Consider the following 88573-nt stretch of genomic DNA (forward strand, 5'->3'; position numbering starts at 1 on the left):
GGCGGCGGTGATGACGGCGGGCGGCTTGGCGAGGTCTCGCGCTCGTTCGACGCTCGTCACCACCATCGCGACACCGCCGTCGCTTTCCTGACAGCAGTCGAGCAGCCGCAGCACCGGTTCGATGATCCATCGCGACTGCTGGTGCTGCTCAATGGTTATCGGCTTGCCGTAGAACCAGGCGTCGGGGTTTTTCGCGGCGTGCTTGCGGTCGATGACGGAGACCTTGCCGAAATCGGCGTTGGTGACGCCGTATGTCGTCATGTAGCGGTGCGCGTGCAACGCGACCCAGGCCGCCGGCGTCATGAACCCGAACGGCGCATAGGGTGCCATCCACAGCGGCGTCACGCCCGGTTGGCGGCCGGCGCCGCCGAACCGGAAACCGGAGCGCTCGTTGAAAGCGCGGTAGCACACCACCGCTTGCGCCGCGCCCGTCGCGACCGCCATCGCGGCCTGCATCACGGTGCCCGCGGCAGCACCGCCACCGTGCGGAACCCTGGTGAAGAAGGTCAGGTTCTGGATTCCGACATTGCGTGCGACCTCGATTTCCTCGTTGTCGTCGACGCTGAAGGTGACCATGCCGTCGATGTCCGCGGGCCGCAATCCGGCGTCGTCGATCGCCGCCTTGACCGCCTCGCAGGCGAGCTGCATCTCGGTGCGGCCCGATTCCTTGGAGAACTCGGTTTGGCCGATGCCGATTACGGCGGCGCGACCGCCAATGCCGTCCGCGCCGTCACTCATGAATCCACGCCTTGCAGCAGGCTGAGCACTGCCGTTCCGGAGACATGGTCGCCGAGGCTGTTGGTGCCTTTGAAGGTCACCTCGACAAGTCCCTCGGCGCCGGTCTTCGATTTGTCCGTGACGGACCCCGTGAACCGCAGCGCATCGTTCGGGTACGCCGGCACGCCGAGGCGAATGGACAGCTTCTTGATCATCGCCTCGGGTCCCGCCCAATCGTTCAGGAACTTCACGCAGAGGCCGTTGGTGGTGAGGATGTTCAGGAAGATGTCCTTGGAGCCTTGGGAATTGGCGAAGTCCCTGTCGTGGTGCACCGGCATGTAGTCGCGGGATGCGATGGCGCCGGCGACGATCAGCGTGGTGGTCACCGGAACGTCCATCGGGGTGACTTCGTCGCCCACATCGATGGAGTTCCATGCCAGCGTCTTGGTGCGGTCGACGGTGGTGGTCATTGGCTTCCTTCCTGGTATGCGGCGCCGAGGCGGGCGAGTTGTTGGGGTGCCGAGCCGAGCGAAAGCTCGATCTGCTTGGCCCACAGGAAATAGCGGTGCAGCGGATAGGTGACGTCGATGCCCATGCCGCCGTGGACTTGCTGGGCCGACGCGACGACCCGCGCTCCGGCCTCAGCCGCCCAAAACTTGGCGATGGCCGCCTCGCGGGCCGCGGGTCGGCCCTCGGCGATCAGCCACGCGGCATGCCAGGTGGTCCAACGGATCGCCTCGACATCGATGAACGCATCGGCCAGCCGTTGCTGCACGGCCTGGAAAGAACCGATCGGCCGGCCGAACTGCTCGCGTTCGCTCGTGTAGGAAGCGGCGATTTTCAGCGCGCGTTCGGCCACGCCGACCTGCATCGCGCACAGCCCGACCAGCGCCCTGGCGTACAGCGAACCGACCGCGTCCGCACCGCCGGGTCCGGTGAGCCGGTGCCCGGCGGCACCGGCGAGTTCGACGTCGGCGTGGGGCTCACCGCTGGTGGTGCTTGCCGGCGTGACCGTGACGCCATCGGTTGGCGTGTCGACGACGAACAGGCCCGGGCCGGCGGGTTCGTCCTGGGCGCGGGCGACTACCACGATGGCGTCGGCAAGCTGCGCGGCGGGCACCAACTCCTTGGCGCCGTCCAGGATCCAGGCGGCACCGACGGCGCGGGCGGTGGTGCGTGGCGCGGTCGGGTCGGAATTGCCCGGTTCGGCGAGTGCGGCGGTCAGGAGCGCACTGCCGTCCGCCACCTTCGGCAGGTATCGCTGCTGGATGGCCGAGTCCCCGTGGCGCGCAATCGTATCCGCGCCGAGCACGAGGGTCGCGTAGACTGGCACCGGCGCGACGCTCCAGCCGACCTCGGCGAGCAGGACGCCGAGGTCGATGAAGCCGCCGCCGCTGCCGCCGACGGACTCGGGCAGCGCGATGCCCAGCAAGTCCGACGACGCCAGCTCGCGCCACAGCGCTTGGTCGTAGCGAGCGCCACCGGCTTTCAGGTCCGATTCCAGGTTTGTGAGGCGCTCGGGCGTGCAGCGGTGCTCGAAGAGTTGGCGGGCCACCTTGCCGACGGTCTCTTGTTCTTCGGTGAAGGAATAGTCCATGCTCAGGCCTCGGGGGTCAGCGCGCGGGCCGGAACTGGTGCAGCACCAGCTCGTCCCCGCTCGGGATGGCTTCGAACTTCTCGTAGAAGACCTCGACGCGAAGCCCGACCTCGATGGCGGCGGGTTCGATATCGCACAGGTTCGACACGATGCGCACGCCCTCCTCGAGCTCGATCAGCGCCACCACGTAGGGGTATTGGAGGAACGGCAGCGGGGGGTACTGCGGCATCACGAAGCTGTAAACCGTTCCGCGCCCGCTGGATTCGACGGAATCCCAGCTAAGAGACTGACAGTTCCCACACATCGGACGGGGCGGCACCCGCAAGGTCTTACAGTCGGCGCACCGCTGGATCAGCAGCTTGTGGTCCCTGAGGCCCGACCAGAAGAACTCGGTGTCCGGGCTGATCGACGGCGCAAGTCTGGTGGCCATCAGTCCCCGGCCGTTCCGGTGGGGGCCCCACCCGTCTTGAATCGCAGCGTGCGGAACCGCTGCCGGCCGATCACCTCACCGTTCTGATCGCGATAGGTCGTGATCCAGGTGACGAAGTAGCCGTTGCCCATCGCCGTCTTCTTCTCGTCGGAGATCGTTTCGAACACCGTCTCGGCGGTGATGTCGTCACCGACCCGGGGGTATCGCTCGACCTCGAACTCGGAGTTGGTGGCCACGGTCCCGGTATAGCCGGCGTCGGCGAGGAACTGCAGCGGGTTTTCCTTCAGCTCCACCGGGACTCCGCCGCGCTCATGGATGCCGGCCAGCTTGGGCGGGGCCATGGTCCACGACTGCAGCATGACCGGGGGAGAGACCAATCCGCCGTAGCGGGACGAGGCCGCGAACTCCGGATCCAGGTAGGCCGGGTTCATGTCGTCCAACGCGTACGCCCAGTGCCGGATCATTGCCGCGTTCACCGGGTCTGGCGCCTTGACCGGCTGGCCGGAACTGATGGGTTTGCCGATGAGAGCATCCAGGCGCTCGCGCAGCTCGTCCTTCGTCGTCTCGGTCACGGGTTGGAGCTTCCTTTCTCCGATGCGCCGGCCCGCATGTCGCGGGGCGCGCGCGGCATCCCGAGACCGGCCATGGCGATGATGTCGCGTTGGAGCTCATTGGCTCCGCCGCCGAATGTGTTGATGACCGCCAGGCGGTAAGCGCTCTCCAGCTCGCCCTTCAGCGGGGCCATCGAGTCCTTGCGCACACCCGCCTGACCCACGACCTCGAGCAGTTCCCGGGCGACCTGTTGGGTGAGCTCGGTGCCGAATACCTTTGCGGCGGACGCCTCGCCCATTCCCAGCGCCCCGGAGCTCATCGTCGCGTTGACGCGCAGGTTCAGCAGACGGTAGGCGGCGACTTGCGCTTCGACCCGGGCCAGGGCCTGCTGGACCCAGGGCTGGTCGATGACCATGCCGCCGTCGAGTGGCGTGGTCGACGCCCATTTGAGGGTCTTGGTGAAGAGCGGCTCCAGGGCGCCGAGATTTCCCAGGGCGGCGCGTTCCAGGTTGAGCTGGTTGGTCACCAGCGTCCAACCCTGGTTCTCGCCCAGGACGATGGCGCTCTCCGGTACGCGAACGTCGTCGTAGAACGTGTAGTACGTGGACACGCCCGGCATGGTGTGCAGCGGTTTCCAGGAGAACCCCGGCGTGTCGGTCGGCACGATGAAAAGCGTTATCCCCTTGTGCTTCTTGGCGTTCGGATCGGTGCGCGCCGCCAGCCAGATGTAGTCGGCGAATTCCGCTCCGCTGGTGAACATCTTGGAGCCGTTGATGACGAACTCGTCGCCGTCGCGCACCGCCGTGGTGCGCAACGACGCGAGGTCACTGCCCGCGCCCGGCTCCGAGTAGCCGATCGCGAACTCGACGGTGCCCTTGAGGATGGCGGGGAGAAACTTGGCCTTCTGTTCCTCGGTGCCGTACTGGATGAGGGTGGGGCCCACCGTGTTCAGGGTGACAAACGGCAACGGTGCGTTGACCCTGCGCGCCTCCTCCGAGAAGATGTACTGCTCCAACGCGGTCAGCCCGCCGCCACCGTACTCCACCGGCCAGGCGACCCCGAGCAGCCCGGCATCACCGAGCGCGCGCCTGCACTCGGCGATCGCCGCGCCCCCCTCGGTGAGGTCGGCGACGGCGGCCCGGCGCTCCGGGGTCATCACCGCCTCGAGCCGCCTGCGGTAGTCCCTGCGCAGCCGCTCCTGCTCGGGTGTGTAGTCGAAATCCATCAGTTGGCCGCTCCCAGCCGGATCGGCATGTGTTTGACACCGGGCACCATGGTGGCGCGAAGCCGTGTCACATCGCCGGTGAGCTCGACCGTCGGGTAGGCGCCCAGCAGCACCTCGAACATCACCCTCGCCTCCAAACGGGCGAGCTGCGCGCCCAGGCACGCGTGCTCACCCGCTCCGAATGCGATGTGGGGGTTGGGGTTACGGGTGATGTCGAACTCTTCGCTGGTGGGCCCGAAGATCTCTTCGTCGCGGTTGGCAGAGCCGTAGAGCATGACCACGGTGTCGCCGGCCTTGATCCGCTGGCCGCGGATCTCGACGTCTTCGGTGGCGCACCGGGCCATGTGGGTGACGGGGCTGGTGAAACGCAGCATCTCCTCGACTGCGCACGGCAACAGCGACGGGTTCGATCGCAGCAGCGCGAACTGGTCGGGATGGTCGATGAGCGCCAGTGTGCCCAACGCGATGAGGTTGCGGGTGGTTTCGTTGCCGGCGACCAGCAGCAGGAAGGAGAAGTTGAGCAGATCCGCGTCGGTGAGCCGCTCACCGTCGACCTCGGCCGCGGCCAGGATGCTCAGCAGGTCGTCCTGCCCGCTGACCTCACCGGATCGGCGCGCCGCGATGAGCTTGGTGAAGTACTCGTACAACTCGCCCAGCGCGACCATGGAGTCGAGTTCGATGTCCGGGTCGGCGGTGCCGACCGCGGCGTCCGACCACGCGCGGAACCGCTCCCAGTCCTCGGGTGGGGCGCCGAGCATCTCGGCGATCATCCGAGTGGGAAGGGGCGCGGCGATCTCCTCCGCGAACTCGTACTCCCGTGACGCGTCGACGCCGTCCACGATGCTTTTCACGATCTGGCGCACCTTGGGTTCGAGCAACTGCACCTGGCGCCGCGTGAAGCCGGAATTGATGAGCTTCCGAAGCTGCCGGTGGCGCGGGGGGTCGGTGAAGATCAGGTTGCCCTCCTGGATGGGCTCGGGCTGGGCGGGGTCCGGGATGGTGATGCCCTTCGTCGACGAGAAGGTCAGTGGGTGGCCCGAGACATAGCGAATGTCCTCATACTTCAACAGCGCCCAGAAGTTGGTGACGTCATTCCACACGACCGGCATCGTGTTGCGCAGCTCCCGGTAGGCCGGGTACGGATCCCCGGCGTAGAAGTCGGGCGAGTGCAGGGGAACAGTAGTTGTGGGCACCGCATGCCTTCCTCGACGTTGAGAGCTGCTTCGGACAGATCAGACAAGAATGTCCGTTTGCATGCTGGTCTACCGCACTTTCGGCGAGTCTGTCAATTGCGGTTTGTTTCCGCGACAATCGGCCCGACAATACGGATACGTGCCCGTTGACGGCGCCGCGGCAACCGGTGTACACACAGTCTGGATATGTATGTTCTCCCGATGGCGGCGTTGACGGCGGTGACGGCATTGGCACCACGCCACGATCAAGCAGCCAGGAAGGCGGGCCGGTGATGGCTGGGTCGCGTTTGCTCGACGCCTACGGGCACTACATCGACGGCCGATGGACCGATCCGGACGGCGGGCGCTACGACGTCATCAACCCCGCAAACGAGACGGTGATCGCTACGGCTCCCGATGCGAGCGTGGCGCAGGTCGGGCAGGCCGTCGCCGCGGCGAGGTCGGCTTTCGACCGGGGTGAGTGGTCCTCGGCCGACCCCGCGGAACGCGCCCGATGCCTGCAACAGCTCAGCGACGCGTTGCTGTCCAACGCTGAGGAGATCTATGCCCTCGCCCAGGCCGAGTGGGGTTGTTCGGCGAACGAGCGGCTGATTCACGTCGACGGTCCGGCGTTCATGGTCGGTCACGCCGCCGAGCTCGCCACGGAGCCCGCCGAGGCCCCGATGGATGCGTGGGGCGCCGCCGGCACCACGCTCCTGCGGTACGAGCCGCTCGGGGTGGTGGCGGCGATGACGCCGTGGAACTTCCCGCACACCCTCAACGTCATGAAGCTTTCGGCGGCGCTGGCGGCGGGAAACACGCTGGTGCTCAAGCCTTCACCGCTGACGCCGCTGGCGGGCCTGGCCCTGGCCAGGATCATCGACGAGGAGACGGACATCCCGGCCGGCGTCGTCAACGTGGTCACGCCGACCGGCGTTGAGGCCAGCAAGAGCCTGACCCTGGACCCCAGGGTCGACATGGTCAGCTTCACCGGCAGCTCGGCCGTCGGCCGTGACGTGATGGCGGGGGCCGCCACCACGATGAAACGCGTGTTGCTGGAGTGCGGGGGCAAATCGGCGACCGTCTTGCTGCCCGACGTCGACGTCAGCGACGACCTGTTGGATCGGCTGCTGTTCGAGGGGTGCACGATGCATGCCGGTCAGGCCTGCATCCTCAACAGCAGGCTGCTGCTGCCAGATGCGATCCACGACGAGGTGGTGGACCGGCTCGCCGCGCTGTGCCGTGCGGTCGTGATCGGCGATCCCGTCGATCCCGAGGTCACCATGGGACCGTTGATCAGCCGCGAGCACCTCGACCGCGTCGAGGGATTCGTCAAGCGTGCCGAAGCCGACGGCGCGACCGTGGTGGCCGGTGGCGCCCGGCCGAAGGATCTGGGCAGCGGCTTCTACTATCAGCCGACGATACTCACCGATGCGTCGGCCGATTCGTACATCGCGCAGGAAGAGGTGTTCGGTCCGGTCCTGACCGTGTTGCGGTATCGCGACGACGACGACGCGGTAGCCATCGCCAACAACTCGGCCTACGGGCTCGGTGGCGCGGTGTGGGGAAGCGACGTCGACCGCGCGGTGGCCGTCGCCCGCCGCATCAGGACCGGACAGGTATCGATCAATGGCACGATTCCCGGAGATGCGCCGTTCGGGGGCTTCAAGCAGAGCGGGATCGGCCGGGAGGGCGGCGTGATGGGGCTTCGCGCGTACATGGAACCCAAAGCAATCGGGGTCCCCGCGTGAGCGGACCGCTGGCGGGGCTGCGGGTTGTCGAGCTGGGCGGCGAAATCGCGGCACCGTATTGCACGAAGCTCCTGGTGGACCTCGGAGCCGACGTGTGCAAGGTCGAGCCCCCGACCGGCGACCCGTTGCGCCGGTGGGGCCCGTTCGCGTCGGAGGGCCCCGATCCCGGGCGGAGTGGCCTGTTCGAGTACCTGAACGCCGGAAAGCGTGGCACCGCAGTCGATCTCGCCCAAGAAAGCGGCGTCGCGGCCCTCCGCGAAATGATCTCTCAGGCCGACGCGCTCGTCGAGGACCTTCCGGCGGGCGCGCCGCAGCGCTTCCAGTGGGGCCTCGACGCCGACGCCCTCGGCCGAATCAACCCCAACCTGGTCGTGGTTCGCGTCTCGAGCTTCGGCCAGGAGGGGCCGCTGCGCGACCGGGTGACCACCCCGCTGACCCTGCAGGCGGCGGCCGGTTGGGTCAACGTGCGCGAACAGGGCCGAGCGCCGGTGCAGGCCGGTGCCCGGATCCCGGAGTACATCGCGGGCGGCTACGCCGCCCTGGGCGCGCTGACTGCGTTGCGCATCGTCGCGACCGGAACCGACCGGCCGGTCGAGGTGGACGTCTCGATGTTCGAGTCGCTGCTGTCGACGTTGCCGTATCCCATGCTGATGGCGGCTCGCCTGAAAAGCCTTGGCCTGCCGACGAACTCCAAAGCGGCACCGATGCTGGGTATCGTGCGTGCCGCCGATGGGTGGATCGGGATCAATTGCCTTACCGGCCAGCATTGGCTGGACGTGTGCGCGATGGTCGGGTTGCCCGAATTCGGCGAGCACCAGCTTGCGATCATGCTCGGCGGCCCCGAACGCGACGAGTTTTTTGCCAAGGCCCAGCCATTTTTCGATTCGATGTCCGTCGCCGACCTGGTCGATTTGAGTCAGGCCATGCGCATACCCGCGGCGCCCGTCAACGACGGAGCGTCGATCTTGCAATGTCCGCAATACCGCGAGCGTGGCTTCTTCATCGAGGGTGGGGCCGGGTCCTGGCGGTTCGTGCGGCCCGGTGCGCCGTTCCGCCTGTCCAAGACGCCGGCCTTGGCGCCGCGGCCCGCTCCGAGTCTGAGCGAGGGTGACGGCCCCTCCTGGAAGCCGCGCGGCGCGAACCGCGCGGGGTCGGGTACGGGCGATGCGGCGGCCCCGTTCGCGGGGCTGAAGGTGTGCGACCTGAGCACCTTCTGGGCGGGCGCGTACCTGACGTGCTATCTGGGCGCGTTCGGCGCCGACGTCATCAAGGTGGAGTCGATCCAGCGACCGGACGGGCACCGATATTCGGGATCCCTGCTGCGCAACAGCGACGACTGGTACGAGCTCGGACCGCTCTGGCAGGCAACCAACCTGAACAAGCGGGACATCACCCTCGACCTGACCTCCGACGCCGGGCGCGATATCGCGCTGCGTCTGGCCACCGAAGCCGATGTGGTCGTCGAGAACTTCTCGCCCCGCGTCGTCGAACAGTTCGGTCTGGACTACGAGTCCCTGGTCAAGATCAACCCCGACGTGATCATGGTCCGCATGCCGGGGTTCGGGCTCGAGGGGCCGTGGCGCGACTACGTCGGCTGGGCCTTGAACATCGAACAGCTGTCGGGGATGTCGGCCGTGACCGGGTTCGCCGACGGTCCGCCGACGAACCTGCAGGGACCGGCCGACCCGATCGCCGGGGTTCACGCGTGCGTCGCCCTTCTTGCGGCGCTCGAGCACAGGAGCCGGACCGGCCAGGGTCAGCTCGTCGAGGTGGCGCAGGTCGAGGTTGGCGCGGCCGTGACGGCGGAGCCGGTCATCGAGTACTCGTTGACGAAGCGCGTGTGTGGGCGTGAGGGGAATCGGCATCGCGCCCACGCGCAGGGTGTCTATCGCGCGCGCGGCGACGATGAGTGGGTGGCCGTCTCGGTGCGCGACGACGCCGACTGGGCGGCCGTGGTTGAACTGATCGGCCGTCCGGAACTGAGTGGCGATGAGCGGTTCGTGTCGCCGGAGGCGCGCCTGCGAAACCACGATGCGCTCGATGAGGTGCTCACCCGGTGGACGAGCGCGCGTTCGCCAGATGAGGTGGCCGGGGCTTTTCGCAGCCGCGGCGTGCCCGCCGAACGGGTACTCACGCCCGATCGCATGTATGACGTCGGCCAGCTCGAAGCGCGCGGATTCTACGAAGATCTCGAGCATCCGCTGGGCGGCCGACAACGGTTCCCGGGCTGGCCTTTTCGGGTCAGCCCCGGGCCCGCGCGTCATCACCGCACGGCGTCGCCGACGCTTGGCCAACACAATGACGAGGTGTTGAAAGCCCTCGGGGTGGCAGACGACGAGCTGGTGAGGTTGCGCGAACAGCGGGTGATAGGGGAGCGACTGCTCAACGGCTGAGCCACGCCCCGCCAAGTTCCGGCTGCTCCGCTAGGCGTCGACCATCGCGGCGATCGTGTCGACGACACACGCCGGCCGGTCCCCTCCCTCGACTTCGACGGTGACGCGCACCGTGGCCCGTCCCCCGGTGGCGGTGCGCTCCACCTGCAACAGCTCCGCGCCCGCCCTGATGCGGGAGTCGACGGGTACCGGCGCCGGGAACCGCAGCTTGTCGACGCCGTAATTCACCTGCATCACCAGCCCGGTTACCCGGTAAACCTGTTGCACCAGAATGGGTACCAGCGACAACGTCAGGTAGCCGTGCGCGATGGTCCTGCCATACGGGCCGGCGGCCGCCCTGTCCGGATCGACGTGAATCCACTGGCGGTCACCGGTCGCCTCGGCGAAGAGATCGATCTCCTGCTGCGTGACCCGATGCCAGTCGCTGTAACCGAGGTGCTCGCCGGCGTGGGCCTCGAAGTCGGCGATCCCGTCGTACACCGTCGGGGACGTGCCCGCCTGGGTCATGCCGGGACCTTGAGGCCCAACTGCTCGATAGCGTTGCCGCCCATGATCTTCGCCTTCGCCGGTTCCGGGATGCCGTCGAGCCGGTCGACGAAGCTCAGCGGGTCACCGATGCCTTCGGGGTGGGGGAAATCGGAGCCGAACATGACGTGGTCCTCGCCCATGATGTCGACGATTCCCTTCAAATCGTCTTCGAGGAACGGGTGGATGTAAATGTTGCGCTTGAACACCTCGACGGGATGCTCGTCGAACTCCTTGGGCATGATCTTGTATGCGGTATTGAGCTGCTCGAGCAGATTGCGCACCCAGCCGCTGCCGTTCTCGACGCAGAAGATCTTCAGGTCCGGGAAGCGCGACAGCGCGCCGTGGCAGATCATCGCGGCCAGGGTGTCTTCGATGGCCCGGTGGCCCATCACGACCTCGCGCAGCGCACTCGGCTTGAAGGACAGGTATTCGTCGCCGCCCTCCCATTCCATGAGGTGCTTTTGATAGCCGCTGTCCGAGGCGTGCATGGTGACCGGCATGCCGGTTTTGACGACCTCTTCCCAGAACGGGTCGAACTCGGGCAGGCCCATGGATCGCGAACCGCCGAAGCGGCTCGGCACCGGCGCCGGCCGGACCAGGAACGTCTTCATACCGCGCTCGAGGCACCAGTGAAATTCCCCGATGGCTTCGTCGACCATCGGCAGGCAGATGACCGGGGTCGCGAAGATCCGGTCGTGGTAGTTGAACGTCCAGTGTTCGTGCATCCACTCGTTGAGCGCGTGGATGATCGCATGGGTCAGGACGACGTCGTCGGTGGTGCGTTCCTCGATCAGACTGGCGAGGGTCGGGTACATGACGCATTGATCGAGCCCCAGCTCGTCCATCAGCTCCAGCCGGGGGGCGGGCGCCTGGTAGGCGGGGATGACATCCATTGCCTCGCCGACGAACTCGCGGAAGTTGAGGCCTTCGGGATTGTTGCCGAGGAAGTAATCCTCGGCGCTGCCCGGCCTGGCCACCCGCGCGAACGTCGGGTTGGGAATCATGTGGCTGATGTGGTCCTTGACGACGAGCTTGGGCCGGCCGTTGACCTCGACGTAACCGACCTTCCCGCGGTGCTCCTTCGGCAGGTACTTCGTGAGCGCGTCCGTCGTCTCGTACATGTGGTTGTCGATGTCGAAAACCGGATACGGCAAGGATCGGGGAGACATGGACGTTCCTCCTGCGCAGCGAATATGATCATTTACGCTATTTGAGAATGAAGTTATCACCATCGCTCGCCGACATCCACATCGGGTGGTGTGAGCGACGGGTCAGGTCGGCGCTTTCCACACGTCGACAACCGCGCGGGACGGGGTCACCGTGGCGAGCAGGGACAGGGTGTTGTCGATGATCGAGTCGGCGTACTCGCGCGGGTATCCACTCACCGCGTCGCGCGGCAGAACGAACTGGTAGCCACGGTTGACGGCGTCCATGACGAAATTCGTGATCGCGACGTTGACCGAAACGCCCACGCCCACAATCGTCTTGATGCCCAGGTTGCGCAGCACGGAGTCGAGATCGGTGCCGCACATCGGGCCGACGCCGTGGGTGCGAGTGAGGACGAGGTCGGTATCGAGCGGGCCCAGTTCGGGAAGCAGCGATGCGCCCGCGCTGCCGGGCGTGAGGTCGACGGGGAAGGAATTCCCCGCCGCGAACAGTCGCGCGTTCGTGTTGGAGCCGCGACCGTCGGCGCGCCGCTGGACCAGGCAGTGCACGACCGCGACACCGGCCGCCCTGGCCGCGTCGAGCAGCCCGGCGATGTTGGGAATGGCCTCGCGGCGGGCCTCTTCGGCGAGCAGGGGGAGCCCGGCCTGCGGGCCGATCACCCCGCCCTGGCACTCTTGGGTCACGAGCGCGGTGGTGGCGGGGTCGAGCAGTTCCTGCAGGCTTGGTTGCGGCATGAGAATCAACGTTATCGTGCGCCGGAAAGCTCGTTCACGAGGAGGTCAGGTGGAGGCCTGGGAGGTTGAGGCGCGGGAGTCGGTGCGGCAGACGCTGGCCGACTACACCGCGGCCACCGATCGTTTCGATCTGCGTGCGCTGGCGGCATGCTTCGCCGACGAGGGCGTATTGGAGTTCACCGGAGGGGCCCAACCGCTGGTGGGGCCCGCGGCGATCGAAGCCGGCCTCGGCGCGGCGGTGTCCCGGTCCTCCGAAGCGGGGCAGCCGGCGCGGCGAATTCCGACTCACGTCCGCCACCACGTCTCCAGCATCCGGTTCGGGTCGGTGGACCGCGGCAGGGTCGAGGTCGGCAGCTACTTTGCCGTCCACACCGACATCGGGCTCGACCACTGGGGCCGCTACCGTGACGTGCTGGCCCCGGTCAACGGCCGCTGGCTGTTCACGCATCGCCGGATCAGCGTGGACGCGTTCGCGCCCGACAGCCTGATGGCCCCGGGACCCGTCACGCGGTCGTGATGAACTCCCCGGCAAACGCACGGGCACGATCGATGAGTTCGGTCCGGTCGGCGCCCGGCGGCGCGATGGTGAGCCAGGTGACGCCGGCCGCCTCGAGCCTCGCGATGGTCGCATGACGCTCGTCGGCCGACCTGCTGTCGTCCAACAGGTTTCCCGCCGAGAAGCAGATGTCCAGCGGTGCGGTGCGGCCGATCTCGGCCGCGTACTGCTTGGCCCAGTCGATGGCGAGTTCCAACTCCTCGATCGTCGAGATCTCCGCCGTACGCGACGCCGCGGCATAGCCGAACGTGTTGAACGGTGCCCACCCCTGGGCGCGCGACACCGCCCGGCGTACCGCGGGCTTGCTGTTGCCGCCGACCCACACGGGTGGCGGAGTCGCGGGCAGCGGCCGCAGCCGGACACCGCGGGCGGCGAACGACGTGCCTTCGTAGGCGGTGTCCCCACCGGTGAACAGCTTGTCCAGCACGTCGAGCGCCTCGTCGAGCAGGGCGCCGCGCGCGTCGAAATCGACTCCGAGAGCCTTGAATTCGGGCTTGAGGTATCCCGCGGCGGTCCCGAGGATGAGCCGGCCACGCGACAGCACGGCGAGGCTTTGAATCGACTTCGCACCGAGAAACGGGTTGCGGTACGCGGCGATGTAGACATTGGTCAGCAGCTTGACGTCGGTGGTGGCGGCGGCGGCGAACGCCAATGCGACGAACGGGTCAAGGGCGTGATGCCCGCCGTGGTCGAGCCACTTCGCGTCGGGCGCGGGGTGGTCGGTGACGTGGACGGCCGCGAAGCCGCATGCCTCGGCCACCCGCGCGACGTCGGCGATGGCGTCGGCGGTCACGAACTCGTCGACCGCCTCGACACGCTGAGTGGGCAGTTCGAGGGAGAAGGAAACGGTCACCAGGGTCCTTTCGCTTCGGAGACGAGTGTGGCAAGGCGTTCGGCGTGGTAGTCGGGGTCGCCGAAGACCAGCTGGGTGGCCTTGGCGCGCCGGACGAACAGGTGGGCGTCGTGTTCCCAGGTGAACCCGATGCCGCCGTGGATGCGCATGTTGTCGAGCGCGACCTGGAGGAAGGCTTCCGAACAGACCAATTTCGCGACCGACGCGGCCGTCGGCAGGTCATCGGTGCCGGCCACCTCGGCCGCATGCGACGCGGCCGAGCGCGCGCCTTCCACCTGGACCAGCATGTCGGCGCAACGATGCTTGACCGCTTGGAAGCTGCCGATGGGCCGGCCGAACTGGATTCGGTTCTTGGCGTAGTCGACGGCCATGTCGAGGCAGCGTTGCGCCGCGCCGACCTGTTCGGACGTCAGCGCGACAAGGGCCAGGTCAGATGTGCGGGCCAGGAAGTTCGCGGCGCCCCCGTCCGCCCCGATGAGCTCCGCTCGCGCCCCGTCGAATTCCACCCGTGCCGTCTTGCGGGTGCGGTCGAGTCCGCCCAGCGGCTCGCGGCGCAGCCCGTCGGACTCGGCGCGCACCGCGAGCAACGAGATTCCCGCGTCCGTGTTGGCCGCCGCGAGGACGACGTCCGCGGTGTGGCCGTCGATCACGAGCGGTGCCTCGCCGTGGACCCGGTAGGCGGTCCCGTCGCGGTCAGCCCTCAACCTCACCGCGGCGGCGTCCCACGCTTCGAGTCGGCCGTTGAGGATCAGCGTCGCGGTGGTGGAGCCGTCGACGAACCCGGGCAGGAAACGTTCCGCCGCCGCGTCGTCGCCGCTGGCGAGGATGGCCTGTGTCGCCAGCGCCACCGTGGCGAAAAATGGCGAGCACAGCAGGGCGCGCCCCATTTCCTCGAAGACCACCGCCAGTTCCGCCACATCGGCGCCCGCCCCGCCCCACCGCTCCGGAACGGCGATGCCCTGCAGGCCCAACTCGCCGGCCATCCGGTGCCAGGACGCCTCGTCGTACCCGGTGTCGGTGGCCATCAACTTGCGCACCGTCTCGCTCAGCGACGTGGCGGTCAGGTAGTCGCGTACGACACCGCGCAGGTCGTCGAGCTCACTGGCGGGCACGCGCGGTCTCCCGGTCCGGCCGCGTCGCGGAATCGAGTGGGACCCACCGGATCACTGCTGTCCACCGATCCTGTTGTCCGCCAGCGGTTGTGAAGGTCTCATGTCTCCTCTGCGCGGTCGCGGCCCCAGCGGCGCCGCCCATTCGGGGTGCTGCGGCCATCCGGCCCCAGGATGGCCATTGCCGCACCAGGATAGTATGTTTTCTGCAAATAGAGAATTTGCATTCTCGCCTAAGGAGCTACCGCGGTGACGACGAAACTCGATTACGGCATCTTTGACTGCGACACCCACTGCTACGAGACGCGGGACGCGTTCACCCGCTATCTGCCGGAGAAGTTTCGCGACCGGGCGATCACCACCGTGCGCGGCGCGGACGGGGTCGAGGCGATCCTCGCGGGGCATCGCGTCGCTACCTTCAATTCCGAGGGGGGCCTCGGCCTCGATGTCGCTTACCGGCCCGGCTCGCTGAAGGAGATGCTCAAGCAGATGGGATCGGGCAACCCCGAGGAGAGCTACGAGCCGCAACCCATGCAACCGGAGTTCATCGAGCGCGCCGCACGCCTGGCCGTCATGGCGGACCAGAACATCGAGCGCATGGTCATCTATCCGAGCGGCATGGCCCTGGCCGCCGAACACTATGTCGATGACACCGCGGCGCTGTATGCGAATCTGCGGTCGTTCAACCGGTGGTTCGACGAGGAGTGGGGCTTCAACTACGACGGCAAGATCTTCGCCACGGCGCTGATGTCGTTGCGCGACTTGGAATCCGCGATCGCAGAGACCGAGGCGATCATCGCGCAGGGAGCAAAGTTCGTGCTGCTGCCGACCGGACCTGCCTACGGCCGATCCCCCGGTGACCCGTACTTCGACCCCGTTTACGCGCGTTTGCAGGAGGCGGGCTGCATCCTGGTGTACCACATCATGCCGTTCTGGTACTTCACCGCGATCTCGCCCGCCTGGGGACAGAACCCCGACCCCGCGTCGTGGCACATGTCGGCGTGGCAGTGGATGAACGTCTACGGGCAGCGGCCGATCGAGGAGACGTTGTCCGCGCTCGTCTTCGACAACCTCTTCGGTCGCTTCCCGGGTCTGAACGTCCTGGTCGCCGAGCACGGCGCGGAGTGGGTGCCGTTCTTCGTTCGACACATGGACAAGAGCCGCGGCATGGGCCGCAACGGTCCGTGGATCGGCGGGAAGCTGACGGAGCGGCCGTCGGCGATTTTCCGCCGCCACGTCCGCGTCGTGCCATACCCCGAGGACGACATCCCGGCGATCGTCGCGGGCCTCGGGTACGACGATTGCCTCGTGATGGGCTCGGATTACCCGCACGCCGAAGGACTGGCCGTACCTGCCGACTTCGCCAAGTTGCTCGATCCGCTCGACGCGGCCGCCAAGCGGCGGATCATGCGCGACAACGCCGACCAGCTGCTCTCCCGGGGCTGAGCGCGGCATGGCCGATGAGGGCTCCGCCGACGTCGACCTCGATCTGCTGAGAGCGTCGGCGCGGGAGTTTCTGGCCGAACGCGGGGAGAAGGGATCCGTCAAGGACCTGGCGGCGATGGACTGGACCGGGCTGCTCGTCGACGAGGAGATGGGTGGCGCCGGCTGGCGCCCGGTCGAGACGTGCGTCGTGGCCGAGGAACTCGGGCGAGCGCGGGACGGGTCGGCGTGGTTCGGCACCACGATGGCCGCCGCGGCGCTCGCCCGGGCGCCGGACGAGATCAGGGACCAGTGGCTGCCCCGCCTGCTCGCCGGCACCGCGACGGCGGGCTTCGCCGACCTCGACGGCTCCGCACGGGTCGTCCGCGATGACATCGACATTGTCATTGCATTGGGGGGAAAAGGAATTCACCTCTTTGGCGACCTGGACCCCGCACGGCTCGAGCCGGACGCCGATCTGCTGGACGTCACCAGAACGGTGTGGCGCATCGATGTCGCCGACGTTCCCGGCGTGTTGATCGGTTCGCCGGAGCGGGCCGGCGCGCTCTCCGCCGTGGCCAGGCTGCTCGTCGCCGCCGACTCCGTCGGCGCCGTGTCCATGACCCTGGAACGGCTGACGGCCTACCTCAAAGAGCGCGTCGCGTTCGGGGCGCCGATCGCGAGTTTCCAAGCGATTCAGCACCGGCTCGTCGAGCTGCTCGTCTTCGAGGTCAAGGCGCGCGCCGTCGTCATGAGGGCGGCGCGGGCGATCGCGTCCACCGACGCAAGGGCGACCGCGCTGACGGCGGCGGCGCACGCGTTCGTTGCGGCGAAAGCCACTGCCGCCGTGGACGAATGCATGCAGCTGTCGGGCGGCATCGGGTTCACGTGGGAGTACCCGCTGCACCACGAACTGCGTCGCGTCTTCACCAACGCTCACCTGATGGGCACGGCGCGGTCGAGTCGGGCGCTGCTGGCAAAGGTGTCCGGCTGGTGAGCGTTTTCGGCAACCGACCCAGCGAGGCGCAGCTGACCGAATTCCGGGAGCGGGTCAGGGCACACATCGCCGAACACGCGCCGGAATTCGAAGCGCGCGAAGGCCACCGGGCGCCCGAGACCCCAGACCAGGAAGCCCGGCTGCGCTCGTGGTTCGCCGGCCTGTTCGAGGCGGGATTCGCCGGCGCCGACTGGCCGGTGGAACACGGCGGTCGCGCCGATCATCACCCGCTGCACGACCGCGTCGTGAGCGAGGAGATTCTGCGCGCTCGTGCGCCACGCCCGGTCGACCAGGTGAACCTTGCGGCGCATGTGATTTTGCACTTCGGATCCGACGAGCAGAAGCGAACGCTGCTGCCACCGATTCGGCGCAGCGAGCACGTCTGGTGCCAGCTGCTCAGCGAACCCGACGCGGGCAGCGACATCGCCGCGGTACGCAGCCGCGGCGCACGGCAAGACGACGGCAGCTGGCTCATCGACGGGCACAAGATCTGGATCACCGACGGCCACTGGGCCGACATGGGCCTCGCCCTGATCCGCACCGACCCGGCATCGACCCGGCACCACGGCCTCTCGGTCTTCGCCGTGCCGCTCTCGGTGGACGGAGTCGAGGTTCGTCCGATCCGCACAATCGGTGACGCGATCGAGGTCAACGAGGTCTTCCTCACCGGAGTCAGGGTCGCGGCCGAGAGCCTGATCGGCGAGGAGGGCCAGGGCTGGTCGATCATCATGGCGGGCTTGGACTTTGAACGGTTCGGCATCGGCGGAAACGTCATCCTGCTGGAACTGCTGATCGACGATCTGGTCACCGTGGCCCGACACGCGCGCATCGACGGCGCCCCCGCCCTGGAATCCGACGACATCCGCCAGCAGGTCGCCGAGCTGTCCGTCGAGGTCGAAGTGGCCAAGGCGTTCATCGACGACCACGTGGAACGGCTGACGTCGGGTGACGAACAACCGGGCGACGGCTCGATCGCGAAGCTGAGCTTCGCCGAGACATATCACCGGGTGGCGGCCTACGGCGCGGCGCTGGCAGCGTCCGTCACGGCCGTCGGGGCCGCGGACCAGGACGTGCGGCGGGCCAAACAACGGTTACGTGAATGCTGGCTGTGGTCGCGCGCCTACACGATCTCGGGGGGCAGCTCGGAGATGATGCGCAACATCCTCGCCAAACGCCGACTGCACCTGCCGAGCCGGTGACCGCACATCCCGCCGCGCAGACCTACTGGTCCCTGATCGAGACCGCGGCCCATACGCACCCCGACCGGGTGATCCTCACCGACGACTACGGGCGCAGCCTGTCGAGCGCGCAGTTGCGCGAATCGGCGCTGACGTGCGCGGCCGCGCTGGCCGAGCGGGGGATCGGGCCGGGCACGGTGGTGTCGTGGCAACTGCCGACCACGCTGGAGACGATGGTCGTCATGGCGGCCCTGACGCGCCTTGGCGCGGTGCAGAACCCGGTGCTGCCGATCTGGCGGGAGAGCGAACTGCGTTTTGTGACAACGCAACTGGAAACCGATTTCTTCATCGTTCCGGGAGTGTGGCGCGACTTCGACCACACCGCGCTCGCGCAGCGCCTCGCCGGTGAACGTGGTGGTGCGCGGCCGATGGCTGTCGTGGTCATCGATCACGCGGCGCCCGTCGCCGGCGCCCTCAGGCTGCCCGCCGGCGATCCAGCGGCGTTGCCGCCGCCGCCGAGCGGCGCCGAGGACCCGCGCTGGATCTATTACTCGTCGGGCACGACGGCCGCGCCGAAGGGGGCGCGGCACTGCGACCGTTCGGTCATCGCCGGGTCGGCGGGGGTCGTCGGCATCGTCGGGGCGTCCAGTGGCGACGTCAACCCGATCGCGTTTCCGGTTTCGCACATCGGAGGCGCCGCCATGCTCGCCGCGGGCCTGCACACCGGCATGCGGCTCGTGCTGTTCGACGCCTTCGACCCCATCCAGACCCCCATCGCCATCGCGGCGCACCGCCCGACCCTGCTGGGCAGCGCGACCCCCTTCTTCGTCGCGTTCATGGCGGCCCAGGCGAGGCACGGTGACCGGCCGCTCTACCCGGACCTGCGCGGCTGCGTCGGCGGGGGTGCGCCGATCACCGCCGAACTGGGCCGCCAACTACGGGAGACGTTTTCGGTCAACGGCGCGGCCAACTCGTGGGGTTTGACCGAGTTTCCGGTCGCCACCTCGCAGACGCCGGACGGCGCGCCCGAACGCCTCGACCGGACCGTGGGACGGCCGGTGCCGGGGGTGTCGGTGCGGGTGGTCGACGAGGCGGAGCGTGAGGTCCACATCGGCCGGGAGGGGGAGCTTCGCCTCAAGGGGCCACAGTGCTTCCTCGGCTATGTCGATGCGTCGTTGGACGCCCACGCGTTCGACGCCGACGGGTGGTTCCGGACCGGTGATCTGGGCTTCATCGACGAACAAGGCGACATCGTCGTCACGGGGCGGATCAAGGACGCGATCATCCGCAACGCGGAGAACATCTCGGCGCTGGAGATCGAGGGCGTGCTGGCCAGCCACCCGGGCGTGGCCGACGTCGCGGTCATCGGCGTGCCCGACGAACGGACCGGGGAGCGCGTCTGCGCCGTCGTCGTCGCACACCCGGGTGCCGAGGTGACACTGTCCTCGGTCTTCCAACACTGTCAGGCCCGCGGGCTCAGCAAGCACAAGACGCCGGAACGGCTCGAAGTCGTTGCCGCGCTGCCCCGCAACCTCACCGGCAAGGTGCTCAAGACCGAATTGCGGGCCCGCTTCGCCGGCTAGGCTAGACGCCGATGAGTTCCTTGAGGTTGCCGCCCATCACCCGTGCCGCGGTGGCCGCCGGAAGGTCCTCGAGCTCCTTGACGAAGTCCGCGGGGTTGGCCAGTCCCTCGGGATGGGGATAATCCGAGCCGAACATCACGCGATCCGCACCGAGAATCTCGATGAGATGCGACATGTCCTCCTCGTGGAACGGGTTGACCCACACGTGCCTGCGGAAGACATCGCAGGGGTGCTCGGTGAAGTCCTTGGGCTTCTTGCGGTACACCCGGTCGAACGCATCCATCAGCCGATTCGCCCAGGAACCGCCGTTTTCCACCACGCCGATCCGCAGTCCCGGAAACCGCTCGAAGACCCCGTGGGCGATGAACGCGGCGAGGGTGTCGAAGATGTGGCGGCTCTCCTCGTAGATGAAGCCGCGAAACTTCGTCAGCTGGAAGCCCTGGAACTCGGCGCCGTCCTCCCAGTCGGAGAGGTAGCGGTCGTAGCCGGCGTCGGAGTTGTGCATCTGGACCGAGATGCCCGAGGATTCGACCAGTCGCCAGAAATCGTCGAACTCCGGCAATGCGGGCGAACGCGAGGTGCCGTCCTCCCGCGGTACCGGCGCGGGCCGGATCAGGACCGTCTTGGCGCCGTTGTCCAGGCACCACTCGAGCTCCTTGACGCCTGCCGCCGGATCGTTGAGCGAGATCGCCGGGACCGCGAAGATGCGGTTCTGATAGTTGAATGTCCAGTCTTCGAGCAGCCAGCGGTTGAAGGCGTGGGTGACCGCGTGGGTGAGCTCGGTGTCGGACTTCGTGCGTTCCTCGAGCATGCCCGCCGTGGTCGGGAACATCACCGCGCCGTCGACGCCCTGGCGGTCCATCAGCGCCAGGCGCAGGTCGGGTCGCCGGAACTCGTCGGGGCAGCGGATCGGGTCGGCGAGTTCCCGCAGCGTCTTGCCCTCCGGGTTGATCCCGCGGTAGTAGTCGGCCCACGCGCCGGGCGTGGGAATCACCTCGTACGTCGGGTTCGGGATGCACTCGGTGACCACGCCGAGGATCTGTAGCTTCTTGCGGCCGTTGACGTCGATGAACTTCAGCGCCTCGGAGTACTTTTCCGGGAGATAACGCGTGTAGGCATCGATGGTCTCGTACATGTGGTTGTCGGCGTCCCACACTTCCAATGCCTCGTTCACCAGTGCCTCCAACGTGGAAGGAGAATCTTAGTTCTCAACGTAGCAGAACGCCCGTATCCGGCTTTCTACAGACTCATGAAGTGGCCGCCGTCGACGCCGAGGGTTTGCCCGGTGATGTAGCGGGCCGCGGGGCCGACCAGGAACGCGATGGCGGGCCCGATGTCGCGTTCGGGATCACCGATGCGGCCGAGCGGCACCCGCCGTGAAAGCCGTTGCTCCATCGCCGGTTCGGCTTCGATTGCCGCAGTCATCGCCGGCGAATAGGCCAGCGGTGAAACCGCATTCACCGTGATGCGATGTGGGGCCCACTCTCGCGCGAGGCTCTTGGCAAAGCCGCGTAACGCGCCCTTCATCGTCGCGTAGAGGGGCAGCGTCGCGCTGCCCTCGATCCCGGCGGGCGAGGTCATCACGAGGAAGGTCCCGCCGTGCGTCTTGAGCGCGTCGAATGCGGCCGCGGCGCAACGTTGGGCGCCGCCGACCGACACCGAATAGTGGTCGTCCCACAACGTCCGGCTCACCTCCTCGAGCCGATGCGGCCGGCTGGAACTATTGCTGGTGGCGTTGTGCACCACCGCGTCGAGCCGGCCGGTCGCGGCCAGCGCGATGCCCACGGCCGCGGTGACCTGTTCGGGGACGGTGACGTCGCAGCGCGCCCAGGTCGCCTGGTGGTGGCGCGCGGAGATATGAGCGACGACATCGCATCCGGATTCCGAGCGGGATGCGACCACGACATGTGCGCCGACGGCCGCCAGCGCGAGTGCGATACCGCGCCCCACGCCCGCCCCCGCGCCGGTCACCAGCACGGTGTGACCATCCAGCCTCACGGCAGCATCACCGAACCCCCGTCCGCGACGATGGTCACCCCAACGAGGTGATCGATGTCGCGTCGCAAAAGGAACTTCGCCGTCTCCACGACGGAGTTGATCAGCGTGCGGTCATCGGAGAACGCGGCCGCGGTCAGATGGGACCCGTCCAACCCCGGTGCGAACAGGTCTACCGGGGCCGCGACGAGATTGACCCAAACCCCGTCGGAACACCATTGCCGCGCCGCCGATTTCGCCATCGCGCGGATGCCTTCGATTGCCGTCGTGTAGGCCACCCCTCCGGCCGTACCCGCCATGCCGATCGTCGGGACGAGAAGGACGATACGGCCGCCGTGCGACCTCATCGCGGAATGCGCGCGTTGCAAATCGACAAGCGTGCGCCACATCGCGTCGCCGGCGTCGACCGTCAGCATCGAGCCATCGCCGACGGAGACCAGGACGCCCTCGACCCCAGGCGGCAGCGGTGCATCGAAGCCCGGCGCGACGGCGCCGAGGCCGTCGGCGAGCGCGCTCGTCAGCGGGCCGGCGGATCCGAGAACGACAATCGACACCGAAGTGCACCTCAGCCGCCGGCCAGCGCGGTCAGCTCGCGCTTGACCACCTTGCCGGTGTCGTTGCGCGGAAGCCGGTCGATGAACACGAATCGCACGGGCACGCGGTACGGCGTCAGTCGTTCCCGGCACCACGCGGTGAGGCTGCCTTCGGTCACGGTGTCATCACCCCGCACGACGAACGCCCACGGCACCTCGCCGAGCCGCTCGTCCGGTATCCCTACCACGGCGGCTTCCCGCACCCCGCCGGCGGCGAGAATGACGTCTTCCACGGCGCCCGGGAAGACCTTGAGCCCGCCGCGGTTGATCATGTCCGACACCCGGCCGTCGAGCCACAGGAACCCGTCGCCGTCGAACCACCCGAGATCGCCGGTGTGGAACCAGCCGTCGTCGGTGAGCCGGTCCAGGAACGCGGCGTCGATCTTGCGGGCGGCCGTTGTCGGCGTGCGCACCATCACCTCGTCGTCGGAGATCGTCACGTCGATGCCGGGCAGCGGACGCCCGACGGAGCCCAGCTTGGCCTCGCCCCACTCCCGGGCGTCGGCGGCCGACCAGCCCACCACCTCGCCGCCGAGCTCTGTTTGGCCGTAGGAGTTGAGCACGATCACCCCGAACTTGTCGCGGAACCGGGCCGCCTGAACGGGGGACAGGGGAGCGGTGATCGATCGCACGATCTTCAGCGGCGACAGGTCCGTGACCGAGTCGTCGTGCAGGACCATGGTCAGCGCCGCCGGCGGCAGCACGGTGGAGCGCAACTGGTGGCATTTGACCAGCGCGGCGAAGTCCGACGGGGAGAACCGGTCCATCAGCACGACACCGGAGCCCGCCCGGAAGGCGAACAGCACCTGGTAGATGCCGGCCCACAGGGACAACGACAAGGGCACCAAATTCGGCATGGGGGGCCGCTTCGGCTTGGCCGAAATGGGTTTTGCGCCGCGGAGCTTGGACAGCAGCCGGTCGATCAGATCGAGCACCGTGCTGTGACGCAGCGGCACCGGTTTCGGCGGACCCGTGGTGCCGGACGTGAATTGCAGCAGCGCGACATCGTCGTCATAGGACGGCGCGTCGGTCGGGTGATCCGACGAGGCGGCCTCGGACTGACCGGCCCACGACAGCGCCTCGCCGGTGATGACCGGCAGGTGATAAGCCGAGAACCGCTGTGCGAGTTCGCCGGTGGTGACGACGGCAACGGGGTGCAACGTCTCCAGCTGGGTGGCGACCTCGGCGTCGGCCGCCCTGGGGTTCAGCGGCGTGTACACCCCACCGGCGCGCCACGTGCCGAACAGCGCGGCGATGGTCGTGGCGTCGTTGGGCAGCATCGCGGCGACCACCTGTCCGGTCGCCAGCCCGTTGGCGGCGAGCAGCGCGCCCAGTCGTTCGGCGCTGGCCGCCAGCTGGTCGCGGGACACCTGGCCGCCGAGCACGTGCACCGCTACCTCGGGCAGACCGTCGAGCAGCTTTGCCAGGCTCACGAATCGGCCTCCAGTGGCGCCCAGTTCGGGGTTCGCTTGTCCGCGAAGGCGAGCGGCCCCTCGTTCTGGTCGGGATGTCCCCACATCGACGTCAGGTGCTTCGCCCCTTCGCGGCACGCATCCGTGAGCCCGTATTCGAGCGCTCCCCACAGCGCGCGCTTGGTCGCGCGCATCGCCGCCGGCGAGTTCTTGGCGATCTTCTCGGCGAGCTCCTGGGCGGCCTCGCGCAGCTTCTCGGGCGGGTCGACGACCTGGCTGATCATGCCGAGCTCGTAGGCGCGCCGGGCGCTGAGCCGTTCGTGGCTGCCGACCAGCGCCATCCGCAGCACCGCCTCGGCGGGCATCTTGCGCATCAGCGCGATGGTCTCCAGGGCGCTGACCTGGCCGATCGAGACGTGCGGATCGACGAACGTCGCATCCGACGACGCGATGACGACGTCGGCGTCGGCGACCCAGTGCAATCCGCCGCCGGCGCACACCCCGTTGACGGCGGTGATCACCGGCTTTTCGACGTTGCAGTGCCACGCCGTCAACTTCAGCTCCAGCGTGCGCATGGTCTCCTGGAACTGCAGCACGGCCTCGCCGTCCAATGACTCCATGTCGGCGCCCACCTGGAAGGCCCGCCCGTTGCCGGTGTGCACGATGACCCGCACGTCGGGGTCGGCGTTCAATTCCGCCCAGGCTCTGGGGAATTCCTCCCGCATCACCGCGTCGTAGGCGTTGAGGCGGTCCGGCCGGTCGTTGATGATCCAGCCGACCGGTCCGCGTCGCTCGACGACCAGCCTTTGGTAGGTCATGAAACCTCCACTGCATCCGACAGCGGTTGCCACTGCGGCGCGCGCTTTTCGCGCCACGCCCGGGCACCCTCGCCGTGATCGGGGTGATTACGCAGCCGCCAGATTTCGCCGGCGGCATCGTTGCGGGCCTGGGTCATGCCGACTTCCAGCGAGTGCCAGAGCGCCTTCTTCGTCGCCCGCATCGCGGTCGGCGAATTCGTGGCGATTGCGGCGGCGAGCCGCGCCGCTGTAGGGCGGAGCTGATCGGCCGGCACCACCTCCGACAGAATGCCCAATTCGTGGGCGCGCCGCGCCGAGAGGCGTTCCCCCTTGCCGCTCAAGGTCATTCGAAGGACCGCCTCCATCGGGGACTTGCGCAGCAGCGTGATCGCCTCGTAGGCGACGGCCTGGCCCACCGAGACGTGCGGGTCGACGAACGAGGCCTCCTCGGCGGCGATCACGATGTCGGCGTCGGCCACCAGGTGCAGACCACCGCCCGCGCAAATCCCGTTGACGGCCGCGATCACGGGCTTCCACACCCCGCAGTGCCACGACGATATCTTCAGCTCGGCATCCCTGGTCCGCCGGGAGTGCCGGCGCATCGCCTCCTTGTCACGCGCCACCTGCACCACGTCCATTCCGGTGCAGAACGCTTTGCCGTTCGCGGTGTTGACGATCACGCGCACGTCGGGATCGGCATCCAGCTCGGCCCACGCGGCTTCGAGTTCGTCGAGCATCACCGAGTCGAAGGCGTTGCCCGCGTCCGGCCTGTCCAGGATGAGCCAGCCGACGCTGTCGGATTTCTCCACCACCAAACGGCGATAGTCGCTCACGAGCGCGGGATGTCCTTCCAGGGCTTCCCCTTCCAAGGGTCCGGCTCCTTGGGCAATCCGAGAACACGCTCGCCCAGGATGTTCTTGTTGATGTCGGTGGTGCCACCCTCGGTGGCGTTGGCCAGGCTGCGCATCATCCCCTTGACGTCGCGCGGCAGGGCATCCGGGTCGTCGGTGGCCTGCCACGCGATCGCCTCCGTGCCCAGCAGGTCGACCATGAGGTCCTGGATCTGCTGGTTGAGCGTGGCCTGGTGCACCTTGCCGATCGAGGACGCGGCTCCCGGGGACTGGCCGGACGAAAGTGCCGCGCGGACGCGGGCGTTCGTCCAGCCACGCACCCGCTCCTGCGCCCACAACCGCATGACTTTGCTCCGGACGACGGGGTCGTCCCACCGGCCGGTTTCCCGGGCCAGGGCTATCAGCCGGTCGGCGCCGGAGCCACCGAGCCGGCCCATGCCGCCCGACCCGGAGCCCGAAACCATCTGCCGCTCACTGGACAACGTCGACGCGCTGACGCGCCATCCGTCGTTGACCGCTCCGACGCGGTGGGCGTCCGGGATTCGCGCGTCGTCGATGAAGACCTCGTTGAACTCCGCCTCGCCGGTGATCTGGCGCAGGGGTCTCACCTCGACGCCCGGTTGATGCATGTCGAGCAGGAAGTAGGTGATGCCCCGGTGCTTGGGCGCCTCTGGATCGGTGCGCGCGAGCAGGATGGCAAAGTCGGCCTCGTCGGCCCACGTGGTCCAGACCTTCTGTCCGGAGACCACCCAGTCGGAGTCTTCACCCGGGCCGACCCGAACCGCGCGGGTGGCCAGCGACGCGAGGTCGGAGCCCGCGCCGGGTTCGCTGAAGAGTTGACACCACTTTTCCTCGTTGCGCACGATCGGCGGCAGAAAGCGCAGCCGCTGCTCCTCGGTGCCGTGGCTGAACAACGCCGCGGCGGCATTGTTGAGCCCCAACGGATTCAGTCGCGACAGGCGCAGCGGCCGCAGCACCCCCTCGATCGCGTCGGCGACCTCGTTGTCGACACCCAGGCCCCCGTAGTCGCGAGCCCAGGTCGGTACGACAAGCCCGGACGCGGCGAAAGCGGGATACCACCGCTCGTAGTCCGCGGGGCCGCGCACCGCCCGCAGCGCGGCGGCGCCCTGGGCGGCGGCCGTGCGCCAGGAGGGGGGCACCTCGGCCTCGACCCATCGCTCGACCGTCGCGACGGCGTCGGCGGCGCTCGTGGCTTCGGAGATCGGAAGCGCTGTCATGGTCGGCTAGCGTCCCTGGAACTTCGCGTCACGTTTGTCGCGGAAGGCGGCGAGTCCCTCGCCGAAATCCTCGCTGCGGCTCGACAACTCGAGTGCCATCGCCTCGTTCTGCAGGTGGCGGTCGAGGTCGAGCCCGTTGCCGCTCTGCAGGAGCCACTTGGTGAGGCCGAGCGCCACGGTGGGCGCATCGCCCAGCCTGGTGACCAATTCGGTTGCCGTCGCGTCCAATTGGTCTACCGAGACGGCAACGTGGATGATGCCCCATTCCGCCGCGGTGGCTCCGGTGATCTTTTCACCCAGCATCAAGAGCTGTCGGGTGCGGACCATGCCGATGAGCCGGGGCAGCAGCCAGGCCGCGCCGCTGTCGGGCGTGAAGCCGCGGGCCATGAATGGTTCCCAGAACCGCGCATCGTCGGCGGCCGCGCAGAAGTCGGAGGCCAGCGCGATGTGGAACCCGAGGCCGACGGCCCAGCCGCGCACCACCGACACGATCGGCACCTGCGTCTCGAGCATCAACGGGATGAGCCGGTTGGCCTTGTTCGGCAGCCTGCGCTGGGTGCTGCCGACCCTCGGCTTGCGCTCGGAACGTGCGTTGTTGGCGATCAGGTCGGAGCCGGCGCAGAAGTCCCGCCCCTCGGCGTCGATCCGGATGACGCGCACCGACTCGTCGATGCCCGCGGCGGCCAGATGCGCGATCATCGCGTCGAGCATCACGTCGTTGACAGCGTTGCGGCGATCGGCACGGTCGAACGTCAGCCGCAGGACGGGGCCTTGTCGTTCGGCGCGAAGGCCGGGCACGCTGTCGTAACTCATGACCTCAGCGCTCGGTGAACCGTGCCGACACGACACCGAGCAGGTCCGCGAGGTTGCGCGCGCCACCGGGTGGATCGGGTAGCCGCACGGGTCCGTGCCGGCGGCTGGGCAGCAGAATCGTGGCGTGCCCCGGGGTCGTGATCTGACCACGATGGTTGGTGGCCGCCAGTTCGAGGTCCACGGCGGGTCGATCGCCGTCGGCGAGGTACTTGCGCACCACCTTTCCCGTGACGGTGTGCAGGTCGCCGAGGTAGTTGAAGATCCGGAATTCGCAGTCGAGCTTCCACAGCCAGGCGTCGTCGCCCATCCAGTCGGTGCACAAATGGATGAGCCATGTCTCGCGCATGCGGCCGTAGTCGAAGACGGTGGGATTGCCCGCATTGCGGGCCGCCTCGGGTTCCCAGTGGACACGCTGCTGCACATCGGGGACACCGTGTTCATTCAGGGTGTAGAAACGGGGAATGCGCTGCCGGTTGCGCCATGCCAGCCGCAAGGGCCGCACGCCGTACATCCCGGTCCCCATCCCGACGTGCCAGCACATCATGTCGGTGACCGTCAGCGGGCCCTTGGTCAGCGGGCCCACGTCGTCGCCCTCGCTAATTTCCTCCCACCATCGCGGTTCGGCGCCGCGTGGTGACTCGCGCGCGTACCGCTCGTCGAGTTCGGCGATCTCCTCCGGGGTCCACGACTTCAGTTCGACCGCCCCGTACTTCTTGCGTTCGCGCGCCTTGCCGCGCTCGGTGCGGATCATGTTGCGGTACTGGCCGCCCAGGATGACGCCCTCGTCGTCGCGAAACACCGATGCCGACCACTCGTGGACGGCGCGGCCGGCGAATTCGCTGCCGGTGTCCAGCGCGGCGACCAGGGCGTTGCGCCGGAAGATTCGATGATTCGCACGCAGCGGCGCCCACCACTCGCGCGACGACGACGCGTAGAAGGCATGAACGCCGCGCAGGGGGTCGCCCTTGGTCAGCGCGCGGTCTTCGTCGGACAGCGTGGTCACCTCGTCCTCGCCGATCAAGGTGTCGCCGCCGACGAGCGCCGGCGGCGCGATCGGCTCGCCCCACACGGATTTGGCGGCATACTCCGGGTCGGTCCACAGCGGGTTGGCGTCGCCGTAGCTCTCCGCCACGTGGCGGAAGCTGTCCTCGTTGGGCCGAAAGTAGTGCGGTGGCTGTGGATGGGGAACGGCGATACCGATGGTGGCGCGCAACCGGGCCAGTCCCTCGTCGGTGATCTGACCGGTCACTGGCATGGAAATTAAGATACCCGAAAAGCGGAAACGCCGTTAACGCCGGGCTGAGACAGGTGGGTGCGTATGAGTAATGAAGCATCGGGCATCGTGGTGGCCGTCGGTGACGACGGCGTGCAACGCATCACCATCGACCGCCCCGACGTCGGAAACTCGTTGTCGCCCTTGGCACGTCACGCGCTGACCGAGGCGTTCACCCGGGCCAACGACCATCCGCAGGTTCGCGCCGTGCTGTTGACCGCGACCGGCGGTCGGCACTTCTGTACCGGTGCGGGCCTGGCGCAACAGCCGGCGGGCAGCGAGTCGCAATCCAGACCCGTGGCCGACAAACGGACGGGTGACGTCGCCCGCCTGCTCGAGCAGGGCTGGCAGCGACTGGTGGCGTCGGTTCTGGACTGCGACAAGCCGGTGGTCGGTGCGGTCACGGGCACCGCCGCCGGTGCGGGCGCCAGCCTGGTCCTGGCGTGCGACCTGGTCGTCATGTCAACGGAGGCAAAGCTTGTGGAGACGTTCGTGCATCGTGGGATCCTTCCGGATTCGGGCGCCATCCACCTCCTGACGAGGATTGTCGGCCTGCGCAGGGCGACCGAACTGCTCATGCTCGGTGAGCCGGTCGACGCCGCCACCTGCGAAAGGCTGGGACTGGCCAATCGCGTGACCGCGCCGGACGACACCGATGCGGTCGCCGAGCAGCTCGCCGTGCGCCTGGCCGCGGGCCCAACGGTGATGCTGGCGCTGACCAAGCGGCTGTTGTCGGTGTCGTCGGAGTCGGATCGGCATCGCGCGTTCGAGGAGGAGGCCTGGGCCCAGGAGTTGGTGTCGCGCACCGCGGACCTCGGGGAGGGCCTCGCGGCGTTTGCCGAACGCCGGAAGCCCAAGTTCCGCGGACGTTGATCCGGTGCGCGTGGTGCGCCCGGTACGCGTCAGGCCGCGGTCGGTCCGCCGCGAACGGTGAACGTGGCGGTGTCGTCGATCTCGTCGATCGACGCGGCCACGGACTCCGCCGTCAACGACGCGTCCTCGATTCCCTTGGTGACGCCGATGAACACCCGCGACACCTTGCCCGCGCCGACCGAGTAGATGTGCGCGGTGCGGTCACAGGACCGGTGACAGAGGTAGACCACGACCGGGGTGACGAGCTCGGGATGCATGGCCTTGCCGGCGTCGCCCATGATGTTCTCGGTCATCCGGGTCCGGGCGATGGGGGCGACGGCGTTGACGGCGATGCCGTTGCGGGCGCCCTCGATGGCGAGAACGTGCATCATGCCGACCAGGCCCATCTTCGCGGCGCCGTAGTTGGCCTGGCCGAAATTTCCGAAAAGGCCAGTGCCCGAGGTGGTCTGAACGATTCTGCCGTAGTTCTGCCCGCGCATGACCGGCCACACCGCCCTGGTCACGTTGAACGCTCCGGACAGGTGCACAGCGATGACGGCGTCGACCTGTTCGGCGGTCATGTTCTTGAACGCGGCGTCGCGCAGAATCCCCGCGTTGTTGACCAGGATGTCCACCCGCCCGAAGGCGTCCACCGCGGCCGCCACGATCGCCGCGCCCCCCTCTTCGGTGGCCACCGAGTCGCCGTTGGCGATCGCGGTGCCCCCCGCCGCGGTGATCTCGTCGGCCACGGCCTGGGCCGCCGACGTCGACGCCCCGCTGCCGTCCACCGCGCTGCCCAGGTCGTTGACCACGACCCTTGCGCCGCGCCGGGCGAGCTCCAGCGCGTGGCAGCGGCCGAGCCCACCGCCGGCCCCGGTGACGATGGCCACCTGGTTGTCGAAAGTCATTGGCTGCATGGGTGAGAGGCTACATTTACCTAATCGAGAGCAGCAATTTGCATCGGAGGAACCCATGACCGGCCCCGCTGAGTTGCTCGGGCATGCGCACCGGCGGGCCGAACACCTGCGGCCGCGCTACCGCGCGGCCGGTTTGTGGTCGGCGGAGCCGGTCGATGAGGTGCGACTCGCCGCGGCGCGGCACCCCACCGGCCTCGCCGCGGCGGATCGTGGTGCCGCACTGACCTACGGCGAGCTGGACGAGCGCGTCGATGCGGCCGCCCTGGCGGTGGTCGATGCCGGCGTGGTTGCGGGCAGCGCGATCGTGCTGGTGGTCGGCAACGACGTGGACTCGGTGGTGGCCGTTCACGCCGCGCTGCGGGTCGACGCGGTGGTGCTGCTCGTGCCGCGCAGCGCGGGGGCCAAACCGCTCGCCGACATCCTCACCCGCACCGGGGCGCGGCTCGGCGCGGCGCCGAACTGGCCGACGGTCACCGAGCCGGAACTGTCCGGGCGCTGTCACTGGATCGACCTGAGCATCGACCCGGGCGATGAGGATCGAACGGGCACCGCCCCGCGCCCGGCGCGGCCCGCCGACGAGCCGTGCTTCGTGCTCTACACGTCGGGAACGACCGCCCGGCCCAAGGGCGTGATCCACTCGCTGAGCACGCTGGCCAAGGCCTCAGCGAACTACATCGCCGCGGCGGGCCTCGATTCGGGCGACCGGATCTTTTTGATCAGCCCGCTGGCGTCGGTCACCGGGGTGTTGCAGGCGTTGTTCATCGCACCGAAGCTGGCGATACCGGTGATTCTCGAGGACCGGTGGGATCCGGCGGCGACGTGCGACCTGATGGTCGCCTCCGGCGCGACCTGGTACGGGGGCCCGGACCGGCTGCTGGACCGGATGCTGGACGAGGCCGCGGCGCGCGCTGCCGTCGTCCCGCTACGGGCGGTGTATCTGGGCGGCACGATGCTGGACCGGCGGATCGTCGAACGCGTCGAAGACGACTTCGGCGTCGTCGTCATGCGCGCCTACGGGTCGTCGGAGATCCCGGTCAGCACGTCGGGCCAGCGGACCGAATCGCGGCAGGTCCGCCACGGCGACGACGGAGCGGCGCTCGGCGACGTCGAGGTGCGGGTCGGTTCCGTCGCCGAACCCACCGAGTGCTGCATCAAGGGTCCGCACACCTTTCTCGGCTATACCGACGCCGAGGACGACAGGCATGCGTTCGACGGCGAGTGGTTTCGCACCGGCGACGTGGCAGAGGTCGTCGACGGGCGGGTGCGGATCATCGGCCGGATCAAGGACATCGTGATCCGCAACGGCCTGAAGATCCCGGCCGCCGAGGTGGAGGAGGCCGTGTCGAGGATCGGCGGGGTCCGCGAGTGTGCGGCCTACTCCGTCGCCGACGACACCACCGGCGAGCGGCTGGCCATGGCGGTCGTGCTGGAGCCCGACCTGAGACCCGACGCGATGTCGCTGGCCGGGGTCGCGCGGGCGCTCGCCGCGGAGGGGCTGCCGAAATACAAGCTGCCGGAGGAGCTGGTGTTCTGGGACGAGCCGCTTCCCGTCAACGCGAACGGCAAGGTCGACCGCGCCACGCTCGCCGCGCGGTCGGCGGGGCGCCCGCGACTGCTCGCCGAGCGCCTGGGCGCCGCGGGGCAAGGCGCCTCGACCCCGGAAGCTAGCCGGTAGCAGGGCGGAAAACCGGGACGACGAACCCGTCGTCGTCGTCGCGGAAGGCGACCGCCAGTTCCATGCCGGCGCGCAGGTCGTCGACGCGGCAGTTCTCCACGACCGTCATCAGCCGCGGTCCCTCCTCGAGGTCGACCATCGCCAGCACGTACGGCGTGCGCGCGTCAAACGGCGCGGCGTTTTGGTGGATGACGCTCCACGTGTAGAGGCGAGCGTGGCCGCTGGCCGGCGCCAATTCGACGTCCTCGGACCAACAGTCGGGACAGAACGGCCGAGCGTACAACGACATCCGACCGCAGGACCGGCAGGCGTTGACCATCAGGCTGCGGTCCTGCACGGCCGACCACCACGCCTGGCCGTCGGCGTCGATCGTGGGTCGATCAGGAGCCGTCACTACTGCCTCCCCAGAATCATCGTGGCGCTGTGCGTGAAGAAGCCGCCCATCGCGTGGACGCACGCCAGCCTGGCGTCGCCGACCTGGCGCTGCCCGCATTCCCCGCGCAACTGCCGCACCGCCTCGACCATGAGGAACATTCCGCGCATTCCGGGGTGACACGAGGCCAGGCCCCCGCCGTCGGTGTTGGTCGGCAGCGACCCGCCCGGGCGAAGCGCGCCGGATTCGATGAAGGGCCCGCCTTCGCCTTTGGCGCAGAAGCCGAGGTCTTCCACGGTCAGGAGCACGGTGGACGTGAAGGAGTCGTAGAGCTGGCACACATCGATGTCGGCCGGGCCGACGCCGGCCTGCGCGAACGCCCGCGGACCTGAGCGCGCCGCCGCCGACGTGGTGAAATCGGGCCAGTGATTCATGCTGACGTGAGACGTCGCATCGGCCGCGCCGAGGATCCACACCGGCTCCTTTGCGCAATCCCTGGCCACGCGCTCGCTGGCCAGCACGACCGCCCCACCACCATCGGTGCGCAGGCACACGTGCTTGGAGGTGAACGGGTCGGCCAGCATCGGTGCGGCCGCGACGTCGGCCGCCGTGATGCGGTCACGCTCAAAGGCGTTCTCGTTCATGGCCGCCCACTCGTGGGCGGCGACGGCCACTTCCGCCAGTTGCTCGACGGTGGTGCCGAACTCGATCATGTGACGCCGGGCGGCCATGGCGTACTTGGCGATCAGCGACGCGCCGTAGGGTGCCTCGTACTGCAGCGCGCCACCCGTACCCATCGCGGCGGCAGACGCACGAACCCGGCGCTTGACGTCGGAGCGCGCGGTGGATCCATAAGTCAGCAGGGCGACTTCGATTTCCCCTGCCGAGATCGCCGCGGCGGCATGAGCGGCCATCACTTCCCACGACGATCCGCCGACGTTGGTCGCATCGACCCAAGCGGGCCGCAGGCCGAGGTACTCGCTGACCTCCACGGGAGGAAGCAACGTCCCGTGCCCGCCAAAACCGTCGATGTCCTCCTTCGTCAACCCGGCGTCCGCGATCGCCCGCCGCGAGGACTGGGCCATCAGTGCCATGGCGGTCTTGTCCGGAACCCGGCCGCAGTCGGACAGGGCCGCGCCCACGATGGCGACGCGATTCGGCGGCATAGCTATGGTTATCACACCGAGGCGGCGACCGATAACGGCCGTTCGCGAAATCATGGAAACCCGATTCTCGGTCCGCTACCGTGAGCCTATGACGACGACGCTGCGGGCCGCGTTACGGGGAGACGGGCTGGTGCTGTGCCTGGCGCTGCTCAACTCACGCACCCCCGACGTTCCCGCGGTCGCGGCGGCGTGTGGGTACGACGCGGTCTATGTCGATCTCGAACACACACCGACATCGCTGGAGACGGCACAGATGCTTTGCGTGAGCGCGCTCGGGGCGGGGATCTCCGGGCTGGTGCGAGTGCCGTCGCACGATCCCAGCACCATCGCAAGGGTCCTGGATGGCGGGGCATCAGGAGTCATTGTGCCGCATGTTAATTCGAGCGAGGAGGCGGCTGCTGTCGTGCGGGCGGCGCGCTTTCCGCCGATGGGGCACCGGTCCATTTCGGGGCCCAATGCGGTCAGCGGGTACCAACCGCTGACCGCACCGGAGTTGGTCGAGCAGCTCGAACAGCGCACCGTCGTGGCGGTCATGATCGAAACCCCGGAGGCCGTCGAAGCGTCCGAGTCCATCGCCTCGGTCGATGGCGTCGACATGCTCCTCGTCGGGCCGAGCGATCTGACCGCCGAGATGGGCATCCACGGGCACTATGAGAATCATCGTTTCCAACGTGCCGTAGAATCCGTGGCGGCGGCTTGTCGTAGCCACGGCGTGGCGCTCGGTATGGCCGGAATAAAGTCCCTTGAGCTGCTGGATCGGTTCGTGGGATTGGGATTGCGATTCATCTCGGCGGGGACTGACATCGGGATGATGACCGAGGCGGCCACCACCCGTGCGCAAGCGCTGCGCGGACTGGCCGGCCAGACCGAAAGCGGCGAAAAAATATCAGGAGGACCGGATGCCAACAGCCATCCACACCGAACCCGTCAGTGACTCGATGGCGTGGACGGGCGCCGACTTCACGAGCAAGGAAGACTTCGCGTTCGACCTGTCGGCGCGCAATGTGGCTGCGCTGGAATCGATCCTGGCCAAGACCGCGCACAAGGACCGGGACGACATCACGCCCGAAGATGCTCGGCACCCGGATCTCGACGACGATCTGGCACGACTCTACCGGGACCTGATGTTCGGCAAGGGCCTGGCATGCGTGCGCGGCTTCCCGGTCGAACAGCACTCGATCGAGGACCTGGAGCGCATCTACTGGGCGTTCTGTACCCACCTCGGGTATCTCGTGTCGAACAACTCCTTCGGGCACCGGATGGTGCGCGTTCAGGAGGAAATCCTGCCCGGCGGCGTGCAACCGGCACGCGGGACCAAATCCCGGGCGGAGCTGGCCATGCACAACGACGCCGCCGACATCCTCGCGCTGCTGTGCGTGTATCCGGCGGCGCAGGGTGGGGAAAGCCAGTTCGCAAGCGGGCCCGCGGCGCACAACAGGGTTCTCGCCGAACGTCCGGATCTGCTCGACGTGCTCTACCGCGGCTTTCCGCATCATCGGCGTAGTGAACAGCCCGATGACCAGCCGGACGTAACGCCCTACGACGTGCCCGTCTTCTCACAGATCGACGGACGGATCTGCATCAACTTCACCTACAGCAGCATCCTCCCCGCCATGCACGCCTTGGGTCGTGAGTTCACACCCAAGGAAGCCGAAGCGGTGGAACTGCTGCGCAACATCCTCGTCGAGCAGCAGGTCGAGTTCCGGCTGGAATCCGGTGAGGCCGCGGTGGCCAACAACTTCGCGATGTGCCATTCGCGGTCGGACTTCGTCAGCAGCGACGACCCGAAGAAGGCGCGCTGCTTCCTGCGGGCGTGGATGGAGGTGCCGCGCAAAGACCGGCGGCTGCCCCTCGGCCGCGAGTACTTCCACATGGAGAACAAGGATCTGCGCCTCGGCTACGACGTCGTCGAGGGCCGGGACGGAACCATCGCCCGCAACGACTACAAGAACGTCAACGCCGAACTGGCCGACATGTTCAAGGCGGCGCAGGCCAAACCCAAACTCAAGAACAAGTGAGCGTACGTGCGCGCCTGGTCTACGAACGGTGGACCGATCCCGTCGCCGGCGAAATCCTCGAAGCCGGTGACATCGATCTGATCAAGCTCGACCTTGCCGCGGCCGACGAGAAGAGTTGGGCCGCTCTGGAATCCGCACACGGCTACCAGGTGGCCACCCGGACCGACGTGGCGGGACACGCGGGCGGGGCACAGTGGCTGGCCGGGCCGGCGCTGGTCCAGCGCTGCGGAAGGCTGCTCGCCGTGTGCTCGGCCGGGGCGGGCTACGACGTCATCGACGTGGACGCATGCACCCGCGCCGGAATCGCGGTGTGCAACAATTCCGGTCCGGGCGCGGAGGCGGTCGCGGAACACGCCCTGGGCTTCATGCTCGACCTGGCCAAGAAGATCACCGTCGCGGACCGGGCGCTGCGGAGCGGTCCGCTCGGCGACCGGATGGCCCTGCGGGGAAGCCAGCTGCTCGGCAAGACGCTCGGCGTGATCGGGCTCGGCGCGATCGGGGGACGTCTCGTTGAGCTGTGCGCACCGTTCGGCATGGAGATCCTGGTTTTCGATCCCTACCTCGAGGAGACCAGCGCACGAGCCCGTGGCGCGCGCGTCGTCCCGCTCGCCGAACTCCTCGAGCGCTCGGACTTCGTCCAGGTGACCTGCCCGCTGACCAGCGAGACCAGGGGGCTCATCGGCGGGCCGGAGTTCGCGGCGATGAAGCCGACCGCATTCTTCATCACGACGGCGCGCGGACTCGTCCACGACGAAGCGGCGCTGCTCGATGCGCTCATCAGCGGAGGCATCGCCGGAGCGGCCCTCGACGTGTTCCACGAGGAGCCGCCGCGGCACGACAATCCGCTCCTGCATCTGGAGAACGTGCTGGCGACGCCGCACACCGCGGGGATCACGGTCGAGGCCGCACACGACCTCGCCGTCGCCACTGCCACCCAGTGGCAGACGATCTTCGGCGGCGGCATGCCGGCACGGCTGCTGAATCCCGATGTCTGGCCCCGCTATTGTGACCGGTTCCATGACGTCTTCGGATTCCGTCCCAGTGCCACAATGGCTTTGGAGAAAGCCGCGGAGAATGGGGGTCACGCCAGGTGACACAATACGACACGATCGAGGTGGAGGTCAGGGGTCACACGGCGTGTGTGACCCTCAACCGTCCCGAGGTGCTCAACGCGATCAACGACGAAATGATCGCCGAATTGTCGGTGGCTTACGCGGAAATCGAACGCTCCGCGGATATCTGGACGGTGATCATCACTGGCGCGGGCCGCGCCCTGTGCGTCGGAGCGGACGTCAACAAGGCGGCCGACCACGACATGGAGAACGCGGCGGGCATCGACAACCAGGGCGAACCCATCCTCAGCTCCATGCGGCAGTGGGACGCGCCGCAGGAGGCGACACCGCCCTGGCTGCAGATGACCAAGCCGATCATCTGTGCCGTCAACGGCATCGCGTGCGGCGCGGGAATGGATTTGGTGACCACGGCGGACATCACCATCGCCTCGGAGCGTGCAACGCTGATGGACCCGCATGTCAGCATCGGCGTGACGTCCGGGCGGGAGGGGGTCAGGCTCGCCCGGATCCTGCCGCTGCCCGTGGCGATGAGGATGATCCTGATGGGCAAACACGAACAGCTCGACGCGCAGCGCGCCTACGACCTGGGGGTCTTCACCGAGGTGGTCGCCCACGATTCCCTGATGCCGCGAGCGTGGGAAGTCGCCGACATCGTGAATTCCAATGCGCCGCTAGCGGTCCGGGGTTCGCGGATGGCGGTGCGCAAGGGTCTCGCGCTGCCCATCTACGAGGCCGAGCTGCTCGCCGAGAACTACCGCATGAAGGTGGCCCTGACGAAGGACGCCATCGAGGGGCCGCGGGCTTTCCTCGAGAAGCGCAAGCCGGAGTGGAAGGCACGGTAGGCGCTGCGGCGCCCGCGCTACCCGATGCCGAAGAACGCCTTTGCGTTGCCGGACAGCACCTTTCGCTTGGTATCCTCGTCCAGTCCCTCGGTGGCCTTGTTGGCGACTTCGAGGCTCCTCGGCCAGTTGGTGTCGTTGTGCGGGTAGTCCGTTTCGAACATGAGCTGATCCGGCCCGACCAGATCGAGGATTCGGAAGGCGACCGGATCGCCGAAGGTCGAGAAGTAGACGCGCCCGGGCACCTGGCTGCTCGGCGGGTCGGTCAGTAGCGGATGGATGCCACCCCATGCGCGCCGGTCCTCCCACACCTCGTCAACCCGTTGCAGGTAGTAGGGAATCCAGCCCGCCTGCGCCTCGGCGAACGCGAGCTGGAGGTTGGGGAACTGAATGAGCTTGCCGGAGAACAGCCAGTCGACCAGGGCAATGGTGCAATTGACCGCCATCAGCGCGCTGGTGACGACATGCGGAGAGTCGGGAGAGGACTTGGTGAGCGACGAACTCGAGCCGATGTGCAGCATGATGCCCACCTTGTTTCGCTCGCAGGCGGCGAAGAAGGGGTCCCAGTAGTCGCTGTGGATGGACGGCAGGTCGAGACGAGAGGGCAGCTCGGAGAAGCACACGGCGTGCATGCCCTTTGCGGCGACCCGCTCGACCTCCTTCGCGGCGAGTTCGACGTCCCAGAGCGGGATGATGCCAAGAGGGATCAGCCGACCGTTCGATCCGCCGGCCCACTCGTCGATCTGGAAGTCGTTGTAGGCCTCGACGCAGAGCTTGGCGAGCTCTTTGTCCTTGCCGTACAGGAATCGCTGACCGCAGAAGCGGACGAGGGTGTTGGGAAAGCAGGCCGACGCCTCGATGCCGGCAATATCCATGTCCGCGAGCCGATCCGCGGGACGGAAGCAGCCGGGCCTCATCTCGTCGTAGGTGATGGGGTCGGTCGTGAGCTCGTCGAGTTCGTAGCCGGCGGCGGCGCTGATGAGCGGGATCGGGATGACCGCGTCCTCGTAGTGCCAGATGTCCGCGTCTCGACCCTCGGGGTCCTCGATGAACGCGACGTCGGAAGTGACGCTCGGATTCATGCGTCCCCGGGTGCGAACGATCCGCGGCCCGATGTCGCGATAGCGCTGCGGCAGCCGGCTCGTCCACAGATCGGCCGGCTCCACCAGATGGTCGTCCGGTGACACGATCAGAATGTCTGCGCTCACGGCTGCACTCCTTCGACGAGGGCCTGCGGCTTCGGTTTGCGGCACAATGATTCGAAAAAGAGAATTATCGTTTCCACGCTACCGCATCGGTTCGTCGCGACGCACCCGGGCGCCTTGATTCGGCCGGCCGTGCCAATGGCCGGTGGCGAAGCGGCAATCAGCACTCGCGCAGAGTGACAATCAACATACCCGCGTAGGTAGGCCGCCCTTTTTTCACGTCGGGCGCGTATTCTGGTGGGCACTATGGCTGCAAAGAGGCTCGCCGGACCCGAATCCGAAACCGGCTTGGAATTGGTCGATACCGACGTCGAGGTGCCCAGCACGTGGCAGCAGCGCACGATCGAGCGGCGTCTGAGCACGGCGAGAGCGCGCGCTCTCGCGCGCAGTTCGCGGTTTCTGGCCACGGCGCTGGAATTGGTGGAGGAGTCGGGTAAGGCCGACTTCACCATCCAGACGCTCATCGACAGGTCGAATCTGAGCCTGCGGGCGTTCTACCAACACTTCGCGGGCAAAGACGAACTCCTGTTGGCCCTGTACGAGAACGTCACGAGCCAGTTCACCGAGGGCATCCGGCAGGAGGTCGCGGCGGCGGATGGTCCGATGGAGCAACTCGAGGCCTTCTGCCGCGGCGTGCTGTCGCGCGCCGAGTCGTCGGAAGCGGTCGGCGGCCGGGTCATGACGATCTACAACCTCAGCCTGGAGATCGAGCGGCCGGACGCCTTCGCCAAGGTGTGGGAGCCGCATCTGAAGCTGTTGACGAAGATCATCACCTCGTGTGCTCGGGCCGGGCTGGTGCGCACGGACCTGACCCCCGCGCAGCTGACCACCTTGCTGAACACCACGCTCACCGCGCTGGCACAGATCGGGGTTTTCCACCTGGGCGGCAAAGGTTCCAGGCTGACCGAGGACCAGCTGTGGGCGTGGTGCAAACAAGCCGTCACCCCGCCGGTCGCGGACGCCAAGGCAAGGCCGGCGCGCAAGGCGGCGCCGCGGGCGGCCTCTGGCGGTCGGGCAGGACGGCGAAAGAAGCTAACGGGGTAGGCGGAGCCCGCGCTGCGCGATGATGGTGCGATGGACCTCGCTGGTGCCCGCATAGATCGTGGTGCCCAGAGAGAACCGCAGGGAATGTTCGAATCGCCCCCGTTCGGGAGCGGACGGCTCGAGATAACCGCGTAAGCCGTCCGCGCCGACGAGTTCGATGACGTCCTGGCTGGAGCGTTCAAGCGCCTCGGTGCTGAAGAGCTTGGACATCGACCCCTCCGCCACCGGTGTGTCGCCCTGATCGAGCATCCACACGCAACGCCGCTGCAGCAGCATCGACACCTCGGTCTCGATCGCGACCCGGGCGAGCCTGCGGCGAACAGCGGCGTTCAGGATGGGGCGCGAACCATCATCGGACACGGCGGTGGCGGCCCAGTGCTCGGCATGGTGCAACAGCCGGATCAGGTGCGGGCCCCAGCCGGATGCGTGCTCGTCGCGCAGGGACAGCCCGAGCACCTGCCAGCCGCCGTCGACGTCGCCGACGCGCCACTCGTCGCCCACGCGGACGTCGCTGTAGAACGTGATATTGGTGCGCTCGCCGGAAAGGGTCCACACCGCTTGTGCCGCAAAGCCATCGGAGTCACACGGCACCAGAAACATCGTGAGGCCCTGATGCTTCGGTTTGTCGGGACTCGTGCGTGCGAGCAGGAACACGAAGTCGGCGATGTGACCGTTGGTGGTGAACATCTTGGAGCCGTTGATCACCCACTCCGCGTCATCTCCGTCACCGTCGCGGACCGCCCTGGTCGCCGCCGCCGCGACGTCCGACCCGCATTCCGGTTCGGTGAAGCCCAGGGCGATGGTGATCTCGCCGTTGATCGCGCCGGCGAGGATGCGATCCCTCAACGCCGGATTGCCGACCTCGCGGATGATCGACGCCACCATTCTGGTGGTCTCGGAGAGGTACATCGGCGCGTCAAAGCGCATGAGCTCCTCTTTGACGACCTGGTCGTCCCATGCGTTGCGGTTCTGGCCACCGAACTCGACGGGCCAGGTTGGCGCGAAATAGCCCTTGTCGACGAGGCCTTTGGCGAACTCGTCGTTGTGTGAGACCCCGCTGCGGTAGATGCGCTCCTCGAAGTCGGGGGTCAGCACCTCGCGAAGGTGGGCGCGGACCGCGTCGCGGTAGGTTGCAGTATCCGCATCGAGCTGAAAATGCATGTATAACGCCAATCTGTGGTTGCACACGCCCCGGGCGGTATGGCCGGTAATGCTACTCTCAGATCTGAGAGTATCCATATCCGCACGTGTATGGGCAGAGGATTCGTGGACCTGAGCTTGTCGGGCGAACAGCGACAGTTGGCGGACTCGTTCGCCGCATTGTTTGCGCGCGAGTCGCCCTCCGAGCGCGTCCGCGCCGCCGAGCCGTCGGGCTTCGACCCCCGGCTGTGGAAGGCGCTGCTACGGATGGGGGCCGTGCAGATGGCGGTCGACGAGGCGGCCGGGGGATGGGGCGCCTCCGAGGTGGACCTCGCGTTGATCGCCGAACAGTTCGGCCGCGCGGTCGCCTCCGCTCCGCTCATCGAAGCGCTGGTCGCCGCGCGGCTGCTGGCCGAGTCCGGTGAGACCGGCGCCGGGCTGTTGAGCGCGGTCCTCGCGGGCGAGCGGTTGGTCACCTTCGCGCCGCGCCCCGGGCGCGGCGGGTGGCTGGAGCTGGTGCCCGGTGGGGCCGTCGCGGACCAGGTAGTCGCCCTGGCGGACGGACGGCTGCTGGCCGCGCCGATCGGAAACGACCGCACCGCGGTGGGAAACCTGGCGTCAATGCCCCTGGCGGACATCACGATTGGTGATCGGTCCGTGGTGCTCGCCGAGGGAGCGCGGGCTGGCGACCTGTTCTCCGGCGCGCTCGACCTCTGGCTGGCGCTGACCGCCGTCGCGCTGGCCGGTGCGGCCAGGAAGGCGGTGGAGATCGGCGCCGATTACGCGAGACAACGCCACGCGTTCGGCGCCCCGATCGGCACCTTCCAGGCCGTGTCCCACCCACTGGCCGACAGCGCCACCGCCGCGGACGGGGCGCGGCTGTTGGGGCTGAAGGCGGCGTGCGCATTCGCCGACGAGCCGGATCGAGTTCGCGAACTGGCCGCCATGGCTTTCGCGTTCGCGTATGAGACGGCGCGCGACGCGACGCGACGCAGCCTGCACATTCACGGCGGATACGGATTCGGGATGGAGGGCGACATCCAGTTGTATTACCGGCGGGTGCGGGGCTGGGCGATGGTCTTCGGCGATCCCGCGACCGCTTTGGACCGCGTGGCCGATGCGCGCTACGGGGCCGTCGCCGGCTGAACCGGACGGCGAGGGCCCAGGATCGCGAAGCTCAGTGTCGCTCGCGCCGCCAGCCGGTCGCGACCGACATCGAAGACGTCCACCGCGACAACGATCATCCGCTTTCCCGCGCGCACCAGCGTGGCCTTCGCGCGCGCGGGGCCCTCGACGATCGGTGCCAGGAAATGGATGGACATGTCCGCGGTGCCGGCGCCGGCACCCTCACCGGCGTACTTGACCGCCAGCCGGCCCCGGCCACATCGATCAGTGTGGCGGCCAACCCGCCCTGCAGCGCGCCCCGATTGTTGGTCAGGTCTTCTCTGTTCTGCAGATCGACGACCACGGTGTCGTCGGTGTCGACCACGTCGTGAAACGGCAACCGGCCGAACAGGTGACCGGGGATGGTGACCTGCATGGGTTTGGGAGTGCCAGCAGTGCCCGGAGTGCCAGGAGCGATTGTCACGCGTCGGCCCGCACCGAGTCCTTCACCGACGTAACGACCGGGGGGGCGTTCCGCCAATTCGGGACCCCTTGCTCCTCACCGGCGGTCGCGCGCTTGTCGTCACGTACCCCGACCCAGTGCGAGTGGTTCAGCTGGTGCAACGTGAAGCACGACTGCAGGGCGTTGTAGAAGCCCATGTTGTCGACGGACTGGTTGACCGATTCCTTGACGAGCAGGGCGGCCATCGTCGGTACGGTCGCGATGCGTCGGGCCAGCTCGAGCGTGCGCTCGGGGAGCTCGTCGCGCTTGAAGATTTTGCTGACCATGCCAAGCCGGTAGGCCTCCTCGATCTCGATCGCGTCGCCGGTGAGCATGAGCTCCTTGGTGCGTCGCGGCCCGAACTCCCAGGGATGGCCGAAGTACTCCATGCCGCACATCCCGAGTCGGGTGCCGACCACGTCGGCGAAGCGCACCTCCTCGCTGCCCACGATCAGGTCGCACGCCCAGATCAGCATGAGGCCCGCCGAGAACACGTCGCCATGTACCTGGGCGATCGTGATCTTGCGGAGGTTGCGCCAGCGCAGGTTGTTCTGGAAGAAGTAGTGCCATTCCTGCAGCATGATCTTCTCTGCTCCCTCGCGGGTCCCGCCGTTGATCGCGGCGGTCGGGTGCTGGCCCGGTCCCGGCGTGAACTCGGCGCGAGCGCGCTTGGAGCCGATGTCGTGGCCGGAGGAGAACATCGGGCCCTCGCCCGCGAGGATGACGACGCGGACGGTGTCGTCGGCCTCGGCCCTGGCGAACGCCTCATCGAGTTCGACGAGCATTCCGCGGTTCTGCGCGTTGCGTTGCTCGGGGCGGTTCAGGGAGATCCGCACGATCTGGCCGTCGTCGAACGACTCCCATTTCAGGAACTCGTAATCGCTCATCGCTACCTCCAGGTTCTCTCTTTACGGCAATGGTGTTATCAATACATGAGAAGATATGTTCTCATGGCGGGGCCGGTGGCGGCCGGGAAGGGTGCAGATGGCGGACGGTCAACGCAAGCCGCGAGTGATTCTGTGGGGTCCCGGCCAGGTCGGCGTGGGCGCGTTGCGTGCGCTCATCGCGCACCCCGGGTTGGAGCTGGCCGGCGTGGTCGTGCACGCCGAGGCCAAGGACGGCAAGGACGCCGGCGAGCTGTGCGGAATGCCCACGACCGGCGTCATCGCCACCCGGGATATCGGGGCCGCGCTGTCGGTGGACGCCGACGTGGTGGCCTACTTCGCCTCGGGTGACTATCGCTACCACGAAGCGGCACAGGACATTGCGCGCTGCCTGCGCGCGGGCAAGAACGTGGTGTGCACGTCGCTGGTGCCGATGTGCTACCCGCCCGCCGCCGACAAGGAAACCGTCGAACTGCTCGAGGCGGCGTGCGCCGAGGGCCGCACCAGCTTCTTCAACAGTGGCGTCGACCCCGGCTGGGCGAACGACGTCATCGCGCTGACGATGACGGGGTTCAGCAGTCGTGTCGACGGCATCACGATGCTCGAGATACTCGACTACGGCCCCATCAACCAGCCCGACATCATGTTCGATTTCATGGGCTTTGGACACGCGCCCGACCATCCCGCCCCGCTCTTCGACCCCGAACGCCTGGCCGCATTGTGGGCACCCATCGTCCACCTGGTCGCCGATGGCATCGGACTTCCGCTCGACCGCGTCGACACATCCATCGAGAAATGGTTGGCCACAAAGCGATACGAGGTCGCGTCGGGCTGGATCGAGCCGGGCACGATGGGAGGCATGCGGTTCAGGCTTGCCGGCATCGTGGGCGGCGAGGAGCGCGTCGTCCTCGAACACGTCACCCGCATGGGGGAGGGCTCCGCGCCGGATTGGCCGCGGCATCCGTCGCCGCACGGCGGCTACCGGGTCGTCGTCGACGGCCTGCCCACCTACACCGTCGATATCGAGATGCATGGCCGCGGAAACAACATGCGCGGCCTCACGTACGCGACCGTCATGCGCGAACTCAACGCCATTCCCGCGGTGATCGCCGCCCCGCCGGGGTTGTTGTCGACCCTCGATCTGCCCCTGGTCACCGGCCCGGTGCGGGGTGGTGAGTGGCGCGGCGTGCTGCCCGCGACGGCGGCGCCGTGAGCGGGCGCGCGGCCCCGCGGACGTCGGCGGACCTGTGGGAGGTGATGCGCACCGCGTCGGCCGTGCGGCGCTACCGCGACGAACCCGTCTCCGACGGGGCCATCGACGCGTGCCTGCGCGCGGCGAGCTGGGCTCCGTCGGGGGGCAACCAGCAGCCGTGGAAGTTCGTCGTGCTGAGATCGACCGGCCTGCGCGACGTGGTCACCGCCGCGGCCCACGAGACCTGGGACGTGATGGCCGAGTTCTATCGGTTTTCGATGCCGCAGGACGGGGCCGACGACCCCAAATCGCGCGTCCTGCGCACGATGGCAGAGCACATGAGCGTCGGTGGCGCGGCGCCCGTGCTGGTGCTGTTCTGTGTCCAGCCGCAGCGTGGAACCACCGAACTGCAGCAGGGAGGGTCGATCTTTCCCGCCGTGCAGAACTTCCTGCTGGCGGCCCGCGCCCAAGGCCTCGGCGCGGCGATCACCCTGTGGCACGGGTCCTGCGAGGACCGGCTGCGGTCCATGGTCGGAATTCCCGACGACTGGAAGATCGCGACCCTGCTCACGGTGGGCTGGCCCAAGGGCGGGCACCACCCGGTGCGGCGCAAACCGCTCGACGAGGTGGCGGCGATCGATCGCTGGGATGAGCCTTGGCGGACCACGCGGAAGACGACGTCGTGACGGTCGCCCGGTTCGCGGTGGTGGCGCCGGCGGAGGCCGGTCGAGCGGTGATCCACGTCCCGGAAGGGGTCGATGGCGCACTTACGTGATCACGCGCGGTCGGCGAAATCCGCGGTCATCCTTCACGATTCAGGCGTCGAAGTGAGCTTCGCCGGCCTCGAAGCCGGCGCCAACAGGCTCGCCCACTTCCTGCGACGATCGGGCCTGAAGGCCGCGGACACCGTCGCCGTACTCATGGAGAACAACGAACACATCCACGCCGTCATGTGGGCGGCCAAGCGCAGCGGCCTCTACTACACGCTGGTCAACACGCACCTGGGCGAGTCCGAGGTCGCCCGCATCGTGGCGGACAGCGGGGCCAAGGCCGTCATCTCCTCGCGGGCGATGCGCGATTTGTGCCGCCAACTGCCCCGCCGGCTTCCCGCCGGGTTACCCCCCGTCGCGCTGATTGCCGACGCCGACCTGGAAGGCTGGCGGCGCTATCCCGAATGCGTGGCGACCGAGCCCGCGGTGCCTATTGCCGACGAATGCGACGGCGAGCTTCTGCAGTACACCGCTGGCAGCACCGGTCGCCCGAAGGGAATTCGCCGCCCGTTGCGACCCCGCGAATCGGGTGTGTCACCGCTGTCGACGCCCGTCTTCGAAGCGCTCGGGGTGACGCGCGACTCGGTGTACCTAAGCCCCGCCCCGACCTACCACACCGCGCCGGCCATGTGGACGATGGCGGCCCAGGCCGCCGGCGCGACAACGGTTCTCATGCAGAAGTTCGACCCTGAACGCGCCCTCGACTGCATCCAGCGCCACCGGGTCACGCACGCCCAATTCGTGCCGACGATGTTCGTGCGGATGCTGCGGCTGCCGGAAGAGATCCGGGTGGGCTACGACCTGTCCTCGCTGCGGCGCGTCGTGCACGCCGCGGCCCCGTGCCCGCCCGAGATCAAACGCCAGATGATCGAGTGGTGGGGGCCGATCGTCGACGAGTATTACGGGTCGTCGGAGGGCGCGGGGATCTCGTTCATCCGGGCCGACGAGTGGCTTGCCCATCCGGGATCGGTCGGCAAGCCCATCCTCGGCACGCCCCATATCCTCGATGACCGGGGCGCCGAGCTCGGGCCGGGGCAGGTGGGTGAGATCTACTACGAGGGCGGTTACCCGTTCGAGTACCTCAACGACGCGGCGAAAACGGCGGCGGCGCGCAGTCCCGAGGGCTGGGTCACCGTCGGCGACGTCGGCTACCTCGACGACGAGGGCTATCTCTACCTCACCGATCGACGCAATCACATGATCATCTCCGGCGGAGTCAACATCTACCCGCAGGAGATCGAAGACCTTCTCGTCACCCACCCGCGGGTGGTGGACGCCGCGGTGTTCGGCGTCCCGGATCCGGTGATGGGACAGTCGGTCACCGCCGTCGTGCAGTTGGTGGATCCCACCTGCCAGTCCGCCGGGCTCGCGGACGAATTGATCACGTGGCTTCGGGACCGCTTGGCGCACTTCAAGTGTCCGCGCACGCTGCACTTCGAGGCGCAACTACCGCGAACCGATGCGGGCAAGCTCTACAAGCGGGAGCTCGTCGAGAGGTACGGGGGGCCGGCCGCGAAGCTCAGCGGTCCGTATGCGTAGATCCGAACGGTGCCACGTGACGACGGCATCGGGTTACACGCGCTCGAAGCATGATTGCAGCTTCATCGCCTTCCACGGACGCCGTCCCCCGACGACGCGGAGACCCCGCAGCGCGGCGGTGACGGGCCCGATGCGATGGAGCAGCAACCTGACCATCGTCGATGCGGGTACCTTCAAAACGGCGTCTGGCCGGTCGCTTGGGCCGAGCGGCCGCGATTCGACGACGGCGTCATGCACATGGAACACCCATGGCCGGGCGTCGGGGACCCGTAGGGCCACACAGATGTCGGTGCTGGGTGACACCGTTGGGCTGAGGTATGCGGGTGCCAACTCCAGCCCCTCGCGCAGCAGGAGCAGCATGTCGCGCTCCCGAATCTCCCAGGGCATGCCGATCGATCGGGCGATGTCTTCGCCGTGCAGGAGCAGGTCGAAAAGCCAATTCACCTGCCCAACCACCCCGGAAACCATTGCACCGCAGTGAAACTCGATGGAATAGTCGTCGGACAGACCGTCAAAGAACGCGTCCATCACCGGTTCGAGCGCCACGAGTTCGTCGAGCAGTTCGGGGATTGGTGCCATCGCGGCCACCATCTCTTCGTGGTTGATCTGGTCGAGTTCGCGGGGGTGGCGGGCGCGGCGGAAGTCCCGCCCCTCGATGACGGCCTGGTAGCGGCGCGCGACGCAGACCACGTGCGCGATGACCTGATGAACGTTCCAATCCAGCCCTCGCCGCCGGGCGTGCGGGTTGGCGGAACGGGCCAACCGGTAGAAGCGTTGGCGCGCCTCGTCGATGCGTTCCCGCAGTTCGTCCCTGCCGGTGTCGACGAGGGCGACGAATCCGGTGTCGTTCATACCGCGCCTCCATACTCCACTGTGGAGCTTAAATTACTCCATAATGGAGTATTGTCAAGGGATGCCTTCGAAACCCACCACGACGTCGTTCGCCCTGCTGGGCCTGCTGGGCATCAAACCGTGGACGGCCTACGAGATCGTGGCGCAGATCAAGCGCGGCATGCACTTCTTCTGGCCGCGATCGGATGCCCACCTGTACGCGGAGCTGAAACGCCTGGTCGAGCGCGGCCATGCCACCGCCGAGGTCGTCGACGGTCGCAGAAAGCAAGCCACCCGCTACACCATCACGCCGGAAGGCCGTGCAGCGCTTGAGGAATGGTTCGGCAGCGAGCCGGCGGCGCCGCTGCTGGAAGTCGAAGGGTTCCTGCGGCTGTTTCTGGGTGACCAGGCCACCAAGGAGGATCTCCGCGCGTCCCTGGCGGCGACGGCGCGTCAGGCTCGCGACTTGTACGCGAAGGGCACCGCGGTGGTCCAGGAGTTGCTCGACACGGGTGGCCCCTTTCCGCAGCGGCTCCACCTCATCGAGCGGCAGTCGGTGTTCATCGGCGAGTTCTACCGCAGTCTCATCGAATGGTGCGAACAGTCGATAGCCGAGATCGAGGAGTGGCCCGAGACCCGCGACGTCGGCCTCACGCCGAAAGGACGGGCGCAGTGGGAGCGGCTACTCGCCGAGCCCGAGCCCTAGCACTGCCGCGTGTTTGCCGAGGTGTGTCCCGTCCGTGACCCGGCCGCGACGGCGGCCAAGAACGCTCATCACCATGACGGTGCTCGCGGGAATCGCCGCCCTCACGGTGGCGGCGTGTGTCGGCTACTACGTCGGCCGGCGCACGGGCTCGGCGCCGACAACCTGGAGGAAGCGAACGAGCCGGATTGCGCTGGGAAAGCTGGCGATCGATCTGCTCGTGGCGCTGACGGCGCGCCGCATCCGGCGGCGCGTCAGACTCGTTGCGCCACTTGAGCTGCTGCGCGCCTCGGTCGGCCGCTAGGAGGGAACTGGCATGACGGCACTAGAGGGCAAGGTCGCGCTGGTGACCGGTGCCTCCTCGGGCCTGGGCGCCGAGACGGCCCGGCTGTTTTCCCGCCAGGGCGCAACGGTTTTCGGTATCGGCCGCGACACCGCGCGGCTGGCCCAAACATTCGCCGCCGACGTCGAACGCGGTTCGTACGCATCGGTGGACATCGCGTCGGCGCGGTCCTGCAGCGACGCCATCGAGCGGTGTGTCCGCGAATTCGGCGGGCTCGACGTCCTGGTCAACATCGCCGGGCGACACCAGATGCGCCGGACGGAGTCGATGACCGACGACGACTGGGCCGAAGACCTCGCGGTCAACCTGAACGGGCCGTTCTACCTGTGCCGCGCCGCGCTGCCCCACCTGCTGGAGCGCGGCGGCAACATCGTCAACGTCGCCTCCATCGCCGGCGTCGAGGGCCAGGCCTACTCGGCCGGCTACTGCGCGGCCAAGCATGGGCTGATCGGGCTCACTCGCGCGCTGGCTGTCGAGTACACCGGGGATCGCTTGCGCGTCAACGCCGTATGCCCGGGCGGCATGCTCACCCCGCAAATCGAACGGTTCAGCGCGCCGGAGAACCCGAACTACGACCTGATCCTGCGCACCGCCTCGCCGCGCGGCATGATGCGGCCCGTCGACGTCGCCCACGTGATCGCGTTTCTGGCCGGCGACGCGGCGGCCGCCGTCCACGGTGCGGTCTACCGCGTCGACAACGGCAAGGGCGCCGGCTAGGTCGGCGCCGGGCGCAGCGGGCGCGAGCGCACCAGGGTGGGCCACCAGAACCACGGCCCGAGGATGCGCAGGATGCACGGCACCACGAACGACCGCACGATCAGCGTGTCGAGCAGCAACCCGATGCACACCGTCGAACCCACCTGACCGATGGCCCTGAGATCGCTTGTCAGCATTGCCAACATGGTGAACGCGAACACCAGGCCCGCGGACGTCACCACACCACCGGTGCTCCCGAGCGCACGGATGAGGCCCGTGTTCAGCCCGGCGTGCAGCTCCTCCTTGACGCGGACGATCAACAGCAGGTTGTAGTCCGAGCCCACCGCCACCAGGATGATGAACGTCAGCGGCAACACCAACCAGTGCAGGGGCAGGCCGATGAGGTGTTGCCAGACGAGTATGGACAGCCCGAACGCGCCGGCATACGAGAAGGCGACCGTACCGGGAATCACCAAGGCGGCCATCAGACTTCGCGTGAGGAACAACATGATCAAAAAGATCAGCACGAACGCGGCGATCGCCACGATCAACAGATCCGACGCCGCGTATTCTTTGATGTCCTTGTCGTTGGATCCCGAGCCGCCGATATAGATTCGCGCGCCGGCCAGCGAGGTCTCTTTCAAGATCGACGTGAGCGCCCCGGGGAACCTTTCGACGTGTTCCACGCCCTCGGGGCCCATGGCGTCGCCCTCGTGGGTGACGATGAACCGGGCGGCCTTGCCGTCCGGCGACATCAGTAGCTGCATGCCGGTCTTGACGTCGTCGTTGTCGAAACCCTCACGGGGGATGTAGAAGAAGTCGTCGCTGCGGGACCGGTCGAAGTCGAGGCCCACATTGATCATGTCGTCGAACGTCTGGTCGGTCTGGGTGGACTGCAGTGACGACTGGCCGTAGCTGCTGACCAACAGCGCGGCCAACGCCTCGGAGTCGTCGGCGGTGAGCTTCAGCTGCGTGATGACCTGCGGCAGGATTCGGTCCACGGCCTCTAGGGACGTTTTGGCGTCGACGATGTCAGCGGCCAGGTGGTCGATGTTGTCGAGCCCGTCGAACAGCGATCTGAACGCCCAGCAGATGGGAATGTTGAAACAGTGCCTCTCCCAGTAGAAGTAGCTCTTGACCGGGCGGAAGAAATCCTCGACGTTGGAGATTTCCTGATTCATCTCGGCGGTGATGCGTTGCAGATCCTCGACGGTGAGAACGGTCTTGTGCAGCTCGTCCGACATGTTCTGGAAATACACGATCTCTTGGCGCAATACCTCCACAGAGTGCTGCGTGATCTGCGCCTGCTGGTCGGTATTGGCGTTTTGCTGCTTGTTGAACGGAAGCTGCTGACCGTTGCCGCTGCCCTGCGTGGTGAACAAGTAGGGCAACGTCGCATGTTCCAGGGGCCGGCCCAGGGGCCGGGTGATGCTTTGCACCATCGCGACCCCGGGAAGGCGAATGAGGCTCTTGGCCGCCCGGTCCAACGAGATGAAGTCTGCCGAGTTCCGCATGTCGTGATCGGTCTCGATCATCAGCATCTCGGAGAACAGTTTGCTCTTCGGGAAGTGGCGATCCGCCGCCGCAAAGCCCTGATTGGCGGGGGCATCGGCCGGCTGGTACGAGCGGTCGTCGTAGTTCTGCCGGTACGTCGGCACGAAGATCGCACCGATCATGACGACGGCGGCGCTGGCCGCGAGGATCGGCACCGGCCAGCGCACCACGCTCGCCCCGATCCGCCGGTACAGCTGCGCCTTGGCCTTTTGCTTCGGGTCAAAGAGCCCGAAAAGGCTGCCGACGGTCAAGACGGCCGGCCCGAGCGTCAGCGCCGCCGCGATGTTGAAGAGCATGGCGATGCCAACCGCCGGCCCCATGGTGTGGAAGTAGTTGAGCCGCGCGAACGTCAGGCAGGCACACGCCGCCGCGATCGTCAGCCCGGAGCCGATGATGATGGGCGTGACGCCCTTGTACGCGGTGTAAAACGCGTCTTCCCTGCTCTCGCCGGACTGTCGGGCCTCGTGATAGCGACCCATCAGGAAGATGCCGTAATCCGTTCCGGCGCCCAGGGTCAGCGCGACCACGATGTTCACGGCGAACGACGAGAGTTCGATGTACCCGTAGTGCCCGAGGGTTGCGATGACGCCCTTCGCGACCAGCATTTCGATCAGGACACTGAGCAGCGGCACCAGCACGGTGGGGACCGAGCGGTACACCAGCAGCAACATCACGACGATGAGACAGACCGTCACGATCGTGATGTTGTTCAGGCTCGAATTGGCGATGGCCACGGTATCCGAGGCGAGCGGGGCCGCGCCGCTGACGTAGACCTTGAGCCCCGGCGGCGGCGCGACGTTCGCGACGATGTGCCGAACGGCGTTGACGGACTCGTTCGCTTGCATCTGACCGATATCGCCCGCGAGCCGCAACAGCACGTAGGCCGCCTTGCCGTCGACGCTTTGCGCTCCCGCCGCGGTGATCGGCTTGCCCCACAGGTCCATGACGTACTGCACATGCTCGGGGTCCCGCTTCAGCCGGCGCACCAAATCGTCGTAGTAGCGGTGGTCCGCTTCGCCCAACGGCCGATTGGCCTCCAACACGAGCATGGTCAGGTTGGTCGAGTCGGACTCGTGGAACTTCTCACCGATGCGCAGCAACGCCCGCTGCGACGGCGCGTAGTGCGGGACCATCGACCCGGCGAGTTCTTCGGCAACCCGCTCCACCTGCGGGATGAAGGTGTTCGTCGACACCGCGAGCAGGGCCCAAAAAAAGATGATGGGTATGGCGAGGACGCGAACCATTCGGGGGACGAACGGTCGTTTCGTTCGGGGCGCGGTCATGCGGATTTCACTAGGCAAAAGACGTGCGCATCCTGATGGGTATCGGACTGTTCAGCGCGGACAACGCCATTCACCAGCATCCGGCAGCCGAGCTGACCGCCGTGGACCTGCGCCGAGATACTGCCGGAGACGACGGTGAGCGTGGTCGTCTCCGTGTGCGACCACGGCAGGGTCGTGATATCGACCTTGTGCGGATGACCGTCGATATCCACGTAAACCAGCATCCCGCCTTCCCCTACGGAACCGAAGACCTCGTACGTCATGTTTTTGGGCGTGAACTGCTCGGGCGCGGCCGGCCCGTTGACCGTGATGACGGGCGGGGGAGCGGAGAACTGGTGCACCTTCCACATGCCCACGGCACCGACACTCAGCGCAACGACGGCAACCAACGGCATCCAGACGCGCGCCAAGACAGTCCTGCCGACCGACCGGGGGCTCACTCGATCACCTTTCGCACGACGCCCGTCGCATATCAACTAGGTTGACATATGGTCGCGAAAAGACTATCACCCGTCGATGTTGTCGACAAAGCGGGCCCGCCACGCCAAATACCTGCCGCTTCAAGACATTTTCTGCAGCCGGCCCCTGAGCCGTGCGCTGCGCAGAATCTGAGCGGCCTGGATGGTGGCGGCAAACATGGGAAAGGCCCCGAGGAACGTCCGTTCGGAGGGCGTCGCCCCGTGCAGGTGGTAGAGGCTGCCGAACACATAAAAGCAGCCGATCATGAATAGCGCGCCGGGGATGCCGAACGCCATCGGGAAACTACGGATAGCGACGATCTGCTTGGCATATTCCGCCTCGTCGGGCGACATGGGTTCGCGTTTGCGCACTTTATGCACCACGGCCTTGGCGCTGCCGATTTCCTCGCCGATCGGGGCGGTCGTCCGGTCGCCCAGCCGCTTCACATACACGGTCGCGACGGCCGCGAACACCAACGACAGCCCCAGCGCCAGGACGGTCAGAAATCCCCATAGACCCGATTCCAGTGTTCCGCTCATGAAGAATCCTCACGGTCGGTCATCGAAGACTGCCGCAAACGCTACTCCAATCGGGCCGGTAACGGTTCGGGCACGTTTCGGTCGCCGCGCGACACGTCATGCGGCGCCGCGGTTCCCGTGATCGACAATGCGGGCATGACGCAATCGCGGGAGCCCGGCGTTGGCGCGTGAGATCTCGCGGCAGGCGTTTCTGCGGGGCGCCGCCGGGGCGCTGGCGGCCGGGGCGGTGTTCGGATCGGGCCGGGTCGGCGCGGTCCGCGCCACCGCCGCCCCGAACGCCGCGGGCTGGGACGGTCTTTCCACCGCCCTGGGCGGCAAGGTGCTACTGCCGGACAGCCCCCAATTCGCCGGGGCCAAGCAGGTTTTCAACACCAACTGCAACGGCCTCACGCCCGCGGCGGTGGTGACGCCGACCTCGGCGGCCGACGTGCAAAAGGCCATGGCCTTCGCCGCCGCCCACAACCTCAAGGTCGCTCCGCGCAGCGGTGGGCACTCCTACATCGGGGCGTCCACGGCGAACGGAACCATGGTGCTCGACCTGCGTCAGCTGCCCGGGGATGCCCACTACGACGCCTCCACCGGGCAGATCACGGTGACGCCGGCGACGACCCTGTACACGATGCACCGCACGCTGGCCGCGGTGGGCCGGGGCGTCCCGACGGGCACCTGCCCGTCGGTCGGCGCCGCGGGCCACGCGCTGGGCGGCGGGATGGGCGCCCAGTCCCGGCACGCGGGCCTGCTCTGCGACCAGTTGACGTCGGCGTCGGTGGTGCTGCCCAACGGCCAGGCGGTCACCGCGTCCCCGGCCAGCAACCCCGACCTGTTCTGGGCGCTGCGCGGCGGCGGTGGCGGAAACTTCGGCGTCACCACCGCGCTGACCTTCGCGACGTTCCCCACGACGGACGTCGACGCGGTGAACCTCAACTTCCCGCCGCAGTCGTTCGCGCAGGTCCTCGTCGGCTGGCAGAACTGGCTGCGCACCGCCGACCAGAACAGCTGGGCCCTGGCCGACGCCACCGTCGACGCGATGGGCACCCACTGCCGGATCCTGGCGACCTGCCCGGCCGGATCGGGCGCCGGCGTGTCGGCGGCCATCGTCAAGGCGGTGGGTTTGCAGCCGACCGGCACCGAGAGCCACACGTTCAACTACCTGGATCTGGTGAACTATCTGGCCGTCGGGAACCTCAACCCGTCGCCCCTCGGCTATGTCGGCGGGTCCGACGTGTTCACGACGATCACCCCCGCGGCCGCCCAGGGGATCGCGTCGGCGGTCGAGGCGTTTCCCCGCGGCGCGGGCCGCATGCTGGCGATCATGCACGCCCTCGACGGGGCCCTGGCCACCGTGGCACCCGGGGCGACCGCCTACCCGTGGCGGCGGCAGTCCGCGCTGGTGCAGTGGTACGTCGAAACCGGCGACCCGGCCGCGGCGACGAGCTGGCTGCAGACGGCTCACCAAGCCGTGCGGGGCTATTCGGTGGGCGGCTACGTGAATTATCTCGAGGCCAACCAGCCCGCGTCCCGGTACTTCGGCCCGAACCTGGCACGGCTGAGCGCCGTGCGGCAGAGGTACGACCCCGGCCGGGTCATGTTCTCGGGGCTGAACTTCTAGCCGCCGACCTGGCGGGCGATCGCCTTCTTGTCGATCTTGCCGATCGGCGTGGTGGGCAGCGCCGCCAGCGCGACCAGCACGTCGGGCCGGGCGTGGGCCGCCACCCCGCGCCGGTCGAGGTGGGCGTTCAGCTCCGCCAGTGTCAACGAGGGTCCCGCGAAAACTATAGCGGCACAGATCTTTTCGCCCAGATAGGGGTCGGGTAGCGGCACCGCCGCGGCGGATCGGACCGCGGGGTGGCTGAGCAGGTGCTCCTCGAGGTCGGGCGCGGCGATGGTTTCGCCGCCGCGGCAGATGATGTCCTTGACCCGCCCGGTGACCACCAGGTTGCCGTCGGGCCTGCGGCGCACCAGGTCACCGCTGCGGTAGAAGCCCTCGGGGTCGAAGCTGCGCTCGTTGTCGCGTTCGGCCCGGAAGTAGCCGTTGAGCGTGTACGGCCCGCGCACCAGCAGCTCCCCCTCCTCGCCGGCCGGCACCGGCTCGCCCGCGCCGTCGACGATGCGCAGTTCGTCGTCGGCGCACAGCGGTCGCCCCTGGGTGTGCTCGACGATGTCGGGGGGATCGCCCGGGCGGGTGAAGCACAGCAGGCCCTCCGCCATCCCGAACACCTGCTGCAGGTTGGGCGTCAGCGCGGCGCGCACCAGGCGCGCGTCGGCCGGCTCCAGCCGGGCACCCCCAACCTGCAGCAGCCGCAACGACTTTGGCGTCACCGGCTCCCACTCGCAGGCCTGCGCCCACAGCTTGGCCAGCGCCGGAACCAGGGCGGTGACCGTGACACCGTGCCGTTCGATCGCGGCGAAGGCGGCCTCCGGGCTGGCGTCGGCGCCGAACACCGTCGTGGCGCCCGCGGTCATCGCGCCCAGCAGGCCCGGACACGCCAGCGGAAAGTTGTGGCCGGCGGGCAGCACCGCGAGGTACACGTCGTCGGCGCCCAGCCCGCAGACCTCGGCGCTGGCGGTCGCGTTGAACACGTAGTCGTCGTGGGTGCGCGGGATCAGCTTGGGCGTGCCGGTGGTGCCGCCGGACACCAAAAGCAGGGCCGGGCTCGCGGGATCGGCCGGCGGCGCCGAGGCCGTCACCGCCGGGTCGGGGTCTTCGCCGCACAGGCGCGTCCACGGGATGAAGCCCCCGGGGTCGCCGTCGACGACGACGTGCTGGAGCGCGGGGTGATCGCCGACAAGGCCGCGGGCCATCGCGCGGTAGTCGAAACCGCCTGCGGCGTCGGGTATCAAGAGCACGGTCGCCGCACTCAGCGCGGCGAAATGCCCCAATTCGGCGGCCCGGTGGCCGGGCAGGCACATCACCGGGATCGCCCCCGCCCGCAACAGCCCGAACAGCGCCACCGCGAACCGGCAACCGTTGGGCAGTTGCAGCAACGCGCGGTCGCCCGGGGCGATGCCCAGGCGCCGCAGCCCGGCCGCGGCGCGGTCGGCCCGCTCGTCGAGTTGGGCGTAGCTCAATCCGGCGTCCGCCGCCGCGTCGATGACGGCGAGCTTTTCGGGCCAACGCCGGGCCGCGTCGGACAGGATGGTGTCCAGGGCTCGCCCGGTCCAATAGCCCGCCGCCCGGTAGGACGCGGCCCGGTCGGCCGGGAACGGCACGAACCCGGGCGGCTGGGCGGTGTGCGGGGCCATCGGTCTCCAAAGGGGTTTGCCGGGTTGGCGGGGGTCGGTAGCGGCGGCGTAGGGATCGAGGATAGGGTAACCGAGCAAGTTAGGGCAGCCTTTGCTAATTCAGGAGGATTCGTGGTGCGTGCCCCGGCGTGCTCGGAGGACATCCGTGCGGAGGTGGCCGAGCTGCTCGGCGTCCGTATCGACACCATCCACCCAGGTAGCAACCTCATCGGCCAGGGCCTGGACTCCATCCGGATGATGACGCTGGCCGGTCGCTGGCGCCGCCACGGCATAGCCGTGGATTTCGCCACGCTGGCCGCCGCCCCGACCATCGAGGCCTGGTCCGAGCTGGTCACCGCGGGCCCGCCCGTCCCGACGCTTGACGCACCCGCTGATGCCGCCGCCGCTGATGCCGCCGATGCCGGCGCGCCCTTTCCGCTGGCCCCGATGCAGCACGCGATGTGGGTCGGGCGCCAAAACGACCAGCAGTTGGGCGGGGTGGCCGGGCACCTCTACGTCGAGTTCGACGGCGGTCCGGTCGACCCGGACCGCCTGCGCGCGGCGGCCACCGCGCTGGCCCGTCGGCACCCGATGCTGCGGGTGCAGTTCTTGCCCGATGGCACGCAGCGCATCCCCCACGAATGCGGAGACTTTCCCGTCGCCGTGGAAGATCTGCGCGGGCATGAGGACCGCCCCGACGCCATCGAGCGGCGGCTGGCGGACCTCCGCGAGGCCAAATCCCACCAGCAGCTCGGCGGCGCGGTGTTCGAGCTCGCGTTGACGCTGCTGCCCGGCGGGCGGTCGCGGCTGCACGTCGACCTGGACATGCAGGCCGCCGACGCGATGAGCTACCGCACCCTGATGGCCGACCTGGCCGCCCTCTACCTGGGCCGCGAGCTACCCGAATTGCGCTACACCTACCGCGAATACCGTCAGGCGATCGTGGCGGCGGAGGTACAGCCGCAGCCGGAGCACGACGCCGACCGCGACTGGTGGGCGCGGCGCATCCCGCGGCTGCCGGACCCGCCGGCGCCCCCGACGATCGGTGGCCGCGACTCGCGCACCAGCACCCGGCGTTGGCACTGGCTGGACCCGGCGACCCGCGACGCGCTGTTCGCGCGCGCCCGGGCGCGCGGCGTCACCCCCGCGATGGCGCTGGCCGCATCGTTCGCCAACGCGCTGGCGCGCTGGTCGGTGCCGCGGTTCCTGCTCAACGTCCCGCTGTTCGGGCGCCAGCCGCTGCACCCCGACGTCGACCTGTTGGTCGGCGACTTCACCTCCTCGCTGCTGCTCGACGTCGAGCTCACCGGCGCGGCCACCCCGGCGACGCGCGCGCACGCCGTGCAGGACGCGATGCGCACCGCCGCCGCCCATTCCGCCTATCCCGGGCTGTCGGTGCTGCGCGACCTCAGCCGCCATCGCGGCACCCAGGTCCTGGCGCCGGTGGTCTTCACCAGCGCACTGGGCCTCGGCGAACTGTTCAGCGCCGACGTCACAAGGCAATTCGGCAGCCCGGCCTGGATCATTTCCCAGGGTCCGCAGGTGCTGCTCGACGCGCAGGTGACCGAGTTCGACGGCGGGGTGCTGGTCAACTGGGACGTGCGCGACGGCGTCTTCGCGCCGGGCGTCGTCGACGCCATGTTCGCCCACCACATCGACGAGCTGCTGCGGCTGGCCTCCGCCGACGACGCGTGGGACGCGCCCGGGCCGCCGGCGCTGCCGGACGCGCAGCGCGCGGTGCGCGACGCGGTCAACGGCGGCACCGCGGCGCCCAGCGGGGAAGCCCTGCACGACGGGTTCTTTCGCCGCGCCGAGCAGCAGCCCGACGCACCCGCGGTGTTCGCCTCCTCAGGTGACCTGACCTACCGGCAGCTGCGCGATCAGGCCCTGGCGGTGGCCGCGGCGCTGCGCGCGGCCGGGATCGGCGCCGGCGACACCGTCGCGGTGCTGGGCCCGAAGACGGCCGAACAGGTGCCCGCGCTGCTGGGGATCCTCGCCGTCGGCGGCGTCTATCTGCCGGTCGGCGTCGACCAGCCGCGCGACCGCGCCCAGCGCATCCTCGCCACCGGCGGCGTTCGCCTGGCGCTGGTGTGTGGCGGGCGCCCACTGCCTTTCCAGTCGGAGAGCCCGGTGCCGGCTGCGGTGCTTGCCGACGTCCTGCGCGACGCGACGGATGCATCCGGGACGAGTTGCGCCACACGGTGTTCCGTCGACCCCGCCGAGCTCGCCTACGTGCTGTTCACCTCGGGGTCGACCGGCGAGCCCAAGGGCGTCGAGATGACGCACGACGGCGCCATGAACACGGTGGAGTTCCTCACCCGCCACTTCGAGATCGGCGCCGGGGACCGGTGCCTGGCCCTGGCGACGCTGGAGTGCGACCTGTCGGTGCTCGACGTCTTCGCCACGCTGCGCGCCGGCGGGTCGATCGTGGTCGTCGACGAGGCGCAGCGCCGCGATCCCGACGCGTGGGCGCGGCTGATCGACACCCACCGGGTCAGCGTGCTGAACTTCCTGCCGGGCTGGCTGGAGATGCTGGCCGAGGTGGGCGAGGCCTCGTTCGAGGGGCGGCTGTCGTCGGTGCGGGTGGTGCCCACCGGCGGCGACTGGGTGCGGCCCGGCCTGGCCCGCCGCCTCCGGGCGATGGCCCCCGGCGTGCGCTTCGCCGGGCTGGGCGGCGCCACCGAAACCGCGGTCCACGCAACCATTTACGAGGTCGGCGACGACATGCCGGCCGACTGGACCGCGGTGCCCTACGGCAAGCCGTTCCCCAACATCGCCTGCCGGGTCGTCGACGAGACGGGCGCCGACTGCCCCGACTGGGTGGTCGGCGAGGTGTGGGTGTCCGGGCGCGGCATCGCCCGGGGTTACCGGGGCCGCCCCGAACTGACCGCCGAGCGCTTCGTCGTCCACGACGGCCGAACCTGGTACCGCACGGGCGATCTGGCCCGCTACTGGCCGGACGGCACGCTGGAGTTCGTCGGCCGCGCCGATCATCGGGTCAAGGTCAGCGGGTACCGGGTCGAGCTCGGTGAGGTCGAGGCGGCGCTGCGGCGGGTGCCCGGTGTGCGCGCCGCCGTGGCGGCCGCGGTGCCCGGGCCGAAGGAGAGCGAGGCGCTGGCCGCGGCCGTTCGCCTCGACGACGCCACCGTGACCCCGGAGCGGATTCGCGCGTTGCTCGCCGACCTCGTTCCGGCGCACATGATTCCGGCGTACCTCTCGGTCGTCGATCGGATCCCCCTCACGGACGGCGGCAAGATCGACCGGCGCGCCGTCGCCCGCCGGCTGGTGGCCGAGCGGCCCGGCGACGCGGCGCTCCACGAGGCGCCGCGAACGAAGCTGGAGCGGGCGCTTCGCCACATCGTCGCCGGCCTCCTCAACCGTGACGCCGACACCGTCGGCATCCACGACGACTTCTTTTCCCTCGGCGGCGATTCCGTCCTCGCGACGCAGGCTGTCGCCGCCATCCGGCAGTGGCTCGACTCGCCGAGCCTGATGGTCGCCGACGTCTTTGCGTCCAGGACCGTTGCCGCGCTGGCCCGATTGCTCGTCGAGCGCGACGGCCCCCGTAGCCGCGACGACCGGCTCGAGCTGGTCGCCGACGTCTATCTGGAAATCGCGGAGATGTCCGGCGGCGAGGTGATGTCCGCGCTCGACGCTGAAACGGCGACGGAGCCGGCGCCGCGGGAGTTCAAGCCGTGGGTGAAACGGTTCACCGGCGCCACCGCGCCCGGCTCGGTGGTGGTGTTCCCGCACGCCGGCGGCGCCGCAGCGGCCTACCGGCCCCTGGCGAAGGCGTTGTCGGCCAACGGCGTCGACGCCTACGTGGTGCAGTACCCGCAGCGGGCCGACCGCCGCGACCACCCGGCGGCCGACAGCATCGGCGCGTTGGCGCTGGAGCTCTTCGAGGCGGGGGACTGGGCCGCGGCGGCCCCGCTGAGCCTGTTCGGTCATTGCATGGGCGCGGTGGTCGCCTTCGAGTTCGCCCGCATCGCCGAGGCCAACGGCATGCCGGTGCGGGTGCTGTGGGCTTCGGCGGGGCAGTCCCCGTCGACGGTCGCCGGGTACGGGCCGCTGCCGACCACCGGCAGCGGCGTGCTCGAGGACATGATCGACCTCGGTGGCACCGACCCCGCGCTGCTGGAGGACGAGGAATTCGTCGATCTGTTGGTGCGGGCGGTGCAGGCCGACTACCGCGCCCTGAACGCGTATTCGTGTGGGCCGGATGTGCGCATCCGCGCCGACATCCACGCGGTCGGCGGCAACCGCGACCACCGGATCGGCCGCGAGGTCCTGGCGAGCTGGGAAACCCACACCCGCGGCCGATTCACGGTGTCGGACTTCGACGGCGGTCACTTCTACCTCAACGACCACCTCGACGCGGTGGCGCGGATGGTGAGCGCCGATGCCCGATAGCGACCCGATCGACCCCATCGACCCCATCGTTATCGTCGGGATGGCGCTCGAAGCGCCGGGCGGCGTCGAAACCCCCGACGAGTTCTGGACGCTGCTGTCCGAACAGCGCGAGGCGCTCGGCCCGTTCCCCGCCGACCGGGGCTGGGCGCTGCGCGAGCTGTTCGACGGGTCGCGACTCGACGGATTCAAACCCATTCAGAACCTGGGTGGATTCCTTGCCAGCGCAACGACCTTCGATCCCGACTTCTTCGGCATCTCGCGCCGGGAAGCGACGGCCATGGACCCCCAGCAGCGCGTCGCGCTGCGGATGGCCTGGCGCAGCGTGGAAAACAGCGGGATCAACCCGGACGACCTGGCCGGCCACGACGTGGGTTGCTACGTCGGCGCCTCCACGCTCGAATACGGCCCGGGCCTTTCCGAGTTCTCCGAACACAGCGGGCAGCTGATGACCGGGACGTCGCTGGGCGTCATCTCCGGGCGCATCGCCTACACGCTGGATCTGGCGGGTCCGGCCCTGACCGTCGACACCACATGCTCGTCGGCGCTGGCGGCGTTTCACACGGCGGTCCAGGCGATCCGGGCCGGCGACTGCGACCTCGCGCTCGCCGGCGGTGTATGCGTGATGGGGACCCCGGGCTATTTCGTCGAATTCTCCAAGAAGCACGCGCTGTCCGACGACGGACACTGCCGGCCCTACAGCGCGCACGCCAGCGGCACCGTCTGGGCGGAGGGTGCGGCCATGTTCGTGTTGCAGCGCCGGTCTCGGGCGCTGGCCGACGGGCGCCGCATCCTCGCCGAGGTGCGCGCCAGCTGCCTGAACTCCGACGGCCGCAGCCGCGGTCTGATGGCACCCAGCGGCGAGGCGCAGCTGCGCCTGTTCCGCCGCGCCATCGCCCAGGCCGGGGTCGAGCCCGTCGACGTCGGGATGATCGAGGGGCACGCCACCGGAACGCGGCTCGGCGACCGGACCGAATTGCTGTCCATGGCGGCCAGTTACGGCACCGCGCCGGCCGGGCGCGGGCCGCTGTTGGGCTCGGTCAAGTCGAACATCGGGCACGCGCAGGCCGCGGCGGGCGCGCTGGGTCTGGCCAAGGTCATCCTGGCCGCGCACCACGCCGCGATACCCCCCACCCTGCATGTCGATGAGCCCAGCCGCGAAATCGACTGGGAAACCCAGGGTTTGCGGCTCGCGAAAAAGCTGACGCCGTGGCCGGCCCGCGGCGGATGGCGTACCGCGGCGGTGTCCGCGTTCGGGATGAGCGGCACCAACACGCACGTGATCGTCTCGATGCCCGATGCCGCGCCTGCCCCCGGGAACGAGGTCGCCTGATGGCCCCCAGACGGTTGCCCGACGGGCGAATTCCGGTGGTGCTCAGCGCGCACGCCGACGACCTCGTGGCGGCGGACGCGCGGGCGATCGCGGACTACCTGGAGCGGTTCCCGGAAACGACGGTGGCCCAAGTGGCCCGGCGGCTGCGCGGGACGCGGCGGCTCCGCGGGCACCGGGCCGTAATCCGCGCCGCGGACCGCACCGAACTCGTCGACGGGCTGCGGGCGCTGGCCGCCGGCGGCGAGCATCCGCTGGTCGCCACGTCGGCGCTGAGTTCGCCCCCGCGGCAGGCGTTCGTGTTTCCCGGCCAGGGCCGCCACTGGGCCGGCATGGGCGCGGCCGCCTACCGGGGGCTGCCGACCTACCGGGAGGCCGCCGACGGCTGCGCCGCGGCGTTCGGGGTCGCCGGCATCGAGTCGCCGCTGCGCTACCTGACGACCGCGGGCGACCCGTCCAGATTTTCCGAAATCGAGGTCCAGGCGGCACAATTCGTCCACGCCGTCGCCCTGGCGGAGGCGTGGCGGTCCTGCGGCGTGCTTCCCGACCTCACCGTCGGCCAGAGCCTCGGGGAGGTCGCCGCGGCCGTCGTCGCCGGCAGCATCGCGCTGCCGGACGCCGTCGCGGTGGTCGCGGCGCGCGCCCGCGTGGTCGAGCGCCTGCCCGGGCGCTACGCGATGGCGACGCTGGGGATCGGCGCCGGGGACGCCGCGCCCCTGATCGAGGCGGGCGCCGGCTGGGCGGAGCTGTCCGTGGTGTACTCCCACTCCTCGGTCGCGGTGGCCGGTGACCGCGACGCGGTGCTGGCCATCGTCGACGCGGTCCGCTCCCGCGGGCAGTTCGCCCGCGAGATCACCGCCGGCTTTCCGGGGCACACCAGCCTGCTCGAACCGCTGCGCGACGAATTGCGCGCGCAGCTGCCCGCTTCGGAATTCGCCGAGTCCCCGGTCCAGTTCATCGGCGGCACCACCGGTGACGTGGTGGCCGCCGGCACGCCCTTTGCCGACTACTGGTATGCCAACCTGCGCAACACGGTCCGCATGGACCGCGCGGTCGAGTCGGCGATCCGTTGCGGCGCAAGGTCGTTCATCGAGGTGTCCGCGCACCCGGCGCTGCTGTTCTCGATCGGCCAGATCTTCGAAAGCGGGCTCCCCGACGACCCGGCCGTGCTGGTCGGATCGGCGCGCAACGACCAGCCGATGGTCGACGCGCTGTCGGCGAACATCGTCAGCGCGGCGGTGGCCGACCCCGGCTACGCGTGGGATGGGTACCTGGACGGCCCGCCCAAGGATCTGGTCGATCTGGCGGGGTTTCCGAACGCGCCGATGCGCGCGATCCCGATGTGGGCGCACCCCGAGCCACTCGGGAGAACGGCCCGGACCGGGCTGACCATCGCCCTCGAGCACTGGGACCCGGCGGCGCCCATCGCACCGGCCACCGGGCCGCCCGTGTCCTGCGCGGTGCTCGACCTCGGCGGTGACGGCGCGCTGGCCGGACCGCTGCGCGCCGCGATCGGGTCCCACCCCGGTACGTCGCTCGGCGAACCACCGGACGCCGAGATCGTCGCGGTGGTCGCGCCCGCCGTCGACGTCGCTCGCACCGTCGAGACCCTCACCGACCTGATCGGGTCGGGGCTGCTCGACTATGCACACGGGCTCGGGCCGCGCTGCCACACGGTGTGTCTGGTCACCGCGGGCGCCGAGCGGGTCACCGAGCGGGACGCGGCGCCGTCTCCCGGTCACGCGGCGCTGGCGGCGATGCACCGCAGCGTCGGATTCGATTACCCGGAACGGGCTTTCACCCATGTGGACCTGCCTGCCGTGGGACTGGGGCCGGCCGCCGGATACGCCGCCGTGGACGGGTTGCTGTCCGGCTCCGGGCAGGTGGCGGTGCGCGACTTTGCCGGCGGGTACGCGTTGTTCGAGCGCTCATTCCGCGACGCGCCCGCCACGCCGCACTGGCCGCTGGAATCCGCGCTCGACGAGGTGGTGATCACCGGCGGCAGCGGCGTCATCGGTCTGCACTACGCCCGCTACCTCGCCGAACGCGGCGCGAAGCGAATCGTCCTGCTCAGCCGCCACCCGGCCGACCCCGACGCGCTGAAGGACCTGACGGCCAGATACGGCACCGGCCTGGCGTCACCCGCGTGCGACATCACCGACCCGGCCCAATTATCGTGCGTCGCAGCGGAATACGGGACCGGCGCCTCCCTGATCGTGCACGCGGCGGGCAGCGCCACGTTCGGCGCGGCCGCGTCCACGCCGGCCGCAGCCGCCGACGCCTTCGCCGCCAAGGTCACCGGCCTCGCCCACCTGGTCCAGCTGTGGCCGGCCCGGCCCGGCACCCGAATGCTGTTGTGCTCGTCGGTATCCGGGGTGTGGGGCGGACGGGGCCACGCGGTGTACTCGGCGGCCAACCGCCTGCTGGACGTGGCGGCGGCGCGGCTGCGCGCTGCGGGCAGGCACTGCGTTGCGGTCAGGTGGGGCTTGTGGCAGGGCGCCGCCGAATCCGGCCGCGGCATCGCGGACTCTGCCGGGATCGCGGACATCGAACGGGCGGGGCTGCGCGGCATGGCCCCGAAGGAGGCGATCGAGGCCAGCCTGCGCGACTGGGCCGGCGACCCGCTGGTCTTCGCGGCCGACGCGGCTCGGTTACGGATGTTCCTGGACGGAGACCGCCGCCGACCGGCGGAGGTCGACGCGCGGGCCGCAACCGGCGCGCAGGTTCCGGTGGTCGACGCGGTGCGCAGCCAATTGGCGGCCGTGCTCGGAATCGAGCCGCCCGGCGACCTGAACCTGCAGGAGTCGCTGTTCGACCTGGGCATCGACTCGATGCTGGCGCTGGACCTGCGCAAGCGTCTCAAGCGGACGATCGGCCGCACGGTGTCCCTGGCGACGCTGATGGGCGAGATCACGGGCGACCAACTGGTCAAGCAACTCGAACGCACCGATGGCACAGGCGACGGCTCGAAAACGGCACAGAAGGTGGACATTTCGCGTGACTGATATCGCCGACACCGGCGCCCGGCTGCAAGCGGCCCGGCTGGAGCTGCTGCGCCGCAGGCTCGCCGAGCGCGGCCTCTCGGGCGAGACCGGCGGACCGGACGAAAAAGCCGGTCCCGGCCCCGACGACCGGCTCTCCGACGGGCAGGCCCGGATGTGGTTCGTCCAGATGGCCGACCCCAGCGGCGCGTTGCTCAACGTCTGCGTGTCCTACCGGATCACCGGCGCCATCGACCTCGGCCGGCTGCGCGAGGCCGTCGACGCCGTCGCGCGCCGCCATCGGGTGCTGCGCACCACGTACACCGTCGGCGACGGGGGAGACCCGCGGCCGATCGCGCACGACGACCTGCGCCCGGGATGGGCGCAACACGACCTGACCGACCTGCCGGAGCGCGCGCGCCGGCTTCGCCTGGAGGTGCTGGCGCAACGCGAATTCAATGCGCCCTTCGACCTTTCCGCCGACGCGCCGCTGCGCATCACCGCCGCGCGCACCGCACCCGACGAACACGTGCTGCTGTTGGTGGCGCACCACATCGCCTGGGACGACGGGTCATGGCGGGTGTTCTTCGCCGACCTCACCCGCGCGTACGAAGGCACCGCCGACCTGGGGCCGGAACGCCACCCATCCGACCCGCCCGGACCGGACACCACGGAGGCCGACCTCGACTACTGGCGCGCCGTCATGGCCGACCCGCCGGAACCGCTGGAGCTGCCGGGCCCGGCGGGGACGGCGCTGCCGACCGACTGGCGCGCCGCCCGAAGCACGCGGCGGCTGTCCGGCGAGACCACCCAACGGGTGCTGGCGACGGCGCGCGACACCGGCTGCACGCCCTACATGGTGCTGCTGGCGGCGTTCGGCGCCCTGCTGCACCGCTATACGCACAGCGACGACTTCCTGGTGGCCACGCCGGTGCTCAACCGCGGTGCCGAATCCGACGGGACCATCGGCTATTTCGGCAACACGGTCGCGATCCGGCTGCGCCCGCGCGCTTCGATGAGTTTCCGCGAATTCGTCGGGTCCACCCGCGACATGGCCGCCGGCGCGTTCGCCCACCAACGGGTCAGCCTCGACCGCGCGGTGCGCGAGTTGAACCCCGACCGCCGGCACGGCGCCGAACGCATGACCCGCGTCGGCTTCGGGTTCCGCGAGCCCGACGGCGGCGGATTCCGGCCGGCGGGCGTCGACTGCGAACGCTACGACCTGCGTGGCAACCTCACCCAGTTGCCGCTGGGCTTCATGGTCGAATTCGAAAGCACCGGCGCGCTGGTCGAGGCCGAGCACCTACTGGAGATCCTCGAACCCGCCCTGGCGCGACAAATGCTCGACCACTTCGCCGTCCTGCTCGACGACGCCCTGGCCGCACCGGACAAGCCGCTGTCCGGGCTCGCGATGATGGACGAGGCCGAGGCCGCGTGGCTGCGCGGGGTGTCATGCGGCCCGAGGTACGACACCGCCGCCAGGACGCTCGCCGACCTGGTGTCCGAGCAGGCCGCGCGGGCTCCCGACGCGATCGCCGTCGTCTACGAGGGCCGCCGGTTCGGCTACCACGACATCAACGAGGCGGCAAACCGGTTGGCGCACTGGCTGATCCAACGGGGGATCGGCAGCGAGGACCGGGTCGCCGTGCTGCTCGACAAGTCACCGGACCTGGTCGTCACCGCCTTGGGCATCGCCAAGGCCGGTGCGGTGTATGTCCCCGTGGATCCCACCTACCCGCAGGAACGGCTGGACTTCATCCTCGACGACTGCGACCCGAAGCTGGTGCTGCGCGAACCGGTGGCCGACCTGGCCGCCCAGCGCGCCGACGACCCGACCGACGCCGACCGGGTCCGCCCGCTGCGGCCGGACAACACCGCGTACGTGATCTACACGTCGGGAACCACCGGGTTGCCCAAGGGCGTCGCGGTGCCCCACCGCCCCGTCGCCGAGTACTTCGTCTGGTTCAAGGACGAATACGGGGTCGACCACACCGACCGCCTGCTGCAGGTCGCCTCGCCGAGCTTCGACGTGTCGATCGCCGAGATCTTTGGCACCCTCGCCTGTGGCGCGCGGATGGTGATCCCGCGACCCGGCGGGCTCAACGACATCGGCTACCTCACCGCCCTGCTGCACGACGAGGGAATCACGGCAATGCATTTCGTGCCGTCCCTGCTCGGCCTGTTCCTGTCGCTGCCGGGGGTCAACCAATGGCGGACGCTGCGCCGGGTTCCCATCGGTGGCGAGCCGCTGCCGGGCGAGGTCGCCGACAAGTTCCACGCCACCTTCGACGCGTTGCTGCACAATTTCTACGGGCCGACCGAGACCGTCATCAACGCCAGCCGCTACATGGTGGAGGGCCCGCAGGGCACCCGCATCGTGCCCATCGGCCGGCCCAAGATCAACACCACGATGCACCTGCTCGACGACGCGCTGCGACCCGTCCCCGTCGGGGTGATCGGCGAGATCTACCTCGGTGGAACGCATCTGGCGCACGGATACCATCGCCGCGCCCGGCTGACCGCCGAACGGTTCGTCGCCGACCCGTTCAACCCCGGTGCGCGGATGTATCGCACCGGGGACCTCGCGCGCCGCAACGCCGACGGCGACGTCGAGTTCGTGGGTCGCGCCGACGAACAGGTCAAGATCCGGGGCTTCCGCATCGAACTGGGTGACGTCGCCGCGGCCATCTCGGTCGATCCGACGGTCGGGCAGGCCCTCGTGGTGGTCAGCGACCTGCCACGGCTGGGCAAGGGCCTGGTCGGCTACGTCACGCCCGCGGCGGGCGACGAAGAGACCACGGTCGACCTCGACCGCATCCGCGCCCGCGTGGCCGCGGCACTTCCCGAGTACATGGTGCCCGCGGCATACGTGGTGCTCGACGAGATTCCGATCACCGCCCACGGCAAGATCGACCGCGCCGCGCTGCCGGAGCCGGAGGTCGCCTCCGGCGCCGAGTTCCGCGAACCGGACACGGACACCGAGCGGCGCGTCGCCGAGCTGTTCGCCGAGTTGCTCGGCCGCGACGGGGTGGGCGCCGACGACTCGTTCTTCGACCTCGGCGGCCACTCGCTGCTGGCCACCAAATTCGTTGCGGCATTGCGCAACACGTTCGGCCCGTGCGCCGGTCGGATCGGCGTGCGGGAGGTGTTCGAGTTGGCCACGGTCGCCAGGATCGCCGAGCACATCGACGCCGCGGGCACGTCGGCTCCCGGCCCGGCACGGCCGCGCCTGGCACCGTCGAGCCACGACGGGCCGACGCGGCTGTCGTCGTCGCAGCTGCGCAGCTGGTTCACCTATCGCTTCGACGGGCCCAACGCCGTCAACAACATTCCCTTCGCCGCCGCGCTGCGCGGCCCCTGCCACACCGAGGCGCTCGCCGCCGCCATCACCGACGTCGTGACACGGCACGAGATCCTGCGCACCACCTACCGTGAGATCGACGGTGTGCCCCACCAGATCGTCCGCCCGCCCGCCGCCGTGCCGGTGCGCCGCGCCGACGGTCCCGACGAGGCCTGGCTGCGGGACGAACTGGACGACGAGCGGCGCCATGTTTTCGACCTGGAGACCGACTGGCCGATCCGGGCGGCCCTGCTGCACGTGCCGGGGCGGAACGTGTTGTCGTTGGTCGTCCACCACATCGCCGGCGACCACTGGTCGGCGGGCGTGCTGTTCACCGATGTGCTGACCGCCTACCGGGCGCGCGCCGCCGGACACCCGCCGAGCTGGGAGCCGCTGCAGGTGCAGTACGCGGACTACGCCGCCTGGCAGGCGGCGCTGCTTGACGACGCCGCGGGCATCGCCGGTCCCCAGCGCGAGTACTGGACCCGTCAACTCGCGGGGCTGCCCACCGAAAACGGTCTGCGCCCGGACTTTCCCCGCCCGGCCTCGCTCACCGGCGCCGGCGACGTCGTCGAATTCGGTTTCGGCTCGCCGACCCGCGACAAGCTGAGCGCCCTCTGCCGCGAACTCGGCGTCACCGAGTTCATGCTGCTGCAAGCCGCCGTCGCGGTGGTGCTGCACAAGGCCGGCGGCGGCGCGGACATCCCCCTGGGCACCCCGGTGGCCGGCCGCAACGAATCCGAGTTGGACCGGCTGATCGGGTTCTTCATCAACATCCTGGTCCTGCGCAACGACCTGCGGGGCAACCCCACCCTGCGCGAGGTGCTGCGGCGCACCCGGGAGATGGCGCTGGCCGCCTACGCACACCAGGACCTGCCGTTCGACCAGGTGGTCGACGCCCTCACCCCGGCGCGGTCGCTGTCCCGCAACCCGCTGTTCGACGTCGTCGTGCACGTCCGCGAACACCTGCCGCAGGACACGGTCATCGACAGCGGCCCGGCCGGCGACACCACCTTCACCGCGCTGGAACCGGAATTCGACGTTGCGCACGCCGACATGTCGGTCAACTTCTTCGCCTCCGGTGCGGGCTACCGCGGCCACGTCATCTACCGCCCCGAACTGTATCGGCGCACCACCGCGCAGCGGTTCGCCGAGTGGCTGGTGCGCGTCGTCGAGGCGTTCGCCGACGATCCCGACCGGCCGCTGCGCGACGTCGAACTCGCGAGCCCCCAAGAACGGCAACGGATCCTGGACCGCTCCGGTGCGGGCGGGGGCGCGGCGCGGGTGTACCTGCTCGACGCCTGGCTCGACCCCGTCCCCGAAGGGGTGGTGGGAGACCTCTACTACGGCGGCGGCCCGGCCGCCGGCGCACGGATGGCCACGCCATCGCTGACCGCCGCCCACTTCGTCGCCGATCCGTTTGCCGCGCAACCGGGTGCACGGCTCTACCGCAACGGCGAGCGCGGAATGTGGACGCACGACGGCCAGCTGGAGCTGCTGTCCGGCGCCCCAACCCCGGCGCCGCCGGCACCATCGGCGCCGCCGGCGTCGGACACGGGTCCGGGCGAACCGCCCGCCACCCCCACCGAGCGCGCACTGGCCGGCATCCTCGCCGGCGCGCTCGACGCCGGGGAGGTGGGCCGCGACGACGATTTCTTCGGCCTCGGCGGCGACAGCATCCTGGCCGTGCGGGTGGCCGCGCAGGCGCGCGATGCCGGGCTGCCGCTGACCCCGCGCATGGTCTTCGAACATCCCGTGCTCCGCGAACTCGCCGCCGCGGTCGACGCGCGGGCGGCCGAAACCGAGGACGAAGGCTCGCGCGACACGCATCACGCGCCGATGAGCGCCTCCGGGCTGTCCGCCGACGAACTGGCGGACCTGACCGAATCCTGGGGCCAACGGCCGTGACACGGGCCGACTCTCGACCGGCCATCGAAGACGTGATGGCGCTCAGCCCCCTGCAGCTGGGGCTGTTCTCGATGGCGGCGCTGAGCGCGGAGGCGGGGGCGGCCGGGCCGGACGAAGCCGAAGCCGCCGACCCGTACGTCATCGCGATGGCCGCCGACGTGACGGGCTCGCTCGACGTCGGGCTGCTGCGCGAATGCGCGGCGACGATGCTGGCCCGGCACCCAAACCTGCGGGCAAGCTTCGTGCACGGCAACCTGAGCCGGCCCGTGCAGGTCGTGCCGAGCAGCGTCGAACTGCCGTGGCGGATGGTGCGCGCCGCGCCCGACGAGGTCGACGCGCTGGAAGCAGAGGAGCGCCGGCGGCGTTTCGACCTGGGCCGCGGGCCGCTGATCCGGTTCCTGCTCATCGAATTACCCGACCGGCGTTGGCGTTTGGCCGTGGTCGCGCACCACATCGTCATCGACGGCTGGTCGTTGCCGCTGTTCGTCTCCGAACTGCTCACCCTGTACCGCGCCGGCGGCGACGCCGCCGCGCTGCCCCCACCGCCGCGGGCGTATCGCGACTACATCGGCTGGCTGGCCGGCCGCGACCAGACGGGCAGCCGGGCGTTGTGGGCCGAGCACCTCAAGGGACTCGACGGCCCGACCCTGCTCTCGCCGGCGCTGACCGCCACCCCGCCTGCGGCGGGGATCCCGCGCCGCACCACGCTGCGACTCGACCACGAGGCCACCGCCGGGCTCGCCGACGCCGCACGCGCCCGCGGCGTCACACTCAACACGATCGTCCAGATGGCCTGGGCGGCCATCCTTTCGGCGTACACCGGCCGCGCCGACGTGACGTTCGGGGTGACGGTGTCCGGCCGGCCCGGCGAACTGTCGGGCGTGGAAACCATGGTCGGCATGTTCATCAACACCGTGCCGCTGCGGATGCGGCTCGACCCCCGCGACACCGTGGGGGCGCAATGCCTTGCCCTGCAGCGCGAATCCGCCGCCCTGCGCGACCACAGCTATCTGGGACTCGCCGAATTGCGGTCGATCGCCGGCCTCAGCGAGATGTTCGACACCCTGCTGGTCTACGAGAACTTCCCGCCCGGCGAGGTGGTGGGCGCCAACGAGTTCACCGCCAACGGCGCCACCTTCCGCCCGGTGGCGCTGGAGAGCGTGTCGCATTTCCCGGTGACCATCGCCGCGCACGTGAGCGCCGGGCAGCTCACGGTATTGGTGGAGGCGCTCGACGGCGCGCTGGGCACGACGGCGCCCGAGGCCCTCGGCGGGCGGCTGCTGGCGGTGGCGCGGCGTTTGTTCGACGCGTGGGACCGGCCCCTGCGCGGGCTCGACATCCTGCTCGACGCCGAGCGCGACCGCGCACCCGTGGCCCCGCGCGTCGCCGGACCCACCACGGCGGTGCACCTCCGGTTCGCCGAAATCGCCGCGGCGCGACCGGATTCGGTCGCGGTCAGCTGGGCCGGGGGCCGGCTGACGTACCGCGACCTCGACGCCCTCGCCGACCGGGTGGCCGCCGCCCTGGGCCGCGCCGGCGTGGGCCCGGAGACGCCCGTGGCGATCACGCTGCCCCGGGGTCCGAGCTACGTGGCCGCGATGCTGGCGATCCTCAAGGCCGGCGGCATGATCGTGCCCCTGGATCCGGCGATGCCCGGCGAGCGCATCGCCGAGGTGCTGCGGCAGACGTCGGCCCCGATCGTCGTCGACGAGACGTGGTTCGCGGCCAACAGCGCCAACGGCTCGGCCGCGCCCGCCGAATACCGGCCGGTCGCGGCACCGCCCGACCACGCCGCCTACGCGGTCTTCACCTCGGGAACCACCGGCGCCCCCAAGGGCGTCGTCGGCACCCACCGGGCGCTGTCGGCCTACGCCGACGACCACATCGAGCGCGTTCTGCGCCCGGCCGCCGCGCGCATCGGGCGACCGCTGCGCATAGCGCACGCATGGTCTTTCACCTTCGACGCGGCCTGGCAGCCGCTGGCCGCGCTGCTCGACGGCCATTCGGTGCACATCGTCGCCGACGACCGACAGCGCGACGCCGAGGCGCTCGTGGAGACCATCGACCGGTTCGGCCTGGACATGATCGACACCACGCCGTCGATGTTCACCCAGCTGCACAACGCGGGCCTGCTGCGCGCGGTACCCCTGACGGTCCTCGCGCTCGGCGGCGAAGCCCTGGGCAGCGGGGCGTGGCGGGCGATCCAACAAGAGTGCGCCCGCACCGGCATGACGGCCTTCAACTGCTACGGGCCCACCGAAACCACGGTCGAGGCCGTCGTCGCCGCGATCGGCGAGCACGGGCGACCGGCCATCGGGCGCCCCACCCGGACCACCCGCGCCTACGTCCTGGACGGCTGGCTGCGGCCGGTGCCCGACGGCGCCGCCGGCGAGTTGTACCTGGCCGGCGACCAGCTGACCCGCGGCTACCTCGGGCGGGCCGCCGAGACCGGGGCGCGCTTCGTCGCCGACCCCAACGGCCGCGGTGCCCGCATGTACCGCACCGGAGATGTGGTGCGCCGCATGGCCGATGGCGGCCTCGAGTTCCTCGGCCGCAGCGACGACCAGCTCAAGATCCGCGGTTTTCGCGTCGAGCCGGGCGAGATCGCGGCGGTCCTGGGCAGCCACGACGGGGTGTGCGGCGCCCACGTGACCACCCGCGGCCACGCCACCGGCCCTCGGCTCGTCGCGTACGTGGCCGGCGGGGCGAACCCGCCGGCGGTTAACGAGCTGCGCGCCATGCTGATCGACCGGTTGCCCCGCTACCTGGTTCCCCATCACATCGTCGTGCTCGACGAGCTGCCGCTGACACCGCACGGAAAAGTCGACGAAAACGCCTTGGCAGCAATCGATCTCGACGGCGGAACGGCCACGCCGCCCGAGACTGCGACCGAGATCGCGCTCGCCGAGGCGTTCGCCGAGGTCCTGCGGTCCGCGCACGTCGACGTCGCGGCCGGCTTCCTGGAAATGGGCCTCGACAGCATCGTGGCGCTGTCGGTCGTGCAGGCCGCCCGCCGCCGCGGCATCGCACTGCGGGCCCGGTTGATGGTGGAGTGCGAGACCATCCGCCAGCTCGCCGCGGCGATCGACGCCGATAACCACCGGGCCCTCCGCCACGCGACCTCGAACGGGCCGGGCGAGCCCGGCGGCCCAATCCCGTTGCTGCCCAGCGCACATTGGCTCTACGAACACGGCGACCCCCGACGGCTGGCGCAGACCGAAGCGATCCGGTTGCCCGCCACCGTCACCCGCGAGCAGCTGCGCGCGGCCCTGGCGGGCATCGTCGACGGGCACGAGGTGCTCCGCGCCCGGCTGGACCGCGCGACGATGACGCTCGTCCCCGGCCCGGCCGCCGACGTCCTCAGGGAAGTCCGGGTCGACGACCTGGATGCGGCGGTCGCCGCGCGCGCCGCCGAGGCCGTGGAACGCCTCGACCCGGAGCGCGGTTCGCTGCTCGAGGCGGTATGGCTGCGCCCGCCGGCCGGGCAGGGCGTGCTGCTGCTGACCGCCCACGTGCTCGCGATGGACCCGGCGTCCTGGCGTGTGGTGCTCGGCGAACTGGACGCCGCCCTGCGGGCGCTGTCCGACGGCCGTTCGCCCGCGCCGGCGCGCGAACACACCGGCTACCGGCGCTGGGCCGCCGCGCTCACCGAGCGAGCCCACCGGCTGGACACCGTCGGGTTCTGGCGCGCCCAACTCGAGGGCGACGACCCCGACATCGGGGCCCGGCGGCTGCGCCCGGGCCATGACCTGGCCGACGACCTGGCCGTGCGCACCGCGTTCGTCGACGAAGAAGTCAGCCGCCGGCTGCTGAATTCCGGTATGCCACTGCCCGAGCTGCTCGTCGCCGCGACCGCGGCGATGGTGACGCGCTGGCGGCAGGTGCGCGGCCAGGCCACCCCGCCGCCCCTGCTCGCGCTCGAAACCCATGGCCGCGCAGACGGATTGGTGGACGGCCCCGGCGGGCGCGACATCGACACCAGCGACACGGTGGGACTGCTCAGCTCGATCTACCCGCTGCGGGTGGACACGGCGCACCGCGCCGGGCTTCCGGCGATCCCCGGCGACGGTGTCGACTACGGCCTGCTGCGCTACCTGCGCGCCGACACCGCCGAGCAGCTCGCCGGCTTCCCGGGCCCGCAGCTGCTGCTGAACTATCTCGGGGCCGCCCACGCCGGAGGCGGCACCGGCCTACAGCTCGACCGCGAACTCCTGGCCGGCCTGTCGCCGGTGCCCGAGCCCGGCCTCGCGGTGCGCCACGAGTTGAGCATCCTCGCCGTCGTGCTGACCGTGGGGGAGCAGCGTGTCCTCGCCGCCCAGTGGCGCGCGCTGCCCGACATCCTCGGCGACGCGGACATTGCTGAGCTGCAACGACTTTGGTCCGACAGCCTGCGGGAGGTGGCGGCATGAGCACACTGGCGATCCTGGGGGCCGGGGCGAAGGCGGTGGCCGTCGCCGCCAAGGCGTCCGTGCTGCGCGACATGCGGATCGAAGGGCTCGACGTCCCGGACGTCGTCGCCGTCGAACGCATCGGGGTGGGCGCCAACTGGCAGGCCAGCGGCGGCTGGACCGACGGGGCGCACCGGCTGGGCACCAGCCCGGAAAAGGACGTCGGGTTTCCCTACCGCTCCGCGCTGGTGCCGCGCCGGAACGCCGAACTCGACGAACGGATGACCCGCTACAGCTGGCAGTCCTACCTGATTTCCACCGCGTCGTTCGCCGAATGGATCGACCGCGGCCGCCCGGCGCCGACCCACCGCCGGTGGAGCCAGTACCTGGGCTGGGTGGCCGACCAGATCGGCCTCGACGTCGTGCACGGCGAGGTCGAACGGCTCACGGTCAGCGGCGAAGGCTGGACCCTGCACACCCACGAAAGCGCCGTGCACGCAGACGCATTGATGATCACCGGCCCCGGTCAGGCCGAAAAGTCGTTGCTGCCGGGCAATCCGCGCATGCTGTCGATCGCCCAGTTCTGGGACCGCGCCGCGGGCGACGACCGGATCAGCGCCGAGCGGGTGGCCGTGATCGGCGGCGGCGAGACCGCGGCGTCGATGCTCAACGAGCTGTTCCGCCACCGGGTTTCGACCATCACCGTCATCTCCCCGCAGGTGACGCTGTTCACCCGCGGCGAGGGGTTCTTCGAGAATTCGCTGTTCTCCGACCCCACCGACTGGACCGCCCTGACACTGGACGAACGCCGCGACGCGCTGGCCCGCACCGACCGCGGGGTGTTCTCGGCGAGCGTGCAGGAGGCGCTGCTGGCCGACGACCGCATCCGCCACCTGCGCGGCCGGGTCGCTCACGCCGTGGGCCGCGACGGCCAGATCCGGTTGACCCTGTCCACCAACCGGGGCAGCGAAAACCTCGAAACGGTGCACGGTTTCGACCTGGTCATCGACGGCTCCGGCGCCGACGCACTCTGGTTCACCTCCCTGTTCGGCCAGGACGCCCTCGACCTCCTCGAACTCGGGCTGGGCGGGCCGCTGACCGCCGACAGCCTGCAGGAGGCCATCGGCTACGACCTGGCCGTCACCGGGGTCACCCCCAAGCTGTTCTTGCCGAACCTGTCCGGTCTCACCCAGGGCCCCGGCTTTCCCAACCTGAGCTGCCTCGGGTTGCTGTCCGACCGGGTGCTGGGAGCGGCGGGACCCGTCAAGCACCGAACGATGAGGAGAAGCGATGAGCACCAACCCCTTCGATGACGACAGCGGCGCGTTCTACGTCCTGGTCAACGGCGAGGAGCAGCACAGCCTGTGGCCGGCGTTCGCCGAAATCCCGTCGGGCTGGGCGGTGGTGCACGGCGAGGCCGGCCGCGCGGAGTGCCTGGACTACGTCGAGCGGCACTGGGCGGACACCCGGCCGAAGAGCCTGCGGGAGGCCGCATCGAGCCACTGAGCGGACGACCGGCCCCCCTGGGCCGCGACACAGCGAACGCACAGATTGCTCAACGCTCGCGCACATAGCGTGCTCGTAACGTGACACGCCTGAGACACAGAACACCCGTCGCAGAGCGCACACTTACAGTTCGTCGCAACCATGCGACCCGGAGGGGGAGGGTTCTCAACCGTGCGACCCAAATCGATCACATACCTCGCCGCCGCCGCGGCGGCCCTGGGGGCCGTGGGCGCGGGGGCCGCGGCCGGCCCGTCCCCCGTCGCGGGCGGCCCCGCCCAGGTGCGGCTGGCCGCCGTCGGCGCGCCGCTGCCGCAGAACCCGCCGCCGGCCCCGGTGCCCGGCGTCGACCTCCCGACGGCCGGGCAGTTGACCGGCCTGCTGAACAGCCTTGCGGACCCGAGTGTTCCGTTCGCCAACAAAAGCAACCTGGTCGAAGGCGGCATCAGCGGGACGGAGGCGCACCTGGCCGACCACGAGCTGAAGAAGGCGGCGAAGCACGGGGACCTGCCGCTGGCGTTCGACGTCACCAACATCCAGCCGGGCGCGCCGGGTTCGGCCACGGCCGACGTCGCGGTTTCGGGTCCGAAGCTCCCGAGCCCGGTCACGCAGAGCGTCACGTTCGTCAACCAGGGCAGCTGGATGCTGTCCCGCGCCTCGGCTATGGAGCTCTTGCAAGCCGCGGGACACTGACTCACACAGGTCACGTCCACAAGTAAGGGGAAACCGTGAAATCCGTAGCTCGCAGCGTGGCAGCGTTCGCCCTCATCGGCGCCGTCGCCGGTTTCGGTTCCGTCGCAGGTGTCGTCGCACCGCCCAGCCCTCAGGTGCAACTGGCCGCGGTCGGCGCGCCGTTGCCGCAGGACCCGCCGCCGGCGCCCGGGCAACTGCCGACGCCGGAACAGTTGACCAACCTGTGCAACCAGGTGACCGATCCCGGCGTGTCGTACACGACCAAGACCAACCTGGTCCAAAACGGGATCGCCCCCGACGAGGGTCACGTGGCCGACCACGACCTGCGAAAGGCCTACCGCAACGGGAACTTTCCGGAGCAGTTCGCCGTGACGAACATCCAGCCGGCCGGCCCGAACGCGGCCACCGCCGACGTGGCCATCTCGGGCCCGAAGTTCGCCGGGCCGGTCACCAAGGACCTGGCGTTCGTCAACCAGGGCGGCACCTGGGTGCTGCAGCACGACGCCGCCCTCGCGTTGATACAAGCGGCCACGGCCACGAACTAGTCAGCAACCCCGCCGCGCCGAGCGTGTAACCAGCGCGAAGATTCGGTCATTTTTTCGCAGTGACTGCACTTTCGGTGACGAGCCTAGACGAGCCGGCCGACGCGCTCGGGGTCGGCCAGCACGTCGATCGCGGCGATCCGTCCGCCCCGGACGACGAATCCCATGATGGCGCTTGGCCTTTCGGCGACGACGATGACCGCGCCGGGGGCGCCGTTGACGGTGGCGCGGCGCACCTCTCGCTCGGGTCCCGCGTAGCCGCGGGCCAGCTTGGCGACCGCGGCCGCGCCCTCGGCCCGGAACGGCGCCGCGGCGGGACCGAAATCGCCGCGCAGCACGACGTCGGGGTCCAGCACCGCGACCAGCCGATCGAAGTCGCCCGCGCGCCCGGCCGCGAAGAAGGCGTCGACGGCCTCGCGCTGCGCGGCAACGCCGCCGTCGGGCGCGGCGTCCGCCCGCTCGATGCGCCGGCGCGCCCGGCTGGCCAGCTTGCGCGTCGCCTCCGGCGTGCGGTCGACGATGGGGGCGATCTCGTCGAACGGGACGGCGAACATGTCGTGCAGCACGAAGGCCAGCCGCTCGGCCGGCGGCAGCGTGTCCAAAACCACGAACAGCGCCAGCCCGACCGCGTCGGCCAGCATCGCGCGGTGCTCCGGATCGAATTCGCCCTCGGCCTCCACGATCGGGTCGGGCAGGCGCCCGACCAATTCCTCCCGCCCGCGCCCGTGCCGGTCGCGCAGCGTGTTCAGGCAGATCCGGGCCACCACGGTGGTCAGCCACGCGTCCAGGTTGCCGATACCCGCGCCGCCCCCGGCGCTCCCGCTCAGCCGCAGCCACGCCTCCTGCACCGCGTCCTGGGCGTCGTCGGCCGAGCCCAGCATGCGGTAGGCGATGGCGCCCAGCCTCGGCCGCGCCGCCTCGAAGCGCTCGGACAGCGCGGTGTCCGGCCCAGACGTCACGTGCGGCCCTTATCGGGCAGGGCGCACACCCGGTCGCCGGAAAAGCCGGACGACCCGATGCCGAGGGCGATGTTGAACCGCGCGCGCAGGTTGCCCAGCGTGATGACGTGGGTGAGCCCGACGAGCTGCGCGGTGTCGAAATGGCCGCGCAGCGCGTCGAAAAGCTCGTCGCTCACCTCGACGGGGGTGCGGCTGATCGCGGTGGCGTAGTCCAGGATCAGCTTGTCGAGCTCGGAAAAGCACGCGGCGTCGCGGTAGTCGGACAGGGCCAGCAGCTCCTCGTCGGTGATCCCCCACTGGCGCGCGATCTGCGAACCCAGGTCGATGCAGTACTCGCAGCGCACGGTGGTCGCCGCCTTCAGCTCGGCCAGCGCCCGGTGGCGGGGGCTGAGGATGTCCAGCTTCGACTCGGCCTGCTCGAGCTTGCCGTAGGCGTTGAGCAGCCGGGGAATGCGCGCGTACATGCGCAGCGGTTCGAGCATCCCCGCGGTCTCGAGGCCGGTCATCTGCGCGAGCTTGCGCCGGGTGAAGAAGAAGGCGATCTTGGCCCCCAGGCCGGCGTCGCGGTCGGAGACTCCCTGGAGCCGAGGCATGGCAAGTCCTCCTTGAACCTCGTGAACGTGGTCTTACTACGTCGACACCCGGCGACGCGGAAACGTGACCGCCCAAAAGGCCCCGACCAATAGGCCAAAAGGCCCCTATCGCTACAGCGGCCGGCCCAGCGGCGCGTCCATGTCGAACACCCGCGCGTGCAGCACGGTGCGATTCCGCAACGCCGCGCGCACCGCGCGGTGCAGGCCGTCCTCGAGGTAGGTGATGCCCCGCCACCGCACGGCGTGCGGGAAGAGGTCGCCGTAGAAGGTGGAGTCCTCCGACAGCAGCCGGTCCAGCGCGAGCACCGTCGTCGTCGTGACCAGCTCGTCGAGCCGGATCTGCTGCGGCGGTATCTGCGACCAGTCCCGGTAGGACAGCCCGTGCTCCGGATACGGCTTGCCGTCGCGCACGCCCTTGAAAATCACCGGATCGCCCCTGACGCGCCGCCCAGGCCCGACGAGTGCATGCTGGACAGATTAATCGGGAACTCGCCGCAAGTCGCCGCCGGCGCCCGCGATGGCAGTTGGCGGCCCCCTCGCCCCGTAAAATGGACCCGATCAAGGAGGTGGACGCCGATGGGAAGCGCCGACGAGCGACGCTTTGAGGTGCTGCGCGCCATCGTCGCCGACTTCGTCGCCACCAAGGAGCCGATCGGCTCGAAGTCGTTGGTGGAGCGGCACAACCTGGGCGTGTCGTCGGCCACCGTGCGCAACGACATGGCGGTGCTCGAGGCCGAGGGCTACATCACCCAGCCGCACACCAGCTCCGGGCGGGTGCCCACCGAAAAGGGCTACCGCGAGTTCGTCGACCGGCTCGACGACGTCAAGCCGCTGTCGGCGGCCGAGCGCCGCGCGATCCAAAGCTTCCTCGAGTCCGGCGTCGACCTCGACGACGTGCTGCGCCGCGCCGTGCGCCTGCTGGCGCAACTGACCCGGCAGGTGGCCGTGGTGCAGTATCCGCCGCTGTCCGCGTCGACCGTGCGCCACCTCGAGGTGATCGGCCTGACGCCGGCCCGGCTGCTGATGGTGGTCATCACCGACTCCGGCCGGGTGGACCAGCGCATCGTCGAACTCGGCGACGTGATCGACGACCACGAGCTCACCCAGCTGCGCGAGATGCTCGGCCAGGCCCTGGTGGGCAAGCGGCTGGCCGCGGCGTCGACCGCCGTCGCCGACCTGGCGGGGGAGCTGCACGGGCGTAGCGGGCTGGCCAACAACCTGAGCGACGCCGTGGGCCGCGCCGCGACCGTGCTGCTGGAGTCGCTGGTGGAGCACACCGAGGAGCGCCTGCTGATGGGCGGCACCGCCAACCTGACCCGCAACGCCGCGGACTTCGGCGGCTCGCTGCGCTCCATCCTGGAGGCCCTCGAGGAGCAGGTGGTGGTGCTGCGGTTGCTGGCGGCCCAGCAGCAGGCCGGCAAGGTGACGGTGCGCATCGGCCACGAGACCGCGGCCGAGCAGATGGTCGGCACCTCGATGGTGTCCACCGCCTATGGCAGCTCCGATACCGTGTACGGCGGCATGGGTGTGCTGGGACCCACCCGGATGGACTATCCGGGAACTATCGCCAGCGTGGCCGCGGTTGCTCTTTATATCGGTGAAGTTCTGGGTGCCCGATGACCGTGCACCCGTTAGTACCGTTCGCAGATTCGTGGATGGCCGCCTAGCCGCGGCTTGAGACCTTTCAGGAGAGTCAGGCGTGGCACGCGACTACTACGGGCTGCTCGGCGTGAGCAGGAACGCCAGCGATGCGGAGATCAAGCGCGCCTACCGCAAACTGGCGCGCGAACTGCATCCCGACGTCAACCCCGACGAGGGCGCCCAGGCGAAGTTCAAGGAGATCAGCGCCGCCTACGAGGTGCTGAGCGACCCGGAAAAGCGCCGGATCGTCGACCTGGGCGGGGACCCGCTGGAGAGCGCCGCCTCCGCCGGCGCCGGATTCGGCGGCTTCGGCAACCTGGGCGACGTGTTCGAGGCCTTCTTCGGCGGCGGCTTCGGTGGCGGGACGGCGTCGCGCGGTCCCGCCGGGCGGGTGCGGCCCGGCTCGGACTCGCTGCTGCGGATGCGGTTGGACCTCGAGGAGTGCGCGACCGGGGTGACCAAGCAGGTCACCGTCGACACCGCGATCCTGTGCGACCGGTGCCACGGCAAGGGCACCAACGGCGATTCGGTGCCGGTGCCCTGCGACACCTGCGGCGGCCGCGGGGAGGTGCAGACCGTGCAGCGCTCGCTGCTGGGCCAGATGGTCACGTCGCGCCCGTGTCCCACCTGCCGCGGGGTGGGAACGGTCATCCCCGACCCGTGCCACCAATGCATGGGCGACGGCCGGGTGCGGGCCCGCCGGGAGATCAGCGTCAAGATCCCGGCCGGCGTCGGCGACGGCATGCGGGTCCGGTTGGCCGCCCAGGGCGAGGTCGGCCCCGGCGGAGGGCCGGCCGGCGACCTGTACGTCGAGGTCCACGAGCAGGCCCACGACATCTTCGTCCGCGAGGGCGACGACCTGCACTGCACGGTGTCGGTGCCGATGGTCGACGCGGCGCTGGGCACCACGGTCACCCTCGACGCGATCCTCGACGGCAAGAGCGAGATCACCATCCCCCCCGGCACGCAGCCCGGGTCGATCATCACGCTGCGGGGCCACGGCATGCCGCACCTGCGATCGGGCACCCGCGGCAACCTGCACGTCCACGTCGAGGTGGTGGTGCCCACCCGGCTGGACCAACACGACACCGAGCTGCTGCGCGAGCTGAAGAACCGCCGCAGCCGCGACGTGGCCGAGATCCGTTCGACGCACGGCGGCGGCGGACTGTTCAGCCGGCTGCGCGAAACCTTCACCGGGCGCTAGCCGGGCGATTGCGGGGTCCCGCGCATGGTGGCGACGCTGTTCTACGTTGACGCACTGCCCGACACCGGCGCACTGGCCGTGGTCGACGGCGACGAGGGCTTCCACGCGGCCAAAGTGCGCCGGATCCGGCCCGGCGAACAGCTGGTCCTCGGCGACGGCGCCGGCGGCCTGGCCCGCTGCGAGGTCGAGCACGCCGGCCGCGACGGCCTGCGCGCGCGGGTGCTCGGGCGCTGGAGCGTCGCGCCCGGCCGCCCGACGGTGACGGTCGTGCAGGCGCTGCCCAAGTCGGATCGCTCGGAGCTGGCCGTCGAGCTGGCCACCGAGGCCGGCGCCGACGGGTTCGTGGCCTGGCAGGCGGCCCGCTGCGTGGCCAGCTGGGAAGGCGCCCGGGTCGACAAGGGTCTGCGCCGGTGGCGCGCGGTGGCCCGGTCGGCGGCCCGGCAGTCGCGCCGGGCGCACATCCCGCCCGTCGAGGGCGTGCTGTCCACCGCGGCCCTGACCCGGCGGGTCCGCGACGAGGTGGCCGCCGGGTCGGCGGTGCTGGCCCTGCACGAGTCCGCCGCCGATCGCCTCGCGACCGCCCATGTGGCGCAAGCGGATTCGGTGCTGCTGCTGGTCGGGCCCGAGGGCGGCATCGCCCCGGACGAGCTCGCCGCGTTGACCGGGGCGGGCGCGGTGGCGGTCCGGCTCGGCCCCCAGGTGCTGCGGACGTCGACCGCGGCCGCCGTGGCGCTGGGCGCGCTGGGCGTGCTGACGCCCCGCTGGGACGGTTCGTCGAACCTGTAGTTCCCTAGTGGCGCGTTGGCTGCACGATTACAGTTTCGTACAGTCTCCGCGACCAAGGAGCCCGTCGATGACCAGCCCGCACGATCTGAGCGCCATCTTCGACCAGCACGTCGCCCACGAGTTCGTCGCCAAGGACGTCGCCGCCACCATGGCGACGATGACCCCGACCGCCTTCGTCAATCACGTGCCCACCCTGATGGGCGGCGTCGGGGCGGACCAGGTGGCGGACTTCTACGCCAGATGCTTCATCGGGCACTGGCCGGCCGACACCGAGATCGTCCCGGTCTGCCGCACCGTCGGCGCCGACCGCGTCGTCGACGAGATGATCATGTCGTTCACCCACGACGTCCCGATGCCGACCTTCCTTCCGGGGGTGGCGCCCACCGGTCGCGCGGTCCTGCTGCCCGTGGTGGTCGTGATGGGTTTCGACGCCGAGTCGACGCCGGCGCGGGTGGCCTACGAGCGGATCTATTGGGACCAGGCTTCGCTGCTGGTACAGGTGGGATTGCTCGATCCGGCGCTGCTGCCGGTCACCGGCGTCGAACAGGCTCACAAGGTTCTCGACAAGGATTTGCCGGCGGCGTCGACCTCGCTGTGAGTTTGATCAGTCGCGAATAACCCCATCCCTTTTGGGCACCCCGCGCCCATGGGCCTTGCATCCCGGATCGTCTCCACCCCGGCGTGGAAGCTTTTCGCGAAGTACTACTACCCCTTCATCACCCGCCACGGGGCCGACGACGTGGCGTTTCTGAACCTCGGGTACGAAGAGGACCCGCCGATGTCCGTGCCGCTGTCGGAGGCGGACGAGCCCGACCGGTATTGCATTCAGCTCTACCACCGCACGGCGACCCAGGCCGACCTTGCCGGCAAGGCCGTGCTCGAGGTGAGCTGCGGCCACGGCGGCGGGGCGGCCTACCTGACCCGCGCGCTGCGCCCGGCCTCCTACACGGGCCTGGACCTCAACCCGGCCGGCATCGAGGTCTGCCGCAGAATGCACAACCAGCCCGGCCTGGACTTCGTGCAGGGCGACGCCGAGAACCTTCCGTTCGACGACAACTCCTTCGACGCGGTGATCAACATCGAAGCGTCGCACTGCTACCCGTCGCTGCCGCGCTTTCTCGTCGAGGTCGCGCGGGTGCTGCGCCCGGGCGGTCACTTGCTGTACGCCGATGTCCGTCGCTGCGACCACTTCGCCGACTGGGAGGCCGAGCTGGCCGACGGCCCGCTGCAGATGCGTTCGAAAGAGACCATCAACGAGCAGGTCGTGCGCGGGCTGCAGCTGAGCCTGCCGCGCTCGCAGCACATGTTCACCCGCCGCACCCCGGCGATGCTGCGCGGCGTGGTCCGGGGCGCGGTGGCCGCGTCGATCTCCAAGCTGTGCGACGGGCTGCGGCGCGGGGAGAGCTCCTACCGGATCTATTGCTTCGAGAATGTTTGAGACACCGGACACCTTCTGGATCACCCGCAACCCGGTCGGCCGCGCTCGGGACGCGCTGCGATCGCGGCGCCGCCCACACGTCGCGCCGCGCCCGCCCGGCCCCCGCGGGCGCCCCGTCGTCGGGGTGCTGCCCGAGCTCAAGGCCGATCCGTTCGGCTACCTGCGGCACCTCGGGGACACCTATGGCGACATCTACCGGCTGCCGTTGCCGCTGTACGACGTGGTGGTGATGAACCACCCCGACCACGTCCGGCACGTCGTCAGCCACCGCAACGGCGAGTACAGCCTGATCGGCCCCGCCGCCGACGCGGCCAGGAAAATGCTGGGCGCATCGATGCAGATGATGGAGGGACACGAGTTCCGTCGCCGGCGCAAGACGCTGGCGCCGATGATGGGCCGCCAACAGCTGACGCGCGTCGCCGCCGTCGTCGCCGACGAGTTCGCCGAGCGGCTGGCGAAATGGGACCGGTTCGCCGGCACGGGCGAGCCCGTGGACCTGCAGCGCGAGATCAACGACGTGGTGATTCCGGGGTTCATGCGCGCGATGTTCAGCCTGAAGCTCTCCGACGCCGAGCTGCACCGCCTCGATGTCGACGTCCGGACCCTGATGCAGAGCGCGTCGTCGCCGCTGCTGCTGGGCTCCCCACCGCGGCTGCTGCCCGGCGACGGCAATCCCGTGCAGGCGTGGTTACGGATGCGGCGCTGGGTGAAAAGACGCGTCGAGGAACGACGGGCCCAGCCGGGGTCTCGCGACGACCTGCTGCAGGTGCTCCTCGACGCCCGCTACGAGGACGGGACCCCCCTCAGCGGGCGCGACGTCATCACCGAGGCCATCATGCTGATCGGCGGCGGCTACGAAACCGTCGTCGCCGCGCTGTCCTGGACGCTGGCGTTCCTGTCGCAGAACCCGCAGGCCCAGCAGCGCCTCTGCGACGAGGTCGCCGCGCTCGACGGGGCGCCGCCGACCTACGCCGATCTGGACAGGCTGGAGTGGGCGAAGGCGTGTTTCGACGAGGGCCAGCGCCTGCAGGGGCTGCTGTTGCAGCCCCGGTTCGCGATGATCGACGACGTCGTCGGCGGCTATCGCATCCGGCGCGGCACGCTGGTGGGGCTGCCGATCTACGCGCTGCAGCGCGACCCGCGCTGGTGGGGTCCCGACGCCGACAGCTACAACCCGCTCCGGTTCTACGACAAGGACGTCGCGGCCGAGCGGCCGAACCTGGCGTTCATGCCCTTCGGCGCCGGCCCGCACCGCTGTTTCGGCGCCGCGATGGGTTACCTCGAGGCGCAGTTCCTGCTCGCGCAAATTCACCAGCGCTTCCGCGTCCAGACGCCGGCCGGCTGGGCTCCCGAGCACGACCCCGACCTCCCGTGGCCCGTCAAGGGCGGTGTGCCCGCCGTCCTGACCAGGGCGTCCGCCGCCTGACGGCGTTGGCCTGACACGGGGACCAACGCGTCCCGCTGGCGGTAGACTTGGCTACCGGCTGTCGTCGCTCGAGAACACAGAAAGCAGGCATCAGAAACCACGTGTCGCCCCGCGAAACCAAGGCTGCTGCCTCGTCATCGGCCACTGCTCAGGTCCGCAGCAGCATTGACGTTCCGCCCGACCTCGTCGTGGGTTTGTTGGGTTCGGCCGACGAGAATTTGCGCGCCCTCGAGCGGGTGCTGACCGCGGACCTGCACGTGCGCGGCAACGCCATCACCCTCTCGGGTGAACCGGCCGACGTGGCGCTCGGTGAGCGAGTGGTCTCCGAGCTGGTGGCGATCGTGGCGAGCGGCCAGCCGCTGACGCCGGAGGTGGTGCGCCACAGCGTCGCCATGTTGGTCGGCACCGGTAACGAGTCGCCGGCCGAAGTGCTCACCCTCGACATCCTGTCGCGCCGCGGCAAGACGATCCGGCCCAAGACGCTCAACCAGAAGCGCTACGTCGACGCCATCGACGCCAACACCATCGTCTTCGGCATCGGCCCCGCCGGCACCGGGAAGACGTACCTGGCGATGGCCAAGGCGGTCAACGCGCTGCAGACCAAGCAGGTGAGCCGCATCATCCTGACCCGTCCCGCGGTGGAAGCCGGTGAGCGCCTTGGCTTTCTGCCCGGCACGCTGAGCGAGAAGATCGACCCGTACCTGCGCCCGCTGTATGACGCGCTGTACGACATGATGGACGCCGAGCTGATCCCGAAGCTGATGTCCGCCGGGGTTATTGAGGTCGCGCCGCTGGCGTACATGCGCGGCCGGACGCTCAACGACGCGTTCATCATCCTCGACGAGGCGCAGAACACGACCGCGGAACAGATGAAGATGTTCCTCACCCGGCTGGGCTTCGGCTCCAAAGTCGTTGTCACCGGCGATGTTACGCAGATCGATCTGCCGGGCGGCGCGCGTTCCGGGCTGCGCGCGGCGGTGGACATTCTCGACGGCATCGATGACATCCACTTCGCCGAACTGACCAGTGTGGACGTGGTGCGCCACCGGCTGGTCTCCGAAATCGTCGACGCCTACGCGAAATCCGAGGAACCCGGCCTGGGGATGAACCGGGCGGCCCGGCGGGCCTCCGGCGTCCGCAACCGGCGGTGATCTCATGAGCATCGAAGTCTCCAACGAGTCGGGCGTCGACGTCTCCGAGACCGAACTGGTCAGCGTCGCACGGTTCGTGATCGCCAGGATGGACGTCAACCCCAGCGCCGAGCTGTCGATGTTGCTGTTGGACACCGCCGCCATGGCCGACCTGCACATGCGCTGGATGGACCTGCCCGGGCCCACCGACGTGATGAGCTTTCCGATGGACGAGCTCGAGCCCGGCGGGCGCCCCGACGCGCCCGAGCCCGGGCCCGCGATGCTCGGCGACATCGTGCTGTGCCCGGAGTTCGCCGCCGAGCAGGCGGCCGCGGCCGGCCACAGCCTCGGACATGAGTTGGCGCTGTTGACGATCCACGGGGTGCTGCACCTACTCGGGTACGACCACGGCGAGCCGGACGAGGAACGCGAGATGTTCGCCCTGCAGGATCGGCTGCTCGAGGAGTGGGTCGCCGAACAGGTCGAGGCGTACCAGCTGGATCGCCAGGAGGAGCGCGACCGCCGGTTGCTGGACAAGTCAAGGTATTTCGACAATTGAGCTCACCCTAATCGCGGGGCCTCAAGCTGAATCACGCTCCGTGCGTTGAATGTCCGGGCTCATTTCAAACGTTCACGCGCCCGTGTTTCGCGTCCGGATGCACCTGTTCGGTGGCGGTGTCGATACTCCCTCACGCCGAAGCTTCCTGCAGTACAAGTGATCTAGCACGGCGGGCGGAATTTTGAGCGAACACTGGATTGTCGGGTCGGAATGGGCGTACGCTCTCGACACAATTTCATATCCACCCGGTTCACCGATATGTCGACGATCTGGCGGAAGGATTGCGATGTCGTATTTGGTGGCGGCCCCCGAGTTCGTGTCTTCGGCGGCAACGGATCTAGCGAATATCGGCTCGGCGCTGACCGCAGCGAATACCGCGGCGGCGCACAGCACCGGGGTTCTCCTGGCGGCGGGAGCCGACGAGGTGTCGGCGGCGGTCGCGTCGCTGTTTTCCGGGCACGGGCAGGCCTTTCAGGCGCTCGCCGCTCAGGCGGCGGCGTTTCATTCCGAGTTTGTGAGTGCCTTGGGCGCTGCCGGGGGCGCCTACGCGGGCGCGGAGGCGGCGAGCGCCGTGCCGCTGCAGAGCGTGCAGCAAGACGTGCTGGGTGCGATCAATGCGCCCTTCTTGACGCTGACGGGGCGACCGCTGATCGGTAACGGCGCGCCGGGGGCAGAGGGCACCGGGCAGCCCGGCGGGGCCGGCGGGTGGTTGATCGGCAACGGCGGCGCCGGCGGGTCGGGAACGAATTCAGCGGTTGGGGCCGGCGGTAACGGCGGCGCCGGCGGCGCGGGTGGGCTGTTCGGCGCCGGTGGCAGCGGCGGGGCCGGCGGGTCCGGTTTCACCACCGGCGGGGCGGGCGGGGCCGGCGGCGCCGGCCCCGCC

At 69.3% G+C, this 88573-nt stretch carries 75 protein-coding genes and 1 pseudogene (1 of these 76 cut by a window edge); 40 read left to right on the forward strand and 36 right to left on the reverse strand.

The window, feature by feature from the left end; translation table 11 throughout:
• The 7 genes in view from BST11_RS04465 to BST11_RS04495 are tightly spaced (at most 16 nt apart) and all read right to left on the reverse strand, a layout consistent with a single transcriptional unit that may run on beyond the window.
• On the reverse strand, window positions 1-738 hold the 5' portion of the coding sequence (locus BST11_RS04465; RefSeq protein WP_083136778.1) for a lipid-transfer protein. Its footprint begins 441 nt before the window's first position; only the first 738 of its 1179 coding nucleotides appear in the window; it begins with the start codon at window positions 736-738; the stop codon falls past the left edge of the window.
• Window positions 735-1187 carry a MaoC family dehydratase gene (locus tag BST11_RS04470; protein ID WP_083136779.1) on the reverse strand — a complete coding sequence of 151 codons (453 nt, stop codon included), beginning with the start codon at window positions 1185-1187 and terminating at the stop codon, window positions 735-737. Before BST11_RS04470 ends, BST11_RS04465 begins: the two co-directional genes overlap by 4 nt.
• Window positions 1184-2314 carry an acyl-CoA dehydrogenase family protein gene (locus tag BST11_RS04475; RefSeq protein ID WP_083136780.1) on the reverse strand — a complete coding sequence of 377 codons (1131 nt, stop codon included), beginning with the start codon at window positions 2312-2314 and terminating at the stop codon, window positions 1184-1186. The genes BST11_RS04470 and BST11_RS04475 overlap by 4 nt, the downstream gene beginning before the upstream one ends.
• A gap of 16 nt (window positions 2315-2330) precedes the next feature.
• The gene (locus BST11_RS04480; RefSeq protein ID WP_083136781.1) at window positions 2331-2744 is read right to left on the reverse strand and encodes a Zn-ribbon domain-containing OB-fold protein; all 414 of its coding nucleotides are present in this window, start codon (window positions 2742-2744) and stop codon (window positions 2331-2333) included.
• Window positions 2744-3316: an FAS1-like dehydratase domain-containing protein gene (locus BST11_RS04485; RefSeq protein WP_083136782.1), complete on the reverse strand. Its 573-nt coding sequence runs from the start codon at window positions 3314-3316 to the stop codon at window positions 2744-2746. Before BST11_RS04485 ends, BST11_RS04480 begins: the two co-directional genes overlap by 1 nt.
• Window positions 3313-4521, reverse strand: coding sequence for an acyl-CoA dehydrogenase family protein (locus BST11_RS04490; protein ID WP_083136783.1), 1209 nt, complete (start codon window positions 4519-4521; stop codon window positions 3313-3315). Before BST11_RS04490 ends, BST11_RS04485 begins: the two co-directional genes overlap by 4 nt.
• The gene (locus BST11_RS04495; protein ID WP_083136852.1) at window positions 4521-5693 is read right to left on the reverse strand and encodes a cytochrome P450; all 1173 of its coding nucleotides are present in this window, start codon (window positions 5691-5693) and stop codon (window positions 4521-4523) included. Before BST11_RS04495 ends, BST11_RS04490 begins: the two co-directional genes overlap by 1 nt.
• 293 nt (window positions 5694-5986) lie before the next feature.
• Between BST11_RS04495 and BST11_RS04500 the strand changes: the two genes are divergently transcribed.
• Both BST11_RS04500 and BST11_RS04505 read left to right on the forward strand, forming a co-directional pair.
• Window positions 5987-7444, forward strand: a complete 1458-nt coding sequence (locus tag BST11_RS04500; RefSeq protein ID WP_083136784.1) for an aldehyde dehydrogenase family protein — start codon at window positions 5987-5989, stop codon at window positions 7442-7444.
• Window positions 7441-9837 (forward strand): CaiB/BaiF CoA transferase family protein, encoded by a 2397-nt coding sequence (locus BST11_RS04505; RefSeq protein WP_083136785.1) that lies wholly within the window; start codon window positions 7441-7443, stop codon window positions 9835-9837. Before BST11_RS04500 ends, BST11_RS04505 begins: the two co-directional genes overlap by 4 nt.
• 30 nt (window positions 9838-9867) lie before the next feature.
• Here BST11_RS04505 and BST11_RS04510 read toward each other — a convergent pair whose 3' ends face one another.
• From BST11_RS04510 to BST11_RS04520, 3 genes are all read right to left on the reverse strand, one after another.
• Window positions 9868-10344 carry a MaoC family dehydratase gene (locus tag BST11_RS04510; RefSeq protein ID WP_083136786.1) on the reverse strand — a complete coding sequence of 159 codons (477 nt, stop codon included), beginning with the start codon at window positions 10342-10344 and terminating at the stop codon, window positions 9868-9870.
• Window positions 10341-11534 (reverse strand): amidohydrolase family protein, encoded by a 1194-nt coding sequence (locus tag BST11_RS04515; protein WP_083136787.1) that lies wholly within the window; start codon window positions 11532-11534, stop codon window positions 10341-10343. The genes BST11_RS04510 and BST11_RS04515 overlap by 4 nt, the downstream gene beginning before the upstream one ends.
• A 102-nt stretch (window positions 11535-11636) precedes the next feature.
• Window positions 11637-12266: a cysteine hydrolase family protein gene (locus BST11_RS04520; RefSeq protein ID WP_083136788.1), complete on the reverse strand. Its 630-nt coding sequence runs from the start codon at window positions 12264-12266 to the stop codon at window positions 11637-11639.
• Window positions 12267-12315: 49 nt separating this feature from the next.
• On the opposite strand from BST11_RS04520, the gene BST11_RS04525 reads away from it, so the two are divergent.
• The gene (locus tag BST11_RS04525) at window positions 12316-12783 is read left to right on the forward strand and encodes a nuclear transport factor 2 family protein (RefSeq protein WP_244897513.1); all 468 of its coding nucleotides are present in this window, start codon (window positions 12316-12318) and stop codon (window positions 12781-12783) included.
• Here BST11_RS04525 and BST11_RS04530 read toward each other — a convergent pair.
• Both BST11_RS04530 and BST11_RS04535 read right to left on the reverse strand, forming a co-directional pair.
• Complete coding sequence (locus BST11_RS04530; protein ID WP_083136790.1) at window positions 12770-13675, reverse strand: TIGR03619 family F420-dependent LLM class oxidoreductase; 906 nt, start codon at window positions 13673-13675, stop codon at window positions 12770-12772. The genes BST11_RS04525 and BST11_RS04530 overlap by 14 nt on opposite strands.
• A complete protein-coding gene (locus BST11_RS04535; RefSeq protein WP_083136791.1) occupies window positions 13672-14787 on the reverse strand; it encodes an acyl-CoA dehydrogenase family protein in 1116 nt (371 codons plus the stop codon). Before BST11_RS04535 ends, BST11_RS04530 begins: the two co-directional genes overlap by 4 nt.
• A 246-nt stretch (window positions 14788-15033) precedes the next feature.
• On the opposite strand from BST11_RS04535, the gene BST11_RS04540 reads away from it, so the two are divergent.
• Genes BST11_RS04540 through BST11_RS04555 form a run of 4 tightly spaced genes read left to right on the forward strand, consistent with a single transcriptional unit; the run spans window position 15034 to window position 19964 of the window.
• A complete protein-coding gene (locus BST11_RS04540; RefSeq protein WP_083136792.1) occupies window positions 15034-16230 on the forward strand; it encodes an amidohydrolase family protein in 1197 nt (398 codons plus the stop codon).
• A gap of 7 nt (window positions 16231-16237) precedes the next feature.
• Window positions 16238-17203, forward strand: coding sequence for an acyl-CoA dehydrogenase family protein (locus BST11_RS04545; RefSeq protein WP_083136793.1), 966 nt, complete (start codon window positions 16238-16240; stop codon window positions 17201-17203).
• Window positions 17200-18402, forward strand: a complete 1203-nt coding sequence (locus tag BST11_RS04550) for an acyl-CoA dehydrogenase family protein (protein WP_083136794.1) — start codon at window positions 17200-17202, stop codon at window positions 18400-18402. The genes BST11_RS04545 and BST11_RS04550 overlap by 4 nt, the downstream gene beginning before the upstream one ends.
• A complete protein-coding gene (locus BST11_RS04555; RefSeq protein ID WP_083136795.1) occupies window positions 18399-19964 on the forward strand; it encodes a class I adenylate-forming enzyme family protein in 1566 nt (521 codons plus the stop codon). Before BST11_RS04550 ends, BST11_RS04555 begins: the two co-directional genes overlap by 4 nt.
• Before the next feature lies 1 nt (window position 19965).
• Here BST11_RS04555 and BST11_RS04560 read toward each other — a convergent pair whose 3' ends face one another.
• The 9 genes from BST11_RS04560 to BST11_RS04600 all read right to left on the reverse strand — a co-directional run bounded on the left by BST11_RS04560 (window position 19966) and on the right by BST11_RS04600 (window position 28918).
• Window positions 19966-21099 (reverse strand): amidohydrolase family protein, encoded by a 1134-nt coding sequence (locus tag BST11_RS04560; RefSeq protein WP_083136853.1) that lies wholly within the window; start codon window positions 21097-21099, stop codon window positions 19966-19968.
• Between the two features lie 104 nt (window positions 21100-21203).
• Window positions 21204-21962, reverse strand: coding sequence for an SDR family NAD(P)-dependent oxidoreductase (locus BST11_RS04565; protein ID WP_083136796.1), 759 nt, complete (start codon window positions 21960-21962; stop codon window positions 21204-21206).
• Complete coding sequence (locus BST11_RS04570; protein ID WP_244897517.1) at window positions 21959-22513, reverse strand: SDR family oxidoreductase; 555 nt, start codon at window positions 22511-22513, stop codon at window positions 21959-21961. Before BST11_RS04570 ends, BST11_RS04565 begins: the two co-directional genes overlap by 4 nt.
• An 11-nt stretch (window positions 22514-22524) precedes the next feature.
• Window positions 22525-23985 carry a class I adenylate-forming enzyme family protein gene (locus BST11_RS04575; protein ID WP_083136797.1) on the reverse strand — a complete coding sequence of 487 codons (1461 nt, stop codon included), beginning with the start codon at window positions 23983-23985 and terminating at the stop codon, window positions 22525-22527.
• Window positions 23982-24782: an enoyl-CoA hydratase/isomerase family protein gene (locus tag BST11_RS04580; RefSeq protein WP_083136798.1), complete on the reverse strand. Its 801-nt coding sequence runs from the start codon at window positions 24780-24782 to the stop codon at window positions 23982-23984. Before BST11_RS04580 ends, BST11_RS04575 begins: the two co-directional genes overlap by 4 nt.
• The gene (locus tag BST11_RS04585) at window positions 24779-25594 is read right to left on the reverse strand and encodes an enoyl-CoA hydratase/isomerase family protein (RefSeq protein WP_083136799.1); all 816 of its coding nucleotides are present in this window, start codon (window positions 25592-25594) and stop codon (window positions 24779-24781) included. The genes BST11_RS04580 and BST11_RS04585 overlap by 4 nt, the downstream gene beginning before the upstream one ends.
• Window positions 25591-26850, reverse strand: a complete 1260-nt coding sequence (locus tag BST11_RS04590; RefSeq protein ID WP_083136800.1) for an acyl-CoA dehydrogenase family protein — start codon at window positions 26848-26850, stop codon at window positions 25591-25593. The genes BST11_RS04585 and BST11_RS04590 overlap by 4 nt, the downstream gene beginning before the upstream one ends.
• Before the next feature lie 6 nt (window positions 26851-26856).
• Entirely contained in the window at window positions 26857-27663 is an 807-nt protein-coding gene (locus BST11_RS04595; RefSeq protein WP_083136801.1) for an enoyl-CoA hydratase/isomerase family protein, read from the reverse strand.
• A 4-nt stretch (window positions 27664-27667) separates the two neighbouring features.
• Window positions 27668-28918 carry a hotdog family protein gene (locus BST11_RS04600; RefSeq protein ID WP_083136802.1) on the reverse strand — a complete coding sequence of 417 codons (1251 nt, stop codon included), beginning with the start codon at window positions 28916-28918 and terminating at the stop codon, window positions 27668-27670.
• Window positions 28919-28981: 63 nt separating this feature from the next.
• Between BST11_RS04600 and BST11_RS04605 the strand changes: the two genes are divergently transcribed.
• Window positions 28982-29809, forward strand: coding sequence for an enoyl-CoA hydratase/isomerase family protein (locus tag BST11_RS04605; RefSeq protein WP_083136803.1), 828 nt, complete (start codon window positions 28982-28984; stop codon window positions 29807-29809).
• Between the two features lie 29 nt (window positions 29810-29838).
• On the opposite strand, the gene BST11_RS04610 is transcribed toward BST11_RS04605, so the two are convergent.
• A complete protein-coding gene (locus BST11_RS04610; protein ID WP_083136804.1) occupies window positions 29839-30705 on the reverse strand; it encodes an SDR family NAD(P)-dependent oxidoreductase in 867 nt (288 codons plus the stop codon).
• A gap of 106 nt (window positions 30706-30811) precedes the next feature.
• On the opposite strand from BST11_RS04610, the gene BST11_RS04615 reads away from it, so the two are divergent.
• The gene (locus BST11_RS04615) at window positions 30812-32380 is read left to right on the forward strand and encodes a class I adenylate-forming enzyme family protein (RefSeq protein ID WP_083136855.1); all 1569 of its coding nucleotides are present in this window, start codon (window positions 30812-30814) and stop codon (window positions 32378-32380) included.
• On the opposite strand, the gene BST11_RS04620 is transcribed toward BST11_RS04615, so the two are convergent.
• Window positions 32370-32774 (reverse strand): Zn-ribbon domain-containing OB-fold protein, encoded by a 405-nt coding sequence (locus BST11_RS04620; RefSeq protein WP_083136805.1) that lies wholly within the window; start codon window positions 32772-32774, stop codon window positions 32370-32372. The two genes, BST11_RS04615 and BST11_RS04620, sit on opposite strands and share 11 nt — an antisense overlap.
• Complete coding sequence (locus BST11_RS04625; protein ID WP_083136806.1) at window positions 32774-33919, reverse strand: acetyl-CoA acetyltransferase; 1146 nt, start codon at window positions 33917-33919, stop codon at window positions 32774-32776. The genes BST11_RS04620 and BST11_RS04625 overlap by 1 nt, the downstream gene beginning before the upstream one ends.
• Window positions 33920-33971: 52 nt before the next feature.
• Between BST11_RS04625 and BST11_RS04630 the strand changes: the two genes are divergently transcribed.
• Genes BST11_RS04630 through BST11_RS04645 form a run of 4 tightly spaced genes read left to right on the forward strand, consistent with a single transcriptional unit; the run spans window position 33972 to window position 37852 of the window.
• Window positions 33972-34853 carry an HpcH/HpaI aldolase family protein gene (locus BST11_RS04630; protein WP_083136807.1) on the forward strand — a complete coding sequence of 294 codons (882 nt, stop codon included), beginning with the start codon at window positions 33972-33974 and terminating at the stop codon, window positions 34851-34853.
• Window positions 34819-35937, forward strand: coding sequence for a TauD/TfdA family dioxygenase (locus BST11_RS04635; RefSeq protein WP_083136808.1), 1119 nt, complete (start codon window positions 34819-34821; stop codon window positions 35935-35937). Before BST11_RS04630 ends, BST11_RS04635 begins: the two co-directional genes overlap by 35 nt.
• Window positions 35934-37031, forward strand: coding sequence for an NAD(P)-dependent oxidoreductase (locus BST11_RS04640; RefSeq protein WP_083136809.1), 1098 nt, complete (start codon window positions 35934-35936; stop codon window positions 37029-37031). Before BST11_RS04635 ends, BST11_RS04640 begins: the two co-directional genes overlap by 4 nt.
• Window positions 37028-37852: an enoyl-CoA hydratase/isomerase family protein gene (locus BST11_RS04645; protein WP_083136810.1), complete on the forward strand. Its 825-nt coding sequence runs from the start codon at window positions 37028-37030 to the stop codon at window positions 37850-37852. The genes BST11_RS04640 and BST11_RS04645 overlap by 4 nt, the downstream gene beginning before the upstream one ends.
• A gap of 17 nt (window positions 37853-37869) precedes the next feature.
• Here BST11_RS04645 and BST11_RS04650 read toward each other — a convergent pair whose 3' ends face one another.
• On the reverse strand, window positions 37870-39057 hold the full coding sequence (locus tag BST11_RS04650; protein ID WP_083136811.1) for an amidohydrolase family protein: 1188 nt from the start codon (window positions 39055-39057) through the stop codon (window positions 37870-37872).
• Between the two features lie 243 nt (window positions 39058-39300).
• Here BST11_RS04650 and BST11_RS04655 point away from each other — a divergent pair, with 243 nt between their 5' ends.
• Window positions 39301-40098, forward strand: coding sequence for a TetR/AcrR family transcriptional regulator (locus tag BST11_RS04655; protein WP_068211144.1), 798 nt, complete (start codon window positions 39301-39303; stop codon window positions 40096-40098).
• Here the strand turns inward: BST11_RS04655 and BST11_RS04660 are convergent.
• Window positions 40087-41259, reverse strand: coding sequence for an acyl-CoA dehydrogenase family protein (locus BST11_RS04660; RefSeq protein ID WP_083136812.1), 1173 nt, complete (start codon window positions 41257-41259; stop codon window positions 40087-40089). The two genes, BST11_RS04655 and BST11_RS04660, sit on opposite strands and share 12 nt — an antisense overlap.
• A 105-nt stretch (window positions 41260-41364) precedes the next feature.
• Here BST11_RS04660 and BST11_RS04665 point away from each other — a divergent pair, with 105 nt between their 5' ends.
• On the forward strand, window positions 41365-42384 hold the full coding sequence (locus BST11_RS04665) for an acyl-CoA dehydrogenase family protein (RefSeq protein WP_083136856.1): 1020 nt from the start codon (window positions 41365-41367) through the stop codon (window positions 42382-42384).
• On the opposite strand, the pseudogene BST11_RS04670 reads toward BST11_RS04665, so the two are convergent.
• Window positions 42363-42778: pseudogene (locus BST11_RS04670) on the reverse strand (PaaI family thioesterase). The gene BST11_RS04665 and the pseudogene BST11_RS04670 sit on opposite strands and share 22 nt — an antisense overlap.
• Window positions 42779-42822: 44 nt before the next feature.
• Complete coding sequence (locus tag BST11_RS04675) at window positions 42823-43731, reverse strand: enoyl-CoA hydratase (protein WP_083136813.1); 909 nt, start codon at window positions 43729-43731, stop codon at window positions 42823-42825.
• A 124-nt stretch (window positions 43732-43855) separates the two neighbouring features.
• Here BST11_RS04675 and BST11_RS04680 point away from each other — a divergent pair, with 124 nt between their 5' ends.
• From BST11_RS04680 to fadD4, 3 genes are all read left to right on the forward strand, one after another.
• Window positions 43856-44941 carry an NAD(P)H-dependent amine dehydrogenase family protein gene (locus BST11_RS04680; protein ID WP_083136858.1) on the forward strand — a complete coding sequence of 362 codons (1086 nt, stop codon included), beginning with the start codon at window positions 43856-43858 and terminating at the stop codon, window positions 44939-44941.
• Between the two features lie 44 nt (window positions 44942-44985).
• Window positions 44986-45606, forward strand: coding sequence for a nitroreductase family protein (locus BST11_RS04685; protein WP_083136857.1), 621 nt, complete (start codon window positions 44986-44988; stop codon window positions 45604-45606).
• A gap of 72 nt (window positions 45607-45678) precedes the next feature.
• Window positions 45679-47229: a fatty-acid--CoA ligase FadD4 gene (gene fadD4, locus BST11_RS04690; RefSeq protein WP_083136814.1), complete on the forward strand. Its 1551-nt coding sequence runs from the start codon at window positions 45679-45681 to the stop codon at window positions 47227-47229.
• 33 nt (window positions 47230-47262) lie between these two features.
• On the opposite strand, the gene BST11_RS04695 is transcribed toward fadD4, so the two are convergent.
• Window positions 47263-48081 (reverse strand): maleylpyruvate isomerase mycothiol-dependent enzyme family protein, encoded by an 819-nt coding sequence (locus BST11_RS04695; protein WP_083136815.1) that lies wholly within the window; start codon window positions 48079-48081, stop codon window positions 47263-47265.
• 61 nt (window positions 48082-48142) lie between these two features.
• Here BST11_RS04695 and BST11_RS04700 point away from each other — a divergent pair, with 61 nt between their 5' ends.
• The 3 genes from BST11_RS04700 (at window position 48143) to BST11_RS04710 (ending at window position 49823) form a co-directional block, all read left to right on the forward strand.
• A complete protein-coding gene (locus BST11_RS04700; protein WP_083136816.1) occupies window positions 48143-48766 on the forward strand; it encodes a PadR family transcriptional regulator in 624 nt (207 codons plus the stop codon).
• A gap of 73 nt (window positions 48767-48839) precedes the next feature.
• Window positions 48840-49067 (forward strand): hypothetical protein, encoded by a 228-nt coding sequence (locus tag BST11_RS04705; RefSeq protein ID WP_083136817.1) that lies wholly within the window; start codon window positions 48840-48842, stop codon window positions 49065-49067.
• Window positions 49068-49079: 12 nt separating this feature from the next.
• Window positions 49080-49823, forward strand: a complete 744-nt coding sequence (locus tag BST11_RS04710; protein ID WP_083136818.1) for an SDR family NAD(P)-dependent oxidoreductase — start codon at window positions 49080-49082, stop codon at window positions 49821-49823.
• Here the strand turns inward: BST11_RS04710 and BST11_RS04715 are convergent.
• The 3 genes from BST11_RS04715 to BST11_RS04725 all read right to left on the reverse strand — a co-directional run bounded on the left by BST11_RS04715 (window position 49820) and on the right by BST11_RS04725 (window position 53625).
• On the reverse strand, window positions 49820-52600 hold the full coding sequence (locus tag BST11_RS04715; RefSeq protein WP_211284638.1) for an MMPL/RND family transporter: 2781 nt from the start codon (window positions 52598-52600) through the stop codon (window positions 49820-49822). The two genes, BST11_RS04710 and BST11_RS04715, sit on opposite strands and share 4 nt — an antisense overlap.
• Window positions 52601-52635: 35 nt before the next feature.
• Window positions 52636-53034 carry an MmpS family transport accessory protein gene (locus BST11_RS04720; RefSeq protein ID WP_082958200.1) on the reverse strand — a complete coding sequence of 133 codons (399 nt, stop codon included), beginning with the start codon at window positions 53032-53034 and terminating at the stop codon, window positions 52636-52638.
• 165 nt (window positions 53035-53199) lie between these two features.
• A complete protein-coding gene (locus BST11_RS04725) occupies window positions 53200-53625 on the reverse strand; it encodes a hypothetical protein (protein WP_169834875.1) in 426 nt (141 codons plus the stop codon).
• A gap of 172 nt (window positions 53626-53797) precedes the next feature.
• Here BST11_RS04725 and BST11_RS04730 point away from each other — a divergent pair, with 172 nt between their 5' ends.
• The gene (locus BST11_RS04730; RefSeq protein ID WP_083136821.1) at window positions 53798-55246 is read left to right on the forward strand and encodes an FAD-binding oxidoreductase; all 1449 of its coding nucleotides are present in this window, start codon (window positions 53798-53800) and stop codon (window positions 55244-55246) included.
• Here the strand turns inward: BST11_RS04730 and BST11_RS04735 are convergent.
• A complete protein-coding gene (locus BST11_RS04735) occupies window positions 55243-56880 on the reverse strand; it encodes a (2,3-dihydroxybenzoyl)adenylate synthase (RefSeq protein ID WP_083136822.1) in 1638 nt (545 codons plus the stop codon). The two genes, BST11_RS04730 and BST11_RS04735, sit on opposite strands and share 4 nt — an antisense overlap.
• 111 nt (window positions 56881-56991) lie before the next feature.
• Between BST11_RS04735 and BST11_RS04740 the strand changes: the two genes are divergently transcribed.
• The 9 genes from BST11_RS04740 (at window position 56992) to BST11_RS04780 (ending at window position 77957) form a co-directional block, all read left to right on the forward strand.
• On the forward strand, window positions 56992-61272 hold the full coding sequence (locus tag BST11_RS04740) for a non-ribosomal peptide synthetase (RefSeq protein WP_083136823.1): 4281 nt from the start codon (window positions 56992-56994) through the stop codon (window positions 61270-61272).
• Window positions 61262-62602, forward strand: a complete 1341-nt coding sequence (locus tag BST11_RS04745; protein ID WP_083136824.1) for a beta-ketoacyl [acyl carrier protein] synthase domain-containing protein — start codon at window positions 61262-61264, stop codon at window positions 62600-62602. Before BST11_RS04740 ends, BST11_RS04745 begins: the two co-directional genes overlap by 11 nt.
• Window positions 62602-65604 (forward strand): mycobactin polyketide synthase MbtD, encoded by a 3003-nt coding sequence (mbtD, locus tag BST11_RS04750; protein WP_083136859.1) that lies wholly within the window; start codon window positions 62602-62604, stop codon window positions 65602-65604. The genes BST11_RS04745 and mbtD overlap by 1 nt, the downstream gene beginning before the upstream one ends.
• On the forward strand, window positions 65597-70828 hold the full coding sequence (locus tag BST11_RS04755; RefSeq protein ID WP_211284629.1) for a non-ribosomal peptide synthetase: 5232 nt from the start codon (window positions 65597-65599) through the stop codon (window positions 70826-70828). Before mbtD ends, BST11_RS04755 begins: the two co-directional genes overlap by 8 nt.
• Window positions 70825-75237 (forward strand): non-ribosomal peptide synthetase, encoded by a 4413-nt coding sequence (locus tag BST11_RS04760; protein WP_083136826.1) that lies wholly within the window; start codon window positions 70825-70827, stop codon window positions 75235-75237. Before BST11_RS04755 ends, BST11_RS04760 begins: the two co-directional genes overlap by 4 nt.
• Entirely contained in the window at window positions 75234-76529 is a 1296-nt protein-coding gene (gene mbtG / locus BST11_RS04765; RefSeq protein ID WP_083136827.1) for an NADPH-dependent L-lysine N(6)-monooxygenase MbtG, read from the forward strand. The genes BST11_RS04760 and mbtG overlap by 4 nt, the downstream gene beginning before the upstream one ends.
• Complete coding sequence (locus BST11_RS04770; RefSeq protein ID WP_083136828.1) at window positions 76507-76722, forward strand: MbtH family protein; 216 nt, start codon at window positions 76507-76509, stop codon at window positions 76720-76722. Before mbtG ends, BST11_RS04770 begins: the two co-directional genes overlap by 23 nt.
• A gap of 171 nt (window positions 76723-76893) precedes the next feature.
• Window positions 76894-77412, forward strand: a complete 519-nt coding sequence (locus tag BST11_RS04775; protein ID WP_244897519.1) for an MTB12 family secreted protein — start codon at window positions 76894-76896, stop codon at window positions 77410-77412.
• 35 nt (window positions 77413-77447) lie between these two features.
• Window positions 77448-77957: an MTB12 family secreted protein gene (locus BST11_RS04780; RefSeq protein ID WP_083136830.1), complete on the forward strand. Its 510-nt coding sequence runs from the start codon at window positions 77448-77450 to the stop codon at window positions 77955-77957.
• Window positions 77958-78040: 83 nt separating this feature from the next.
• Here BST11_RS04780 and BST11_RS04785 read toward each other — a convergent pair whose 3' ends face one another.
• From BST11_RS04785 to BST11_RS04795, 3 genes are all read right to left on the reverse strand, one after another.
• Window positions 78041-78913 (reverse strand): sigma-70 family RNA polymerase sigma factor, encoded by an 873-nt coding sequence (locus tag BST11_RS04785; protein WP_083136831.1) that lies wholly within the window; start codon window positions 78911-78913, stop codon window positions 78041-78043.
• Entirely contained in the window at window positions 78910-79506 is a 597-nt protein-coding gene (locus BST11_RS04790; protein ID WP_083136832.1) for a carboxymuconolactone decarboxylase family protein, read from the reverse strand. Before BST11_RS04790 ends, BST11_RS04785 begins: the two co-directional genes overlap by 4 nt.
• A gap of 111 nt (window positions 79507-79617) precedes the next feature.
• The gene (locus BST11_RS04795) at window positions 79618-79932 is read right to left on the reverse strand and encodes a type II toxin-antitoxin system VapB family antitoxin (protein ID WP_067319111.1); all 315 of its coding nucleotides are present in this window, start codon (window positions 79930-79932) and stop codon (window positions 79618-79620) included.
• A 150-nt stretch (window positions 79933-80082) separates the two neighbouring features.
• Between BST11_RS04795 and hrcA the strand changes: the two genes are divergently transcribed.
• The 9 genes from hrcA to BST11_RS04840 all read left to right on the forward strand — a co-directional run.
• Window positions 80083-81126: a heat-inducible transcriptional repressor HrcA gene (gene hrcA, locus BST11_RS04800; RefSeq protein ID WP_083136833.1), complete on the forward strand. Its 1044-nt coding sequence runs from the start codon at window positions 80083-80085 to the stop codon at window positions 81124-81126.
• 79 nt (window positions 81127-81205) lie between these two features.
• Window positions 81206-82351: a molecular chaperone DnaJ gene (dnaJ, locus tag BST11_RS04805; protein ID WP_083136834.1), complete on the forward strand. Its 1146-nt coding sequence runs from the start codon at window positions 81206-81208 to the stop codon at window positions 82349-82351.
• Between the two features lie 24 nt (window positions 82352-82375).
• Window positions 82376-83137, forward strand: a complete 762-nt coding sequence (locus BST11_RS04810; RefSeq protein WP_083136835.1) for a 16S rRNA (uracil(1498)-N(3))-methyltransferase — start codon at window positions 82376-82378, stop codon at window positions 83135-83137.
• A gap of 67 nt (window positions 83138-83204) precedes the next feature.
• Entirely contained in the window at window positions 83205-83735 is a 531-nt protein-coding gene (locus BST11_RS04815; RefSeq protein ID WP_083136836.1) for a nuclear transport factor 2 family protein, read from the forward strand.
• 48 nt (window positions 83736-83783) lie between these two features.
• Window positions 83784-84575 (forward strand): phthiotriol/phenolphthiotriol dimycocerosates methyltransferase, encoded by a 792-nt coding sequence (locus tag BST11_RS04820; protein ID WP_083136837.1) that lies wholly within the window; start codon window positions 83784-83786, stop codon window positions 84573-84575.
• Window positions 84568-86001 (forward strand): cytochrome P450, encoded by a 1434-nt coding sequence (locus BST11_RS04825; protein WP_083136838.1) that lies wholly within the window; start codon window positions 84568-84570, stop codon window positions 85999-86001. Before BST11_RS04820 ends, BST11_RS04825 begins: the two co-directional genes overlap by 8 nt.
• 101 nt (window positions 86002-86102) lie before the next feature.
• Window positions 86103-87152: a PhoH family protein gene (locus tag BST11_RS04830; RefSeq protein ID WP_083136839.1), complete on the forward strand. Its 1050-nt coding sequence runs from the start codon at window positions 86103-86105 to the stop codon at window positions 87150-87152.
• Between the two features lie 4 nt (window positions 87153-87156).
• On the forward strand, window positions 87157-87690 hold the full coding sequence (gene ybeY, locus BST11_RS04835; RefSeq protein ID WP_083136840.1) for an rRNA maturation RNase YbeY: 534 nt from the start codon (window positions 87157-87159) through the stop codon (window positions 87688-87690).
• Window positions 87691-87976: 286 nt separating this feature from the next.
• Window positions 87977-88573: PE family protein (locus tag BST11_RS04840; protein ID WP_142276187.1), on the forward strand; the 597-nt coding region annotated here is incomplete at its 3' end.

This window comes from Mycobacterium alsense (genome assembly GCF_002086635.1).
Lineage (GTDB): Bacteria > Actinomycetota > Actinomycetes > Mycobacteriales > Mycobacteriaceae > Mycobacterium > Mycobacterium alsense.

Coding starts and splice junctions, on each gene's coding strand:
- BST11_RS04635 (WP_083136808.1), top strand. CDS start 34,819: ATGCCAACAGCCATCCACACCGAACCCGTCAGTGACTCGATGGCGTGG.
- BST11_RS04475 (WP_083136780.1), bottom strand. CDS start 2,314: ATGGACTATTCCTTCACCGAAGAACAAGAGACCGTCGGCAAGGTGGCC.
- BST11_RS04470 (WP_083136779.1), bottom strand. CDS start 1,187: ATGACCACCACCGTCGACCGCACCAAGACGCTGGCATGGAACTCCATC.
- BST11_RS04595 (WP_083136801.1), bottom strand. CDS start 27,663: ATGAGTTACGACAGCGTGCCCGGCCTTCGCGCCGAACGACAAGGCCCC.
- BST11_RS04500 (WP_083136784.1), top strand. CDS start 5,987: ATGGCTGGGTCGCGTTTGCTCGACGCCTACGGGCACTACATCGACGGC.
- BST11_RS04715 (WP_211284638.1), bottom strand. CDS start 52,600: ATGGTTCGCGTCCTCGCCATACCCATCATCTTTTTTTGGGCCCTGCTC.
- BST11_RS04580 (WP_083136798.1), bottom strand. CDS start 24,782: ATGACCTACCAAAGGCTGGTCGTCGAGCGACGCGGACCGGTCGGCTGG.
- BST11_RS04735 (WP_083136822.1), bottom strand. CDS start 56,880: ATGGCCCCGCACACCGCCCAGCCGCCCGGGTTCGTGCCGTTCCCGGCC.
- BST11_RS04600 (WP_083136802.1), bottom strand. CDS start 28,918: ATGCCAGTGACCGGTCAGATCACCGACGAGGGACTGGCCCGGTTGCGC.
- BST11_RS04685 (WP_083136857.1), top strand. CDS start 44,986: ATGCGCACCGCGTCGGCCGTGCGGCGCTACCGCGACGAACCCGTCTCC.
- BST11_RS04820 (WP_083136837.1), top strand. CDS start 83,784: ATGGGCCTTGCATCCCGGATCGTCTCCACCCCGGCGTGGAAGCTTTTC.
- BST11_RS04745 (WP_083136824.1), top strand. CDS start 61,262: ATGCCCGATAGCGACCCGATCGACCCCATCGACCCCATCGTTATCGTC.
- BST11_RS04825 (WP_083136838.1), top strand. CDS start 84,568: ATGTTTGAGACACCGGACACCTTCTGGATCACCCGCAACCCGGTCGGC.
- BST11_RS04660 (WP_083136812.1), bottom strand. CDS start 41,259: ATGCATTTTCAGCTCGATGCGGATACTGCAACCTACCGCGACGCGGTC.
- BST11_RS04630 (WP_083136807.1), top strand. CDS start 33,972: ATGGAAACCCGATTCTCGGTCCGCTACCGTGAGCCTATGACGACGACG.
- BST11_RS04810 (WP_083136835.1), top strand. CDS start 82,376: ATGGTGGCGACGCTGTTCTACGTTGACGCACTGCCCGACACCGGCGCA.
- fadD4 (WP_083136814.1), top strand. CDS start 45,679: ATGGCGCACTTACGTGATCACGCGCGGTCGGCGAAATCCGCGGTCATC.
- BST11_RS04705 (WP_083136817.1), top strand. CDS start 48,840: ATGACGGTGCTCGCGGGAATCGCCGCCCTCACGGTGGCGGCGTGTGTC.
- BST11_RS04675 (WP_083136813.1), bottom strand. CDS start 43,731: ATGAGCGATTACGAGTTCCTGAAATGGGAGTCGTTCGACGACGGCCAG.
- BST11_RS04490 (WP_083136783.1), bottom strand. CDS start 4,521: ATGGATTTCGACTACACACCCGAGCAGGAGCGGCTGCGCAGGGACTAC.
- hrcA (WP_083136833.1), top strand. CDS start 80,083: ATGGGAAGCGCCGACGAGCGACGCTTTGAGGTGCTGCGCGCCATCGTC.
- BST11_RS04590 (WP_083136800.1), bottom strand. CDS start 26,850: ATGACAGCGCTTCCGATCTCCGAAGCCACGAGCGCCGCCGACGCCGTC.
- BST11_RS04605 (WP_083136803.1), top strand. CDS start 28,982: ATGAGTAATGAAGCATCGGGCATCGTGGTGGCCGTCGGTGACGACGGC.
- BST11_RS04560 (WP_083136853.1), bottom strand. CDS start 21,099: ATGTACGAGACCATCGATGCCTACACGCGTTATCTCCCGGAAAAGTAC.
- BST11_RS04815 (WP_083136836.1), top strand. CDS start 83,205: ATGACCAGCCCGCACGATCTGAGCGCCATCTTCGACCAGCACGTCGCC.
- mbtD (WP_083136859.1), top strand. CDS start 62,602: ATGGCCCCCAGACGGTTGCCCGACGGGCGAATTCCGGTGGTGCTCAGC.
- mbtG (WP_083136827.1), top strand. CDS start 75,234: ATGAGCACACTGGCGATCCTGGGGGCCGGGGCGAAGGCGGTGGCCGTC.
- BST11_RS04520 (WP_083136788.1), bottom strand. CDS start 12,266: ATGCCGCAACCAAGCCTGCAGGAACTGCTCGACCCCGCCACCACCGCG.
- BST11_RS04655 (WP_068211144.1), top strand. CDS start 39,301: ATGGCTGCAAAGAGGCTCGCCGGACCCGAATCCGAAACCGGCTTGGAA.
- BST11_RS04545 (WP_083136793.1), top strand. CDS start 16,238: ATGGCCGATGAGGGCTCCGCCGACGTCGACCTCGATCTGCTGAGAGCG.
- BST11_RS04515 (WP_083136787.1), bottom strand. CDS start 11,534: ATGTCTCCCCGATCCTTGCCGTATCCGGTTTTCGACATCGACAACCAC.
- BST11_RS04720 (WP_082958200.1), bottom strand. CDS start 53,034: ATGCCGTTGGTTGCCGTCGTTGCGCTGAGTGTCGGTGCCGTGGGCATG.
- BST11_RS04770 (WP_083136828.1), top strand. CDS start 76,507: ATGAGCACCAACCCCTTCGATGACGACAGCGGCGCGTTCTACGTCCTG.
- BST11_RS04790 (WP_083136832.1), bottom strand. CDS start 79,506: ATGCCTCGGCTCCAGGGAGTCTCCGACCGCGACGCCGGCCTGGGGGCC.
- BST11_RS04480 (WP_083136781.1), bottom strand. CDS start 2,744: ATGGCCACCAGACTTGCGCCGTCGATCAGCCCGGACACCGAGTTCTTC.
- BST11_RS04625 (WP_083136806.1), bottom strand. CDS start 33,919: ATGCCGCCGAATCGCGTCGCCATCGTGGGCGCGGCCCTGTCCGACTGC.
- BST11_RS04510 (WP_083136786.1), bottom strand. CDS start 10,344: ATGACCCAGGCGGGCACGTCCCCGACGGTGTACGACGGGATCGCCGAC.
- ybeY (WP_083136840.1), top strand. CDS start 87,157: ATGAGCATCGAAGTCTCCAACGAGTCGGGCGTCGACGTCTCCGAGACC.
- BST11_RS04610 (WP_083136804.1), bottom strand. CDS start 30,705: ATGCAGCCAATGACTTTCGACAACCAGGTGGCCATCGTCACCGGGGCC.
- BST11_RS04695 (WP_083136815.1), bottom strand. CDS start 48,081: ATGAACGACACCGGATTCGTCGCCCTCGTCGACACCGGCAGGGACGAA.
- BST11_RS04700 (WP_083136816.1), top strand. CDS start 48,143: ATGCCTTCGAAACCCACCACGACGTCGTTCGCCCTGCTGGGCCTGCTG.
- BST11_RS04710 (WP_083136818.1), top strand. CDS start 49,080: ATGACGGCACTAGAGGGCAAGGTCGCGCTGGTGACCGGTGCCTCCTCG.